This is a genomic window from Rhizobium sp. Pop5, from assembly GCF_024721175.1.
Taxonomy (GTDB): domain Bacteria; phylum Pseudomonadota; class Alphaproteobacteria; order Rhizobiales; family Rhizobiaceae; genus Rhizobium.
In genome coordinates this window covers 2,479,192-2,592,635 of sequence record NZ_CP099399.1, presented here as the reverse complement: position 1 = coordinate 2,592,635, position 113,444 = coordinate 2,479,192, and the positions used below count along the sequence as shown (strand labels likewise).

The following is a 113,444-nucleotide window of genomic DNA, read 5'->3' as shown; positions in this document are numbered from 1 at the left end:
GGCCTGGTTCAAGAACGCTTTCCATGATTTCCGCATGTTCGGCCGTCTCGCCAGTGAGCTGCCTGAGGAAGCCCCGCCGCAAAAATCGTAAGCTTGGCGGCAGAGCGGCGACCCAAACGATCAGGGAAATTTCACTCCCAAAAATCAAATCCTGCGAGATCGGTGTTCCATATTTTGTCCGGAACATTGACGATCGAGTGCGTTTTCTTTGCCCAGCGCGCCTGTCGCAATCTGAGCAGGGGATTTCGCGCAGAGCGCAAATTGCCGCTTGCCACCATCTTTCAAATCACATAAAGATATCTTTATATCTTGATTGGGATAGAGATGAGCGAACCCTTGAAGCTAGGACTGGATGGGCTGGTGGACGTCTTAAAGGCGGCCGGCGAGCCGACGCGTCTGCGCCTTCTGGCGCTTCTCGACGGCGGCGACCTGACTGTCACCGATCTTACCGAAATCCTCGGCCAGTCACAGCCCCGCATCTCCCGCCACCTGAAGCTGCTCGGCGAGGCCGAACTGATCGAACGCTACCAGGAAGGCGCCTGGGCCTATTTCCGGCTCAAGCAGGACGGCAAGGCGGCGCTGCTCGTGCGGGCTCTGCTAAAACACGTCTCCGAGAACGATCCGACCATTCTTCGCGACGGCGAGCGGCTGTCGCAGGTCAAACGCCAGCGGGCGGAGCGGGCCCAGGCCTATTTCAGCCGCAATGCTGCCGAATGGGACGAGCTTCGCCGCCTGCATGCGGCCGACGAGGAGGTCGACGCCGCCGTGATCCGGCTGCTCGGCAACCAGCCGATCGATTCATTGCTCGATCTCGGCACTGGTACCGGCCGTATCCTCGAGCTTCTGTCCGGGCTCTACCGCCGCGCCATCGGCGTCGATGCCAGCCGCGACATGCTGAGCGTGGCGCGGGCCAATCTCGACAAGTCCCGCATCACCAAGGCGACGGTCCGTCACGCCGATATCCTGAACCTACCGTTCGAGGGGCAGGATTTCGATCTGGTGACGATCCATCAGGTGCTGCATTTCTTCGACCAGCCGGAGATTGCGATCTCCGAAGCGGCGCGCATGCTTCGGCCGGGCGGCCGGCTCGTGGTCATCGACCTTGCGCCGCACGCGCTCGAATATCTCCGCGACGAGCATGCCCATGTCCGTCTCGGCTTTTCGCACCAGGCGATGTCCGACTGGCTGCGCAAAGCCGGGCTCGACGTCGAGCAGGTCGTCGATCTTCATCCGGGTCAGCAGGGCGGGCAGGGACTGACGGTCACCGTCTGGCTCGCGCGCGATCCGAGGCGCCTCATGGCTTCGCAACTAAGCGAAGGCGCCGAACCTACATTTGCCGGGAGAGTATGACATGGCTTTGAAAAACGATGGACGCGGGCGCAACATCGGGATTTCCTTCGAATTCTTTCCGCCGAAATCGGAGGAGATGGAAGGGCAGCTTTGGGACACCGTCAGCAAGCTGCAGGACTGGGATCCGGATTTTGTGTCGGTGACCTATGGCGCCGGCGGCACCACCAAGGCGCCCACGCTCTCCGCCGTCACCCGCTTCCTCTCGCAGACGCCGCTTGCCACGGCTTCGCACCTGACCTGCGTCGGTGCGACGAAGGAAGAAACGCATCATATGATCGAGACCTTCCGCAAGGTCGGCGTAAAGCATTTCGTGGCGTTGCGTGGTGACGCGCCCGGTGGCGCCGGCGCACCTTATCAGCCGCATCCCGGCGGTTACGCCAATGCGGCGGAGCTGGTGGCCGGCCTCAAGTCGGTCGGCGATTTCGAGATTTCGGTCTCTGCCTATCCGGAAAAGCACCCGGAAAGCCGCGATACGGCCGCCGATATCGACATGCTGAAGCGTAAGGCTGATAACGGAGCCGACCGGGCACTGACCCAGTTCTTCTTCGACAACGACAATTTCGAGCGTTATCTGGAGCGTGTGCGCGCCGCCGGGGTCTCGATCCCGATCGTGCCCGGCATCATGCCGATCCAGAACCTGACGCAACTGAAGCGTTTCGCCGGCGCCTGCGGCGCGGTCATCCCCGCCTTCCTCGACGAGCGCTTCGCGGGCTTCGACGACAAGCCCGAGGAGCGGGCGAAGGTCGCGGCCGACGTTGCCGCCGAGCAGATCGAGGATCTCGTGCGGCGCGGCCTCGATGAGTTCCATCTCTATACGATGAACCGCGCCCCGCTGGTTTCCGCCGTTCTCGACAATCTCGGCTTTATTCGCCGGGCGCCAAAGAGCGCGGGCGCTGCCGCCTGATCTTTGCCGGACTCAAAAGTGAAAAGCGCATGTCGGGCGGGACATGCGCTTTTTCGTTGGCGGATTGATCAGCTCTTGGGGAGTTTAGGCACTATCAGTCGTTATGCCTTCATGGCCCGGCTCAGATAAAGAGCATGGACAGGACGAAAGCAAACGCTGCACTGACCAACAGAACATTCAAGGATTGCGTGAGTCCCATGTCTGTCTCCTCGCGTTAACCGGCCGATATTATGTCTGAAATATGTCGGTTGGAAAGCGGATTTTATGCTGCACTGCCGAACCCGTCAGTGGATAAATCAACATCAGATTTGATAAGCCATTGAAGCAACGTAATAATTTTGGATTAATTTTTGTTCACAGAATTTAACATGCCGTTAAATCGGGCGATCACCAGTTTACCTATGCGCCCAAAACATGGCGGTGTCGCAAGCGGTTGAAAACATAAGGAAACTGCAACCGGTTTTCAGGCTATTCTCGCCAGCCGGCGATAGGCGCGGCCGTCGAGGATGACGAGTCCGAAACCGATGAGGGCCATGCCGGCGAATTCGGCAAGACTGAGCGTTTCGCCGAGGAAGAGTACGCCGAGAAGGATGGCGCTCGGTGGCACCAGAAGGGTGACCAGAGAGGCATTGGTGGCGCCTGCAGCGGCCATGATCCTGAAGTAGAGGATATAGGCGAAGGCGGTCGACAGCAGCGCCAGCGCCAGAACGGCGAGGATCGCGTCGACAGGCGGTACGGCAAGCGTCCAGGGGCGATCGGCTACCAGCGATAGCGGCAGTGCGATCAGCGAGGAGGCGGTCAGTTGGCCCGCCGATGTGACGGGAGCGGGAACATCCCTGAAGCGTTTGCCGTAGGTGGCGGCAAAACCATAAGAGACGGCGGCAAGCACGGGAAGGAGCAACGGCCAGATCGGCGCTTCGCTGTCTGTCGAGATGCCGGGACCGATCAGGACGACCGTGCCGGCGAGGCCGACGAGGCACCCGGCGATTTTTGCCGAGGACAGCTTCTCGTCCGATGTGAAGTAATTGGCGATGAGCACCGTCCAGATCGGCGTCGTCGCGTTCAAAATCGCCGCAAGGCCGGCGCCGATGCGGGTCTGGCCGAAGAAGATCAACGCGTGCGGGAGCGCATTGTTGATCAGGCCAAGGACCAGGAACTCCCGCCAGCGGGCCTGGAGAATAGAATAGATGTCCAAACGGCCGGCAATATAGACATGCAGCGCGAGTGCCGCGAGCAGCAGCCTGAGGAAGACGAGGGTCAGCGGCGGCACGTGCTGGACGGCGATGCGGGCAAAGAAGAAGGAGCCGCCCCAGATCAGGCCGAGCAGGACCAGCAAGCCCCAGGTCCAGGCATTCATTCTGCTTTCCACGCCGCGTCCTCCACCGCAAATCGCATCGCCGCCGGATCGTTGGTCGAAAACCGGCGGCTTTTCACCACGAAGTTTTAGCGTAAGCGGAAAACGGCGCCACCCGTTTCTTGTCAAACGGATGGCGGCCGGCTGTTGGCGATCAGAGAGCGTTGAGAAGGGCAGGCGTCGCCCAGCCGTCGGCCGGCATGCCTAAGCGCTGTTGTTCCTTCTGGATCGCGACGCGGGTGCCGGAGCCGAGAATGCCGTCGATCTCGCCGACATCATGACCGAGCGACTGCAGCTTGTTCTGCAGCGTCTTCATCTGGTCGTTGGCAAGCCCCTGTTCCGGCGCACCCTTGAGATAGGTCGGAGCGCCGGACAGGCGGGTGGCGAAATAGGCGGCCGAGGTCGTGTAGATGAACGACTTGTTCCATTCGAGATAGATCTTGAAATTCGGATAGGCGATGAAAGCCGGTCCCATGCGGCCCTGCGGCAGCACGAGATCGCCTTCGAGTTCGCCGAAGGCGGTGTTACCGTCGCGCGGCTTGACGCCGAGCGCGAACCAGTCGCCGGCCTTCATCGTGCCGCCGAGGCCGGATTTCTCCCAGGGCAGGTTATCGGGCACGGTGACTTCCTGCAGCCAGGGCTGGCCGCGCTCGAAGCCGAGATGCTGGATGAATTTCGCCGCCGTCAGGATGGCGTCCGGGCCGCTCTGCTTCAGACGAACATGACCGTCGCCATCGCCGTCCATGCCATAGGCGACGATGTCGCGCGGCAGCATCTGCACCTGGCCGATCTCGCCGGCCCAGGCGCCGGTGTTGGTCGCAGGGTCGAGGTCGCCGTGCTGGACCATTTCGATGAGGGCAATCAGCTGCGGGCGGAAGAGCTCCGGGCGGCGGCAGTCATGCGACAACGTCACCAGAGCGTTGCGGGTGTTGAAATCGCCCTGCACGGCGCCAAAGTCCGTTTCCATCGCCCAGAAGGCGGTGATGACGCCAGATGGGACGCCGAATTCCTGCTCGGCGCGGGCAAAGACGTCGGCATATTGCTTCATCTTCTGGCGGCCAATGTCGAGGCGGGCCTGGCTGACGGTGCGCTGGGAGAATTCGAGGAAGGTCTGCTTGAAGACGCCCTGGGCGCGATCGCGGCTGATGACCTTGGGATCGATTTCGGCGCCGGCAAGCGCTTCGTCGGCGGCTGCCGCACTCGCGCCTGCGGCGACCGCGTCGGCCTTGACGCCTTCGAGGAAAGCGGACAGATCGCCGCCGCAAGGTGCTGCCGGGGCCGCTGGATTTGCGGCCGGCGCCTGCTGGGCGGCTGCGCCGCCTGCGAGGGCGAGGGCAAACAGGAGGGCGAGTGCAGAGCGGCTTGCGAGCGAGCGGTGCATGGATGCGGTCCTTATATCAAACGGATGTCCGTCGCTTTCCCAGAGGAATGTGACAGAAGCAAGAAACATTGAAAGACGTTACTAAGAATTTCTATCCTTGGAAACGGCCGCGACCCAATTGTTCCAGTTCTTTGCACTGCCGGCAAAGACGTTGATGTCGGTCGGTCCCTTGATGCCGGGGATAACGCCGGTCGAGGTATATTGCCAGAAGGCCCAGCGGCGGTCGGAATAGGTCACCTCAGGATGTTTCGCCACCGAGCGGACCCAGAAATGATAATCCTGGAAGTAACCGGCGAGATTGTCGCGGTGGAAATCGACCGAGGTATAGATGATCGGGCGCTTGCCGTAATAAGCCTCCAGCCGGTCCATGAAACGCTGCATTTCGGAGCGCACCGTTTCCGGGTCGGGCCGGTAGCGGCAGGTCTTCGACTCGGCGTTCCATTCGACGTCGAGCACCGGCGGCAGGCGCATGGCCTCCTTCGGCACGTTGCGGATAAACCAGTCGGCCTGTTCGTCGGCCGAGGAGCAGAAATAGTAGAAATGATAGGGGGCGTGCGGGATGCCGGCGGTACGCGCCTCGCGCCAGTATTCGTCGAAGCGGGGATCGACCCTGTCTTTGCCTTCCGTCGCCTTGATGAAGGCGAAGGCGACGCCGGAGCTCCTCACGGTGCTCCAGTCGATATCGCCCTGCCACTTGGAAATGTCGATGCCGTGGATTGCGTTCTGCTGCGGATGCTTGGGGCCGAAATCCTGCGGATCGGTGTCCTGGAAGCGCATCTTCGGCTTGATCGACGCGGTTTCGAGATAGTCATGACCAGAGGAGGAGCAGCCGGCCAGCAGGATGGCCAAAGGCAGAACGCAAAACAAAAGCCGGCGCATGGCTATCCCGTCGTGAACCGAATGATCTCTTTGCCCCACAGCCTGACCTTCGAGAAAAACGAGTCCAGCAGAGGAATAACCCTCTTTTCACCATATCAACGTAAAAATTCGGTTAGTTTCAAGCGAATTATGAGCGCTTGCTGATAATAGCCGCCCGCCAGGCGTAGCCGCCGCCGACGGTTTCAAACAACAATCTCGCGTTGTTTTCATGGGCTTGGGCTTCCAGGACCTCGCGCAGGTCGGCGCGCGGGGTGACGTGGAATTTCGTAAGCCAGGACTGCAGCATGCGGCGGAACCAGCGCGGCAGGCCTTCCTGCTGGCCGAAATCGACGATGTGCAACTGGCCGCCGGGATTGAGCGCGGCGATCGACGCATCGACGGCGCGCTCCCAGTCCGGGATCATCGACAGGGCATAGGAAATCAGGATGCGGTCGAAGCCGCTGACGCCGAATTCACGCGGGGTGTACGCCGTGGCGTCGGCAACGCGAAATTCCGGGATCGTCGCCTTGGTGGCGAAGGTCTTGCGCGCCGAGATCAGCATTTCCTGGGAAATATCGAGGCCGAAGAGCTTGGCGGTCGGGAAATGCTTGTGGGCGAAGGCCATGTTGCGGCCAGTGCCACAGCCGACTTCGAGCAGGGTGCCGCCCTCGGGCACGTCGAGATTGCGGATCGTGCTGTCGCGGCCGAGAAGGTAATATTTGCGGGTGAGGTCGTAGATATGGCGCTGGTAGCGGTACATGCCATCCATGAGGCTGGCATGTTCCGTGCTCTTTCCCGCCGTCTCGGTGCCGACCTTGCTCACGCCTTCTTCCCGTAGATGTGGAAGCCGCCGTAGATCGCCGAGCGATCGAGCGCGGTCAGTTCACGCGACTTCTCTTCGAAGTAATCCCACTGGTCGCGGATCGAAGGCGACAGGCGGCCTTCGATGATGCTCTTTTCGGCGGCGGTGCGGAAGATCACCCGGGCGCCGTCGCGCGCCGTGCGGGTGATTTCCCGCCAGACGTCGTTCAACTGCGCGTCCGTCATCCAGTCCTGCGCGTCGAGCAGGATGTAACGGTCGCGCGAAGCGGCCGGCTCGCGGGCCAGAAGCTCGGTGAAGCTTGCGTGGTGGACATTGACGCGGTCGACATTGGCGCGGATTACCTCGTAGTGCTCCGGCTTCAGATAGGTCGGCAGCGGGCCTTTCTCTTCGGTGCCGTAGCGCCGGCCGAAGGCCTGCCAGGCGAAGTAGTTGTCGCTCATCGGGAAATGACAGGCGAGCTTTTCCAGGCGATGCTTCAGCACCGGCGCGATCGAATGATCGTCGGCAAGGCTTGCGAGCTCGTCATATTGCTGCGGCGGAATGCCGAGGCCGAAGAGCGAGCTCTTGCGGCCGGTGATCCAGCGCACGACCGGCTTTTCGAACAAGGGCGCGATCTGCTCGTCAAAGAACTGGCGCTGTTCGCGGATCGAACGGGTCTTGGTCATTTCGCGCAGCTTGACGCCATGCAGGCGGGCAAGAAGATGGGCTGCGCCGATGAAGCGGCCGAGCAGGCCGGTTTCATAGATGTTGCGGTCGAAGACGGTGACGCGACGGCGGCCGAACTTGCGGCCGTTCCAGTAGCTGCGGGTCGTCTCATCGAGCCTCGCGGCGAGGTGCTGGTCGAAGGCGCGGCTGTTCGACTTCTCGTTCGGCATCGCGAGGAAGCGGACGAGATCGGCATGATCCGGCAGATGCTTGAAGGCGGCAAGCTTCAGGCGGTTCAGCGCGATATGGTGCGGGTTGAGATCGACGACGTCGATCGAGGCCGGCGCCTTGGAGAGATAGGCGAGCATGTTGCAGCCGCCGGAGCCGATGGTGACGATGCGATGGTTCGGCTTCAACTCCATCGCCTGCATGTCGAGATCCGGATCTTCCCAGATCTGCGGATAGACGAGGCCGGAGAAGAGCAGGCCGAAGAGGCGCTCGGAAAGGCCGTCCTTCGAAAAAGCCTTGTGGCGGAGAAGAGCGTCCTTGAGTTTCCGGTTCTTGCGGAAGCCGGCATCCGGTGCAAATTCTGACATGAGTCTGTCACCTTTTTAGCGTTCAGGGCGTGTAGCGCGCCACTGCTACAGTTTGATGACGTGGGCTGTGGGCTCCGCTCTTCGAAAGCATCCTCCTCCTCGGAAAGTGATCGGGGTGGCGGGTCTTCTTCGCGCCGCCCCCTTTCCGGCGGGCGCAATTCCTGCTTCTCTCCGGCCATTCGGAGGAATGCCATGCGATATGTCCTGCGTGTCCTGAAGGCGCTTGCTCTCCTTCTCGTTCTCCTCGTCATCGCCGGCGCCGGCTGGCTCTACGTCCGGCCGCCGGAACTCCTGCGCGTCGGGGACGGCTACGCCGCCAAAATCGTCTGCTCGAATGTCTTCATCGCCGGCCGGGATGCGGACGAAGTGCTTCATGACGATGTCCAGGCGCCCGGAAATCCGCTGCTGAGGCTGATGCGCGTCAGCGTCGACCGCGACAATGATCGCGTGACGGCGCGTTTCATGGCGCTGTTTGCGCCGAGCTACGCCCTCTATCGCAACGGTCTCGGCTGCACGGCGGTGCCGGACGGCGATTTCGAGGCGGCTGCAAAAGCGGTGCCCTTCGATGCGCCGCCCAGGATGGAAGCGAGTGAGGCAGTGTGGCCGGAGGGTGAGGGCGTCGGCACTCAACCGGATGGGAAGATCGCCGCGCTCTTGGCCGATGCCCGCTTGGCCGGGCCGGCAATGCGGGCGATCGTGGTGGTACACAACGGCCGCATCGCAGCGGAGGCCTATGGTCCCGGATTCTCGGCGAAGACGCCGCTTGTGGGCTGGTCGATGACGAAGACGGTGAATGCGGCGATCCTCGGCCGGCTGATGCTCGACGGCAAGATCGCTTTCGATGACGACCATCTGCTGGCGCAGTGGAAGGATGACGGGCACGCCAGGATCAAGGTATCAGATCTGCTCGGCATGGAGAGCGGCCTTGTCTTCAACGAGGATTATGGCGAGGTCGCCGACGTGACACGCATGCTCTATCTCGATCCCGATATGGTATCGCTGCCGGCCAATGCGCCGATGGAAGCCGCACCCGGCCAGCGTTTCCGTTATTCGAGCGGCACGGCGATGCTCTTGTCACGCATCTGGATGGACAGGGTCGGCAATGCGCAGGCAGCCTTTTCCTATCCGCACGACGCGCTGTTTGCGCCGCTCGGCATGACGAGCGCCGTCTTCGAACTCGACGCGCGCGGCACATTTGCCGGCAGCTCCTATATCTATGCGACGGGGCATGACTGGGCGCGCTTCGGGCAATTCCTGCTGCAGGACGGCGTATGGAACGGGCAGCGGCTGCTGCCGGAGGGTTTCGTCGGCGCCATGCGCACGCCCACAGTGGCTTCGAACGGGCGGTATACGCAGGGCCAGGCCTGGCTTGCGCCCGGCGGCGGCTCGAGCACCTCGTACGGACTGCCGGAGGATACGTTCTGGCTGAGCGGGCATGACGGGCAGAGCATGGCGATCGTGCCCTCCGCGGGACTGGTCGTCGTCCGGCTCGGCCTGACGCCGGGCTGGCTCGGCTATCAGCCGCAGCCGCTTCTCAAGGCGATCCTGGCGGCCTTGCCGCAGGCGGGAGAGCCGCTGCAGCAGGCCGGATCGCAGCAACAGACGGAAGCGCAGCCATAAGCAGGCGCTTCGAAGCTACTTCAGCCTTCGTTGTCAGTAATTGCCTTGGGCGACGTCGGTCATGCCCTTGCGCTTGGCGTCGTAATAATAGCCGCGCGCATAGAGGCGGACGGCGTCGTCTTCCTTGTTGTCGGAGACGAGCCAGGCGCCGCGGAGATATTTCGCGGCGTATTTGATGTTGGTCTCGGCGTCGAAGAGGCCGCCCGGCGCACCGTCGTAGCCCATTGATTTGGCGGTGTTGTATTTGATCTGCATCAGGCCGAAATAGCCACGCTTGTTGTAGGCCTTCGGATTGTAGCGGCTCTCGCGATGGACGATGCGGTGGAGCAGCGTTTCGGGAATTTCGTAGATCTTCGAATATTTCTGGATGAGCTTGGTGACGAAGCTCTTCTCGACAGTCGGCGCATCGTCGGTGTCGTCGTCGCTGAACATCGGCGGCGCCGTCGGCGGATCGATCGGGCCGGATTCGTCAAAGCCGTAATCCATGGAGCGCGGCGTGGTATCGACTGCAGCGAGCGCAGCAAGCGCGCTGTTCTGCGGCGTTGCGGCAAAGGCAAGCTGCGTCGTCGGCTGCGCCGGCGCACCTGGGCGCGGCGTCGGCACGACGGACTGGATCGCCGTCATCTCGGGCGTCAGCGGGATCTGCGCATAGGCTACCGGCTGAATGCCGAGATCGGCGGGCTGGGACGCCGTAGCGGCCGGCATCGCCGTTGCGGTCAGCGGGGGAGTGGTTTGCGTCTGGGGAAGAACGGCGCCGGCGACTGCCTGGCCGGAAGCGCCTTCGGCCGTCGGGATCGCGGCGAGTGTCGCATCCTCGCCGGGTTTCGGCATCGGTATCACGGTCTGAGCGGCGGTCAGTTCGGCCTGTGAAGTGTATTCAACGCTCGAGCACCCCGTCACCACGCCGCAGCAGAGCATCGTGGAAACGACAAGACCGCGTTTTAGGCCGGACAATCCGATCGCTACCATTCCGTCACTTTCGTGAAATCGCGCCGCCCCGGCAGCGTATAAAAGTTACTAAATACCTTAAGCCCCGCCGACCCCATTAACCTATTCGTGGCTTTCCGGCAACCACGGAATGTTACTAAGCTGCAATACGGCGATACCCGGCCGTTACGGCGCCTGCGGCGATGAGCAAAGTGCCGCCGGTGCGGTTTACGGCGCGCTGGACGCTCGCCTTGCGAATCAGTCCGCGGGCGGCATGGGCGAGAAGCGCATAGGTGGAGGCGTTGAGGATCGCCAAGACGAGGAAGGTCGCTTCCATGATCGCCATCTGCCCGAAGAAGGGCAGGGCGGGGTTGAGGAACTGCGGCACGAAGGCGACGAAGAAGACGATGCTCTTCGGGTTGAGGGCGGTGACGACATAGGCGTGCAGGAAGATCTTGAGGGACTTTTCCTCCGGCAGATTGTCGTTGTCGGCGACGGGCTCGCCGATCACCGGAGCCCGCCAGAGCTTGATTCCCAGCCAGATCAGGTAGGCGCCGCCGATCCATTTCAGGACGGTGAAGAGGGCGGCAGAGGTGGCGAGCACCGCGCCGAGCCCGAAGAGGGAAGCCGTCATCGCCGTGAAGTCGCCGAGCGCCACACCGCTCACCGTCGCGAACGCCGTCTTGCGGCCATGGCCAAGCGCATAGGAGACGACGAGCAGTATCGTCGGCCCCGGTATGGCCAGCATGATGGCCGATGCGGCCGCAAAAGCGATCCAGGCTTCAAGCGACATGGTGTCTCCTCCTATTCCTCAGGAAGAAGCAAAGACATCATATTAACGATCCGTCAATCACGCTTCTTTGTATTTCTGCCCTATATTGTCCATGACTTCGGCAAACCATGCCGTAGACAGGTCGAAAGCCTTGCCGCCCTTGATGCGCGGGAATTCTATAGTGCGCAATTTACCGTTCTGGGCTTCATCGTGACCGGTGACGCCGGAGATCTTATTGAGGGCGCTCTCGACGGCGAGATCGACCATGCTCTGGATCAGCCTGAGATCGTCGCCGTTGGCCGGGGCCGAACGGGCAAAGTAGCCCGACTTCTGCACGAGGGAACGTTCGGCGTCGAGCAGGTTGGCGAACTGCTTCTGGAACCAGGCGCCGACATTGATCGTGTCGATCTTTACATGGCCGAAGGCGTCGCGTTTGACGGTCTCGCCGGCGGCTTCGCGCTCGGCGACGATAGCGTCGAGGCAGGCGCCTTCCGAGACGAAGACCGTGGCGTGGCCGGTACGGTCCATGATGTCCTTCAGGCGCGCGGCCTCGGCATCGAGGTCGAAGGCCATTTCAGGCAGGTAGACGGCATCGATGCTCTTCAGATGCGCATCCATCATCAGGCCGTCGACATACTGGTTGCGGCTGGTGCGCTGGAGATAGGCGCGGGCGGTGGCGGCCGTCAGCCATCCGCAATGGCGGCCCATGACCTCGTGGATGACGAGGGTGCGGGGTGCTGCCGTCTGCTCGTTGCTGACATTGTCGAAGAAATGCGCGCCGACTTCGGCGGCGGTCCAGGCGCCGAGCGACTGGCGGATCGGTACGACGTCGTTGTCGACGGTTTTCGGCAGGCCGACGACAGTGAGATTGTAGCCGTTGGCGGCGAGATAGGCGGCAAGGTCGGCAGCTGTCGTGTTAGTGTCGTCGCCGCCGATCGTATGGAGAATGGTGATGCCGTCGTCGGCGAGGCGTTCGGCGGCGACCCTGAGCGGGTTCTCGCCTTCCTTGACCAGGCCGCGCTTGACGCAGTCGGCGGCATTGGTGAGCTTGACGCGGCTGTTGCCGATCGGCGAGCCGCCGTAGCGGTGCAGCAGCGGCGCCTTTTCGCGAATGTCGCGGGTGATCTCGATGCGGTCGCCGAGCAGTACGCCCTGGTAGCCGGACTTGTAGGCGACGATGTCGATCTCGGGTGCGACGTCGCTGTAGCGCTCGATCAGGCCGCCGACGGCGGAGGAAAGACAGGGCGCCAGGCCTCCGGCGGTCAGCATTGCGACTTTCTGTTTGGCCATGGAACCCTCCTGCGGTGTTTCTATGCGGCAGCGTAGCTAGCGCATGGATGCGGCAGGGAAAGGGCACTGTAAAGTAAAGAATTTACGAAAAACGCGCCTTTCTGCGGCTGCGGACAGCAAAGGCCGATGGAAGCGGCAATATAATCGTTTCAAGCCCCGCCTGCCTGTCGGCAAGCTTTTGTGGAAATCGGCTGATTGGCGAGCCGGAGAGAATGGCGCTTATCCACGATGGCGTGGGTCGATGCATCGCATGCTGCGATGCAATAATTACCGAATCGTGAAAACTGTTTTCGATCCTACGACCAATAGCTGCCTTGCAAAGGCTCAGATTCTTTGGTCAAGCTGTTTGCTTGTAACCAAGCATGCGAGAGATCTTCGATGTCCTTCTGGGAAAAACTGTTGAATGCCATTGGCAATACCGCGGGCAATGCGCTCTCCGCGGTGGTCGAGGCCATCCGGACGGTTTTCGAAGGCGATCCGGAGACACGGCGCAAAGTGGCGTTCTCCGTGGCGATCATCGCGCTTTCGGCCAAGATGGCCAAGGCTGACGGCGTCGTCAGCGAGAAAGAGGTCGAAGCCTTCCGCGAAATCTTCGAGTTTCCGGCGGATCAGGCAAAGAACGTCGCCAGGCTCTATAATCTCGCGCGCCAGGACGTCGCCGGCTACGAAGCCTATGCCGAGCGGCTTTCTTCTCTCTGCGTCAGCTGCGCGGCCAATTGCCCGGTGCTCGAAGACGTGCTCGACGGCCTCTTCCACATCGCCAAGGCCGATGGGCTGGTCCACGAGAAGGAACTGAGTTTCCTCCGTCATATCGCCGAGATCTTCCAGATGAGCGAGACCCGCTTCGAGCAGATCGCCGCCCGCCACGTCTTTTCCGACGGCGATCCCTACAAGGTGCTCGGCGTGTCGCCATCGGATGATTTCCCGACGATCCGCCGCCGCTACCATGGCCTCGTCAGCGAACATCATCCCGATCGGCTGATTTCGCGCGGCGTGCCCAAGGAGTTCCATGTGATCGCCAACGAGCGTATGGCGGCGCTGAACGCGGCCTATGCGGCGATCGAGAAGGAACGCCGCGCCGCATGACCTCTTTCGAGGCCGATTACCGAAGCGCATCCGTGCGGCCGTCGCCGAACCATGGCGAGCGGGCGCACGGGCGTCGTCCCGATATGATCCTGCTGCATTATACCGGCATGCCGACGCCGGAAGGCGCGCTCGACTGGCTCTGCCGCGCCGAAAGCCAGGTTTCAAGCCACTATTTCGTGCACGAGAACGGCGACGTGGTGCAACTCGTGCCGGAGGCGCGGCGCGCCTGGCATGCGGGCAAGAGCAGCTGGCACAGCGAGACGGACATCAATTCGCTGTCGATCGGCATCGAGATCGCCAATGCCGGCCATCCCGGCGGCCTTCCCGACTATCCGAAAGAGCAGATCGTCGCGGTGATCGAATTGTGTCGCGACTGTGTCAAACGTTGGTCGATCGCGCCGGAACGGGTGCTTGGCCACTCCGATGTCGCCCCGGTCCGCAAGGTCGATCCGGGTGAGAAATTTCCCTGGGGCCAGCTTCATCAGGCGGGCGTCGGGCACTGGGTCGAGCCGGCAAGGATCACCGGCGGGCGCTTCTTCCAGCGTGGCGACGCCGGCCAACCGGTCGAAGCGCTGCAATCGATGTTGTCGCTCTATGGTTACGGCACTGAAATTACGGGTGAATTCTCCGAGAAGACGGCCGGCGACGTGGAAGCCTTCCAGCGCCATTTCCGTCCCGAACGGGTGGACGGGATCGCCGATTTCTCGACCATCGACACGCTGCATCGGCTGCTGTCGGCGCTGCCGCGTTATTCCTGACGGCAAAGCCCCGATTTCTCGACCATTTTCCTGCTCCGGCCCAGAAATCCGCTGCGCCACATCATTTCCCTATTATCTCCTCATTGCGATGGTCTAAGGACGCCCGCTGAACAGCGCTCGCGGCTGGTTTCAAGTGTAACCGCGAGTGCCAAATGAAACGATAAGAATTTCTGCGGGCGCGATCAGTCCTTGATCGCGTATGACCGGATGACGGCGAGGCGCGCAGTCCTGAAATTCTTTGGGTCGGAGTGAATAGACTATATGAAAAATTTGATTATTGGTGCTGCGGCGTGCTTCTGCATGCTGCTGGCAGGGTATAGCTTTGCCTCGGCGAATGATGACTGGGGTGTCAGGGCGCAAACCATCCCGCTGAAGACCGTCGATCGCCAGAGCGGGTATGCGATGCCGGACTTCTCCACCACCGTTCCCTATGCGGCGCTGATCAACAAATATGCCGCTGAATACGACGTGCCCGTCGCACTTGCCCAGGCCGTCATTCGCGTCGAAAGCAATTTCAATCCGAAAGCGCGGGGCAGCGCCGGCGAAATCGGCCTGATGCAGATCAAGCCGGCAACGGCTCGGATGATGGGCTATTTCGGCACGAGGAAGGGTCTGTTCGACCCCGAGACCAATATCAAATACGGCATGAAATACCTGGCGGCCGCCCATCAGCTCGGCGGCGGGGAGACCTGCAACACCATCCTCAAATACAATGCCGGCCATGCTGCAACTCGCATGAACCCGGTGTCGAAGACCTATTGCGGCAAGGTGCTGGCGATGCTCGACTGAGCAGAGCCGGCAAGTGCACGCGATATCTCTTGCTGCAATTTTGCAATATGAATCAGCGTGCTTGCCGTGATATCCCAGCCTCGAAACGAGGTGGGCCACCTCGCAATGAGGTGGAAATGGCAGTCGATTTCAGGTTCATCGTCATCGGGCGCGGCATGATGGGGGCGGCTGCCGCGCGGCATCTCTCCTCGATGGCCGACGGCATCGCGCTGATCGGCCCGCGCGAGCCGGAGGAACGCAAGGCCCATCACGGCGTCTTTGCCAGCCACTATGACGAAGCGCGCATTACCCGCACCTTCGATGCCAATCTGGCCTGGGGAACCTTCGCCGCCCGCGCGCTTGGCCGCTACCGCGAGATCGAGGCAGAGAGCGGCATTTCCTTCTATTCCGAGGTCGGCTGCCTCTACGTCGGTCCGGGGAAGGCCGAACAGGACTTTTTTCGCAATGCCATAGCCGTCAGCCGGACGCTCGGCAGCTATATCGAGGCCATCGCGCCGGCGGATCTCGGCCGGCGTTTCCCCTATCTTGCTGTCGATGCCGATTTCTCGGGATATTTCGAGCGCAAGCGCGCCGGGCATATCAACCCGCGGGCGCTGGTGCGGGCGCAGGCGCGCCTTGCCGAACGGGGCGGCGTCTCTCTGATCGAGGAAACCGTGACATCGGTGCGCGACGCGGGTTCGCATGTCGAGGTGACGGCCGGCGGCAGAAACTACAGAACCGAGCGGGTGCTGGTCGCGGCCGGCGGCTTCAGCAATTTCCACACCCTGCTGCCGCGTCCTGTCGATACCAGGGTCGTGGGGCGCACGGTTGCCTTCTACGAAATGGGCGAGCGCGAGATGGCGATCTTCGGCAATATGCCGTCGACCATCGTGTTCGGCGATCGGGAGGAGGACCACATTTATATTCTGCCGCCGGTGCGTTATCCCGACGGCAAGACCTATCTGAAGCTTGGCGGCGATACCGAGGCGCTCTCTTTCCGGAAACTGGAGGATGCCGGCGCGTGGTTCCGATCCGATGGGAGTGCGGCCGAGCGCGATCACCTCTCGCGCATAGCCTTGCAGTTGATGCCTGAGCTTGCCGGCTGTTCGGTTACATCGGGCCCATGCGTGGCGAATTTCACGGCGACCGGTTATCCCTATGCCGGCTTCACCCAATCGCCGCGCATCGGAGTGCTTACCGGCGGCAATTTCGTCGCGGCCAAATCCTCCGACGAACTCGGACGGCTGGGCGCCGTGCTTCTGACAGGGGGACGGCTCGGGGATGAGGATTTCGGCCGCGAGCTGACGCCGGTTTTCGCCTGAGGGGAAAGATGATGGCAGTCGATTTCAAATATATCGTTGTCGGCCGCGGGCTCATGGGAGCGGCCGCCGCGCGTCATCTGGCGCGGCAGACGGATGGCGTGGCGGTCATCGGCCCGGACGAGCCGGCTGATCGCAGTCAGCATCAGGGCGTCTTCGCCAGCCATTACGACGAGGGGCGCATCACCCGCACCATCGATCCCGACCGCAACTGGGCGCTGCTCGCCAACCGTTCGATCGGCCGCTACGGCGAGATCGCCAGCGAGAGCGGCATCGCTTTCTATCGCGAGGCCGGTTGCGTCGTCGTCGCGCCTGATGGAAGCGACTATCTCGAGAGAACCAGGCAGGCGGCGGCCTCGCTCGGTGTCGAAACCAGTCTTCACGATGGGGCCGGGCTGAAGGCCGCCTTTCCCTATTTTGCCTTTCCCGATGGCGCCGCGGGCGTCTTCGAGGCGAGGGGCGCGGGACACATCAGCCCGCGCAAGCTGGTCAAGGCGCAGTCGCTGCTGGCGGAAAGGGCGGGTGCCACCGTCATTTCAGACCATGTCGTCTCGATCCGCGAAGAGGGCGGGTTTGCCACCGTCAGGACTGCCGGAGGGGTTACTTATCGCGCTGAAAAGGTGCTGCTGGCGGCGGGCGGATTTTCCATTGCGGAGAATCTCTTGCCGCGGCCCGTTGCCATGACGGTTTACGCCCGGACCGTGACGCTGTTCGAGGTTGGCGAGGCGGAAGCCGCGCGTCTTGCCGCGATGCCGTCGCTCATTCTCGATACACCTGATATCCATATCTATCTCCTGCCGCCAATCCGTTATCCCGACGGCAAATTCTATCTGAAGATCGGCGGCGACCCCGACGATGTGACGCTGAGCGGCGATGCCGAGATGCGGGCCTGGTTCAGGACCGAAGGGCGCGACAGCGTGCGCGCGCATCTGCAGCGCGTCGTTGAAGGTCTCGTGCCCGATATCAGGCCGCTGTCGGTTTCGACGGCCGCCTGTGTCGTCTCGTTTACGCAGAGCGGCTATCCGATGATCGGTTATACCTCTTCGCCCAGCATTGCCGTGCTGACGGGCTGCGCCGGCACTTCGGCCAAGAGCTCGGACGAAATCGGCAGGCTCGGAGCCGAGCTGCTTTTGTCAGGCAGAATCAGTCAGCAGGGCTACTCCACGGATTTCACACCGCAATTTCGTTAAGCGATATCGCTTATTTCGATGGCAATTGCGTTCTCTCTCGTTTATGGGAGCCCTGCCAGTTGGCCGGGCAGCCGCGCTTTACCAATGCCGAAAGGCGGTAAGGTGAGGAAAGTCCGGGCTCCACGGAAACACGGTGCCGGATAACGTCCGGCGAGGGCGACCTCAGGGAAAGTGCCACAGAAAGCAAACCGCCTGTCATGACAGGTAAGGGTGAAAGGGTGGGGTAAGAGCCCACCGCATCTCCGGCAACGGAAATGGCACGGTAAACCCCACCGGGAGCAAGACCGAATAGGGATGACGCGGCGGGCCGAAAGGCCTTCCGGCCGGTTTCCAGGCCAGTCATCCGGGTGGGTTGCGTGAGGCAGCGTGCGAGCGCTGTCCCAGAGGAATGGCTGCCACGTTCCGGTTCACGCCGGAGCCATACAGAACCCGGCTTACAGGCCAACTGGCGATTAACTTTTGTGGCGCGATAAATCCTGTTTTTCAAGGATCTCCTTCAGATAAGCTGCTGAAATCGAATGTTTTCAAGCGAATGCTGATGCGCCCCAGGGGCGGCAAATTCTTTTTGCGATAGCACCGTTGCGCCCCACTTCTGAGGGGCGATCCTAACCCTTTGTTAAACTTAACGGCTTATAAATTTTTGATTATGCGTCCATTGCAAAATGGGCGTATCCCATTGACGCCCATATGGTCCCATGCTATCCCAAATGTGCACTGCACCGGGGCAATCATCTGCCCGTTCATCGCAAAGCAATGGCGACTCCCTCTTGGGGAGGGCCGGACGGGATTTTGCTCATCCGGCTTGCGAAGCTGTGCCTGATATTGGGACTTTCGGGCGTCTTTTGGTCCGGATCCCTGCGGGAACGGATGTTTTGTGTCATGAGCCGCTTCCTTTCGAATGCGACCAACAGGATCGATGCCAAGGGCAGGGTTTCCGTGCCTTCGGCGTTCCGTTCCGTGCTGGCGCAGCGCAATGTCCAGGAGCTCTATTGCTTTCAGGACTTTGTGTTTCCGGCGATCAGCGTCGGCGGCTCGGATCTCCTCGAAAGATTCGAGCGGCAGATTGCTGCGGAAGATCCGTTTTCGCCGGATGCGAACGAGATGTCGCTTCTGATTCACGGGGGCGGGGTCTTCATGAAGCTCGACGCCGAAGGGCGGTTGATGGTTACGGATTTCATCCGCGACTTCACCGGCATCTCGGACGAAGTGACCTTCGTCGGTCGGGCGGATCATTTTCAGCTTTGGCAGCCGACAGCATTTCTGGCTGCGCAGGCGCAGGCACGAGGGGAGCGCAAGCTGGCGGGCAAGCGTTCCTGAAAGGACGAGGGAACGGAATGGTGGCGAATCCTGGCGGAGGTTCAACTGATGCCGGTGGCGGACCGGTTCGCCACATTCCGGTTCTACTTGAAGAAGTTCTCGCCGCGCTTGCGCCTGTGCCCGGCAAGCTCATTCTCGACGGTACCTTCGGTGCGGGCGGTTACACCCAGGCCATCCTTGCGGCCGGCGCCGAGGTAATCGCACTCGATCGTGATCCCAGCGCGATCGCAGCGGGGCAGGCGCTGGTCGCCGCCCATGGCGGTCGCCTCAAGCTCATTCATTCGCAATTCTCGCATCTTGCCGATCATGCGCCGCAGGGCGGGCTCGATGGTGTCGTGCTCGACATCGGCGTTTCCTCCATGCAGATCGATGAAGCTGAGCGTGGTTTCTCCTTCCAGAAGAGCGGGCCGCTCGACATGCGTATGTCGGCGGAGGGTGTTTCGGCCGCCGATGTCGTCAATCGCGCCAAGGTCGCCGATCTCATCCGCATCTTCCATTTTCTCGGCGAAGAGAGCCAGTCGCCGCGCATCGCGCATGCGATCGAGAAGCGACGCGAGGAAAAACCCTTCGAGACGACGCGCGATCTCGCCGGCCTCATCGAACTCGTCACCCCCCGCAAGATGAAGGACAAGATCCATCCGGCGACGCGCGTCTTCCAGGCGCTCCGCATCTTCGTCAATGACGAACTCGGGGAGCTGGCCCAGGCGCTGTTTGCGGCGGAGCGGGCGCTGAAGCCCGGCGGACGGCTCGTCGTCGTCACCTTTCATTCGCTCGAAGACCGCATCGTCAAGAAGTTCTTTTCCGACCGCGCCGGCAAGGCGTCGGGGTCGCGGCACCTGCCGGTCGCTCATGAGCGCGCCGCAACCTTTACGGCGATCGGCAAGCCGATGGTTTCGGCAAGCGAGGCGGAGGCCGAGGCCAATCCGCGCGCCCGGTCCGCCAAGCTGCGCGCCGGCCTGAGAACGGACGCCGCCGCCGAGGCCGCCGATATGTCGCTCTTTGGATTTCCCAATCTTGCCAGTCTCGGAAAGCTTGGAGGTTGATATGCTGAAAACGTTCGATCTCGTGCTCATCGGCGTCATGACGGCAGCTGCCGCCGTCACCTACACGATCAAGCACCGCGCGGAATTGAAGCTCGATGAGGTTCACCGCCTCGAAGCCGAGATCAAGCTCGAGAAGGATACGATCGACCTCCTGAAGGCCGACTGGGCACTGCAATCGCAGCCGAACCGCCTGGAGCGGCTGGTCAAGGCCTATAATGACGAGTTGCAGCTGCAGCCGACGGAATCGACGGCGCTGGTGCATGCCAAGGAATTGCCGATGCTGAAATCCGAGGTTCCCGTGCCTGACGTGACGGAGGCCAAAGCGGATGGTGCTGCAGGTGCCAAGGGCGCAACTGTGGCGAGCGCCAAAGGTGCTGCCGGCCCCTCCAAGGCGCAACCCGTTCCGACGCCCGCGCAGCGTGGCGCAGTGGAACTGCACGGGGCCGTCAAGCCTGATGGTGGGGCGGAGGATGACGCAGACGCAGACGCAGATGCAGACGCGATCGAAACGGGGTCGGTGGAATAATGTCGTTTCTTTCCCGGATCATGGTCCTGAAGAGCCAGGCGCATTTCTCCGCCGGCGTTTATAACCGTTTCGGCGGCCCGTCCGCCGGCATGCCGATCGAGGGGTCGCGCAAGAAAAAATCCGGACAGGCGAAAAGCCGCGTCGGCCTGTTGATCATGGGGTTCATGGGCGTCTACGCCGTCATCGGCGGCCGCCTGGTCGAATATGCGATGAAGGACCAGGAGGTCGTCTCCAGCATTCTGCCGCCCGACCGGCTGATGGCCTCGCGCCCCGATATTCTGGACCGCAACGGCGAGGTGCTGGCAACAGATATCCGCACCGTCTCGCTGTTTGCCGAGCCGAACAAGATCGTCGACGTGGACGAGGCGGTCGAGAAGCTTTCTTCCGTTCTGCCCGAACTCGACGCCAAAGACACTTATAAGAAGCTTTCCGTCAAGACTTCGCATTTCGCCTGGCTGCGCCGGCAGCTGACGCCGAAGCAGCAGAGCCAGATCCTGGCGCTCGGCATTCCCGGCATCGGCTTCAGGCCGGAGAAGCGCCGCTTCTATCCGGGCGGATCGACCGCCGCTCACATTCTCGGCTACGTCAACATCGACAATCGCGGTGTCGCCGGCATGGAGAAATTTATCGACGACCAGGGGCTCGCCGATCTCGCCTCGGTCGGCATGACCAGCGACCAGCCGCTCGAGCCGGTGCGGCTTTCGATCGACCTGCGCGTGCAGAACATCGTGCGCGACGCCGTCGTCAACGCCGTCAACAATTTCCAGTCCAAGGGTGCCGGTGCTGCTGTTATCGACGTGCACACCGGTGAGGTGCTCGCCATGGCATCGGCGCCGGATTTCGATCCGAACGATCCGCAGGAAGGCGCCAAGGACGGCTGGCTCAACCGCATGACCAACGGCACCTTCGAAATGGGCTCGACCTTCAAGACCTTTTCGCTGGCGATGGCGCTCGACACCGGCAAGGTGAAGATGTCGGACACTTTCGACGCCAGCAAGCCGATCTATATCGGCGGCTTCACCATCCACGATTTTCACGGGCAGCGCCGCTGGCTGACCGTTCCCGAAATCTTCCAGTATTCCTCGAATATCGGCACGGCGCGCGTCATCGACATCGTCGGCATCGACGCGCAGAAGGACTACCTGACCAAGTTAGGCCTGCTGACGAAGATGCAGACCGAACTGCCAGAAGTGAAGATGCCGAGCCAGCCGCGGGTCTGGAAGAAGATCAACTCGATCACGATTTCCTTCGGCCATGGTGTCTCGACGACGGCGCTGCAGACGGGCGTGGCCGCTGCCGCCCTCGTCAACGGCGGCAAGCTGATCGAGCCGACATTCCTGCCGCGCACACGCGATGAGGCTGATCAGATCGCCACGCAGGTCATCAAGAAGTCGACCAGCGACCAGATCCGCTATCTCCTCGACGTTAACGGTTTCAAGGGCTCCGGCCGCGTCGCCCGCGTGCCGGGCTTCGCCGTCGGCAGCAAGACCGGCACGGCCGACAAGGTGGTGAACGGGCGTTATTCGCCGACGTTGAACTTCAATTCCTTCATCGCCGCATTCCCGATCAACGATCCCAAATACGCGGTGATTACCTTCTGCGACGAGCCGAAGACCGGCGAGAAGCAATATGGCGGAACGATCTCCGCCGGTACGGCAGGCCCGATCGCCCGCGAGATTATCAGCCGTGCGGCTCCCATTCTCGGCATCGAGCCGAAATTCGGGGAGGGCGGATCGGCCTTGCTGGTGTCTTATTGAATGTGAATGAATACCGACGCCGATTCGCAAGGTGCGGACCGGCTTCAAGAGGGAAAAGTGCATTCGATGAAATTGCGAGACCTGGCCGGAGATCAGTTTCCGGAAATTGAAGCACAGCTCGAAGGCCCGGCGGGCCTGCTTGATATTTCAGGCCTGTCTTCGGACAGCCGCAGGGTAGCGCCGGGTTATGCCTTCGTTGCGGTCGCCGGCACCAAGGCTGATGGTGCGGGTTTCATCGCCGATGCCACGGGCAGGGGAGCTGCCGTCGCGATCGCCTCCCAGGCGGTCGATGCTTCCATCCCGGTGCTTGCGGTCAAGGAACCGCGCCGCTTCCTTTCCATTGCCGCCTCGCGTTTCTATGGCAGGCAGCCCGAGACCATGGTCGCCGTCACCGGCACCGCGGGCAAGACGTCGGTCGCCTCGTTTACCCGGCAGATCTGGGCGCATGCGGGTCATCCGGCCGCGATGATCGGCACAACAGGCGTCGTCTCTCCCAAGCGCAACGAATATGGCGCGCTGACGACCCCCGATCCGGTGTCGTTGCATCAGCTGCTTGCAGAGCTTGCCGACGAAGGTGTCACGCATGCGTCGATGGAGGCGTCCAGCCACGGCCTCGACCAATGCCGGCTCGACGGCGTGAAGCTTACGGCGGCCGCCTTCACCAATCTCGGCCGCGACCATATGGATTACCATCCGACGGTCGAAGCCTATATGGCCGCCAAGATGCGGCTTTTCGATACTCTGCTGCCGAAGGGTTCGCCGGCGGTCATCTTCGCGGACGATCCGTGGTCGGCTGAGGCGATCAAGGCGGCGGCCGATGCGGGCCACGATGTTCGCTCCGTCGGGCGCAAGGGCGATTATCTCACGCTGAAACGGGTCGAGCACTTCCGTCACAAGCAGACGGCCGAGATCCATATCGGCGACGAGATCTTCGAGGTGGATATTCCGCTGGCCGGCGATTTCCAGGTTGCCAACGCGCTAGTCGCGGCAGGGCTTGCCATGTCGACCGGCGTTGCGGCGAAGGTTGCGATGGCTGCGCTGGAGAAGCTCGTCGGCGCCTCCGGCCGTCTCGAACTCGTCGGTCATACAAAGGACGGTGCGCTTGCTTATGTCGATTACGCCCATAAGCCGGACGCGCTGGAAAACGTGCTGAATTCGGTCCGGCCGTTCACGACAGGCCGCGTCGTCGTCGTCTTCGGCTGCGGCGGCGACCGTGACCGCGGCAAACGGCCGATCATGGGCGACATCGCCTGCCGCCTTGCCGATATCGTCATCGTCACCGACGACAATCCGCGTTCGGAGGAGCCGGCCTCGATCCGGGCGGAGATCATGGCGGCAGCAAGCTGCGCTTCGGAAATCGGGGATCGCGCCAAGGCGATCCGCGAGGCGGTCGGCATGCTGAAGTCAGGCGACACACTGATCGTCGCCGGCAAGGGGCATGAAGAAGGACAGACGATCGGGAGCGTCACATTGCCGTTCTCCGATCATGCGGAGGTGCGCAAGGCCTTGGAGGAACTGAAATCTTGAGCTGGCTCTGGACGACCGAAGACATGATCGCAGCGATGGCGGGGCGCCCCTTCGGCACTCTGCCCGAGGGCATCACCGGCATTTCCATCGACAGCCGCTCGATTACACCAGGCGAAGCCTTCTTCGCGATCAAGGGCGACCGTGTCGACGGTCACGATTACGCGTCGATGGCCGTGGCGAACGGCGCTTCCCTGCTCGTCGTCAGCGAAGCGAGGCTTCCCGCCATGGGCCGCCTGACGGTGCCGATGATCGTCGTGGAAGACGTGCTGGCGGCGCTCGGACGGCTGGGGCAGGCCTCGCGCGAGCGCTCGCAGGCGAAGATCATCGCCGTTACCGGCTCGGTCGGCAAGACCACCACCAAGGAGATGCTGCGGCACGTCCTGTCGCCCTCCGGCAAGGTGCATGCTTCCGTCGCCTCCTTCAACAATCACTGGGGTGTGCCGCTGACGCTGGCGCGGATGGCTGCCGATACGGATTACGGCGTCTTCGAGGTGGGCATGAACCATCCGGGCGAGATCCGCCCGCTGGTGGCGATGATCCGTCCGCATGTCGCCGTCATCACGACGATCGCGCCGGCTCATCTCGGCAATTTCAAGAGCATCAAGGAGATCGCCGCCGCCAAGGCCGAGATCTTCGAAGGGCTCGAACCCGGCGGCCACGTCGTGCTCAACCGCGACAACGACCAGTTCAATTTCCTCGACCGCACGGCGCAGTCGCTCGGCATCGAACATATCCATTCCTTCGGCCAGCACGCCAAGGCCGAATACCGGCTCGCGGAATTCAACGGATCGGACGAAAATTCGACGCTATGGCTGACGATCGGCGGCGAGACGCTGGAGGTTGCGATCGGCGCGCCCGGCCGTCACATTGCCGAGAATGCGCTCGCCGCTCTGGGTGTCGTCAGGATCGTCGGCGCCGACATGCAGGGAGCGATCGAGGCGCTTGCGACCTTGAAGCCGGAAAAGGGCCGGGGCAAGCGCCACCGGCTTTCGATCGGCGGCGGTCGCGGCAGCTTCACGCTGATCGACGAGAGCTACAATGCCAATCCGGCCTCGATGCGCGCGGCGATCGCGCTGCTGGCGGCCTCCGAGCCGGCCGGCCGCGGACGCCGCATCGCCGTGCTCGGCGACATGCTCGAGATGGGCGAATATGCCGAGAAGGTCCATACCGATCTCGCCGGACCGCTGCTTGCGGCCGGCATCGAACATGTCTGGCTTGCGGGCGCCGAGATGGCTGCGCTGAAGGAATCACTGCCGGAAAGCGTCCATGTCGAATACCGCGAGAATACCAGCGAATTGACCGACTACGTGTTGAACTCGGTCGCTCCGGGCGACGTGTTGATGGTGAAATCGTCTCTGGGCATCGGTTTCGGCAGGATCGTCGCCGCGCTTCTTGACAAGTTCCCGGCATTTTCCGACACGCAACGCGAACTTTGACCGGGTAACAAGGGGCCCTGAATGCTGATCTGGCTTGTCGAACTGTCGGAATATTTCAAATTTCTGAACCTGTTCAGATATATTACCTTCCGCACGGGCGCCGCTCTCTTCACCTCAGCCCTGATCGTTTTCCTGTTCGGGCCGACGATCATCAATTCGCTGCGCATCCGCCAGGGCAAGGGCCAGCCGATCCGCGCCGACGGGCCGCAGACGCATTTCAAGAAGGCCGGCACGCCGACCATGGGCGGGCTGATGATCCTTGCCGGCATCGTCGGCGCGTCGCTGCTCTGGGCCGATCTTTCCAACGTCTATGTCGTCGCCACGCTGCTGGTGACGCTGGGCTTTGGCGCGATCGGCTTCTATGACGACTACCTCAAGGTGACCAAGCAGAGCCATAAGGGCTTTTCCGGCAAGGCGCGACTCGGCATCGAATTCGTCATCGCCGGCATCGCCGTCTACTTCATGATGCGCACCGCGCTTGCCTCGGGAATAGCAGGTTCGACCTTCGGTTCTTCGATCGCCTTTCCCTTCTTCAAGGACTTCATGATCAATATCGGCATCATGTTCGTCGTCTTCGGCGGCTTCGTCATCGTCGGCGCCGGCAATGCCGTGAACCTGACCGACGGCCTCGACGGGCTTGCCATCGTGCCTGTCATGATCGCTGCCGCTTCCTTCGGCGTCATCGCCTACCTCGCCGGCAACGTGGTGTTTGCGAACTATCTGCAGATTAATTTCGTGCCCGGCACCGGCGAGCTTGCCGTCGTGCTCGGCGCCGTCATCGGCGCCGGCCTCGGCTTTCTCTGGTTCAACGCGCCGCCCGCCGCCATCTTCATGGGCGACACCGGGTCGCTGGCGCTCGGCGGCACGATCGGCACCGTCGCTGTCGCCACCAAGCACGAAATCGTCATGGCTATCATCGGCGGCCTCTTCGTCATGGAGACGCTTTCGGTGATCATTCAGGTCGGCTTCTTCAAGATGACCGGCCGGCGCGTCTTCCTGATGGCCCCGATCCATCACCATTTCGAGAAGAAGGGCTGGACCGAGAGCCAGGTGGTGATCCGCTTCTGGATCATCGCCGTCGGCCTTGCCATGCTCGGCCTCTCGACGCTGAAGCTCAGGTGAGGCGGCGATGATCCCGGTCACGACGCTCAAGGACAGGAAGGTCGCGCTCTTCGGGCTCGGCGGCTCCGGTTTTGCCACCGCCCGCGCGCTGATCGCGGGCGGCGCCGACGTGACTGCCTGGGACGACAATCCCGACAGCGTCGCCAAGGCTTCGGCGGAAGGCATCCGGACGGAGGATCTGCACACGATCGACTGGAGCCAGCAGGCGCTGTTCGTGCTGTCGCCCGGCGTGCCGCTCACCCATCCGAAGCCGCACTGGACCGTCGATCTTGCGCGGGCGGCGGGCGTCGACATCGTCGGCGATGTCGAGCTCTTCGTGCGCGAGCGCCGCGCCCATGCGCCTGATTGCCCCTTCATCGCCATCACCGGCACCAATGGCAAGTCGACGACGACGGCGCTGATCGCCCACATCCTGAAATCCGCGGGCTACGACACGCAGCTCGGCGGCAATATCGGCACGGCGGTGCTGACGCTCGATCCGCCGAAAGCGGGCCGTTATTTCGTCGTCGAATGCTCTTCCTACCAGATTGATCTCGCGCCGACGCTGAACCCTTCCGCCGGTATCCTGCTCAACCTGACGCCCGATCATCTCGACCGTCACGGCACCATGCAGCATTATGCCGACGTCAAGGAGCGCCTGGTCGCCGGCAGCGACGTGGCGATCGTCGGCATCGATGACAGCCATTCGGCGCTGATCGCCGACCGCGTCGAGCGGGCAGGCGTCACCGTGGTCCGCATTTCGCGCCGCAACGTGGTGGCGTCGGGCATCTATGCCGAGGGCACGAAACTCGTTCAGGCCGCCGGCGGCGCCATGCTACCTTTTGCCGATCTCGACGGCATCCAGACGCTGCGCGGTAACCACAACGCTCAGAACGCCGCAGCCGCCGTCGCCGCCTGCCTTGCCGTCGGCGTTTCCGCGGCCGAGATCCGCGCCGGCCTTGCTTCGTTTCCCGGTCTCAAACACCGTATGCAGCCTGTCGGCAGACGCGGCCGCGTGGTTTTCGTCAACGATTCCAAGGCGACCAATGCCGATGCCGCGGCGCCCGCGCTTTCGAGCTATGATCGCATCTACTGGATTGCCGGCGGCCTGCCGAAATCAGGCGGCATCACAACACTCGCGCCCTATTTCCCGCGCATCGCCAAGGCCTATCTGATCGGCGAGGCGGCGGCGGAATTTGCCGCGACCCTCGGCGAGGCCGTGCCTTACGAGATATCAGGCACGCTGGAGCGGGCGGTTGCGCATGCGGCGGCGGATGTGGAGCGCGACGAGGCTGCCGCTGCCGTCGTGATGTTATCCCCGGCTTGCGCAAGCTTCGACCAGTATAAGAACTTCGAAGTCAGGGGCGATGCCTTTGTCAGCCACGTGGCGGCACTTGACGGAATGACGATGCTGATCGGTCCGGCAACAGGAGAGAAATGACATGGTAAGCCGCGCGGAACGTGGGCCTCTGGCCGATTGGTTCTGGACCATCGACCGCTTCTTCCTGGCGATGTTCATCTTCCTGATGGGCATCGGCTTCATGCTGTCGTTTGCGGCATCTCCCGCGGTTGCCGAGCGCATCGGGCTCGAGCCTTTCCACTTCGTCAAGCGTCACGCGGCCTTCATGATCCCGTCGATCGCCGTCATGCTCGGGCTGTCTTTCCTGACGCCGCGCCAGGTGCGGCGCACTGCGATCCTGCTGCTGATCATCTCGCTCGCGATGATGGTGCTGGTGCTGTTCGTCGGACAGGAGGTCAAGGGCGGCAGGCGCTGGATCTGGATTGCCGGCCTTTCCATCCAGCCGTCGGAATTCATGAAGCCCGCCTTCGTCGTGGTCTGCGCCTGGCTGTTTGCCGAACATGCGCGCCAGCCGGAAATTCCAGGCAATCTCTTCGCCATCATCCTGTTCGGCATCGTCGCGGCTCTTCTCGTCGCGCAGCCGGACCTTGGCCAGACCATCCTGACGACGGCCGTCTGGGGCGGAATGTTCTTCATGGCTGGCATGCCGTGGATATGGATCATGCTTCTCGGCGTCGGCGGGGTCGGCGGCCTGTTCACCGCCTATTACGTCTTCCCGCACGTGGCGCTGCGAATAGATAAGTTCATGACCGGCGAGGGTGACACGTTCCAGATCGACACCGCGCGCGAGGCGATCATCCGCGGCAGCTGGTTCGGCCAGGGCCCAGGCGAGGGCATCGTCAAGCGGATCATCCCGGATGCGCATACCGACTTCATCTTCTCGGTCGCGGCCGAGGAATTCGGCATCGTCTTCTGCATGGCGCTCGTCGCGCTGTTTTCCGTGCTCGTGCTGCGCGGCCTTTCGCATGCCTATCGCGAGCGCAACGACTTCAACCGCTTCGCCGTCGCAGGCCTGGTGCTGCAGATGGGCATCCAGTCGATCATCAATGTCGGCGTCAATCTCGAACTGCTGCCGGCAAAGGGCATGACGCTGCCGCTGATTTCCTACGGCGGTTCGTCCATGGTGGCGATCTGCGTCACCGCCGGCTTCATTCTGGCACTGACACGCCATCGACCGGAAAAGCGCGCGCAGGACCGGAGCCTCTTCCGCGTCCCGCACGGCATGCCGGCGGAGTAAAGCTTATGAGCAAGGGCATCGTGCTGCTTGCCGCGGGAGGAACCGGCGGCCATGTATTCCCGGCGGAGGCGCTGGCCTTCAAGCTGAAGGAGCGCGGCTATTCGGTGCATCTCGTGACCGACAGCCGGGCCGAGCGTTATGCCGGCAAGTTCCCGGCCGAGGAAATCCATGTCGTGCCGTCGGCGACGATCGGCTCGAAGAACCCGGTTGCCGTCGCCCGGTCGCTGTGGACGCTCTGGAGCGGAATGCGGGCGGCAAAGAGGCTGATCCAGCGGCTGAAACCCGTCATCGTCGTCGGTTTCGGCGGTTATCCCACCGTGCCACCGCTGCTTGCCGCAACGCGCCTCGGCGTGCCCTCGATGCTGCATGAGCAGAATGCCGTCATGGGGCGCGCCAACAAGGCCCTGGCTCCGCGCGTCAAAGCGATTGCCGGCGGTTTCCTGCCGGAAAGCGGCGGCGCTTTCTCCGACAAGACGATTGCGACGGGAAATCCCGTGCGCCCGGCGATCCTTGCCGCGGCCGAGCAGCCTTATCTGCCTTCGCATCCCGGAGAGCCGTTCAATCTCGTCGTCTTCGGCGGCAGCCAGGGTGCGCAATATTTTTCCAAGGCGATGCCGACGGCGATCAGCCTGCTCGACGACGTGCTGCGCGAAAGGCTGCGAGTCACGCAACAGGTCCGTCCCGAGGATATGGAGATGGTGCGCGGCTGCGTGGCGCAGTTGCAGATGGGCGCCGATATCGCGCCGTTTTTCAATGATATGGCGGAACGTCTCGCGAAAGCGCATCTGGTGATCTGCCGCTCCGGCGCGTCGACGGTTTCGGAAATCTCCGTGATCGGGCGCCCGGCGGTATTGGTGCCTTATCCACATGCGCTCGACCACGACCAGGCGGCCAACGCCGCCGCACTTGCCGCAACCGGCGGAGCGAAGGTGATCGTGCAGGCCGAGCTTTCGCCCGAACGCATTGCCTCCATTCTGGGCCATGTGATGAACGATCCGGAAAAGCTCGCGGGCATGGCGGCCGCGGCCAAGCGTGCGGGAAAACCGGATGCCGCGAACTTGCTTGCCGACATGGTTGAGGCTATTGCCGCCGGCAAGACAGTCTCAGAATTCAAGAGGACACGCACATGAAACTGCCGAAGGCGATCGGTCTCGTCCATTTCATCGGCATCGGCGGCATCGGCATGAGCGGTATCGCCGAGGTGCTGCACAATCTCGGCCATAAGGTGCAGGGATCGGACCAGTCCGACAGCGCCAACGTGCAGCGCCTGCGCGACAAGGGTATCGAGGTCTTCGTCGGCCACCGCGCCCAAAACCTCGGCGACGCCGAGGTCGTGGTCGTCTCGACGGCGATCAAGAAGAGTAACCCGGAACTCATCGCCGCGCGCGAAAAGCTGCTGCCGGTGGTGCGCCGCGCCGAAATGCTTGCCGAGCTGATGCGCTTCCGCAATGCGATCGCCATCGGCGGCACGCACGGCAAGACGACGACGACCTCGCTGGTCGCGACCCTCCTCGAAGCCGGCGGGCTCGACCCGACCGTCATCAACGGCGGCATCATCAACGCCTACGGCACAAATGCCCGAATGGGCGAGGGCGAGTGGATGGTGGTCGAGGCCGACGAATCCGACGGCACGTTCCTGAAGCTGCCGGCCGATGTCGCCGTCATCACCAATATCGATCCCGAGCATCTCGACCACTACGGCAATTTCGACGCGGTGCGCGCCGCCTTCCGGCAGTTCGTCGAGAACGTGCCGTTCTACGGCTTCGGCGTCATGTGTCTCGACCATCCCGAGGTGCAGTCGTTGGTCGGCCGAATCGAGGACCGCAAGATCATCACCTATGGCGAGAACCCGCAGGCCGACGTGCGCTTCAAGAACGTGCGCATCGACGGCACGCGCTCGATCTTCGACGTCGAAATCCGCCGCCGCCGTACCGGCCAGGTGATCGAGCTCAAGGGGCTGGTCATGCCGATGCCCGGGCGCCACAATATTTCCAACGCCACGGCGGCGATCGCCGTTGCCAACCGCCTCGGCATATCGAGCGCCGACATCGCCAAGGGTCTTGCCTCCTTCGGCGGCGTCAAGCGCCGCTTCACGCTGACCGGCGAATGGAACGGGGTGCAGATCTTCGACGACTACGGTCACCACCCTGTCGAGATCAAGGCGGTGCTGCGCGCCGCCCGCGAAGCCTGCAAGGGCCGCATCATCGCCGTCCACCAGCCGCACCGCTACAGCCGCCTTGCGAGCCTGTTCGAGGAATTCGCCGCCTGCTTCAACGATGCAGACAGCATCTTTTTGGCCCCGGTCTATGCGGCAGGCGAGGATGCGATCGAAGGCGTCGATTCGGCGGCACTCGTCTCCCGCATCAAATCCGGCGGTCATCGCGACGCTCGCTTCCTTGCGTCGGCCGAGCTTCTGCCGCAGATGATTGCGGAGGTTGCAAAGCCTGGTGATTTCGTGGTTCTGTTGGGGGCTGGGAGCATCACATCCTGGGCGGCTGCGCTGCCCAAGCAACTGGAAGGCCTATCGGGAAAGTCCGCATGAAACAGGTGAATGGGGAAAAGCTTCTCGCGTCTCTCGGAGACGGTGTAAAGGATATCCGTGGCCGTATCACGCCGGATGCCCCCATGGATCGCGTCACATGGTTCCGGGCCGGGGGGCTCGCCGAGCTGATGTTCCAGCCGCATGACGTCGATGACCTCGTCGCCTTCCTGAAGATCCTACCCGAAGAGGTGCCGCTGACGGTGGTCGGCGTCGGCTCCAACATCCTGGTGCGCGACGGCGGCATTCCCGGCGTCGTGCTGCGCCTGTCGGCCAAAGGCTTCGGCTTCGTCGAGCTTGCCGGTGAAAACCGCATCCTTGCCGGCGCTATCTGCCCGGACAAGCATGTCGCGGCGATGGCGATGGACAACGGCATAGGCGGCTTCCATTTCTTTTACGGCATTCCCGGCGGCATCGGCGGCGCGGCGCGCATGAATGCCGGCGCGAACGGCGTCGAGACGCGCGAGCGGCTGGTCGAGGTCAACGCGGTCGACCGCAAGGGCAACAAGCATGTGCTTTCCAATGCCGAGATGGGCTATTCCTACCGGCATTCCACCGCATCCCCCGATCTGATCTTCACCTCAGTGCTGTTCGAGGGCTATCCCGAGGACCGTGCCCAAATCCGCGCCGAGATGGATGCGGTGCGCAATCACCGCGAGACGGTGCAGCCGGTGCGCGAGAAGACCGGCGGCTCGACCTTCAAGAATCCGCCCGGCCATTCGGCCTGGAAACTGATCGACGAAGCCGGCTGCCGCGGCCTTGTCATCGGCGGGGCGCAGATGTCGTCGCTTCATTGCAACTTCATGATCAACATGGGGCAGGCGACCGGTTACGATCTCGAATATCTCGGCGAACAGGTGCGCCGCGAAGTGTTCGAGAAAGACGGCATCAAGCTCGAATGGGAAATCAAGCGCCTCGGCGTCTTCATGCCCGGCCGCGAAGTGCGCCCGTTCCAGGGTGTGACGAGCGAATAGCGGTTACTTCACCGCGAGCTTCAGGCCTTCGCGCGGCGTGACGACGGGCGACCAGCCGAGTACGTCGCGCGTGTGGGAGATGTCGACCTGCAGCGAGCTGCAGAGGCGCTGATAGACGGCTTCCTTCCCCACCGCCTTTGCGGCCAAGTGCAGAAGGGCAGGCGGGAAGGAGAGCAACGCCGGTTTGACGCCGAGCCCTACGGCGATCCCCCGAACGAGTTCTGGTGTCGAGAGGTCTTCGCCATCTCCGGCAAGGAAGGTCTCTCCTCCGGCGGCGGGATGGCCCATGCAGGTGATGATCAGATCGACGAGATTTTGCACGGCGACGAGCGTGCGGCGGTTCCTCAGCGAAGCGAAGGGGAGCGGCAGTTTCTTGCGGACAAGATTGACGAGCAGGGCGAAGTTGCCGCGTGCGCCGGGGCCGTAGACCAACGGCGGGCGGATGATGACGACTTCCATGCCGGTGCGCGCTGCGATTTCGCGCAGGCCGATTTCGCATTCCAGCTTCGAAATGCCATAGGGATCGATCGGCTTCGGCGTATCGTCGTAGCGGAACGGCCGATTATTCTCTTCGCCGTTGACCTTGATGGTGCTGACGAAGACGAATCTCTTCACACCCGCGCGTGCGGCCTGTTCGGCAAGATTCAGCGTGGCGGCGGTGTTTGTCCGGCGGAATTCGGCGAGCGGATCTGCCGCTCGGTCGTTCATGATGTGAACGCGGGCGGCGAGATGGACGATGACGTCGACGCCGTCAAGCGCCGCCATCCAGTCAGTTCCCTCAGTTATTTCAATCGGAAAATGGCCGACATCAGGCGCAAAGGCAGAGGTCTGGGATCTCGTGGTGACCACAAGATCGCAAATCTTCTCTACCTGCAGCCGTTTGACGAGCGGACTACCGACGAAGCCGGCAGCGCCGGTGACGAGGCATCGCATGATCTTCTCCCTGCTCACCCATGCGCCTTCGCTAGCCGGAAGCGATATCGGCATCAACAGAAAAGCGGCGGCCGAGCGCTGCGGCTTTCTGCATTAATCAATCGAGGCGCTGATCGCCGCCGCACTGTTGCCGGTATGCGGCCAAGAGATGGCGCCTTACTCCTATGCTGTTTTCTCTGCGAAAGAGCGCAGTTCGATATGTCATTGAAGCCATGTGGTTTTTCGTTTCCGCGCCGGTTCATTCCTGGAGGGCGAGGGAATGGTTGCGCAATAAGCAAAAGGTAAAAGGCCGCGAAGTTCCAAGCGAAAAGTTAACGAAAGTAAACACTTCATTAACCATAATGATGCTCTAATGCGTGAGAGGCCGGACAAAGGCCTGAAACGGCGCAGACAGCTTCGCGCAAGCGTCGCTTTTGAAGATGAAAGTTATTTTTTGGGGGTGTTGATGAGTCGCAAGCATGTCGCTGTCCTGATGGGCGGATTTTCCTCGGAAAGGCCCGTCAGCCTTTCCTCGGGAAAGGCTTGCGCAGAAGCCCTCGAAGCCGAAGGCTTCCAGGTGACGGTCATCGACGTCGCTCGTGATGTTTCCGAGAAGCTTGCGGCGCTGAAGCCCGACGTGGTCTTCAATGCGCTGCATGGCCCCTTCGGCGAAGACGGCACCATCCAGGGCATCCTCGAATATCTCGAGATCCCCTATACGCATTCCGGCGTGCTCGCCTCGGCGCTGGCGATGGACAAGGACAAGGCGAAGCTCGTCGCCGCCGCCGCAGGCATTCCGGTCGCCGAATCACAGGTGATGAACCGCTTCGCCTTTCCCTCGACCCATCCGATGAAGCCGCCTTATGTGGTGAAGCCCGTGCGCGAGGGGTCGAGCTTCGGCGTCGTCATCGTCACGGAAGATCAGGCCCATCCCCCGCAGGTCGTAAGCTCTCCCGAATGGCGCTACGGCGAAGAGGTTCTCGTCGAGCGCTATGTCTACGGCCGTGAACTCACCTGCGGCGTCATGGGCGACACGCCCCTTGGCGTCACGGAGGTGGTGCCGCAGGGACACAATTTTTATGATTACGACTCCAAGTATGCGGCGGGCGGTTCAAAACACGTCATCCCGGCGAAAATTTCACCGAATATTTACCAAAAAATACAAACATTGGCCCTAAGGGCGCATCAGGCAATCGGTTGCCGCGGCGTCAGTCGGTCCGACTTTCGTTACGACGATCGTTTCTCCGAAGACGGCGAAATCATCTGGCTGGAGGTCAATACCCAGCCCGGCATGACTCCAACCTCGCTCGTGCCCGAAATGGCTGGTCATGCCGGCTATTCGTTTGGTCAGTTTCTCCGGTGGATGGTGGAGGACGCGTCGTGTTTGCGTTGACGGTCAAGAGGATTGGGCGCCCCAGCCATCATGCCGTGCTTCCGATCGTGGAGGCCGAAGATCGGTTCGTGCTGCCGCGTCCGCTGCGCCGCGTTACCCGTTTCCTGATCAGCCTTTGCAGTGGCCGCATCTACATCCCGGCTCATACGGGCACGGTTTCGGCGCTCGCCTTCCTGGCGGCGACGGGCCTCTACGGCATGTCGCTCGGCGGTCACACGGAAGCCGTTGCGCAGGCGACCACGACGGCAGCGGGTTTTGCAATCGAAGACGTGAAGGTCTCCGGCAATTCGGAGACCTCGGAAATCGAGATCCTGCAGCTGATCGGCCTTGACGGTACGACTTCGCTGGTCGCGCTCGACGTCGACGCAGCCCGGCAGAAGATCGCGCATCTTCCCTGGGTCGAGAGCGTCGAGGTTCGCAAAGTCTATCCGAAGACGATCGAAGTGAAGCTCAAGGAGCGCCAGGCCTATGCGATCTGGCAGCACGGGCAGGAGCTTTCCCTGATCGAGAAGAATGGCAGCGTCATTGCGCCGCTGCGCGACAACAAGTTTTCGTCGCTGCCGCTCGTCGTCGGCCGCGATGCGGAGACGGCGGCAGCCTCGCTCGATGATGCCTTCTCGAAGTGGCCCGACGTGAAGGCCCGCGTGAAGGCTTATGTCTGGATTTCGGGTCGTCGCTGGGACCTGCACATGGATAACGGCGTCGTCGTCAAGCTGCCGGAAGACGGCATCGATCAGGCGTTGGCAACGCTTTCGAAATTCGACAAGGAGCAAAAGCTTCTGGAGCGGGACATTGCCGCGGTCGATCTGAGATTGCCTGACAGGACCGCGATCCAGCTGACGCCGGAAGCGGCGGTCCGCAGGCAGGCTGTTGTGACGGAGCGTACGAAGGAATTGAAGAAGGCGGGGCAGAGTATATGAGCTTATTCGGTTCATCCCATTTCGGATTGCCGCGCCTGAAGCCGCTTTCGTCGAAGCGGTCGCATGTCGTTTCGGTGCTCGACATCGGCTCGACCAAGGTTGTCTGCATGATCGGCCGGCTGACGCCGCGCGAGGAAAGCCAGATCCTGCCGGGCCGCACGCACAATATCGAGATCATCGGCATCGGCCATCAGCGCTCCCGCGGCATCAAGACCGGCGTTATCGCCGATCTCGACGCGCTTGAGGGCGTCATCCGCCTTGCCGTCGATGCGGCGGAGCGCATGGCGGGACTGACCGTCGAGAGCCTGATCGTCAACCTGACGGCCGGACGCCTCGGCAGTGACATCTATACAGCGACGATCGATCTCGGTGGCCAGGAAGTCGAACTCAACGACCTGAAGAAGGTGCTGTCGGCCGCCTGCCAGCAGTCGCTGCGCCAGGATCGCTCGGTGCTGCATTCGCTGGCGACCGGCTTCTCGCTCGACGGCGAGCGCGGCATTCGCGATCCGCTGGCAATGTACGGCGATGCGCTCGGCGTCGATATGCATGTCGTGACCGCGGAACGTTCGGCGCTCAAGAATCTCGAGCTCAGCGTCAACAGAGCGCATCTTTCGGTGGAAGGAATCGTTGCGACGCCTTATGCATCGGGTCTTGCCGCACTCGTCGACGATGAAGTCGAGCTTGGCTGTGCGGCCATCGACATGGGCGGCGGCACGACGACGATTTCGGTCTTTGCCGAAGGCAAGCTTGTCCATACCGATGCTGTCGGCCTCGGCGGTCATCATGTGACGACCGACCTCGCACGCGGCCTTTCCACCCGGATCGAGGATGCTGAACGTTTGAAGGTGGTTCACGCTTCGGCGCTGAGCAATTCTTCCGACGAGCGCGAGCTGATCTCCATTCCGCCGATCGGCGAGGACGATCGCGACCAGCCGTCGCAAGTGCCGCGGGCGCTGGTTTCGCGCATCGTATCGGCTCGAATCGAAGAGACGATGGAACTGATCCGCGACCGTATCCAGCGCTCCGGCTTCAGCCCGATCGTCGGCAAGCGCGTCGTGCTGACGGGCGGCGCCAGCCAGTTGACGGGCCTTGCCGAGGTGGCGCGGCGCATTCTTGCCCGCAACGTCCGCATCGGCCGCCCGATGGGCGTCTCGGGATTGCCGACGGCGGCCAAGGGGCCGGCCTTTTCGACGGCCGTCGGCCTGATGATTTACCCGCAGGTCGCGGACATGGAGACACATGCGTCACAGAGCGGTCTGCTCATGTCGCTTGGAGGAAATAACAGCCGCATAGCCCGCATGGGCCAGTGGCTGAAGGAAAGCTTCTGAAATTTGCGTAATTGGCCGGCGTGGCGATGCGGCCAGAGAGAGAAGGAACAGGTAACCATGACCATCAAGCTGCAAAAGCCTGACATCACAGAGCTGAAGCCGCGCATCACCGTGTTCGGCGTCGGTGGCGGCGGCGGCAACGCCGTCAACAACATGATCACCGCAGGCCTCCAGGGCGTCGACTTCGTCGTTGCCAACACGGATGCGCAGGCACTGACGATGACGAAGGCCGAGCGCATCATCCAGCTCGGTGCCAACGTCACGGAAGGCCTCGGCGCCGGCTCGCAGCCGGAAGTCGGCCGCGCGGCCGCCGAAGAGTGCATCGATGAGATCATCGATCACCTGAATGGCACGCATATGTGCTTCGTCACCGCCGGCATGGGCGGCGGCACCGGCACGGGTGCTGCTCCGGTCGTCGCGCAGGCCGCTCGCAACAAGGGCATCCTGACGGTCGGCGTCGTCACCAAGCCGTTCCATTTCGAAGGCGGCCGCCGCATGCGTCTGGCCGAGATGGGCATCCAGGAACTGCAGAAGTCTGTCGACACGCTGATCGTCATTCCGAACCAGAACCTCTTCCGCATTGCCAACGACAAGACGACCTTCGCCGACGCTTTCGCCATGGCCGACCAGGTTCTCTATTCGGGCGTCGCCTGCATCACCGACCTGATGGTCAAGGAAGGCCTCATCAACCTCGACTTCGCCGACGTCCGCTCGGTGATGCGTGAGATGGGCCGCGCGATGATGGGCACCGGCGAAGCCTCCGGCTCCGGCCGCGCCCTGCAGGCAGCCGAAGCGGCGATCGCCAACCCGCTGCTCGACGAAACCTCGATGAAGGGCGCTCAGGGCCTGCTGATCTCCATCACCGGCGGTCGCGACCTCACCCTGTTCGAAGTCGACGAAGCCGCGACCCGCATCCGCGAGGAAGTCGATCCGGACGCCAACATCATTCTCGGCGCCACGTTCGACGAATCGCTCGAAGGCATCATCCGCGTCTCGGTTGTGGCGACCGGCATCGACCGGGCGATCAGCGAAGCCGCCGAGCGCAACTTCCAGCCGGTTGCAAAGCCCGCTATCCGTCCCTCCGCGGCTGTTGCTCCGGCAGCGGCCGCAGTTCAGCCTGCGCCCGTGATGCAGGCACCGAAGGCCATTGATCCGATCGCGCAGACCATCCGCGAAGCCGAGATGGAACGCGAGCTCGAAATCCCGGCCCCGCGTGCCGCTGCACCGCTCCAGCAGCCCGCCGTACAGCAGGAAGCTTTCCGCCCGCAGAGCAAGATCTTCGCGCCTGCACCGGAAGCCCCGGTCATGCGTCCGGCACCGGTGCAGCAGGCTCCGGCTCCCGTCATGGCCCAGCCGGTCGTCCAGCAGCAGCCGATCCGGCAGGAGCCGATCATCCGCCAGGCGCCGGAACCCATGCGCATGCCGAAGGTCGAGGATTTCCCGCCTGTTGTTCAGGCCGAGCTCGACCACCGCACGCAGCCGGCTTCGGCACATCAGCAGGAAGAGCGCGGTCCGATGGGCCTGCTCAAGCGAATCACCAATTCGCTTGGCCGCCGCGATGACGACGCCGTTGCCGCGGACATGACGGCCGCACCGTCGGCCGCTTCGCAGCAGCGCCGCCCGCTGTCGCCGGAGGCAAGCCTCTACGCTCCGCGTCGCGGCAACCTCGACGATCAGGGCCGCGCGGTTCCGCAGGCCCGGATGATGCAGGAAGACGACCAGCTGGAAATCCCGGCATTCCTGCGCCGCCAGTCGAATTGAGGCGGCGAATCCGCACCGTTCATGCCCGGGATCAAGGTCCCGGGCATTTGCGTTTCTCAAGCTCAAATTGCTGAGCGATATCAACTGTATGACTTCGTAACAAAGCGAAAGAAACAGTGATTTGGATTGGAGCGCCGACGCACGTAAGTATGGTGCAAGGAAACTGCCCTAGGAGACCCTATCAAAGGCTCCTTCTGCAGAATGAATGAAAACCGCACCGTGGGACAAGCCACTGGAGCGGAAGAATAAAGGCAGATTTTATGGCAATTGGCTTGCTGGGTTTTCAAACGACGGTATCGCATCCCGTGACGCTCACGGGCATCGGGGTTCATTCGGGCGCGGAAGTCTCGATCACCCTCAATCCGGCCGAGTCGGACACCGGCGTCGTTTTCCAGCGCCTGCATGACAATGGCGACATTACCGAACTCAAGGCCGTCTCCTCGCAGGTCGGCAATACGGATCTCTGCACCGTGCTCGGCTTCTCGCCCGCCCATTCGGTCGCGACGATCGAACATGTCATGGCCGCCATCTATGCGCTTGGCCTCGACAATGTGGTGATCGAGGTGCAGGGCGCCGAAATGCCGATCATGGATGGCAGCTCGCTGCCCTTCGTCGAAGCGATCGAGCAGGCCGGCCTCGTCTCCCTCGGCGTCAAGCGCCGCTATATCCGCATCACCAAGCCGGTGCGAATCGAGCATGGCGGCTCCTGGAGCGAGTTCCGCCCCTATGACGGCACGCGCTTCGAAGTCGAGATCGATTTCGAATGCCCGCTGATCGGCCGACAGAAGTGGGCCGGCGACATGAGCGCTTCCGTCTTCAAGGCCGAGCTTTCCCGCGCCCGTACCTTCGGCTTCATGCGCGATGTCGAGCGTCTCTGGGCCTCGGGCCACGCGCTCGGCTCCTCGCTTGAGAATTCCGTCGTCATCTCCGACGACAATACCGTCATCAACGTCGAAGGCCTGCGTTACGCCAAGGACGAATTCGTCCGTCACAAGACGCTCGATGCCGTCGGCGATCTGGCCCTTGCCGGCGCTCAGTTCATCGGCTGCTATCGTTCCTATCGCGGTGGCCACAAGATGAACGCCAATGCGCTGAAGGCGCTGCTCAGCGATCCCACCGCCTATGAGGTCGTGGAAACGTCGACGCCGCGCCAGCGTGTTGCCGCTCGCGAAATGATCGCAGTCAATGCTTCGGAATTCGCTCCCTGGTCGGCATGACCTCCAGCATATTCTTGAGACCAGGCCGCCTCTCTCCCAGGAGGCGGTTTTTTTATGTTCTCCCGGTGACAGGCATTCTTCCGCAGAGGCTTGGCTGCCACAGATCTGGAAAGAAGACGAAAAGCCGGACATTCCGGCCGCCGCTGCCACAAAAATGCGTTAATGCCTTATCATTGCGTTGCTCTTGATGCACATTTGTGGCTAGAAACGCCAGCGAGGCGTGGCTGCCGTGGAGAGAGCGGCGGCAGTGGGGTTCTTTTGAATGGCTTATGCAGGATCTGAAGGTATGATGAAGACAGCGCGCGCATTGTTGGCATCGCTTCTGGTGCTCAGCGCAGGTGCCGCCATATCCGGTTGCCAGTCGGACCCCGATATCGACATCACCAAGCTCGGTCTCGAAACCGACCCGCCGGATGTGCTCTACACCCAGGGCCTTGCCAACATGAAGGCTGGCAACATGGCCGAAGCGGCGCGCAAGTTCGATGCGATCGATCGCGAGAACCCGTTCTCCGAATGGGCGCGCAAGGCGCTCGTGATGAGCACCTTCGTCAAATACCGGCAGGGCCGCCTGGACGATGCGCTTGCCTCCGGCAACCGCTATATGTCGCAGTATCCGAAGTCGCAGGACGCCGCCTATGTGCAGTATCTCGTCGGACTGACCTATTCCAAGCAGATCGTCGACGTGACGCAGGACCAGCGCGCCGCGAGCAAGACGATCGAGGCGATGCAGGCCGTCGTCGATAATTATCCGAACTCCGAATATGTCGACGACGCGCAGGCCAAGATCCGCTTCGCGCGCGACCAGCTGGCCGGCAAGGAAATGCAGATCGGCCGCTATTATATGGAGCGGAAGGAATATCTCGCGGCGGTCTCGCGCTTCCGCATCGTCGTCGAGAAATATCCGAACACGAACCAGATCGAAGAAGCCTTGGCTCGTCTCGTCGAGGCTTATTACGCCATGGGCATCGTCGACGAGGCGCAGACGGCGGCTGCCGTTCTCGGCCACAATTATCCCGACAGCCAGTGGTACGCCGATTCCTACAAGCTGCTGCAGACCGGCGGCGCCGAGCCGCGTGAAAACAAGGGCTCGTGGATCGCTGCGGCAGGCAAGAAACTCCTGCTCGGTTCATAAAACCAATGCTGATCCAGCTTTCGATCCGCGATATCGTCCTGATCGAGCGGCTGGATCTTGCCTTCGAGACCGGTCTTTCCGTGCTGACGGGCGAGACCGGGGCGGGCAAATCCATCCTGCTTGACAGCCTGTCTCTGGCGCTCGGCGGGCGCGGAGACGGCGGCCTTGTGCGCCATGGCGAGGACAAGGGCCAGGTGACGGCGGTCTTCGACGTCGGCATGGACCACGGCGCCCGCGCGCTGCTGCGTGAAAACGGCATCGACGATGAGGGTGACCTGATCTTCCGCCGCCAGCAATCGGCAGACGGGCGCACCAAGGCCTATGTCAACGATCAGCCCGTCAGCGTGCAGCTGATGCGCCAGGCCGGCCAGATGCTGGTCGAAATCCACGGCCAGCACGACGACCGTGCTCTTGTCGATACCAACGCCCACCGGACCCTGCTTGATGCCTTCGCCGGCCTTACCGACGAGGTTTCCGAGGTCGCCCGGCTCTATCGCCTGTGGCGCGACAGCGAGCGGACGCTGAAGAAGCATCGCGAGAAGGTGGAAAGCGCTGCGCGCGAAGCCGATTACCTCCGCGCCTCCGTCGAGGAGCTGGAAAAGCTTTCGCCGCAGGACGGCGAGGAGGACGAGCTTGCCGACCGCCGGCAGAAGATGATGAAGGCCGAACGGATCGCCGGTGATATCGCCGAGGCGTCGGAATTCCTGAACGGCAATGCCTCGCCGGTGCCCCATATCGCTTCGCTGGTGCGCCGGCTGGAGCGCAAGAGCCACGAGGCGCCGGGGCTGCTCGAAGAGACTGTGGCGTTGCTCGACGCCGCGCTCGACCAGCTTTCCAACGCGCAGATGGAAGTCGAGGCGGCGCTGCGCAAGACGGAGTATGATCCGCGCGAGCTGGAGCGGGTGGAGGAGCGACTTTTTGCACTGAGGGCCGCCTCTCGCAAATATTCCGTTCCCGTCACCGAGCTGCCGGCGCTTGCCGTGCGTATGATCGCCGACCTCGCCGATCTCGACGCGGGCGAGGAGAAGCTTGCCCGGCTCGAAGCCGAGGTCGGGCAGGCGCGGGACAATTACGACGCGGCGGCGCGCTCGCTGTCGGAGAAGCGCCATCACGCCGGCACCGCGCTGGCCGCGACCGTCATGGCCGAGTTGCCGGCGCTGAAGCTCGAACGCGCCCGTTTCATGGTGGAGATCACCACCGATGCCGGAGAAGCGCTCGCCGAGGGCATCGACGTCGTCGAATTCCACGTCCAGACCAATCCTGGCACGCGGCCGGGCTCGATCATGAAGGTCGCCTCCGGCGGCGAACTCTCGCGTTTCCTGCTGGCGCTGAAGGTGGCGCTCGCCGACCGTGGGTCGGCCCCGACTCTCGTCTTCGACGAAATCGACACCGGTGTCGGCGGCGCCGTGGCCGATGCGATCGGCCAGCGGCTGAAGCGGCTCTCCGAGCGGGTACAGGTGCTGTCCGTCACGCATGCGCCGCAGGTCGCGGCCCGGGCGGCGACCCACCTGCTGATCTCCAAGGGGCCGGCGGCCGATGGCTCCGAAAAGATCGCCACCCGCGTTGCGACGATGGCGCAGAAGGACCGCACCGAAGAGATCGCCCGCATGCTCGCCGGCGCTTCGGTGACGGAGGAGGCGAGGGCAGCGGCGAAGCGGCTGCTGGCAGGCAACGGCTGATTGCCCGGCCAGGGCGGTGACAAGTCTTCCGCTTCGCGCTATCGCATCAGTCCGATCAGCGGCAAGCCGGTGCCATGCGCCTTTTCCATTTCAGCGATGATCCCGGTATCGGCGTGTTCGAGCCGCGCCCGGTTCGCATGCCCTCCGAACGCCCGGCCGGCCGGGAATGGCTGAACGGTCCGCTCGTCTGGGCAATCGATGGCGAACACGATTTCATGTATCTCTTCCCGCGTGACTGCCCGCGCATTCTGATCTGGGCGAAGGCGGAGACGACGGAGGCCGAACGGCGGCATTGGCTTGGCGACTGGAGAGCCGCAGCCTTCATCGAGCGCGGGTGGCTGGAAAGGCTCTCGGCGGAGACCATCCATCGTTATGAACTGCCGGCGGAGGATTTCGAGGATCTCGGTGATGCCGGAATGTGGGTGGTTCGCAGGCGCGTCATTCCCATCGAGTGCACCGCGATTTCGCGGCTCGACCGGGAGTTCGCGCCGCGCGGGGTGGAACTGCGGGTGGTCGAGAGCCTGCGGCCCCTGAAGAGCCTCTGGAATACGGGTCTGCACGTCAGCGGCATCCGGCTGCGCAATGCGAGCGATTGGGAACAGGTCGGGCAATCGATCTAATGGAAACAGCGTATCTCCGCTCTCTTTTCATCCGGCGATTTTGCTCTAAAAACAATGCAGATTTCTGGCCAGATTCTCTGGAGTGATATTCCATGTCCACCGAAGGTTCCGCCGTCGATACGTTGACGATCGAAGAGGCCGCCGCCGAGCTCGAACGGCTGGCGAAGGAGATCGCGCATCACGACGCGCTCTATCACGGCAAGGACCGGCCGGAGATTTCGGATGCGGATTACGACGCGTTGAAGCGCCGCAACGATGCGCTGGAAACGCGGTTTCCCGAGCTGATCCGCGAGGACAGCCCGTCGCGGCGTGTGGGTGCAGCGCCTTCCGTCACCTTCTCGCCCGTCGTCCATGCGCGGCCGATGCTATCGCTGGACAACACGTTTTCGCAGGAGGACGTGCAGGATTTCGTCGCCAGCGTCTATCGCTTCCTCGGCCGACTGCCGGACCAGTCGATCGCCTTTACCGCGGAGCCGAAGATCGACGGCCTCTCGATGTCGATCCGCTACGAGAACGGCAGGCTGACGACGGCCGCCACGCGCGGCGACGGCACGACGGGGGAAAACGTCACCGCCAATATCCGGACCATCGCCGAAATCCCGAACCAATTGCCGAAGGGCGTGCCCGCGGTCGTGGAAATCCGCGGCGAGGTCTATATGGCCAAGAGCGACTTCCTGGCGCTGAACCGGCAGATGGAGGCGGAGGGCAAGCAGACCTATGTCAATCCGCGCAATACAGCGGCCGGATCGCTGCGCCAACTCGATGCCAAGGTGACGGCGAGCCGCAAGCTGAGATTCTTCGCCTATGCCTGGGGCGAGATGTCGGACATGCCGGCCGATACGCAATTCGGGATGGTGCAGACCTTCAAGGACTGGGGCTTCCCGGTCAATCCGCTGATGAAGCGGCTGAATTCGGTCGCCGATATTCTGGCGCATTACGATGAGATCGGCCTCGAGCGCCCGGATCTCGATTACGACATCGACGGCGTCGTCTACAAGGTCGACAGTCTGGAACTGCAGCAGCGCCTCGGCTTCCGTTCGCGTAGCCCACGCTGGGCGACGGCGCATAAATTCCCGGCTGAGCAGGCCTTCACCGAGGTCGAGAAGATCGAGATCCAGGTCGGCCGCACCGGGGCGCTGACGCCGGTGGCGCGGCTGAAGCCAATCACGGTCGGCGGTGTGGTCGTCACCAACGCGACGCTGCACAACGAGGATTACATCAAGGGCATCGGCAATAACGGCGAGCGGATCCGGCCGGAGGAGCACGATATTCGCGAGGGCGATACCGTGATCGTCCAGCGCGCCGGCGACGTTATTCCGCAGATCCTCGACGTGGTGATGGAAAAGCGCCTCGCCGAGGCGAAACCTTATGAATTCCCGCAGACCTGCCCGGTCTGCGGTTCGCATGCGGTGCGCGAGGTCAACGAGAAGACCGGTAAGATGGATTCGGTGCGCCGCTGCACCGGCGGCTTCATCTGCCGGGCGCAGGCGACGGAGCATCTGAAGCACTTCGTTTCGCGCAACGCCTTCGATATTGAAGGGCTCGGTTCGAAGCAGATCGATTTCTTCTTCGAAAACGAAGACACGTCGCTACAGATCCGCACGGCGCCCGAGATATTCACGCTGGAGAAGCGCCAGCAGCAATCGATCACCAAGCTGGAAAATATCGATGGCTTCGGCAAGGTCAGCGTCGGCAAGCTCTATGCGGCGATCAACGAGCGCCGCAGCATTGCGCTCCACCGCTTCATCTACGCACTCGGCATCCGCCATGTCGGCGAGACCACGGCAAAGCTCTTGGCGCGCTCCTACGGCACTTATGAGGCCTTTGCGACCGCGATGAAGGAGGCCGCACCGCTTTCCGGCGATGCCTGGACCGATCTCAACGCCATCGAAGGCATCGGCGAGGTGGTGGCCCGCGCCATGGTCGAATTCTACAAGGAGCCGCGCAATACCGAGGTGATCGGCCGGCTGCTTGAAGAAGTGACGCCCGCGGAGGCCGAGCAGCCTGTCACGTCAGGCAGCCCGGTCGCCGGCAAGACCGTGGTCTTCACCGGCTCGCTCGAAAAATTCACCCGTGACGAGGCGAAGGCAAGGGCCGAAAGCCTCGGCGCCAAGGTGGCGGGGTCGGTGTCGAAGAAAACAGACATCGTCGTCGCCGGCCCGGGCGCCGGCTCCAAGCTCGACAAAGCCCGCGAACTCGGCGTCCAGACGATGGACGAGGACGAGTGGCTGGCGCTGATCGGCGGGTGACTGATGCTTGATTTGTTCCCATATTGGGAATATCCTCATCCATGCAAGTGATCGCCAAGTCGACATTACGCTCGTTTTGGGAGTTGCATCCGCAGGCCAAGGTGCCTCTCGGCGTCTGGCACGCTCTTGTCAGTAAGGCGGAATGGACCGGACCGGCGGATATCAAGAGGATGTTCGGTGCCAATGTTGATTTCGTCGGCGATAACAGGGTGATTTTCGACATAGGCGGCAACAAGTATCGTCTTATCGTGCACGTGGCCTATGCCTACCGACGCGTGCTGATCAAGTTCGTTGGTACGCATTCTGAGTACGACAGGATCGATCCGGAGACGGTGTAATGGACATAAGACCGATTAGGAGCGATGGCGATCTGGAATGGGCGCTTGCCGAAGTTGCGTCTTATTTCAACAATCCGCCGCCCCAAGGCTCGGCAGAGGCGGACAGATTCGATGTGCTTTCCGATCTCATAGAAGCCTATGAAAACCGACACTTCCCCGCCGTTGAACTGGAGCCGGTCGATTTCCTGCATGCCTTCATGGAAATGACCGGCCGCAGCCAGGCGGATCTCGGTGAGATCCTGGGGTCCCGCTCCCGCGCCTCGGAAATCCTGCACCGCAAGCGCGCCCTGACGATCGACATGATTTTCAAGCTCAACGAGGCATGGGGCGTTCCCGCCGAATGCCTCGTCAAGCCTTATCGCTTGGCCGTAGCTTAGGCCCTCAGCCGCGCCATCGTATAGGCGTCGACATACTCGCCGGCGCGGTAGCCGAATGAGCGCAGAAGCCCTTCCTTCTCGAAACCGAACTTCTCATAGAGCCGGATCGCAACCTCGTTGTCGGTGTAGACGGTCAATTCCAGCCGCTTGACGTCGAGCCAGTCGTCGGCGGCGTCGACCATGGCGGCGAGCAAAATCCGGCCGAAGCCGCGGCCGGTGAAATCGTCGTGCACGCCCATGCCGATAGTCGCGACGTGCTGCCTGCGGCCCGCGAGACGGTTGAGGCCGCAATTGCCGACGATCCTGCCATTCAGCGTGACGACGAGGTTGAGCGCGCCGGGCGACGGATTTTCCATGTGCTTGCGGACTTCTTCGATACGCTGGTATGGCGGCCGCAAGGTGCCGGCGCGATAGCCCGGCAAGTTTATAAGATCGGTGATCTCTTCGGCATCGGAAAGACGGACGGCGCGCACGACGATGCCGTCCGGCAGGAGCGCTCGGTCGCGGGGTTCATTCTCTTCGCTTTCAGACATTGGATGCTCTCCTTGGGTTTCAGGAGGAGAGCCGGACTTTCGAAAACCCTGCTCGCCTCGGCAGGGTTTTCGGGATGATCGAACGGCTAGTGACGCACCATCGCTCCCGCGTACCCTGGAAGGGTCGTGGCGATATGATGCATAGTTGATGTCACAGAGTTGATCATGGACAAAAGTTTCCCCATTTGCGTGCAGATGTCAACAGGCCGGAATTTGCCTTCGGCTGCGGCTATGATTATTCCGGTAAGGGCAGACGATTCGGATACTTGCCTTTGAAGACCATCGCCATCGATTTCGAGACAGCCAACGAGCAGCGCGGCAGCGCCTGTTCGGTCGGGCTTGCCTGGATCGAAGAGGGCAGGGTGACGCGGGTCGAGGAGCGGCTGATCCGGCCGCGTGACATGCGCTTTTCCGGGATGAACATCGCGATCCACGGCATCCGGCCGGAGCATGTCGAGGACGCGCCGGAATTTCCTGAGGTGATGGACGAATTCCACGATGATATCAGCGGCGCGACGATGATCGCCCACAATGCCGCCTTCGATTTCAGTGTGTGGCGGGCGAGCCTCGATCTCTACCGGCAATCCTATCCTGAACTGACGTATCTCTGCAGCCTGAAGATGGCGCAGCGGATCTGGCCGCACTTCCTCTCGCACCGGCTGAACCTGATCGCCGAGCATCTCGGCCTGCGCTTCAAGCACCACAACGCCGCCGAGGATGCGGCGATCTGCGCGGCCGCCGCGATCGAGATGGCGAAGGCGGTCAAAGCCAATGCCGTGCACGCCATACCGGCGCTGATCGGCATGAAGCCGGGCCGGCTGACGGCGCGGGCCTATGAGCCCTGCACCTGCCGGAAAGGCTGATCCTTCCGGGCGTCGATTTCTTGCAAAGGATGGGGCCGTGCCTATCTAGAATGCGGATCATTCAGGGAGAGCCGCCATGTCGAAGCCGCGCAATCTTTTCCTCGCCGCACTTTCTTTCGCAGCCCTTTCCGCCAGTGCAGTCTCCGCCGAAGTCGTCGGCAAGGTCGGGGTCGACTGGATCGGCAACGACATCATCGTCGAGGCGGTCTCCGATCCCGAGGTCAAGGGCGTCACCTGCCACGTCACCTATTTCGACCGCAGCCTGATCGACCGTTTCAAGAACGGCAACTGGTTCGAAGATCCGTCCAACAATTCCATCGCCTGCCGGCAGACCGGTCCGATCGAGATCGGCAATATCGACTTGTCCAAGGATGGCAGCGAAGTGTTCCGGCAGGGCATGTCGCTGATCTGGAAGACGCTTGTTGTCAACCGCATCTACGACAAGACCAACGACACGCTGATCTATCTCGCCCATTCGCGCGAATTGACCGACGGTTCGGCGAAGATGTCGATCTCGACCATCCCGCTCTACGGGCAGGATGTGAACTGGAAGAATGGGAAACCGTAGGGCGGGAAATAATCTCTTCTGATGGCGCCATGGACCCCCTCATCCGACCCTTCGGGCCACCTTCTCCCCGCCGGGGAGAAGGGGATGTGCCGCACCGTCTCGGTATGTTTCAAGGTTTCGTATGCCACGTCCCCTCTACCCTCCGGGGAGAGGGTTAGGGTGAGGGGGCTGCACACGCAACGTCTGTGTACTCTCAGGCCAGAACGAAAAAGGCCCGGACGAGCCGGGCCTTCCAATGTCAGTCTGGATAAAATCAAGCAGCCTGATTCAGCTCGTCGGCAATAACCGTATCGAGGTTCAGGAAGCAGACCATGGTCTTTTCCAGTGCGACGATGCCGCGGCAGAAGGCGCGCTGGGCTTCCGGGATGATTTCCGGCGGCGGCTGCAGGTCTTCGCTCTTGATGGTCATCATGTCGGAAACCTGCTCGACCAGCAGGCCGACCAGCTTGCCTGCGATGTCGGTGACGATGATCGCCGAGCGCTCGGAGGGCTCGGTCATCTTCATGCCGAGGCGGCAGGCCATGTCGATTACGGGGATGACCGCGCCGCGCAGGTTGATGAGCCCCAGCACGTAAGGCGGGGTATGCGGCATCGGCGTCACCGGCGCCCAGCCGCGGATTTCACGGATGGCCATGATGTCGATGCAGAATTCCTGGTCGCCCAGGTGGAACGAGACGATTTCGAGATAGGCGCCCGACTGCTTGATGGCGTTGTTGTTCATGATCAGAATTCTTCCCAGTTGTTCCCGGCGGGAGAGGCGATGGCTTTGGCGGCAGAGCCGCCGTTGAATGCGCCCGCGACTTTGCCGATCAGGCTGCGCGCGGGAGAAGGTCTCGAATGCGAGGCGGCGGTTGCCTCTCGCGGCGTTTGCCGGGCGCTCATGCCCTCGCCGATTTTGAAGTGATTGACCAACTGCGCCAGGTTTTCCGCGTTCTTCTGCGTGACCTGATCCATCTGGCTGATCGAAGTATTGATTTCGCTCATTCCAATCGATTATTCGCGCGCAGAGGTTACGGTTGATTTAACATGTTCGTCGATGCGCAGAAGATCTTCGCCGATCTGGCGAAGCGCCTCGCCGGCCGCCGTCACCAGTTCGCCGCCGATCTCCACCTCATCGCCGGATTTTCCGGCCAAATCCTTGATATCCTTGGCAGCACATGCGTCGCGCGGATTTTCCGAAGGCCGCGGCCTTATGCGGTAGGACAATTAATCACGGGCCAGAAAACATATTCTTGAATTGCGTGTATCCGGCCGAGACTATAATCACGCGGAACGCGTAAGCGCGTCGCGATCTTTCAGATTCGCTCCTCGCGCTTTCGCTCTTTGTTTTTACGCATGTCGTTATCGCAAAACCGCTGCACGCTTTTGCGCGACATGCTCGGGGGTGGGCGGCGCATATCCGCCCGGATCGAGGTTCATGCCAATGAAGACTTTCCGCATCGTCATCTGGGTCGCAGTGTTGTTCGTCGCCGGGGTTCTCGGCGTGTTGACGCTCTATCCCATGAAATCCAGGGAGGTCGTGGCGGAAGCGCCCTTTGGCGTGCCCTTCACCCTGGTCTCCCAGAGCGGGCAGCCGATCACCGAACAGGCGCTGCGCGGCAAGCCGACAGCGCTGTTCTTCGGCTTCACCCATTGCCCGGAGGTTTGCCCGACGACGCTTTTCGAGCTGAACGGCTGGATGGAGAAGGTCGATCCCGACGGCACTAAGCTGCAGGCCTATTTCGTCACCGTCGATCCGGAGCGCGACACGCCGGAGATCATGAACGAGTATGTTTCCAACGTTTCCAAGCGCATCACCGGCATTTCGGGCCCGCCTGAAAAGATCGCCGACGTCATCAAGGGTTTCCGCGTCTACGCCAAGAAGGTGCCGGTCGACGAAAAGAATCCGAACGGCGATTATACGATGGATCACACGGCCTCGGTTTTCCTGCTCGATTCGGCCGGGCGTTTTTCCGGGACGATCGCCTATGGCGAAAACCCGGACACGGCGGTAAAGAAGCTGGAGAATCTCGTCAGCAAGGGGTGACAGGGCGCTGGCCCGACCGGCGGCGGGCAAGAGAAACGGGAAAGACCGCCTATCGTGAGTGAAATCCGCCTTTACGTGTCGACGACAGAAAGCAAGGCCGAGCAGATCCTCGACCTTTTAAGCGAGATCTTCGGCGAAGAAGACTTTGCCATCGGCACCACCGAGGTCGACGAGAAGAAGGATATCTGGGAAGCCTCGGTCTATATGATGGCCGAGGATGAGGCGGATGTGCGCTCCCGCGTCGAGGCGGCGCTGAAGAGCGCCTTTCCCGATGCCCGGCTGCAGCGCGAAGTGATCCCCGATGTCGACTGGGTGGTGAAATCGCTGGAGGGGCTGAAGCCCGTCAGGGCAGGGCGCTTCCTGGTGCATGGATCGCATGACCGCGACAAGGTCCGCCCCGGCGACATTGCCATCGAGATCGATGCCGGCCAAGCCTTCGGCACGGGACATCACGGCACGACGGCCGGCTGCCTGGAAGTGATCGACGCCGTGGTGCGCTCGCATCCGGTTCGTAATGCGCTCGACCTCGGGACCGGCAGCGGCGTGCTGGCAATTGCGGTGCGCAAGCTCAAGAACATTCCGGTGCTCGCAACCGACATCGATCCGGTGGCAACGCGGGTGGCGGCCGAGAATGTTCGCCGCAACGGCATCGCCTCCGGCATCGTCGCCCGGACCGCGCCGGGCTTTCATTCGACCGCCTTCTTCGAGTTCGGCCCCTTCGATCTCATCATCGCCAACATCCTGGCCCGGCCGCTGATCAAGATGGCGCCGCAGCTTACGACGCATCTGGCGCCCGGCGGTTCGGTCATTCTTTCGGGGATTCTGGCTAGCCAGCGCTGGAAGGTGATCGCCGCCTATAGCGGCGCACGGCTTCGCCATGTCAGAACGATCTGGCGCAATGGCTGGGTGACGATTCACTTCGATCGGCCTTGAAGAAAATTAAAGTGACGGTGCGACCTGCTCCCCTTCTCCCCGCCGGGGAGAAGAGAGAACGCGGCACCTTGGTCATTCCCACAACAAAAAAGGCGGTGCCGATGGCACCGCCTTGGACCGGTCTATCCGGTCAATGCCCGCGAGCTCGAAGGAGGAGGAGCGCTCGAGCGGGCTCTACTGCATTCCAATAGGCCGGTCCGGGAGGGAGGAGACGGACGGGCTTTCAGACTTAGAACGCGTAGCTGGGAGCGCCCTTGTGGCGCGTGGCGCGCTGGCCGGCGCCGAGCAGCTTGAGGCTGTCGTCGTTTTGCGGGCGGCGGGCGCCGATGACGTGACGCACGGTCTGGCGTTCGCCAGCCTGGACCGGGCTGCTGTATGCGAAGCGCGAGAGAGAGGCGGTCATTTCAAAAATTCCTTTGTTTGCTGGTTCATCCGAACCGTTCGATGGCGTCTATATAGCTATTCTGAAATGCGGAGGCAGAGGGTTTCGCTCATGGGAGCCATGCGGCCAATGCATAAAGCGTGCCACATTAACTTTTGCTGTCGCAATTCTGTCAAAATATTGAGCGGGCTCAGCGGTTTCGACTCGTTTCGTCGCTTTTTCTCCCCATCGATTGAAATTTCGCTAACATGGCCGCCATCCCATTAACCGGATTCGTCTCAACCATTCGGGTTTCCAGCATGTTCCAGTCCTTCGACGTCACCTCCACGCCGCAGTTCGGCAGGGATCGGGTATCGGCGCTGCGCGCTACTTTCGATCTCGTTCGGCATCGACGCCTTCCTCGTGCCGCGCGCCGACGAATTCAACGGCGAGTATGTTCCCGCATGTTCGGAGCGCCTGGCATGGCTGACGGGCTTCACCGGTTCGGCGGGCATTGCGCTTGTCCTGCGCACGCAGGCGATCGTCTTCGTCGACGGGCGCTATGTCACGCAGCTTGCCGAACAGGTCGACGGTTCGGTCTTTTCGGGCGGCGATCTCGTCAACGCGCCGCCGCATGTCTGGCTCGGAGCGAACGGAGCCAAGGGCCTGCGGCTCGGCATCGATCCCTGGCTGCACTCGGGGGCGGAGGTTCGCCGTCTCGAAAAGGCGCTTGCGGAGATCGGCGGCACATTGGTCTTCCTGCCGCACAACCCGCTCGACCGGCTCTGGAGCGACCGGCCGGCCGAGCCGCTCGGCGCCGTCAGCATCCAGAATGTCGTCCAGGCCGGCGTGCTGGCAGGCGATAAGATCGCGACCATCGCCGCCGATCTTTCGAAGAAGAACCTCGCGGCGGTGCTGATCGCCGATCCCTCCTCGGTCGCCTGGATCTTCAACATTCGCGGCGCCGACGTGCCGCACACGCCGCATCCTCTGGCGCGTGCCATCATCCATGCCGACGGGCGGGCCGAGCTCTTCCTCGACAAACGCAAGACCGGCATCGAGCCCGAAGCCTATCTCGGACAGATCTCGACGCAGCTGCCGCCCTCGGCGCTGGAGGAAAGGCTCGCCGCCGTTTCCAGGGATGGCGGCCGCGTGCTGATCGATCCCGATATCGCCTCCCATGCGCTTGGCGAAATCATCCGCCAGGCGGGTGGCCAAGTGGTCGAGGGCGCCGATCCCGCGAAGCTGCCGCGCGCGGTGAAGAACGACGTCGAGATCAACGGCTCGGCCGCCGCCCATCTGCAGGACGGCGCGGCGATGGTGGAATTCCTCTACTGGCTCTCGCAGGAAAAACCGGGCACCGTGAGCGAAATCGCGGCGGCCGAGCGTCTCGAGGCCGTTCGTGCGCGCGTCGGCCAGAGCATGCAGAACCCGCTGAAGGATATTTCCTTCGATACGATTTCGGGTGCGGGCGAACATGCGGCGATCATGCATTACCGCGTGACCACCGAAAGCAACCGGATGATTGAGGCCGGCGAGCTCTTCCTGATCGATTCCGGTGCGCAATATATCAACGGCACGACCGACATCACCCGCACCATCGGTATCGGCGCGGTTTCCGAGGAGCATCGCCGATTCTTCACGCTGGTGCTGAAGGGCATGATAGACATCAGCACGGCGCGTTTCCCGAAGGGCACGCGCGGCTGCGACCTCGATCCGCTGGCGCGAATCGCGCTGTGGCGGGCAGGGGCCGATTTCGCCCACGGTACGGGCCACGGCGTCGGCTCCTATCTCTCGGTGCATGAGGGGCCGCAGCGCATCTCGAGGCTTTCGACGCAGGAGCTGCTGCCAGGCATGATCCTCTCCAACGAGCCGGGCTATTACCGGCCGGGCAGCTTCGGCATCCGGATCGAGAACCTGATCTATGTGCGCGGGGCCGAGGAGATCGAGGGCGGCGACATGGCGATGCTCGGTTTCGAGACGTTGACCTTCTGCCCGATCGACCGCAGCCTCGTCATCCCCGAGCTTCTGACCCATGACGAGCTGCATTGGTTCAACGACTACCACCGCCGCACGCGCGAGGCGCTGATGCCGCTGATCCACGATCACGACGTCAAGGCATGGCTCGAAAACGCGACGCTGCCGCTGGAATATTAGAAAATGTCTGTGAGCGCCGGCTTTCGGTCGGCGCTCAGAGGCTGATGGCATGGCGCCAGATCATCACGACGATCCAGGCGGCGACCAGCATCCATGTATGCGAGACCCGCAGGCCGACGAAGAGGGCGACGATCAGCGCCAGTTTTGATTCCCAGCCGCCGATGAAGAAGGCGGGTGCGACGAGCGTCGTCAGCACGGCGGCCGGCACGGCATTCAGTGCCGCCTCCATGCGCGGGGGGATGCTCTTCATCCGGGTGATGAGGATGTAGCCGCCGATGCGGGTGGCGAAGGTGACAACTGCCGCGGCAAGGATGACGAGCGCCATGTGAAGATCGAATTCCATGGCTCAGACCTCGTGCACTTCGGATTGCAGGGCGTCGGCTTCGAGATCAGGCTCCTGCGGCGGCAATGGCAGCAGGGCGGCGAGCACGATGCCGGCGGCCGCACCCAGGCTGACATGCCAGGGTGAGCCGACATAGCGATAGGCGAGCACCGATGCCACCGCGCTGACGAGCGCCACGGGCAGGAAATTGTCGCGCTTGCGGAAGCCGAGGACGATGCCGAGAAAATAGGCCGGCAGCAGGATATCGAGGCCGATCGCCTTGGGATCGCCGATGAAGCTGCCAAGCAGGCCGCCGGCGACGCTGATCAGCACCCAGGGAATGTAGATGATGATGCCGAAACCGAAATACCAGGCGAAGGTGAGTGGCCGGCCTGACTCGCTGCGTTTCACCGCCGCGGCAAATTGCGGATCGACGAGCAGGAAGAAGGTGAAGAATTTCTGCAGCGGCGTAAAATGGCCGATGTAGCGCGCCAAGGCCGCCGAATAGAGGACGTGGCGGAAATTGACGGCGAGGATCGACAGCACGATCAGCCAGGCATGGACATTGTGGCCGAAGAGTTCGATGCCGACCATCTGGCTGGCGCCGGCATAGACTGTGGCGCTCATGAAGGCGGCCTCGGAAAGGGACATGCCGTTCTCGACTGCCAACGCCCCGAAGAGAGCACCAAAGGGCGCCGATGCCAGCGCAACGGCGAAGCCGCCCCGCAAACCTTCAACAAAGTCGGCGCGATTCATCTGGGTGATCCTGTTGGAAATTCAGGTTTCCCTTATGGTCTATGGTGTGTCGCGGCAATTGAATTTCGTTGATTGACCAATCGATTTCGCTGAAGCATCAAGGTTCTGATCGCATTCGGCGAAGAGGGAACCCTATGAAGAAGATCGAATTTTCGAAGGAAGAAAAGGCCGAGATCGTCTCACGCATCCGCGCTTATTTCGACCGGGAGCTCGATCCCATCGGCGCGCTGCCGGCGGAGTTCCTGCTTGAGTTCTTCGCTGAGGAGGTCGGGCCGTACTTCTATAATCGAGGTCTGAGGGATGCCCAGGCGGCCTTGTTGAAAAGATTGGAAGACGTGGCCGAAGATATCCATCTTCTCGAGCGAGAGGAAAAGGTCTGAAGCGCTTCGCAACCTTGGATTTGCCTGCCGCACTTTAGGTCTTCGGTTTCCCGCAGGTCGTCATCGCAAACCGCCGGACTTTTGCGCGGCATGCTCTATTCGCGCAGCACGTCCGCGCTTTTGATCACGGCGATGCCGTGGGCGCGCATCTCCTCGATCGCGGCGGCCACACCTTCCGGGGTGATGCCCCGGCTTGCATCCTCGATGAAGCGCACGTGCGTGCCCGGCATCATCTCCAGCGCGTCGAGCGCGGAGAACTTGACGCAGTAGTCGGTCGCAAGGCCGCAGACATCGAGATCGGTAACGCCCTGATCCTCGAGGAAATCTGATAGGCCGGTTGAAGCATCCCGGTCGTTGTCGCGGAAGGCGGAATAGCTGTCGATCCTGGGGTCTTCGCCCTTCTGCTGGATCAGGTCGATCTCTTCGGATTTGAGCTCGGGATGCAGCTCGGCATCCAGCGTGCCCTGGATGCAGTGATCGGGCCACATCATCTGAGGCTTGCCGGAAAGTTCGCCCATCTCGAAGGCGGCAGCACCCGGATGGGCGGAAGCGAAACTGCCATGGCCCGGCGGGTGCCAGTCCTGTGAGGCGACGATCAGATCATACTTGCCGCTGTCGATCAGGCTGTTTGCGACGGGAACCACCTTGTCGCCGTCGGGCACCGGCAGATTGCCGCCCGGACAGAAGCCATTCTGAATGTCGACGAGCAGCAGCGCTTTCATCAAGGCCAATCCCTTCGCTTTAAATGCAAGATGCCAAATGCACTGAACGCATAACTAGTGAATTTCCAGGCGCGCGCATGCAAGTGTTAATTCTGACACCGGCGGTCGTAAATAGTTGAAAAAGAAGGATCTAATGCAACGAATGGGAGAGTCTGAGGTGGATGACGTGTCGAAATGGAAGGGAAAGTTCTGGCTGTGAGCCCAGGGCGCAGGAACCGATGAAGGCAGCAATCGCCGCCCAATTCGGCCTGCCCATATAAGGCGCTTTTGCAGGGCGATCGACGGATCGAGGCTCCCCCGGCGGAGCCCCACTTCGGCCTGTCAGACCGCGGTCACGTCGTCGGTTGCCGTGTCGGCTGCCACGGCGGAAGCCCCGTAGGTATTGCGGTAGGCCTGAAGGGCCGTCTGCATGTCGCCGAGCACCTTGGTGAGAATCGGATCGCTGTCGCCGGAAGCCTTGATGCTGTTCGGATCGGCGGCGAGGAATTCGGACTCGGTCAACTTGCCGTCGCCATTCGTATCCATCGAGGCAAAGACGCCCTTGGCGGAATCGTCGTTCTGATCGCTGTCGTCGCTCTGGTCGTCGCTGCCATCGGTCTTCTGCATGGAGAGCATCAGCGACAGAATGTCGGCGGTGATCTTCTTGGCGATCTCGCTGCTCTTGTCGTCGCCGTCGCTGTTCGCCGCTGCCGAGCTCGATGTCGAGGACTGCGAAGCGGCGGCCAGTTCGTCCGCCGAAATCACGCCGTCGCCGTTTTTGTCGAGACTGGAAAGCGGGGACTGGTACTGGGTCAATGTGCTGCCGAGAGCTGAAACACTGGTCACTTGAACCTCCTTTGAAAAGTTCGTCGTGAAGCCCGCCTTTCATGGGTGGGCATCCCCGGGGCTAAGCTGATTTGCGCATAGCGTCAAAGCGACCTTTTGACCGGGAGCTGCGCCGTTGACGCGGTCGGGCGAAGCAGGTTAACCATGCGAGGTTGATCTTGCCCGCGGCCGCGATTTCTGCCTTTCTTGCCGTCAGCAGCAAGCCGGAACCGATGCCATGCCCGAGCCCGATCCAGACGAAAAGATCGATGCGACGTTCCGCAACGGATCGCTGACGGCGACCGGGATCATTCTCGGCTTCTCCCTCAATTTCATCAGCCTCTGGGTCTCCAATCCGAACGACTGGAGCCGCGTCGATCTCTTGCCGATGTCGTTCCTGACCGTCGGCATCGTCATTCAGGTGAAAGTGTTTGCCGATCTCCTGGCGCGTGACTCGCTGCTCGCCGTCAAATACGATCGGGCGCGCCGGCTTTTCCTGATCGGATTGTCGATCGTCGCCGCGGGAATGGGGATTGCCTTGATGAACGATATTCTCGGGCTCGGAAGCATGCGCATGCTCGGCTAGATGCTTTAGGGCGGCGTCGGATCACACGCGCTCGACGAACCCGTCCAGCACCCGCTTCTGTCCCGCCCGATCAAAATCGATCGTCAGCTTGTTGCCTTCGATGCCGGTGATGTTGCCGTTGCCGAATTTCATATGGAACACGCGGTCGCCGAGGGTGAAGCGCGACGGCTCGGACGAGGTCGATTTGGCCACCAGCTCGCCTTCGATCATGCGTCCCTTCGGGCCGCTTTCGCCGTAGCCGATGCGTTCGACGGCGTGGCCGGAGCGGGTGCCCCAATTGTCCCGGGTGGCTTCGGTCTTGTTGGCCTGGGCGCGTTTCCAGCCGGGGGTGGAATAGGAATTGGCGAAGGGCTCGGCCTTGTCGAAGCGCGACTGGCCGTAGCCGCCGCGGCCGTAACCGCCGTAGCTCTGCTCCATCTCGGCGACTTCGACATGGGTTTCCGGCAGTTCGTCGAGGAAACGCGAGGGCAGGGTGGATTGCCAGAGGCCGTGAATGCGGCGGTTGGAAACGAACCAGATGTGGCAGCGGCGCTTGGCGCGGGTGATGCCGACATAGGCGAGGCGGCGCTCTTCCTCCAGGCCGGCGCGACCGCTCTCATCGAGCGAGCGCTGGTGCGGGAAGAGGCCTTCCTCCCAGCCGGGCAGGAAGACGGTGTCGAATTCCAGGCCCTTGGCCGAATGCAGCGTCATGATCGAGACGGCGTCGAGGTTCTCATTGGTCTCCGCATCCATGACGAGCGAGACGTGCTCGAGGAAGCCGCGCATCGACTCGAAGCTTTCCATCGAGCGGACGAGTTCCTTCAGGTTTTCGAGGCGGCCGGGGGCTTCGGCGCTCTTGTCGTTCTTCCACATGTCGGTATAGCCGGACTCTTCGAGGATCTGCTCGGCGAGTTCGGTATGCGGAGTGTTTTCAAGCAGTTCCTGCCATCGCCGGAAAGATTGAATCACGTCGAAGAGAGCTTTGCGCGCCTTCGGCTTCAGCTCGTCCGTCTCGATGATATCGGCGGCGGCCGCCAGCATGGGGATATCGCGAGCGCGCGCATAATCGTGCAGCGCGCGCACCGTCGTATCGCCGAGGCCGCGCTTCGGTGTGTTGATGATGCGCTCGAAGGCGAGGTCGTCGGCCGGCTGCGCCACCAGCCGGAAATAGGCCAGGGCATCGCGGATTTCGAGGCGCTCGTAGAAGCGCGGGCCGCCGATGACGCGGTAGTTGAGGCCGAGGGTGACGAAGCGGTCTTCGAATTCGCGCATCTGGAAGGAGGCGCGCACCAGGATCGCCATGTCGTTCAGCAGATGCTTGTTGCGCTGAAGCTGCTCGATCTCTTCGCCGATCGCGCGGGCTTCCTCCTCCGAATCCCAGGAGGCGTGGACCTGCACCTTGACGTCATCAGGGTCGGCGCGGTCGGTAAACAGCGTCTTGCCAAGGCGGCCTTCATTATGGGCGATCAGATGGGCGGCCGCGCCGAGGATATGTTCGGTCGAGCGGTAGTTGCGCTCGAGCTTGATGACCTTGGCGCCGGGGAAATCCTTTTCAAAGCGCAGGATATTGTCGACCTCCGCGCCGCGCCAGCCATAGATCGACTGGTCGTCATCGCCGACGCAACAGACGTTCTGCGGCTCGCCCTTGGCGCGCTGGGCCAGCAGCCGCAGCCACATATATTGCGCGGTGTTGGTGTCCTGGTACTCGTCGACGAGGATATAGCGGAAGCGGCCGTGATACTCCTTGAGGAGATCAGGGTTCTTGCGGAAGATCGCGATTGGATGCATCAGCAGGTCGCCAAAATCGCAGGCATTCAACGTCGTCAGGCGCGCCTGATAGGCGAAATAGAGATCGCGGCCCCGGCCGTTGGCAAAGGCGCGGGCATCGCCCTCGGGGATATCGGCGGGGCCGAGTCCCTTGTTCTTCCAGGTATCGATCATGCCGGCGAACTGCTTGGCCGGCCAACGCTTGTCATCGAGGCCTTCGGCCTGGATCAGCTGCTTGATCAGGCGGACGACGTCGTCGGTGTCGAGAATGGTGAAACCGGAGCTCAGGCCGACGAGTTCGCCATGGCGGCGCAGAAGCTTGACACCGATCGAGTGGAAGGTGCCGAGCCAGGGCATGCCCTCGACGGCGCCGCCGACGAGCAGCGCGATGCGCTCCTTCATCTCGCGGGCGGCCTTGTTGGTGAAGGTAACGGCGAGGATCTGCGAGGGAAAGGCGCGGCCGGTGTTGAGGATATGGGCGATGCGGGTCGTCAGCACGCGCGTCTTGCCGGTGCCGGCGCCGGCAAGCACGAGCACCGGGCCTTCCAGCGTTTCGACGGCTTCAGTCTGCTCCGGATTCAGCCCCGCGAGATAATCCGGCCGCTTGCCGCCGTCACGGGCGGCCATGGCGCGGGCGGCGATGCCGCCACCGGCGGCGGGTGCCCTTCCCACGGGGGCGTGGGTCCCCGGGGATGCGGCAGGCGGTTGCGGCTTGCGCGGCATCTCGCCCGGCTCTTCGTCGAAGAAGGGAATATCGTCGAAACTGTTGCTCATGGCGCGTAATGTAGTGATTCGGGAGGGAAAGACCAGAAAAGATGTTCTGCTTTCATTCCCGAGCCGCGGCTATCCCAGGCGGCTGCGTCAGGGCGACGAAGCTGTGCAAGCGATCGCCACGCCGCGGGTAGCGGCAAAAATCCTGAGACGCATGTCGGAAGCAGCGCCTTCGGGACGTCCTTGGAGCATCGGACGCACGATCCGGATCAAAGCTCATCAACAAGGAGACTGTCCATGCCGAAGGTCGTTTCAAATCTCTGGTTCGCCGAGCAGGCGCGCGAAGCCGTCGAATTCTACGTGTCTGTTATCCCGGATTCCCGGATCGGAAGCGCCACCATATTGCCGGCGGAAACGCCGAGCGGGCCTCCCGGCAGCGTCGAGCTGATCGAGTTCACACTCGGCGACCAGCATTTCCTCGCCATGAAGGCCGGCCCGCTCGACAGCTTCAACCATTCCTTCTCGATCGCCGTTCTTCTCGACAGCCAGGCCGAGATCGATCGGGTCTGGGATGCCTTCCTCGCCAATGGCGGCACGCCGGAAGCCTGCGGCTGGCTTAGGGATCGTTGGGGCCTTTCCTGGCAGATCGTGCCGCGCGCCCTTTCCCAAATGATCGCCAACGGCGACCGCGAGCGGGCAAAGCGCGTAACCGAGGTGATGCTCGGCATGGTCAAGATCGATATCGCTGCGCTGGAGAAGGCGTTCAACGGCTGAGAGGCCAGTAGAAAGAGAATCACAAAGCCGGGCGCATGATCGTCATGCGCCCGTTTCCTCAAGAATATCCCCAGTTTCCGGATGCTTCACGGCCCTCGCACATCGCTGCCGGCCCGATCGAGGCGACTTACCAGCCGCCGATCGCAGATTTTTCGAGTTCTCGAATCACGGGCGACATTGCACACCTTTTTGACATTCATGTCACGTCGCGAAATGTGCTGATATCGCAATGCCGTCTTTCTCAACTATACTGATCAACAGTTTCGTAGAGTAAATAAAGAACCGGTGGATGCACAATTTCGTGCATTGCTAGAAACGGCCGGTGAGCGTGGAATAACTTACGAAACTATTGATTCTCAGGAACGCCGTGGCCATCTCGATGGTTATAGGGACACCTGAAGCCTGTGGCATAACCTTGATGGAGGGCCCATGCTAAGCGAATCCGTATTCGATGCGTTCACCCGCAGTTATGAAGCGCGCCGCGAGACCGACATGTCGGTGTCGGAATATCTCGATCTTTGCAAAAAGGAACCGCTTGCCTATGCCAATGCGACCGAGCGCCTGCTCGCCGCGATCGGCGAGCCGCAAATGGTCGATACTTCAAGGGACGCGCGTCTCGGCCGGATCTTCATGAACCGGACCATCCGGATCTATCCGGCCTTTGCCGGCTTCCACGGCATGGAAGAGACGATAGAGCGCATCGTTTCCTTTTTCCGCCACGCCGCGCAGGGTCTCGAGGAACGCAAGCAGATCCTCTATCTCCTCGGCCCGGTCGGTGGCGGCAAATCGTCGCTGGCGGAGCGGCTGAAGCTGCTGATGGAGGTCCATCCCATCTATGTGCTGAAAGCCGGTGACGACCTCAGCCCGGTTTTCGAAAGCCCGCTCAATCTCTTCGATCCGGAAACGATGGGGCCGATCCTTCAGGAACAATACGGCATTCCCACCCGGCGTCTGAGCGGGCTGATGAGCCCGTGGTGCCTGAAGCGGCTCGACGATTTCGGCGGCGATATTTCCCGCTTCCGCGTCGTCAGGATACAGCCGTCGCGGCTGCGCCAGATCGCCATCGCCAAGACCGAGCCCGGTGATGAGAACAACCAGGATATCTCGTCGCTGGTCGGCAAGGTCGATATCCGCAAGCTGGAGACCTATTCGCAGAACGACCCCGATGCCTACAGCTATTCGGGAGGGCTGAACCGCGCCAACCAGGGCATTCTCGAATTCGTCGAGATGTTCAAGGCGCCGATCAAGATGCTCCATCCGCTGCTGACCTCGACGCAGGAAGGCAATTATATCGGCACCGAGAATATCGGCGCGATACCCTTCTCCGGCATCGTGCTCGCGCACTCTAACGAAGCGGAATGGCAGACCTTCAAAGCCAACAAGAACAACGAGGCCTTCATCGACCGTATCTGCGTGATCAAGGTGCCTTACTGCCTGCGCGTGACGGAAGAGCAGAAAATCTACGAAAAACTGATCGAGGGATCGGAACTCACGGACGCGCCATGCGCGCCGGCGACGCTCGAAATGCTTGCCCGCTTCTCCGTGCTTTCGCGCCTGCGCAAACACGAGAATTCGACCTTCTTCTCCAAGATGCGCACCTATGACGGCGAAAGTCTGAAGGAGACCGATCCGCGCGCCCGCAGCGTCCAGGAATATCGGGATGCGGCCGGTATCGACGAGGGCATGGACGGCATATCGACCCGTTTCGCCTTCAAGGTGCTCGCCTCCACCTTCAATCACGACACGACAGACATCGGCGCCGATCCAGTTCATCTCATGTATGTGCTGGAGCAATCGATCCGCCGCGAGCAGTTTTCCGACGATGTCGAGAAGCGCTATCTTGAGTTCATCAAGGCCGATCTTGCGCCTCGTTACGCAGAGTTCATTGGCAATGAAATCCAGAAGGCTTATCTTGAATCCTACGCGGACTACGGACAGAACCTGTTCGACCGCTACGTGGATTATGCCGATGCCTGGATCGAAGACGTGGACTTCAAGGATCCCGATACCGGCCAGCTTCTCGACCGCGAGCTCCTCAACCAGGAACTGACGAAGATCGAAAAGCCGGCGGGGATCGCCAATCCGAAGGATTTCCGCAACGAGATCGTCAAGTTCTGCTTGAGATCGCGGGCAGCCAACGGCGGAAAGAATCCGTCATGGACAAGCTACGAGAAAATCCGGGAGGTCATCGAAAAGCGAATGTTCTCGCAGGTCGAGGATCTTTTGCCGGTCATTTCCTTCGGATCGAAGAAGGATTCCGAAACGGAAAAGAAGCACAGCGAATTCGTCTCGCGCATGGCCGCGCGGGGTTACACCGAGAGGCAGGTTCGACGCCTTGTGGAATGGTACATGCGCGTCAAACAGGCAAGTTAATGCGGAGCCATTATGCACATTGTCGACCGGCGGCTAAATCCGCGCGGTAAAAGTCTGGAAAATCGGCAGCGGTTCCTTCGACGCATGAAGGGCGCCGTGCAGCAGGCGGTCAAACGTTCTCTGCAAAACCGAAATATTCGAGATGTGCTCGACGGCGGGGAAATCAGCCTGCCGATCGATGGAATGGCCGAACCGAGCTTGAGAAGAGGCGACGGCGGCATCAGCGATCATATCCTGCCCGGCAACAGGGCCTTCGTCGAAGGCGATATCCTGCCGCGCCCGCCTGGGGGCAAAGGCGGAAAACCCAAGGATGCGGGCGAGGGCGACGGCGAGGACGGCTTCCGTTTCGTGCTGACGCGCGAAGAATTCCTCGACGTGTTCCTGGACGATCTGGAACTGCCCGACCTTGCCAAGCGGCGGCTGGCCGAAACCGAGGAGGAAACGCCCTTCCGCGCCGGCTATTCCGTCTCCGGGTCGCCGTCCAACATCGCCATCGGCCGCACGACGCGGCTTGCCATGATGCGGCGCGTCGCGCTCGGCCGTCCGCGTCCCGAGGAGATCGAAGCCCTGCAGCGGCAGATCGAGGAGTGCGAGGACGAAGAGACCCGCCTGTCGCTTGAGGCGAAGCTCAAGTCGCTCGAGGCAAAAAGCCGGCGCATTCCCTATATCGATCCGCTCGACATCAGGTATCGCCGCTTCGAAAACGAGCCGAAGCCCGTGGCAAAGGCGGTGATGTTCTGCCTCATGGACGTCTCGGGTTCCATGTCGGAACACATGAAAGACCTTGCGAAGCGTTTCTACCTGCTGCTCTACCTCTTCCTGTCGAAGCGCTACAAGAAGGTGGAGATCGTCTTCATCCGCCACACCGACAGGGCCGAGGAGGTGGACGAGGAAACCTTCTTCTACGGTCCGGCGACGGGCGGCACACTGGTCTCGAGCGCCCTTGCGGCAATGCGCGGGATTATCGCAGCACGGTTCGATCCGGCGGAGTGGAACATCTACGGCGCCCAGGCCTCGGACGGCGACAACGCCCATTCGGACGGAAACCTGACCGGCCATCTCCTGCAGGAGATTTTGCCGCTCTGCCAGTATTTCGCCTATATCGAAGTCGGCGAAGAGGGCGGCGACTCCTCGATATCCCGGTCGCCCCTCTGGATGCTCTATGAGGGGATCCGCTCGGAACTGCAGCCGCTTTCGATGCGCAAGGTCTGCCGGCGAAGCGAGATATTCCCGGTCTTCCACGATCTCTTCCAGAAACGTGACGCACAGTCGAGGGTGACGCCGTGACAACCACGCTGAGGGCGAAAGAGCTACTTCTGTTCAAGGGCGCCGACTGGGATTTTTCGACACTGCAGCGCATCCACGACGCCTGCGAGGAGATCGCGCTCAACGAACTCGGCCTCGACGTCTATCCGAACCAGATCGAGGTCATCACGTCGGAGCAGATGCTGGATGCGTATTCCTCGACCGGCATGCCGCTCTTCTACCGCCACTGGTCCTTCGGCAAGCACTTCGCCCATCATGAAGCCTTCTACCGGCGCGGCATGCGCGACCTTGCCTACGAGATCGTCATCAACAGTTCGCCCTGCATCTCCTACCTGATGGAGGAGAATACGGCGACGATGCAGACGCTCGTCATCGCGCACGCGGCCTTCGGCCATAACCACTTCTTCAAGAACAACTATCTCTTCAAGCTCTGGACCGATGCGCAGGGCATCCTCGATTACCTCGATTTCGCCAAGGGCTATATTTCCCGCTGCGAGGAACGTTACGGCGAGGTGGCCGTCGAACGCACGCTCGATGCGGCACATGCGCTGATGTCGCACGGGGTGCATCGCTATGCCGGCAAGAACACCCTCGACCTTCGCCAGGAGGAAAAGCGCCTGCAGGAGCGCCGCGCCCACGAGGAGCAGATGTTCAACGACCTGTGGCGCACGGTTCCGGTCGGCAAGGCCAAGAAGGCGGGCGACATCGGGCTCGAAAAGCGCCGCGCCGCGCTTGGTCTCCCGCAGGACAACATCCTTTATTTCCTGGAGAAATCCGCGCCCCGGCTGCAGCCGTGGCAGCGCGAAATCCTTCGCATCGTCCGCCATGTCGCGCAATATTTCCATCCGCAGCGGCAGACCAAGGTGATGAACGAGGGAACGGCCACCTATGTTCACTACCAGATCATGAACCGGCTTCACCAGCGCGGGCAAATCAGCGACGGCAACTTCCTCGAATTCCTGAAATCTCATGCCAATGTCGTGTTCCAGCCGAACTACGACGACCGGCGCTTTTCGGGCTTCAACCCTTATGCGCTCGGTTTTGCGATGATGCAGGACATCGAGAGGATCGTGACCGCGCCGACGGAAGAGGACCGCGCGTGGTTTCCCGACATCGCGGGACGCGGTGATGCGATGGGCGTCCTGCGGGACATCTGGGCCAATTACCGGGACGAGAGTTTCATCAGCCAGTTCCTGAGCCCCAACCTGATCCGGCAGCTCAGGCTATTCCATCTCTACGACGATCCGGATCAGACCGAAGGCATTCTGGTTTCGGCGATCCATAACGAGCGCGGCTATCTCCGCATCCGCCGCCAGCTTTCCCGCGAATACGATATCGGCTGGACCGATCCGGCAATCGACATCGTCGACGTCGATCTCGCCGGCGACCGGCGCCTGCTCCTGCAGCACATTGTGGTGAACGGCTGCTACCTCCAGGAAACCGACATGAAGCTCGTGCTGCAGCATCTCGCCGATCTCTGGGGTTACGACGTCCTGCTTCAGGAACTCGACGGTTCGAACGTCGTGGCGAGGGAGCATACCGCAAGCCCGCGCAAGATCGTTCAGTGATCGCATGAAATTTCGGCGGCCCGCACCGGCCATAGACATTCTGTCCGTCTAATTTCGGAGGAGGCGCGGATGGAGCGTTTCACGGGAGGCTGTCTGTGCGGCGATGTCCGGATCGTGGCGTCGGGGCGCCCGTACCGGGTCGGAATTTGCCATTGTCTCGACTGCCGCAAGCATCATGGGGCGCTTTTTCATGCTTCGGCGATCTTTCCTCAGGATGCTGTGACCATCGAGGGCGAAACGCGGGACTATGCCGGACGATTTTTCTGTCCCCGCTGCGGATCGTCGGTTTTCTCGCGCACTGCGGATGAAATCGAAGTGAATTTAGGATCTTTGGATGCCACCGATCAGCTGATCCCGACCTACGAACTCTGGACGGTTCGTCGCGAATCCTGGCTACCGCCATTTCCGCTTGCGAGACGATACGACCGCGATCGTGAGACCGCAGGCCGTTTTGAGGAATAGGCAGGTGGAAGACAAGCGCAGAACAAGGCGTTCTGCGCCTGCCCGTGGCCAATTTACCTGGCCGCCAAGGATTCGAACGGATTCTAATCCTGCATCTTGATCATGCCGTCCTCCTCATTGGCGGCCCGCGGTCACGCCGCCGTCGACGGGAAGGATCGTGCCGGTGATCCACGAAGCCTGCTCGGAGGCGAGAAACAGGATCGCTTCTGCGACGTCGCGCGGCTGTCCGTTGCGGCCGAGGGGATGGAAGGCGTTGAAGGTGGGAAGGATCTCCTTGACCTGAGTGTCGGACAGGAAGGTGTTGTAGACCGGAGTTTCGACGACGGCCGGCGCAACGGCATTGATGCGGATCTTGTAGGGCGCAAGCTCGATTGCGATGTTGCGGACCATGGCATGGACGCCGGCATTGGCGGCCGAATAGGCCGCCGACGGGGTCGCGCCGATTGCCTGGATTGCCCACATGGAGCCTGTCTGGACGATCGCGCCACCCTTGTCCTTCATCGCCTTCGCCGCTGCTTGGGCAGTGAAGAACTTGCCCTTGAGGATCGTGTCCAGATACCAGTCGTAATCGGCTTCCGTCAGCTCGATGAACGGCTTCGGATTGAAGACACCGGCATTGTTGACGAGGACATCGAGCTTTCCGAAACGGGAAATGGCGAGGTCAACAAGCGCGGCTCCGGTTTCCGGCCTGGCGACATCGCCTGCGGAAATGGCGACATTCTTGCCGCTCGGGTCGATTTCCCTTGCTGCGGCTTCGAGCTTTTCGAGATTGCGTCCGTTGATGACGACCTTCGCGCCCTCCGCAATGAAGCGCGCCGCCGCTTCCTTGCCGATGCCTGAACCGCCGCCGGTGATGGTGACTACCTTACCTTCAAATCGCATGTTCGTCTCCTTTTTGTCTATCTATCGATAGATATATGACGAATGCATAATGATTGCTTTCCGGATGCGCAAGCTCTATCTATCGCTAGATAGAGAAAGGGCAGGAATGAGCGATACGGCAAATGCAATTCTGGACGCGGCTGAAGAGAGGATTCGCCAGGCCGGCTATAGCGGCTTCAGCTTCCGCGAGGTCGCGGCCGATATCGGCGTGAAGAGCTCCAGCGTCCATTACCATTTTCCGACCAAGGAAAAGCTGGCGGCTGCCGTTGCCCGCCGTTACACGGATCGGTTCCTGGAAGCCGTGGACAATGAACTGGCTGGGGGCGGTGACATCGTCCGGGCTTGGCGGGAGGTCTTCCGCAAGGCTTTTCACCGCGACGGCAGGATGTGTCTCTGCGGTGCGCTGGCGGCGACGTCACACGATCTGGCGGAGGACGTCAGGATCGAAGTGAAAAGGTTCTTCCTGCTCGGTATCGAAAAACTGACGGCAGGCGGGCTCGACAAAGACACGGCGGTGCACGTTCTCGCTACCCTGGAAGGCGCGATGCTGACGGCGAACATTCTCGATGACCGGTCCATGTTCGACAGCGGCAGCGCTGCCCTCGCATGAAACCGTCACGGGGCGTAGGCCGGCCGGGCCGCGCGCCAGACCAGAGGAACCAGAACGAGCGCGACTGCCGGAAGCACGAACCAGTTGATCGTTTCCCAGCCGGAGCTGTGCAGCAGCGATCCCGATGAGAAGGAGGCGCAGGCGACCGTTCCGAAGACGAGGAAATCGTTCGCCCCCTGAACCTTGCCGCGCTCGGCCGGCGTATGGCAGTCGGCCACCATTGCGGTCGCGCCGATGAAGCCGAAGTTCCAGCCAATGCCGAGCAGCACCAGGGAAATCCAGAAATGGGCGATGTCGAAGCCGGAAAGCGCAACCGCTGCCGAGCCGCCGATCAGCAGCAGACCGACGGCCGCCACCCGTTCCTTGCCGAAGTGCACCATCAGCCGGCCGGTCACGAAGCTCGGCCCATACATGGCAAGGATGTGCCATTGGATGCCGAGAGCTGCCTGGTCAATCGAATGTCCGTGCCCCACCATGGCGATCGGCGAGGCGGTCATCACGAAGGTCATCAGGCCGTAGGAGACGACACCGGTGGCGATCGCCAGGAGATAACGCGGCGAGGTCAGTATCTGGAAAAGCGGCCGCTCCGCGGCGCCTTTCCGGCCCACGGCTTTCTGCGGTGAAGATCTGCGAAGCAGAAAGAGGATCGGGAATGCCAGGGCGGCCAGCGCCGCCTGGCTTACGAAGCTTCCCGCGAAGGGCGTCCCGGGAACCGCATCACGCGTCCAGATGACGAGCTGCGGCCCGATGATCGCCGCCGCGAGGCCGCCGATCATGACACGGGCGATCGCCTTCTGGCTTTCTGCCCCGCTCGCATTGTCGGTCGCGGCGAAACGGTAGCTCTGGACATAGGAAGAATAGAAGCCGGCAAGGCAGGTGCCGAGACAGAAGATGATGAAACTTCCGAGAACAATGCCCGCAGCGGCGATCATGCCGGAGACCATGCCGATGACCGTACCGAGCAGATAGCCCGCCCGCCGCCCGAAGCGGCGCATCACGTAGGCCGCCGGCAGGGTTCCGAGCGCCAGCCCGAGGTTGAGCAGGCTGACCGGCAGGGTGATGAAATCGGGATCGGGCGAGAGCTGCTGACCGACCAGGCCGCCGAGCGACACGACGACAGGCGCGTTCGCGCCGCCGAAGGCCTGCGCGACCGTCAGAATCCATGAGTTGCGTTTGGCGATCTCCGGGGCCGGCGAAACTTGCTGAATGACGTTCATTCTCTATCCATTCTGGACCGGATCTCGGCGACTGCCCGCTTGGCGGCGATGACGGCGCCGGCGAGATATCCCGGTTCGGAATCGCTTGTTTCGCTTCCGGCCAGCAGAAGGCGGGATTCCCACGGGCCGGATACCCAGCGCGAACTTCCCGGCATGGGATGTCCGCCGCCAGCACGGTCCGCTGCGGTCGATGTCAGCGAATCGGCAGCCCAATCCTTCAGCAGCGTCGCGCACGGCTCAAGCGCCTCAGGGCCGAAAAGCTTCGCAAGCTGTGCGAGGCATGCCTGTTTCAGGACCTCCTCCCCAAGTGCGGCGCGCTGGTCCGCGCCGACGCCGAGGAAGCCGAAAAGGGCCGGCTTGCCCGAGGCGGTCGTCGCATCGTGGATTTCGACCAGCGGCCCCACCATGCTCTGCGCCGTTCCGGAGAGACCATCCCTACGCCAGAAGGGCCTGTCGTAGATGGCGAAGAATTTCGCATGCGGCGCCATCCAAGTCGGGGTGTCGCGCCAGCGGGCTGCGGTTGCCTGATCCTGCGGCGGCGTAAATGCGATCGTCGTCTCCAGCAACCGCGGCGGCAGGGCGGCGACGACGAGCCCGGCATGCAGGACCTCCGCGCTGTCGCCGCCCGTATCGACGGTGAGCCGGGCCCCGTCTTCGGCGAGCTCCATCGCCGTCACCTTCCAGCCGAGACGGATGCGCTCAGCCGGGAGCTTGCCGGCCAGGGCACGGACTGCGGCCGCCGTGCCGCCGGCAAGCCGCATCGACTGCTGATCCGTCGATGCCGGTAGATAGCGCTGGGGCTTCTCGCGTGACATGCGTTCGAAGATGACGGCTCCCTCGCTGTTCTGGCCGAAGGAGGCAAGCCCGAATTCGCTAACGAGCGTCGCCATGGCTGGCTGCATCAGCGGCCAGTACCAGGAAGGGCCGAGGTCGAAGCCGTCCCCTGCCGGCGTGCCGGTTTCATCGGCCGTCAGGATGCGGCCGCCAAGCCGCTCGCGCGCTTCCACCAGAATGACATCGATGCCGGAAGCATGGAGCGCCTGCGCCGTGTACAGCCCGGCGAGACCGCCGCCGAGGACGGCTACTTTGCAAGTCTCCATGTCACTTATCCCCAGGGTGTTCCGGATTGTCGAAGAGGCAGACGTCCTGATGCAGGAGCGGCGCGGATTTGTACCAGACGCGCGCGCCTTGCCCTCCGGCCGTCGCGCGGAGCGGCTGTCCGGCGGGCAGGCGAAGCCAGCTCCAGTGGCCGAGCGTATCGCCCGTCTCGGTGAAGCCGCCTTCGATCACCAGCAGTTCGAGTCCTTTCGGATTGGCGATCTCGACCTCGGCATCCGGATGCCAATCCTCCAGCGTTACGCGCTCGTCCGAGCCTTCGAAAAGTATTCTCGAGGAGGCGACGCCGGCGCGAGCCTGGGATGGCCGGCCTTGACCAGGTAATCGGACGATGCGCTCGCGGTCAGTCGTCTTGAACTGCCAGAGCTTGACCAGGATCGTGCATCCGCCCTCGCTCCGCGGTGCATGTCCGCTTCCGGGTGGGTTGCGAACATAGGTGCCGGCGGGAAAGTTGCCGCTCTCGTCCTGGAAGACGCCGTCGAGGACGAGAAACTCCTCTCCACCGGGATGTTCATGATGCGAGAACCTGCTTTGTGAGGCGTAGCGGACGATGGATGTCGCGCGGGCCTTCTCCTCGCCGATCCGGAAAAGCATGCGCCGGTCGACGCCCTTCATCGGGCTCGGCACCCAATCGAGCTCCGCGGCATGGACGAGCGTGCGCTTCGAGAGGTCTTCGTTCAATAGCATGGTCAAAGCTCCGATCTGCCGCCGTCAACGACAATCTCCGCGCCGAGCATATAGCTCGAAGCGTCGCTTGCCAGGAAGAGCACGGCGGACGCGATCTCTTCCGGCCGGCCCATGCGGCCGAGCGGTACCTGCGCGCCAACCCGATCCGCATAGCTGCGGAATTCTTCCTCGCTCTGATCCCGGCCGCGATGGATCGGCGTCTCGATCGAGCCGGGACTGACGGCGTTGACGCGGATCTTCCTGTCGAGCAGTTCCGACGACATCGTTCTGGCAAAGGAGCGGACTGCCGCCTTCGAGGCGGACAGGATCGCCCGGCCGGGTGTTCCGACCTGGTTCAGCCAGGAGGTGTTGAGGACGATCGAGCCGCCCTCGCGCATCAGCGGCAGTATCGCCTGCACCGTGAAGAAGACGCCCTTCACGTTCACGTCCATGATCCTATGATAGGTGGCTTCATCCGTCGTCGCAATCGGCGTGCCGAGGGCAAGGCCTGCATTCGCGAACAGGATATCCAGCGATCCGAACGCCTCTTCTATCCTGGCCTTCGCCAGGCTCAGCTCTTCGAGCGAGGAGACATCCGCCTGGATGGGAAGGGTGTCTCCGCCGAGCTCGGCCACTGCAAGGGCAAGCTTTTCTTCGGATCTGCCGATGATCGCGACGCGGGCGCCGTTGTCGCGCAGCATGCGTGCGGCGGCGAGGCCGATGCCGCTCGAGCCGCCCGTTACCAATGCTGTCTTTCCCTCCAGAACCATGCGTCAAATCCTCTTGTTTGCAGCTCCATGCTAACGCGAGGATTTGCGTTCGCGAGGAAAAGACGCCATATCGCATAGAAAGAAAAACTTTGTCGTGAACACTATGAGAAACCTCACCAGACTACGTTCGCTTCAGGCGCTGGAGGCGTCCGCGCGACACGGCAGCTTCGTCGGGGCGGCCACCGAACTCGACGTCACCCGGCCCGCCGTCGGTCAGCTGGTCCGCTCGCTGGAGGATTGGGTCGGATATCCATTATTCCGGCGAAGCCGTTCCGGCGCCGAGCGCCTGGCGCCGGTCGACGAGGCGCGGGAGGCTCTCGAAGACATCGCCCAAGGGCTCGACCTTCTTGAGTCCGGCCTTCGGAAGCTGCGCGGCCGCAAGGCCCGTTCGGTCGTGGTGGTGACGGCGTCGCAAGCGCTCGTCGCCAACTGGCTTTTGTCCCGGCTCGATGACTTTTCGTCTGCCTATCCCGGCATCGATGTGCGGCTCGACGTTTCGGACCGGGTCATCGATCTCGCCCAGGGCGAAGCTGATATCGGCATCCGATGCGGTCTGGGCTCCTGGAAGGGCGTACGGTCCACCTTCCTGATGGGCGAGGAAATCATCGCCGTCTGCCATAACAGGCTCGTGCCCGCCGATCGCGACGTAACCGCAGGATGGATCGCGGAGCAGACGCTGATCCACGACGGTACGCCACATCCAGGCGGGGAGTTTCCGAGCTGGGTCGAATGGCTTGCCCGATCCGGCGCCAACCGGGCGCCCGCCGGTGGCGGCTTGAAGATCAATTCGACCGCCGCCGTCATTCACGCGGCGGTCGCGGCAAGAGGCGTAGCCCTGGTGCGGAAGGCGCTTGTGGCGCAGGAGCTGGAGAGCGGCCGGCTGGTGCAGCTGCTGCCGGAGATCCGATGGCCTGTCAAATGGGCCTATTACATCGTGGCCGCCCCCAAGGCGTTGCGGCGGCACGAAGTCGCCGCCTTTCACGACTGGCTGGCGGGGGCTCCTTGAAGCGATGATCGCCGCGGCTGGCGGTCGGTGCTATTCCAGCATGACGACGGCTTCGACTTCGAAAAGCATGGGGTCGATCGCAAGCTTCGGGACGGGGATCAGCGTCTGCGCCGGCAGCGTCTCGCCGAACATTTCCTTGACGTTCCGGGTCAGCACCTCGAGCTTGGACATGTCGTGATCGACCACGAAGACCGTAAGCTTGGCGACCTGATCCGGCCTTGCGCCAAGTGCATCGAGGGCGGTGTGTAGATTTGCGTAGGCCTGTTTCACCTGGACCGCGAAGTCCGGCGACAGGGCGCCGGTCGCATCCTGGCCGCCCTGGCCGGAGATGTAGGCCAACCGGGCTTCGCGCGGCACGATTACCACAGTGCTGTAGCCGTTCGGCGTCGGGTCGTAGAGGGTCTGCGGATTGACGATGGTCAGCTTGAGATCGTTCTCGCTCGCTGTCGTCCTGTTGGGGATTCCTGTTGTCATGATGATGAGGCCTCCGATGAGCAGATGCTTGATTGCGCGTAACATGGTTTCTCCTGGGTCCGAGGGCGCGAGCAACGTATTCGCGCCCACTGGACAGAATTGACTCGTACGATGTACGATTGAATTGCATCGTACATCGTACGAGTCAACCGTTCAGGATCGACAATCGCCACCTTGTCCGCTTAAATCGGCACAGTGATCAGCAGGGAAAACGGATGGCAGCCAAACGCAGTGGCGCGCAAAGCAAACGGTCTCCAGGGAAAATCGCGTCAGCGCAGTCTGTGCAGGCCCCCCGCAATGAACCGGCTCTGTCTCTGGAACGGATCGTGGCGACCGCAGTGGAACTGCTGGACGCCCAGGGAGTCGACGGATTGACGATGCGCCGTCTCGCCGATCGTCTCGGTTCGGGGGCGATGAGCCTCTATTGGCATGTCGACAACAAGGAGAAGGTCTTCGATCTGGCGCTCGACTCGGTGCTCGAATATCGCGGATCGCCGGAAACAGCCGTGTCAAAAGACTGGCGCGGGGAAGTCGTTCATATGCTTGAGGACTGGCGCGCCAGCATGCTGCGCCATCCCTGGTCGCCATCGCTGTTGCCGCGTCGGGCGCTCGGCCCGAACATCCTCGCTCGCCTGGAACGGCTGACCAAGATCCTGTCCGGCGCCGGTGTCGCCGATGCTGATTTGAACGTCGCGATATGGTCGCTTTGGAACTATGTGATGGGGGCGACCGTCACCCGGGCGAATTTCGATCTTTCGGAGGAGGACAGGGCAGCCGCCCAGCAGAACCTCACCGCTCTCAACGAACACTACCCGGCAATCGAACGCTCTCGTCTGCTGCTGGATAATGACTGGGACGGCGCTTTCCGGAAAGGCCTCGACTTCCTGCTCGATGGCCTCGCTTCGAGATAACAATTATCGGTGGCAACGAAGACAAAGGCTTAGTAACGTAACACCGCTGCAATCGCCTATATCGACCCCATTCAATCAGCTTCAGCCTTGCAGCGATCTCTAGGCGTGGAGACGAGGGACCATGAGTGAAACGCGGCGCAAGCTGACGACGATCTTCTGTGCTGATGTGCAGGACTATACGCGGCTGATGGGCGCCGACGAGGAGGGGACGCTGGCGACGCTGAAGCGTTGCCGGGAGGCGATGGGGCACCTGATCCAAAGCCACGGCGGCCGCGTCGTCAACACCTGGGGCGACGGGCTGATCGCGGAATTTCCGAGCGTGGTCGAGGCCGTGCGCGCCGCCGTCGATACACAGAACGATCTCGCGGGTTTCAACGCCCGGCGCCCGAGCGACGGGCGTATGCTTTTCCGCATCGGCATCAATCTCGGCGACGTGATCGTCGAGGGCGAAGACATCTACGGCGACGGCGTCAATATCGCCGCGCGGCTGCAAGCCTCTGCAACCCCCGGCGGCATCGTCATATCGAGCACTGTCTACGATCAGGTCCGCAACAAGGTGGCCGTCGGCTTCGAGTTTCTCGGGCCGCTGATGGTGAAGAACGTCGAAGAGGGCGTGCCGAGCTATGCGGTGAGAATTGGCGACGGAAGCGACGAGCCTGCGCCCGCCGAACGACCGGCCGCCGCGCGACCGTCGCAGCCGGCTGCCGTTTTGACCGAACCGCGGCCAGCGCCGCTGAGGCGAAGATTGTTTGCCGTGCTCGGGGTTATCGCCGCGGTGCTCATCGGCATCAACCTCCTGACATGGGACGGCGTTTTCTGGGCGCGCTTTCCGCTGCTCGCCTTCGTCGTCGTCGCAGCGCTGGCGTGGAATCGTGACCAGACGCGTTTCGACCGCAGGATCGCCACGCTGGTGATCGTGGCGCTCGGCATCATCGGCATCAATCTTCTCACCTGGAGCGGGACGTTCTGGGCGGTGTGGCCGATATTGGGACTAGCCGCAGTGATTGGGCTGCGATGGTCGATGCGCCGATAGATTTCCGCCCCTAAAATTTATGGGGTCCTGCGGAATATTCCCCGATAGACCGGTGGCGCCGTAGACCTTTGCGAGCTTCGTTCAAAGAAAAGTGACCAGCCGGGTTATTTCCATTCTTCCCTGATATTACAGATGAGTAATGCCGGGTGCTTATGCTTGCCGCTAAGCTGCAAAAGCACGATATTGTCGCACCGGTCGGGTAACTTGGACCCGCAGCGCCTCTATCGACCGTCCCTGGTCCAAACCTCGAGTCCCTCCGGAGACGTGAATGGCCTTTTGGAAGCAGCTTGTACTCTCATTCATCGTCATTATTGCCGGCTTTGCCGCGTGGGTTTTCCTTGCGCCCGGTGCAGGCGACACGATGCGCAATGCCGGCATTCCAGAGAGCCTCGTTTCGAAGATTGCGCCGAAGGCCGAGGAAACTGCGGATGCCGACGCTTCTTCACGGGCCGAGGGGCAGCAGCGCGGACAGGGTCGAGGGCAGGGGCAAGGGCAGAACCGCCGCAATGGCGGTGGGCGCAACAGCGCCATTCTTGTCGCGACGCAAGCCGTCGTCCAGGGCGTCGTCAACGACCGGCTGAACGCCATCGGCACGGGTGATGCGATCCGCTCCGTTGCCGTTACGCCGCAGGCGACGGGAACGATCCGCGAAATCCTGATCAAATCAGGCGACAGCGTGAAGGCCGGTCAGGTGCTCGCCAAGCTCGACAGCGAGGAGCAGGTGATCGCCCGCGGCCAGGCAGACGTGGCAGTGCGAGCCGCAGTGGAGAAGTCCAATCTCTATCACAACATCAAGTCCAGCGTGTCGCGCATGGATGTCTTCGATTCCGAGATCGCAGAGCAGGGCGCACGGCTGCAGCTTCAGGCCGCCGAACTCAATCTCGCACGGCGCAACATCATCGCTCCGATCGACGGCATCGTCGGCATCGTGCCCGTCAATATCGGCGACAATGTCACGACGACGACTCCGATCGTGACGCTCGATGACCGTTCGGAAATTCTCGTCGACTTCTGGGTGCCGGAGCGCTTTGCCAATACGGTGAAGGTCGGCCAGCCGGTCGAGGCGATGTCGGTCGCAAGGCCGGGGCAGGTGTTTTCGGGCGCGATCGAGGCTGTCGACAACCGCATCGATGCGGCAAGCCGCACGTTGCGCCTGCGCGCCCGGATAGACAATTCGTCGGATGAGCTGCGCGCCGGGATGTCCTTCAACGTCAGCATGAAATTTCCCGGCGACAAATATCCGGCGGTCGATCCGCAGTCCGTGCAGTGGGATTCTCAAGGTTCGTTCGTCTGGCTGGTGACCGACGACAAGTCGCATAAGGTGCGGGTCAGCGTCGTCCAGCGCAATCCCGATTTCGTGCTCGTCAACGCCGACCTCAAGGATGGCGACAAGATCGTGACGCAGGGCCTGCAGCGTGTGCGTGAGGGCGGGGCGGTGCGCCTTTCCGCCGATGTCGCCGCCAATGGGGAGGTCGCGACCCAATGAGCGTGACCGAGATGCCTCAGGACAGGGCGTCGGGCAAGCAGAGCTTCACCGCGCTTTTCGTTCGCCGGCCGATCCTGGCGCTCGTGTTCAACACGCTGATGGTCGTCGCCGGCCTCGCAGCCTATGTCGGAGTCGAAGTCCGCGAACTGCCTGATGTCGACCGTCCCGTTGTCACCGTGCGCACCACTTTCGACGGCGCATCGCCGCAGACGATCGACCAGGAGCTGACCAAGGTGATCGAAGGCGCGGTCGCGCGCGTCAGCGGCCTGAAGTCGATCTCGTCGACCTCTTCCTTCGGCCAGAGCCGGGTGACGCTCGAATTCTCCGATGCGATCGATCTCTCGGTCGCCGCCAATGACGTGCGCGATGCGATCGGCCGCATCACCCAGAACCTGCCGGATGAGGCTGATGCGCCGCAGATCGTCAAGGCGGATTCGGACTCCTCGGCGATCATGCGCCTTGCCGTCACCTCCACCAAGCTCAACATGGACGACCTGACGCAGCTCGTCGAGAACGAGGTGATCGATCGCCTGGCCTCGGTCGATGGCGTGGCCGATGTCGAGGAATATGGCGACCAGGAAAAGGTCTTCCGCGTCGATGTCGACCAGGGCGCGCTTGCGAGCCGCGGGCTCACGATCGGCGACCTGACGAAGGCGCTCGGCAATGCCGCGCTCGATGTGCCAGCCGGCTCGCTGAAGAGCGCGACGCAGGATATCGTCGTGCGCGCCACCGCCAATCTGCAGACACCGGCGGATTTTTCCGATGTCATGCTGCAGGACCGCGTCCGGCTCGGCGACGTCGCGACCGTGACGCTCGGGCCTCGCGACGGTGATACGGCACTGCGCTCGAACGGCAAGCCCGGCGTCGGACTCGGCATCATCCGCCAGGCGCAGTCGAACACGCTCAACATCTCGACCGGCATCAAGGCCGCCGTCGAGCAGCTGTCGAAGACGCTGCCGGAGGGAACGACGATCGCCATCACCAGCGACGACGCCGTCTTTATCGACGGCGCGATCCATGAGGTGGTGCTGGCGCTGGTGCTTGCCGCCGTCATCGTCACCGCGGTCATCTATCTTTTCCTGCGCGACTGGCGGGCGACGCTGATCCCGGCGGTCAGCATGCCGGTGGCGCTGATCGGCACGCTGGCGGCGATCTACATGGTCGGCTTCTCGATCAACATCCTGACGCTGCTCGCGATCGTGCTGGCGACCGGCCTCGTCGTCGACGATGCGATCGTGGTGCTCGAAAACATCGTGCGCCGGCGCGCCGAAGGCATGGGGCCGCGCGCGGCGGCCGTGCTCGGCACGCGCGAGGTGTTCTTCGCCGTTATCGCCACGACGGCGACACTCGCAGCCGTCTTCATCCCGCTTTCCTTCCTGCCGGGGCAGGTCGGCGGTCTCTTCCGCGAATTCGGTTTCGTGCTTGCCTTTTCGGTCGGGCTGTCGTCGCTCGTGGCGCTGACGCTCTGCCCGATGCTCGCCTCGCGCATGCTGACGAAGCCGATGATCGAGGATCACGGCGCGCTCGGCCGCTTCGGCGGCGCGCTCGCCCGCCTCTACAAATGGGCGCTGCACGCCTGCCTCGACGCGCCCTTCGTCGTCATCCTCTTCTCGCTGATGTTTGCCGGCGCGGCGGTCATCACCTTCTCCACGGTCAAGAGCGAGCTGACGCCGGAAGAGGACCGCTCGATGGTGATGATGCGGCTGACAACGCCGCAGGGGTCGAGCCTCGAATATACCCGCGACAAGATGCAACTCCTCGAGGAATATCTGCAGCCGCTGGTCGATAGCCGCGACATCCGCAACATCTTCTCGATCTCCGGCCAGGGCGGTTCTTTGAACAGCGGCTTCATGGTGCTGACGCTGGCGCCGTGGGGAGAGCGGCACAGGACGCAGGCCGAGATCGTCGGCGATATCAACCAGGCTGCAGCGAAGGTGCCGGCGCTGCGCGGCAACGCCATCTCCTCCAACAGCCTGCGCATCCGCGGCGCCGGCAGCGGCGTGCAGATGGCGCTTGTTGGCAACGATCACGAAGCGCTGACGGCGGCGGCCGCCAAGCTGGTGCAGGCGCTCGACGCCACCGGCCGGTATGACACGCCGCGCCTGACCAACGAGCCGACCCAAGCACAGGTGTCGGTGGCGATTGACCGCGAGCGCGCCTCCGATCTCGGCATCGACATCACGGGCCTATCGACGGCGATCCAGTCGCTGCTCGAAGGGCGTTCGGTGGTCGACGTCTTCGTCGACGGCGAATCCTATCCCGTGCTTTTGACCTCGACGACGCGGCCGATCGACGATCCCACAGATCTCGAAAACGTCTTCCTGAAGACCGGCGACGGCAAGATGGTGCCGATGTCGGTGATCGCCACGATGACGGAAGGCTCGGTCGCGCCGCAGCTCAACCGCGAGCAGCAGCTCGCCTCCGTCGCGATCACCGCAGGCCTGAAGAACGGCATGTCGCTCGGCGATGCTGTGAAACAGGTGACCGCGCTCGCCGAGCCGTTGCTGCCGCCGGGCTCGCGCCTGCTGCCGCTTGCGGAAGCAGCAACCTTGGAAGAGAATTCGAGCGGCATGGCGCTGACCTTCGGCTTCGCCATCGTCATCATCTTCCTGGTGCTGGCCGCGCAGTTCGAAAGCGTGCTTTCCTCGGTGATCATCATGTCGACGGTGCCGCTCGGTCTCGCCTGCGCCGTCTTCGCGCTTGTCATCACCGGCTCCAGCCTCAACATCTACAGCCAGATCGGCCTCGTGCTGCTCGTCGGCGTCATGGCGAAGAACGGCATCCTGATCGTCGAGTTCGCCAATCAGCTGCGCGACCGGGGCGAGGATGTGCGCTCGTCGATCGAGAAGGCCTGTGCGCTACGCCTTCGCCCCGTCATGATGACGATGATCGCCACCATTCTCGGCGGCGTGCCGCTGGTCTTTGCCCATGGCGCGGGTGCGGAAGCGCGCGTGGCGCTCGGCTGGGTAATCGTCGGCGGTCTCGGATTTGCAACGCTGGTGACATTGTTCATCACGCCGGTCGCCTATCTCCTGCTTGCCCGCTTCGCCAAGCCGCATGCCCATGAGGAAGCGCGCCTGCACGAGGAGATGTCGATCGCCATGCGTCCGCGCGCCGCGCCCGGCAAAGAGCAGCTTCAGGCCGCCGAATAAGGCTCGCACCGATTTGAAAGGAACGCCGCCGGATCTTTTCCGGCGGCGTTTCTCATGGTGTATGAAGACTTGCGAAATAAGCTAAATTAGCTCTGAAGATTAGCCGTTTTTTAAGCATAAACCGCAATGATTGTTACCAGCAACCGACCGGCCTTCTTCGTTTTCTGAAGGCCGTATCCGCTGGGATTCCGGCGGCCCCGGACATGAGTGTCCGCGCGGGCGGTTCATTTTTTGTGCAGTTTGCGTTTGTTGTGTTTTGGAGTTTAGTTCCGTGAGTATTTATCAGCGCACCTCCGTGGATGCGGCGCTTTACGTGCTGCGCGATACCAATCGAAAGATGGCGGTTACGCAGAACCACATCACGACGGGTATGCGTGTCGCCAAGGCCAGTGACAACGCGGTCTACTGGTCGATCGCCACCACCGCACGCACCGACAACAAAGCGCTTTCGGCAGTCCAGGATGCGCTGGGCATGGCGGCCGCCACGATGGGAACGGCCTATACCGGCGTCCAGAACGTCATCGACGTCGTCTCCGAGATCAAGGCGAAGCTGGTTGCCGCCACCGAAGACGGCATAGACAAGAACAAGATCGACGAAGAGATCAAGCAGTTGCAGGAGCAGCTGCGCAGCGTGTCGGAGTCGGCAACCTTCAACAGCGACAACTGGGTGATCCTCAACAACGATGCGACGCCGACGCAGCCGCGCCAGATCCCGGCCTCCTTCATCCGCAACTCCGACGGGACGGTCTCGGTGGGCATGCTGAGCTACCATATCGACAACACGCCGGTGGGGGCCACCACCTCCAAGGATGCGCGCTACCTGATCGACGACCGCGCCACCGGCTCGGGCGAATATGGCGTGCTGACTTCGGCCTATTTCGCCACAGAACTCGGCGCTTCGCAGGACTACGTGCTGATGACCAGCAAGAACGGCACCACCACCGGTCAGGTGGTTATTTCGGTCTCACCAAGTACGACGAAAGGGCAGCTCGGCGAGATGATCAGCGTCGTCGATGCGGCGCTGACGCAGCTGACGACGGTCGGTTCGGCCTTCGGTGCGCTGGAAAGGCGTATCGAGCTGCAGAACGACTTCGCCAGCAAACTGCACGACAACATCACCGCCGGGATCGGCCGGCTCGTCGATGCCGACATGGAGGAGGAGTCGAGCAAACTCAGGGCGCAGCAGACGCAGCAGCAGCTCGGCCTGCAATCGCTGAACATCGCCAATGCAACCTACGACACGGTCAGGCAGCTGTTCCAGAATTTCTAAGGGTGAGATTAGGCACTCGGCGCGGCGCCGCACTGTCTATTCGATCATATGGCGTCCTGGTTATGTCGGCGAGCCATTTGAAGGCGTGCCAACTCCGATCTCTCTCATTTCTGTGACGAGCACAGGAATGAGGGACGAGAACGAGGCGCTCCCGCCGACCCCGCTAAAAACTGGTGATATCAGCGCATTGCTGCAACATGGCTGCTGTTTCGGCGCCTGAAATTCCCCTATCAAGGGAAGATCTTCATTTTCTTGCCGTAATCCTTGCCATTTGCTCGCATCAGTTTTGAACGGAGACTGTCCTGTCCATGATCAAGAAATTCCTACTTCTGGCTGTCGCAGCAAGCTATCTCAGCGCCTGCACGACGACCGATCCCTATACCGGTGAACAGAAGGTTTCCAATACGGCCGGCGGCGCGGCGCTCGGCGCGCTCGGCGGCGCTCTCGTTGGTGTCGCCGTCGGCGGCGGTGGCCACGGCAAGCGCAATGCGGCGCTGATCGGTGCAGGCATCGGCGCTCTCGCCGGCGGGGCGATCGGCAACTACATGGACCAGCAGGAAGCCGAGCTTCGCGCCCAGCTCGAAGGCACCGGCATTTCGGTGACCCGCAACGGCGACAACATCATCCTCAACATGCCCTCGAACATCACCTTCGACGTCGACCAGGATGCGGTGAAGCCCGGCTTCTATCCGACGCTGAATTCGGTGGCGATCGTGCTGCGCAAGTTCAACCGCACGCTGATCGACGTCAACGGCCATACGGATTCGACCGGCAGCCTGCAGCATAACCAGGACCTGTCGCAGCGCCGCGCGCTTTCGGTTGCCGATTATCTCGGCGGCCAGGGCATCGACCAGCGCCGCGTCTCCGCCGTCGGCTTCGGCCCGTCCCAGCCCGTCGCCTCGAATGCGAGCGAGGCCGGCCGCGCACAGAACCGTCGCGTCGAGATCCAGATCGCGCCGATCACGCAAGGCTGATCTTACCCTTTTCCAGACAACGGAAGGCCGGGCCAGCGCCCGGCCTCTTTTGTATGTGCAACTGCGTCAATGCTGCATCGTCGCGCCCTTGGTGATCTTGTCGACGATCTTCTTGTCGGCGCGCATTGCGATGCCGACGACCTTGGCGTTGTCGGGGGCGTATTCGGCGAAGACCGCGCGGTTGGCGGCATCATGGCCGGTTGCAAACATCTCCTCGATGAAGATGGAGGAGGTGACCTCGCGTTCCAGCGCGCGGCGATGGATGGTCGAGATCGTCGCTTCGTCGGCCGACAAGACGATGATCGGCTGGATGGATAGCGGGTTGTAGAGATTGCCGGCACGGTCCTTGTAGGGCTCGCCGATGATCTCGGGATATTGTCCGGCGATGCCTGTCGACAGGAAGGCTGTGACGTTCAGCTTCTGCCAGCCGGCAAGATTGTTTCGCAGGACGATCGCAATTTTGGTATCAAACATTCCGGTCTCTTTCATCAGGGTATTTAGACGCGTTGAGCCAGGATCTAACGCCGCAGGCCTTCGAAGGTCTTGAACGTTTGTGCGAGCCGCAGGTGAGCAGCGGCATGCTGGCCGCGCCCGCCGACAGCGGCATCCTGACTGCGCCCGCCTTTCCCGGCATCGAGCGCATCGAGGCGCAATTCTCTGGCAATGTCTTCGAGCCGCACCGGCACGATACCTATGCGCTCGGCGTGACGCTGAAGGGCGTGCAGACCTTTACCTACCGCGGCGAGCGGCGCTTCAGCTTGCCGGGGCAAGTGATCGTGCTGCATCCGGACGAAGAGCATGACGGCGGGGCAGGGACCGAGGACGGACTGCAATACCGCATGCTCTATCTGGAGCCGTCGCTGCTGATGGAATGCCTGGAGGCGGAGAAGATCGGGCTTCCCTTCGTTCAGCAGCCGGTTATCGGCGATGGGGCGCTGGCGCAGGTGCTGCTCGCCGCACTCGGTGAACTCGACCGGGAACTGGACGAGCTTTTCGTCGACGACTTCGTAAGCCGCGTGGCGGGCGGGCTGTCACGGCATTCGCGGGTGCAGCGGCGGGCTCTAGGTGCGGTCGCATGGCGGCAGGTGCGGGCGGCGCGCGATTATCTGGAAGCACATGCCTTGCGGCCCGTACGCTCCGGCGAGCTGGAGAGCATTACCGGCCTCGATCGTTTCACCCTGTCACGGCATTTCCGCACGGCCTTTGCCACCAGCCCGCACCGTTACATGCTGATGCGACGGCTGCAGCAGGCGAAGACGCGGATGGGCGAGGGCGAAAGTTTTGCCGATGTGGCGGCCGCCACGGGCTTTGCCGACCAGGCGCATTTCACTCGGCATTTCAAGAAGGCCTATGGCGTGACGCCGGGGCGCTGGGTCGGGCTGCATCGTGTCCATGCGGCAAAGGCAGGCAATGGCAACCTGCGCGTTGACCTCACGTGATCTGCCGCCACGGTATTTATCCATAAAACGGCATTATCATATGCATTCTTCATGCCTTCAGCAAGAAAGTGGGATGCGATAGCTTGGCTTTCGGGTCCAAGCCATCGGCATTCGCCGAGTGCTCTCCCCATGTGACGCCTGGCTAAGCAGCCGGCGACCAGCGACAGTGAAAAGGTTCAAGGCACAACTATGTCTGCAAATGATAAGCCGCTTATCGCAATTGTCGGTGCAACCAGCAAACAGGGTCGTAGCGTCGCATCGACGCTCCTTCGCAGCGAACGCTTTCGCGTACGCGCCTTGACCCGAAAAAAGGATTCACCCGAGGCTTTAAGCCTGGAGAAACTTGGCGCTGAAATTGTAACCGTCCCTCTTCAGCTTGGCTTTCAGAAGGATCTCGTTGCTGCCTTCGAAGGCGCGGATGGGGCATTTCTGATGACGCCGCCCGTCATGCCGCCGGAGACCACGGAGGCTCCCATCGGCCGTCAACTGGCGGATGCAGCGGTCGAGGCGGGCGTCGGCCATATTGTTTTCAGCACGCTCGAAAATGTCGACGCCATTTCCGGTGGGACGAAGTATGCCCCGCACTTCACCGACAAGGCGCGCGTTGCAGACCATATTCGCGGTCTGCCGATCTCTCATTCCTTCGTCATGCTGGCATTCTTCTACACCAACCTTCTCGAATATTATCCGCCACGCATGGAAGGTGACACGCTGCTGCTGCCGATCTATCTTCCCGAAGATTTTCGAGCGCCCTTTGTCGATCCGCTGACGGCGACCGGGCCGGCAGTGCTCGAAATTTTCTCAAATCCCGAGCGCTACAACGGAAAAACGCTGCCTGTCGTCGGCGATATCATCTCGCCGCGAGAGATGGTCGAAACTTTCCGAGAGGTAACCGGCCTCAAGGCAGAATATCGAAACGCTTTCACCAGAGATGGCCTGCTGCAGCATTTTCCAGAGTTTGGCGCCAACGAGTTTCTCGTGCGAGAGCTTCTTGGGATGGTCGAGTATGCCGTCGAATACGGTTATTTCGGCAAGGAGCATGATCTGGAGTGCAGCCGTCGCCTGAATCCCGACACGCTCGACTGGGAGCAGTATCTCCGGACCACCGGCTGGCGGGGCGACAAGCGATCTTTCGGGCTTTAAAGCACTAAGGCCGGATCCCCGGCAGTTTTGGAATCTCGGCGACAAGGAAGTCGGTGAGAAGGCGGACGCGGGCAATGGCGGAACGCTCGGGCACGATGAGCAGGCTTAGCGGGACCGGCGACGGATGATAGTCTTCGAGCACCACCTCGAGCCGACCGTCGTCCAGGAGATCGTGGACCAGCCAGAGATGCGTGGGGCCAATGCCGCGTCCTGCGGCAAGGGCTTCGCGCGCCGCAAGTCCGTGATCGACGCGCAGCTTCCCGTTGACCGGAACGATCACATCCGCACCATGACGGGAGGAGAGAGCGATCTGATCGCTCCCCGCTACATTCGACATGATGATGGTTTCGTATCGCGAGAGATCGGCCGGGCGCTGCGGCCGCCCGTAAATGATGAAATAGGCCGGAGCGCCGACCAGCAGCCGATGGCTTTTACCGAGCGCATGAAGCTTCATGGAGCTGTCGGTGAGAGGTCCAAGCCGGATCGCAAGGTCAACGCCTTCGCGAACCAGGTCGATGCGCTCGTCGGTCAAGTTGAGATCGATGCTGATATCAGGATGCCGGTCCTGAAATTCGAAGATGAGGCGGGTGATGTGCATCACGCCAAGCGCTGCTGTACACGAAAGCCTGACACCGCCTGCGGCCGCCCGACGCGCATTCCTGGCTTCCTCGGCAGCCTGCTCGACCATGCGCAATATTTGAAGACAGTTCGCATAATAGCGGCTGCCTTCGTCGGTAAGGGTCACGCGACGCGTGGTTCGGCTGAGGAGGGGTACACCGACTGCATCCTCGAGTTCATTGAGGTGCCGCGTCACGGTGGACTGACCGACGCCGAGTTCCCTTGCCACTGCAGACAGGTTGCCCCGCTCGGCAACGCGAACAAAGGTGCGCATCCTGTCGAGAGACAGTCCCGAGTTATCCATTTTTCAGCACAGTGACGATCATTGAGGCAATTTAGGGGATAACCTGGGCTGAGGCTAGGGGAGATATTACTGGGACGGTTCGAGGTTCGTTCAAAGAGCCTTCACGCGTTTCGCCAATGAACGCTCTTGCAGTTTGTCGCCCAAGGCGTGGCGTGAGGCCGGTTGCTATAGTGTGGATCTGCGACTAGAAATAGCCCACTTCTGATTTAAGCAGCTTTGGTCGGATTCCATGGCAATGCTCCACTTGATGGTGGGACTTCCCGGTAGCGGCAAGACCACCTTGGCCCGGAAACTCGAGGCTGAGTACTCCGCGCTACGTCTTACCGTCGACGAATGGCACATTCGGCTGTTCGGATCCGATGTTCACGACGATAGCGATGAGGCGGACTTCGCAACGCATAACGCCAGGCATGCGGCGATCGAGGCGCTTCTGTGGGAAGCGGCGACGAGAGTTCTGGTTCTTGGTGTGGATGTCATCCTGGACTTTGGCTTCTGGACCAGACGCGAGCGCGACGAATTTCGAGGAAAAGCTCGCGAACTCGGCGCAGGTTTCAGGATTCATTTTGCCGATATATCCGAAGATCTGCTGCTGGAACGCATCAGGGCCAGGAATGCTGAGCTTCCCGCCGGGACCTTTCATATCCCCGAGATCAAGCTCAAAGAGTGGATGCTCTTGTTTGAACCTCCAATGCCGGACGAGCTCGCTCCCTAAAGACTATGCAGGATTTTCCGCAAGCCCCGAACGGCGGGCGATGAAGCGGGCGAGCATCGGGCCGATCAGCAGAATGACGAGGAAACGGCCGGTCTGCATTGCCATCACGAAGGGCACGTCGACATTGCTTGACGCGGCGATGATGGCGACGGAATCGGCGCCGCCGGGGCTGGTGGCGAGATAGGCCGTCAGCGGATCGATGCCGGCAAAGACGTGCAGTGCGGCAGCCATGCAGCCGCAGAGCGTCATCAGCAGCACGATGCAGGCTGCCACCCTCGGCAGAGCGCGCGCGACGTGGGTGATGATCGAGCGGGTGAAACGCAGGCCGATGCTCCAGCCGACGAGCGCATAGGCGATGGCGAGCAGCCACATCGGCAGCTCGATCTTCAGGAGGCCGATGCCCTGCAGGAAGGCGCCGAGAAAGAGCGGCACGATGATCATGCCGCCCTGGATGCGCAGGCGGCGCACGCCATAGGCACAGAAGCCGGCAAAGGCGATCGTCGCCGCAAAGGCCGGCCAGTCGACCGCGGGAAAGAGGATGAGCGGCGGCGGCGCGGCACCGTCTGCGGCCACCCAGAGGCGCGAGACCACCGAAGCGCCGACGGCGACGAAAACGACCCTGAGATATTGCATGAAGGCGACGAGGCGGGCGTCAGCGCCGTAGGCTTCCGACATGATAACCATGGCGGAGGCCGCACCCGGCGAGGAGCCCCAGACGGCGGTCGTTCCCGGCAGGACCTGCCAGCGTGTCAGGAGCCAGCCGAGGCCGGTGGCGATGGCGATGACCGAAAAGACGAACAGCAGGAAGAGCGGCGCGTCCTTCGCCATGGCGCCGAGAATGTCAGGGGTGATGGTGCGCGCCATCATCAGGCCGACGAGAACCTGGCCGAACTGTAGCGGCGGAAGCGGTATGCGAAGCTTTCCCTTGCCGACGGTCAGCGCCAGCAGGATGGCGGCGACCATCGGTCCGATCAGCAGCGAGGCGGGCAGGGCGAAGAGTTCGAGAAAGACGGTGAAGGCTGTGGACAGTGCGAGCAGCAGGGCCCATTTCGGCAGGCCGATATCGCTCAGCAGGCGGCGTAGGTCGCTGAATGGCATGATCCCCGGATCTTTCCTGGCCGGTGCAAGCCGTGAGGCTGAAGATGGGAGGAAGCTCCGGCATGACAAAGAGAGGCCGGCTGAACGCCCGGCCGGCGCGGGTTCGGTATAGGCGGCTGCCGCGAGCGCGGTCAATTGCGAAATCTCGCTTCTCGACGCCCGCCATGCGAATTTGATTCAAGCGGCCGCTTCAAGTCATTGTTATTTCATCAGAGGCGCACTTCTCTGGCGAGGAAATCGAGCAGGGCGCGTACGCGCGCCGGCAGCGGGCCGCCCTGACCCATATAGAGGGCGTAGAATTCCTCGAGATCGCCGGGGTTGGCCTCTTCCAGCACCTGTATCAGCCGACCGGCAGCGATATCGGCGCGCACGGTGAAGGCGGCGAGGCGAGCAAGACCGGCGCCGGAGAGGGCGAGATGCCGCATGGCTTCGCCGTCTCCAACCTGCACGCCCGGCGTGATCGGCACCGTCACCGTTTCGCCGTCCTCGCGCATCGGCCAGCCCTCGACGGCGCGGGCGTAGGAAAAGCCGATGCGGCAGTGGCGGCGGAGATCGGCGATCGTGCGCGGCTCGCCGTGATGTTTGAGGTAATCGGGCGAGGCGACGATGACCTTGCCGGCAGCGCCGAGCTTGCGGGCAATCAGGCTGGAATTCTTCAAAGGGCCGGCGCGGATCGCGACGTCGGCGCGCTCCTCCATCAGGTCGACGATCCTGTCGGTGTGGGAAATATCGAGCGTCACGGCGGGATGAAGCGCCATGAAGGCGGGCACCAGCGGCGCCAGTACATGATTGCCGAAGGAGCCGCTGGTGTTGATGCGGATGCGGCCCGAGGCCTCTTCGCCTGACGAAGCCTGACGTTCGGCCTCGGCGATATCGGCAAGGATAGCGATGCTGCGCTCGTAGAAGGCGCAACCCTCCGGCGTCAGTTGCAGCTTGCGGGTCGAGCGGTTGACGAGGCGGGCGCCAAGGCGCGCCTCCAGCCGGGCGACGAGCTTGCTGACGGCTGATGGCGTCATGCGCTTCACTTGCGCGGCAGCGGAAAAGCCGCCACGCTCGACGACGCTGACGAAGACGTCCATTTCGCCTGATCGATTGATGTCCTGACGGCTCATGATGAATTCAAATCACAGATGATGTGCTTTCAGGCAATCTATATCATCCTCTTCCCGGGGTCTATCTCTGCAAAAAACAGGAGATTGAATCATGGAATACAGAAATCTTGGCGCATCGGGCTTCAGGGTGCCGGTCTTAAGCTTCGGGGCCGGCACTTTTGGCGGCAGCGGACCGCTGTTCGGCGCCTGGGGCACGACGGATGCGCAAGAGGCGCGGCGGATGGTGGATATCTGCCTGGAGGCGGGTGTGACGCTGTTCGACACGGCCGACGTCTATTCGGCCGGCGCTTCCGAAGAGGTGCTCGGCCAGGCGATCCGCGGCCGGCGCGACGCCGTGCTGATCTCGACCAAGACGGCGCTGCCGATGGGCGAGGGGCCGCAGGACTGGGGCAACTCGCGGGCGCGGCTGATCCGGGCGACGGAGGATGCGCTGCGCCGGCTCGGGACCGATCATATCGACCTGCTGCAACTTCATGCTTTCGATGCCTCGACGCCGGTCGAGGAAGTGCTGTCGACGCTCGACGGCCTGGTGGCGTCAGGCAAGATCCGCTATGTCGGCGTTTCCAACTTTGCCGGCTGGGAACTGATGAAGTCGCTCGCGACAGCCGAGCGCTGGGGCTATCCGCGTTACGTCGCCCATCAGGTCTATTATTCGCTGGCGGGGCGCGATTATGAGTGGGAGCTGATGCCGCTTGGCGCCGATCAGGGTGTCGGAGCGCTGGTGTGGAGCCCGCTCGCCTGGGGACGGCTGACCGGCAAGATCCGCCGCGGCGAGCCGCTGCCAGCCGCAAGCCGGCTGCACGAGACGGCACAATACGGGCCGCCAGTCGACGACGAGAAGCTGTTCGACATCGTCGAGGTGCTTGATGCCATTGCGGCCGAGACCGGCCGGACTGTGCCGCAGATTGCTATCAACTGGCTGCTCGGCCGGCCGACCGTATCGAGCGTCATCATCGGCGCACGCAACGAGGAGCAGTTGCGGCAGAACCTCGGTGCGGTCGGCTGGAGCCTGTCGAAAGAGCAGATCGAAAGGCTCGATGTCGTCAGTGCGGTCACGGCGCCCTATCCCCATTTCCCTTATCGGCGGCAGGAGGGCTTCGCCCGGCTCAATCCACCGATCGTCTGAGAGCTCAGTTCCTGTCGGCCCGGTACGCGACGCAGTCGACCTCGACCTTGCAATCGACCATCATCCGCGACTGGACGCAGGCGCGGGCCGGCGGGTTCCTTCCGAAATATTCGGCATAGACGCCGTTGAAGCTCCAGAAATCACGCGGGTCGTCCAGCCAGACGCCGACGCACACCACGTCCTCGACCCCGTAGCCAGCCTCGTGCAGGATGGCGATCAGGTTTTCGATGGCCTTGCGGGTCTGGAGAACGATGCCGCCGTCGATGATCTCGCCCTTTTCCATCGGCACCTGGCCGGATACGTGAAGCCAGCCGCCGGCCTCTACGGCGCGCGCGAAGGGCAGGGGCTGTCCACCGGCACCGGTTTCCCCGGCGCCATAACGCTTGATCGTCATGGGATCTCTCTTTCTTCTTTTTGCTTGGAAAGCGACGGCGCGCTCGCGCCGTCCCGTCGGTTGAAACTGCCCATTAGTTGAAGCTTGACGTTTTCAGGAATTCCGCGAGACGCTGCGTCTTCGGCTGCACGAACATCTCCTTTGGATTGCCTTCCTCGCAGATCACGCCCTTGTTCATGAAGATCACGCGAGAGGAGACCTCGTAGGCGAAGCGCATTTCGTGCGTGACGAGCAGCATGCTCATGCCGTCGGCGGCAAGCCCCTTGATGACCTGCAGGACCTCGCCCACAAGCTCGGGATCGAGCGCCGAGGTGACTTCGTCGAACAGCATCAGCCGCGGGTTCATGGCGATGGCGCGGGCAATGGCGACGCGCTGCTGCTGGCCGCCGGAGAGCTGGCCGGGATAGTGGTCGGCGCGCGATTCCAGACCCACGCGGTCGAGCCACTTCTCGGCGACGGCGCGCGCTTCGTCGCGCGGCATCTTCTTCACCTTGACGAGGCCGAGCATGACATTGCGGGCGGCGGTCATATGCGGAAAGAGATTGAACTGCTGGAAGGCCATGCCGGTCAGCGCCCGCTGGCGGGCGATTTCCTTCTCGCTCTTGCGCCGGCGTACGCCGCCGGACTCGTCGTAACCGATCTCTTCGCCGTCGAGCCGGATGTGCCCGCCCTGGAAGTCCTCGAGCATGTTGATGCAGCGCAGCATCGTCGTTTTGCCGGAGCCGGAGGAGCCGATGATCGAGATCACCTCTCCCTGCTGCATGATGCAATCGACGCCTTTCAACACCTCGACGGGCCCATATTGCTTGTGAAGCCCCTGAATTTCGAGAAGTACCTTGCTCATGACCGAGCCCTCACGATGGAACGACCGTCTTGCGCTCGACATATTTGCCGAGGCGCTCGATGCCGTAATTGATGACGAAGTAGAGAAGCCCCGCGAAGAAATAGAACTGGAGGCTCAGGAAATTGCGCGAGATGATCTCCTGCGTGCGCAGCAGCAGCTCGGCGACGCCGATGACCGAAAGCAGCGTCGATGCCTTGACCATTTCGGCCGCCGTATTGACCCAGGCGGGCAGGAACTGGCGCAGCGCCTGCGGCCAGAGCACATAGGCGAAGGTCTGATTGAAGGTGAGGCCGATCGCTTTCGCCGCTTCGGTCTGGCCTCTCGGGATCGCCTGCAGGCCGCCGCGAACGATCTCGCCCACATGCGACGAGCAGAAGACCGCAAGAGCGAGCACGCCGGCCTGGAACGGGCCGAGCTCGATGCCGACGGTGGAAAGCACGTAATAGCTCGCCAGCACCAGCACCAGAACCGGCGTTCCCCGGATGAAATCGGTATAGGCCCGCACGATCAGGCGCAGCACTGGGTTGCCGTAGACGAGCGCGAGCCCGACGAGCACGCCGAGCAGCGACCCGATGACGATCGCCAGCAGCGAGATCGAGACCGTGACGCCGAGCCCCTTGAGGATGACGAAGCGGGCGATCCAGAGCTGATCGAGAAAAGCAATAAATCCGGTCATGACATCACCTCGGAACGGCAAGCCGGCGCTCGACGACGCGCATCAGCGCGGCGAGCACGGAACAGGTTACGACATAGAGGCCGGAGGCGACGATCCAGGTTTCGATGACGCGGAAGGTTTCCACGTTGATCTTCCTCGCCTCGAACGTCAGCTCCGGCACCGCGATGGCGGCGGCAAGCGACGTATCCTTGAACAGCGAGATGATGGTCGAGGAGAGCGACGGCAGAACGTTGCGCAGCATCAGCGGCGTGATGATCGAGACGCGGATCTGCATCGGCGTCAGGCCGATCGCGAGTCCCGCTTCCGTCAGGCCTTTCGGAATGGAGAGCAGGCCGGCACGGAACACTTCGGCGAGATAAGCGCCGGAATAGATCGACAGCACCGCGACGAAGCTCTGGATCTTGCCGATCCTGATGCCTAGCTGCGGCAGCGCGAAGAAGGCGAAGAGAACGAGAACGAGGATCGGCAGGTTGCGGATGATCGTGACGTAGAGCGCGGCGGGGCGCTGCAGCCATCGGCTTTTCGACGTCAGCGCAAAGGCAACGAAGAGGCCGATCGCAGCGCCGATGAGGATGGAAATGAAAGCCAGGCCTAGGCTGAGCAGCAAACCTTCGAGCAACTGGTCGAAGCTGCGCCAGACGGCGGCGAAATTGAGCGTATAACCCATGGCGCAATCCTGCAATCAAGGGTGAAGAACGGGCGGAAGAGACCTCCGGAGGGGAGAACATTCTCCGGAGGCCCCTGCCGTCCCAGGCGACCTTACTTGTATTCGACCGGGAAGCCGATCTGGGGCGGCGTCAGATCCTTGCCGAACCAGGTCTTGAACGACTTGGCGTAGAAGTCGAATTCGACGCCGGTCATGGCCTCATGCAGGGCGGTGTTGACGAAGTTCAGCCAATCCTGATCGCCGCGCTTGACGCCGCAGGCATAGGTTTGCGGGTTCCAGCCGTAGCCGGCATCCTTATAGCGGCCGGGGTTCTGCGTCATGTACCAGGCGAGCGACGACTGGTCGGTCGCCACGGCGTCGGCGCGGCCGGATTCCAGTGCCTGATAGATCAGGTCGACGGATTCGTACTGGTCGACGGTCGCCTCCGGCAAGGCCGCATGCACCATGGTCTCGGCATAGACGTTCTGCAGCACCGAGATCGTGACGGACGAGCCGGCGGCCTTCAGCGCGGCATAATCGGCATATTTGCCGTCGGACTTCAGCATCAGGCCGACGCCTTCGCGGTAGTAGGGGATGGTGAAGGCGATCTGCTGCGCGCGCTCGCCGGTCACGGTCATGAACTGGCAGGTAATATCGACCTTGTCGGTGGTGATGTTGGGGATGCGGGCATCGGACGACTGGTTGACGAACTCGATCTTGTCAGGATCGCCGAATAGCGCCTTGGCGACGATATGGCCCATATCGATGTCGAAGCCCTGAAGCTTGTCATCCGCGCTCTTGAAGTGCCACGGCGCATTGGTGCTGCCGGTTCCCATGACGAGATGGCCGCGAGCCAGCACTTCGTCGAGCTTGCTCTTGGCCTGCTGGGCGGCGGCGGGCATGGCGGAAAGAACGAGAGCGGTTGCCAGCGAAAGCGCGCTGGCGCGGAGCGAGACGGTCATGATGGTTCCCCTTGTTTGAACGCTCATATCTTAATCCAATATATTGGACACATGTCTTGTTTATTGGATTTGCATATCGAGCGGCATCGGCTGTGACTTGTCAATAGGCATGTTCTAAAAAAGGGCATGACCGGCCAACGGACGGGCCGTGCGCCCTGAAAGGGCGGGGGCGCCTATAACAAAGGGGGAATGAAATCTTCTGCCAATCTTAACTGGACAGCCGCTTTGACTTGCCGCATACCCGGCCTATCTGCGAAAGAGGATATGTATCCACGGAATGGCAGGGAGATCAAAGGGATGGCGCTGAAGGACGCGAAGGCCGGCATACGCAACGAGGCGGGGATATCGGCCGTGCTCGGCATTCTCAAGCAGAGCTTCGGCGAGCGCTTCCAGACCGGCCAGTCCTTCCGGGCGCAGCATGCCCATACGACGACCTACATTCCATCGCAGTTGCCCGACGGCGTGCTTTTTGCGGAGAGCGCCGAGGATGTGAAGGCCGCGGTCAAGGTCTGCGCCGCCCACAAGGTGCCGGTGATCGGCTTCGGCGTCGGCACGTCGCTTGAGGGCCAGGTCAACGCCGCCAATGGCGGGATTTCGATCGATTTCAGCCGCATGAACCGGGTGCTCGAAGTCAATCCCGAAGATCTCGACTGCACCGTCGAGCCGGGGGTGACACGCGAGGCGCTGAATATCCACCTGCGCGATACCGGCCTCTTCTTCCCGATCGACCCCGGCGCCAACGCCTCGATCGGCGGCATGGCCTCGACGCGGGCCTCCGGCACCAATGCCGTGCGCTACGGGACGATGAAGGACAATGTGCTTGCCGTCACCGTGGTTACCGCCAATGGCGAGGAGATCCGCACCGCCCGGCGCGCTCGCAAATCCTCGGCCGGCTATGACATGACGCGGCTTTTGGTCGGCGCCGAGGGCACGCTCGGCATCCTGACCTCGGTGACGCTGCGCCTGCAGGCGATCCCGCAGAAGATCGCTGGCGGGGCCTGTGCCTTCCCGAGCATCAAGGCCGCCTGCGATGCCGTCATCATGACGATCCAGATGGGCATCCCGGTGGCGCGCATTGAGCTGCTGGACACCGTGCAGATGCGGGCCTGCAATGCCTATTCCGGGCTTTCCTATGCCGAAAGCCCGACGCTCTTCCTCGAGTTCCACGGCACCGACGAGACGGTGCCGCTGCAATCGGCCGCCTTCGCTGAAATCGCGGCGGAATGCGGCGGCGGCGAATTTCTGTGGACCGCTAATGCCGAGGAGCGCACGAAGCTCTGGAAGGCGCGCCACGACGCCTATTGGGCGGCCCGGGGGCTGGCGCCCGGGCTTGCCGCACTTTCGACCGATGTTTGTGTTCCGATATCGAGACTTGCCGATTGCGTTTCAGAAACGCAGGCGGATATCGAGGAACACGGCCTGCTCGGCCCGATCGTCGGCCATGCCGGCGACGGGAATTTCCACGTGCTGCTGCTGTTCGACGACAAGAGCGCCGAGGACATCGCCAAGGCCGAGAGCTTCGTCGAGCGGCTCAGCCGCCGGGCGCTCGACATGGATGGAACATGCACCGGCGAACATGGGATCGGGCAGGGCAAGATGGCGTTCCTGGAGCAGGAACTCGGCGGTACGGTGGATCTGATGCGACAGGTGAAACAGGCGCTCGATCCGGACGATATCTTCAATCCCGGCAAGATTTTCCACCATGGCTGAAAACGGAAGATTCTCATGAACTTGGGCTTGCCCCCGAATCCCGTTCTTCATTAAAGAGCTAGAGCATGATGTCGCCCGAAAACCGCTCACACTTTTCGGCACCATGCTCTAGTGTCGGCAACAGAATTCCGAATGGAGAATCCTTGCATTGGTAGGCCGGTTCCTCGTCTTTCTGGGGGGAGTGATCGTCGCGGCGCTCTTTGTGGCGCTGCTTGCGCCGCTGTTCATCGACTGGACGGATTTCCGCAAGAATTTCGAGGACCAGGCAAGCCGCATCATCGGCAAGAAGGTCACCGTCCATGGCACGGTGGATGCGCGCCTCTTGCCCTTTCCTTCCGTTACGCTGCATGACGTGCGCGTCGGCCAGGAGGCGGACGGCACGCCGATCGTCAAGGTCGAGCAGTTCTCCATGGATGCCGAGCTTGCGCCTTTCCTGTCGGGCGAGGCGCTGATCTTCGACATGCGCGTCGTCAATCCGAAGGTGCGCTTGAGATTGCTGAAAGACGGCACGCTCGACTGGATGCGCGGCAGCCGTCCGGAAATACCGGCAAAGACCGTCGTTCTCGAAAACGTGCATGTCAGCGGCGGCGAAGTGGAGTTCATCGACGACCAGTCGGGACGCTCGCGCCATATCACAGGCCTCAATGCCGAAATGTCGGCGAAATCGCTGGCCGGCCCCTGGCGTATCGAGGGTGACGCGGCGCTCGACGGCGAGCATGGAAGCTTCTCCATCTCCAGCAGCCAGCCCGACGAGAAGGGTGCGCTGCGCATGCGCACGAAGCTCTCGCCGGACAAGCACCCTGTCACCATCGATCTCGACGGTGAGTTGAAGCTCGTCGATAGCAAGCCGAATTACCAGGGCCAGCTTTCGGCGGCGATCGAAGACGGCAACGCGGCCAAGCCCGCCGACAAACGTATTCAGCCACCGCGCGCCAAGGGCCGCTTCGAGCTCACCAACGAGCGCATCCGCATCCCCGAATACCGTATGGAGATCGGGCCGACCGACGATCCCTATGTCATAACAGGCGAGGCAACGCTCGATACCGGCAATGCGCCGGAATTCCTGCTGACCGCCGACGGGCAGCAGATCGACGTCAACCGCATCGCCAATCAGGGCGCATCGGGCAAGACGACGCGCGATGCGGCGGTTTCGGCGCGCCAGCGGCTGAGCTCGCTGATCGATATCGTCGGCCAGGTGCCGATCCCGCAGGTGCCGGGAAAGGCGAGCGTCAAGCTGCCGGCGATCGTTGCCGGCGACACGACGCTGCGCGACGTGCAGCTGGAGCTTGAGCCCGCCGGGACCGGCTGGATGATCGACAGTGCCACCGGTACGCTGCCGGGCCGCACCCAGGTGGAAGGCAAGGGCAAGCTTCTGCTCAAGGGCGAGCCCTCTTTCAACGGGCAGATCGTGGTGGCCTCCAGCCAGCCGACCGGGCTTGCTTCCTGGCTTGCCGGCTCGGTCGATCCGGCGATCCGGCAATTGCGACAGGCGGGCTTTTCGGCCAATGTCAGCCTGACGCACGAATTGCAGCGTTTCGAAAATCTCGAGGTCGCCATCGGCCCGGCGACACTGAAGGGACGGCTGGAGCGGCAGGCGGTCTCCGGCCAGACGCCGACGCTGTCTGTGGCGCTGAACGGCGATACGCTCGATCTCGACGCCCTGCAGGCGCTGACGGGATTGCTGACCGGCCAGGATACCGGCGACAACGTGCTCGACCACAAGATCGCCGCCCAGCTCAAGGCCGACAAATTCAACGCCTTCGGCGTCAGCGCCGAGAATGTCGAAACGACATTTACCATCGCCGACGGCGCGCTTGCCGTCGACCGGTTGTCGATCAAGAATATTGCCGGAGCCGAGCTGACGGCGACGGGAAGGGCGGAAGGCTCGCTGCTCGATTATAAGGGCGCCGGCGAGATCACCTTCAAATCGGCCGATCCCGGCGGTTTCTTCACCATGCTGCGCGAGCGCCTGCCGCATCACCCGGTGCTCGACCGGCTGGTGCGCAATGCCGGCTGGTACGGCAATACGGCGCTGCGCGGCGCGCTCACACTCGGCGGCGATGAGGGTAATGCGCTGACGGTGACGCTTGCCGGCGTGTCGAACGGCAGCCGCGTCAATCTCGACTACCGCATGTCCGACCTGCTGGCGCTGACGGGCAACGGCACGACCAGCCTGGAGGCGACGCTGGAAAATGCCGTGCCGTCGATCCTGTTCGGCCAGGCCGGGCTCGACCCGCTGCCCGTCGATGTCGGCGCCAATGGCCGCCTGACGCTGAAAGTTCAGGCATCGGGCAACGACCCCGCTGAAGCGGCGCTGACCTTTGCCACCGACCGGACCTCGTTTACCGCCAATGGCAAGGTCGACGTCCGGCCGGAAAGCTTCATGAACGGGAAGATCGCGCTTTCACTCGACAGCGCCGATATCGATCCCTATCTCATCATGAACGGCATCGCCTTGCCGCAGACCGGGGCAGGGCTGCCTTTCGGCCTGCAGGCCAAAGCCGCCGTCGACGGCGACAAGATCGTCTTCTCCGATCTCAAGGGCCATGCGGCCGACAATGAATTTTCAGGCGCGTTGACCTTCGACCGGAAGGCGGCAAAGACGACGGCAAGCGGCGAACTGACCCTTGCCAAGGCTGATGCCGGCTGGCTCGGTGAAGCGGTGTTCGGCCAGATCGTCGATCCCGCCACCGGCGCTCTGACGAAGGCGCCGCTCGGACTGCCTGTCTTCAAGGATCTCGACGTCAACCTGAAGCTTTCGGCCAAGCAATTCTGGCCGGGCCTGCCGGAAACGGCGGTCTCCGACTTCACCAGCAACGTCGCCTACAAGGGCGACGAGCTGCAGCTTAACGACATGGCCGGCAACTGGGACGGCGGAGCGCTCTCCGGCAGCCTGCTCTTCACCAATGCGGACGGCACCGGCTTCCTGCAGACGAAGCTTTCGCTTGCCGATTCCGATCTTGCCGGCGTCGTCTGGCTGCGCGACGGCGCGCCGATCGCCAACGGCAAGTTCGGCCTGTCGCTGTCGATGGAGGCTTCGGGCAAGACGATCGGCGAGATCGCCAGCTCGCTCAACGGCTCGGGCGAGCTGAAGCTCGGCGAGACCAGCATACGCGGGCTGAACCTTGCCATCCTGCCGCCGCTGCTTGCCGCAACCGACACGATGCAGGAGCAGATCACCGCCGGCAAGGTCCATCCGATCGTCGAGACGCTGCTCAGCAACGGCGAGGCGAAGCTGCCGCCGCTCGGCATTCCCTTCAACATCACCGACGGGACGGTGAGGGTGCAGAACGTCGCCATTGCCAACGATCTTGGCCGCATCACGGCCGATGCGCAGATCGCGCTGCCGGAGGAGCGGATCAGCGCGACGATCGGCGTCGGGCTCAATCCGGGTGCGGAAGCGCTTTCCGGCGCCGACCCGGCACTCGGGCTGAACTTTTCCGGCATGCTGCCGTCGCCCGGCAAGACAATGGATGTGACCGATATCACCAGCTATCTGTCGCTGCGCGCCTTCGAGCGCGAGCGCCGCCGCGTCGAGCGGCTGCAGGCGATCGTGCTCGAAAAGCAGCGGCTGCGCCGTGAGGCAGCACTCTATCGCTTCAACGACGCCGAGCGTGTCAAGGCGGCGGAGATCGAGCGGCAGCGGCAGGCGGAGGAAGAACGCCTGCGCATGCTGGCACAGCAGGCAGCCCAGGAGAAAGCTGCCACCGAGGCTGATGCCGCACGCGCGGCGGCGGAAGCCAAAGCCAAGGCGGATGCCGAGAGGGCGGCCGCCGAGGCGGAAGCGGCGCGGCGCGCCAGCCAGTTGCCGCCCGGTTCACTCAATTTCGACCAGGTGCCCGGCGTTCAGGCTCAGTAACAGCGCAGCTGGGAAGCTAATTCAGGTGACAGGTTTCAGGCCCTTGTTTTCGCAAGGGCTGTCGCTCACGGCTCTCGGCCGCTGCCGTCCTTCGCCCAGGCGAGCACGTAGAGCCGCAGTGCCGAGGAGAGGTTGCTGTGCGGCGCGCGGTGGTCATCGATCTCGGAAATCAGGGCGGCGAGCGGCATTGAACGGTTTTCGGCGATCGTCTTCAGATCGGCCCAGAACTCGTCCTCCAGCGAGAAGCTGGTGCGATGGCCGTGCAATGTCGCCGAATGCTTACGGATCATGAAGCGGCTTCACATCCCGGTTGGATATTGACGGATCGATTCAAGGAAACCGCATAAGTGGCTGATCGCGGAATCCATTCCGGCTCTTCAAGCTTTAGGTGAGCCGTCAGGCGCCGTCGTCATCGGTCTCGATCCGGCCGCCGCGATGGGCCTTGTCGGCCTTCTCGTTCAGGGCGCGGGTGAGCTGCTTCTCGGCCTTGGTGCGGCCGAAGGAGATGCGGTTCTGCTCGGCCTGCTTCTCCTTTTCGGAGCGGACCTGCTTCTTGCGGAACTGGCGCAGATTGACGATTTCGGCGCTCATGTGGTGGCTGAACCTTATGAAAAAAGGGAGGCCTGGCCTCCCTTTGAGATCACTGCTTCTTGCGGAAGGAGTCGAGCGAGACGACGGAGCCCGGTTTCTTCTCCTCGCCGTCGGCAGGCTTTGCCGCGCCATCATCGGGCTTTCCGGCCGCATCGACGGGATAGGCGGTGATTTCGCCTGATGGCAGTTCCTCGCCGTCGGCGAGCGGCACGTCGAATTCGAGCTCGAAATTGACGGAGGGATCGTAGAAGCCGCGGATGGCATTGAACGGGATGACCAGCTTCTCGGGAACATCCGAGAAGGAAAGTCCGATTTCGAAATGCGTCTCGGTGATCTTCAGATCCCAGAACTGATGCTGGATGACGATGGTCATCTGCTCGGGATACTTGGACTTCAGGTGCTGCGAGATGCGCACGCCGGCGGCGCCCGTGAGGAAGGTGATGAAGAAGTGATGGTCGCCGGGCAGACGGCCCGTCGTTGCTACCTCCGCCAAAACCTTGCGGATGACGCCGCGAAGTGCATCCTGCGCCAGAATGTCGTAGCGGATATGATCCTGCCCCATGCTTTTCCTGTCTTTCGTCGGTTCTGAAGTCTTTTCACAAGGTATATGGCACGTTCAGGCGCCTTGGGAAAGTCCGGAGCCGAGTCACGCTAAAGATCAGCATACATGATTTCAGTCTGAGGGAGAAGGTGAAGGCTTCTGTTGCCAGGTGCCTTCGGACCCCGCCTAGAGGTGCGAACCACTAGGACTTTGATTGAAGTGTCACACCGCGATTAAGCAGCGAGACGAGCTTCCGCATAGTTGTCGTTTGCAACTACAATTTTAGCCCGATAACGGCGGTACAATGCCGAGCGAAAAGTCGATCTTTACACCCTTGTCGATCCTGTTTCGCCCCCATCAAAAGCCGGCCTTCGAGGCCGCCGGTTTTTGGTGGAGGCGCCGGGTACCGCCCCCGGGTCCAATAGGTTTATTACACCGCTCATTTATCGCCATAGCCGGCCCGAAAGCCGGCAGGGTTGATATAGTGATTTCCGCTGCCCAAGGAAAGGGCAAACGTCACAAAAGCTTTATCTCCCCCGGCAGAAAATGCGGGAAAACGCGCAAGGGGCTGGCTTCCCGTCGCCGAAGACTTAGAATTGGGGAAACGGAATCAGCGCGACATGAAGCAATATCTCGATCTCCTCGACCACGTGATGGAAAAGGGCTCCGACCGGGGCGACCGCACCGGCACCGGCACGCGCTCGGTCTTCGGGTACCAGATGCGCTTCGACCTCGCGGAGGGCTTTCCCGTCCTCACCACGAAGAAGCTGCATCTGCGCTCGATCATCCACGAGCTGCTGTGGTTCCTGAAGGGCGAGACCAATATCGGCTACCTCAAGGAGAACGGCGTTTCCATCTGGGACGAATGGGCCGACGAAAACGGCGATCTCGGACCGGTCTACGGTGCCCAGTGGCGTTCCTGGCCGGCGCCCGACGGCGGCCACATCGACCAGATCGCCAATCTCGTCAAAGGCATCGTCAACAATCCGAATTCGCGCCGCCACATCGTCTCGGCCTGGAACCCGGCCGAAGTGGACCAGATGGCGCTGCCGCCCTGCCATTGTCTGTTCCAGTTCTACGTGGCCGACGGCAAGCTTTCCTGCCAGCTCTACCAGCGCTCGGCCGATATTTTCCTTGGCGTGCCGTTCAACATCGCTTCCTATGCGCTTCTGACGATGATGGTGGCACAGGTGACGGGGCTGAAGCCCGGCGATTTCGTCCACACGCTCGGCGACGCCCACCTCTACCACAACCATTTCGACCAGGCGAAGCTGCAGCTGACGCGCCAGCCGAAGCCGCTGCCCTTCATGCGCATCAACCCCGATGTGAAGGATATCTTCGGGTTCACATTCGAGGATTTCGAGCTGGTCGGTTATGAGGCTGAGGCCAATATCAAGGCGCCGATCGCCGTCTGATCGGAGACATTTCATGGCCGACATCCGCAAGACCATCATCGTCGCCGTTTCCCGCAACGGCATTATCGGCCGCGACGGCGATATGCCGTGGCGGCTTTCGAGTGACCTCAAGCGTTTCAAGGCGCTGACGCTGGGCAAGCCTGTCGTGATGGGCCGCAAGACCTACGATTCGATCGGCAAGCCGTTGCCGGGGCGGCCGAACATCGTCATATCGCGGCACGCGGCGATAGATCATCCGGATATCACCGTGGCGCATTCGCTGCCCGAGGCCCTGACGGCCGCCGAAAAATTGGCGCTTGAAACTGGTGTCGACGAGATCTGCATCGTCGGCGGTGGGCAGGTCTACGCGCAGGCGATCGGCTTTGCCGACCGGATGTGCATCACCCATGTCGAGGCCGACCTCGAAGGGGATGCGGCGTTCCCTGCGATCGATCCCGACGTCTGGCAGGCAGGGGAGGCGCTTGCGGTGCCGGCCGGCGAGAAGGACAGCTATGCCACGCGCTACGTCGTCTATGAACGCCGGCGCACCTGAAAACGAACTATTTTCCAATTAAATTGACCAAGTTTCTCACGCTGCGTTGAAAGCCGGTGCGGCGATACCTATAACGGTCACCATCGCATCCGCCGGTCGGCCCCCACGGTCCCGGATGCGTGGAAGACTTAACGAAGAACGAGGTTTTGATGCCCTGGAGCAATCAGAATGGCGGCGGCGGCCCTTGGGGCGGCGGCGGTAATAATCAGGGACCATGGGGCCAGGGGCCGAACCGTCCGCGCGGCGGTGGCAACAAGGGCGGACCGCCCGATCTGGAAGATATCATCCGGCGCGGCCAGGACCAGCTGCGCAACATCATTCCCGGCGGTTTCAACGGCGGCGTCGCCGTGATCGTCGCGGCGATCGTCGCGGTGTTCTGGCTGATCCAGTGCGTCTACACCGTCCAGCCGGACGAACGTGGCGTCGAGCTGCGCTTCGGTAAGCCGCGGGACACGGTGTCGATGCCGGGTCTGCATTTCCATTTCTGGCCGATGGACACGGTCGAGATCGTCAAGGTCACCGAGCAGCTGCTCAACGTCGGCGGCTCGCAGGGCAGCAGCAACACGGCCGGCGGCCTGATGCTGTCGGGCGACCAGAACATCCTCAACGTCCGCTTCAACGTGCTGTATCAGATCAGCGATGCGCGCGCCTATCTCTTCAACGTCGAAAGCCCGGCGCAGACGCTGCAGCAGGTTTCCGAAAGCGCGATGCGCGAAGTGGTCGGCCGGCGCCCGGCGCAGGATGCGTTCCGCGACCGGCGCCTGGAGATCGCCAGCGAAGTCGCCAATATCATCCAGGATACGATGTCGCGCTACAATTCCGGCATTTCGGTCAACAAGGTGACGATCGAGGACGTGGCGCCGCCGCGTGAAGTGGCCGATGCCTTCCAGGAAGTGCAGCGCGCCGACCAGGACAAGCAGCGCCTGGTGGAAGAAGCCAACCAATACGCCAACCAGAAGCTTGGCCAGGCGCGCGGTGACGGCGCCCGCATCCGCGAAGACGCAGCCGCCTACAAGGATCGCGTCGTCAAGGAAGCGGAGGGCGAGGCGCAGCGCTTCATCGCCATCGATGAACAATATTCGAAGGCGCCTGACGTCACGCGCAAGCGGCTGTTCCTGGAAACGATGGAACAGGTGCTCAAGAATTCCAAGAAGGTCGTGATCGACGAGAAGCAGGGGGTCGTGCCCTATCTGCCGCTCAACGAAATCACCAGACCGTCGCAGCAGTGAGGTTGAGCCATGACATCGAACAGGCTTCCCGTCATTCTCATCATCCTTGCGGTCCTGCTGGTTGGGCTCTATTCCTCGGTCTACGTGGTCAATGCCCGCGAGCAGGCGATCGTGGTGCGCTTCGGTGAGATCCAGTCCGTCAAGACCGAGCCCGGCATCTACTTCAAGCTGCCGTTCAGCTTCATGGATGCCGACCGCGTCCAGCTCGTCGAAAAGCAGAAGCTGCGCCTCGACCTCGACAATATCCAGGTGCAGGTCAAGGGCGGCGCGACCTTCGACGTCGATGCCTTTGTGATCTATTCGATCAACGACCCCCGCCGCTTCCGCGAAACCGTCTCCGGCGATCGCGATGCGGCCGAAGCGCGGCTGCGCACCCGTCTGGATTCGGCTCTGCGCCGGGTCTACGGTCTGCGTGAATTCGATGCCGCACTTTCCGACGAGCGCGTATCGATGATGCTCGAAGTGCGCGACGATCTGCGTCCCGACGCCGAGCTTCTCGGGCTCAATATCGAGGACGTGCGCATCCGCCGCACGGATCTCACGGCCGATGTGGCGCCGAACACCTATAACCGCATGCGCTCCGAGCGCCTGGCCGAAGCCGAGCTGCTGCGCGCCCAGGGCACGGAAGACGGCCTGCGCCGGCGGGCGATCGCCGACCGCCAGGTGGTCGAGATCACCGCGGACGCTCAGCGCGACGCGGAAATCCTGCGCGGTCAGGGTGACGCCGAACGCAACCGCGTCTTCGCCGACGCCTTTTCCAGGAACCCCGCCTTCTTCGAGTTCTATCGCTCGATGGCGGCCTATTCCTCGGCGCTGTCCTCGCAGGACACGACGCTGGTGCTGTCGCCGAATTCGGAGTTCTTCCGCTATTTCGACAATCCCGACGGCACGTTGCAGCGGCCCGCGAACCCCGCCGCGCCGGGTCCTCTCGCGCCCGGGGCAACTGCTCCGGCAGCACCGGCCCAGCAGGCAAACTGAAGGTAAGGGATGCCATCCCGCATCCCGGAAAATATTCAAGGGCCGGCCGAGCGCCGGCCCTTTTTTCATGGAATGCCCGCCCTTTTTTCATGGAATGATTGAGATAATCCGGCTTTTGCGAGGACTTGTCAGATTGCACGGGGATTTCGCGAAAAGGTGATTTCGCCCTCCATCATTCCGCCTTATGCTGGTGCTCAATGTGCGCATTTACCCCCTTATGAGGAAGCTTGATGGCCCCCACGAATCGCTCGCCCTTCAGACGAACGCTCGCGCTACTGGCCAGCGCCGCAATCCTGGCGCAGGCCGGGATGAGCGGGATTGCCCATGCGCAGACAGCGCCTGAAGCCGCTGCACCCGGGATGGCCACGCCTCCTGCCGCCGCACAGACGGCTCCGGCACCCGCCGCGCCGCAGCAGGTTCCGCCGATCCAGTCCACCGTGCCCAACAACGGACCGGCCTCGGTCGCCGATCTCGCAGAAGGCCTGCTCGATGCCGTGGTCAATATCTCGACCTCGCAGAGCGTGAAGGACGACGAGGGCGTCGGTCCTGCGCCGCGCGCGCCCGACGGCTCGCCTTTCCAGGAATTCTTCAACGACTTCTTCAACAAGAAGCAGGGCAACAAGGGCGGCAACCACAATGTCAGCTCGCTCGGCTCCGGCTTCGTCATCGATCCCACAGGCTATATCGTCACGAACAACCACGTGATCGAGGGCGCCGACGATATCGAGGTCAATTTCGCCAATGGTTCGAAGCTCAAGGCGAAGCTGATCGGCACGGATACGAAGACCGACCTTTCGGTGCTGAAGGTCGAACCGAGGACTCCGCTGAAGTCGGTGAAGTTCGGCGATTCCAGCACGATGCGCATCGGCGACTGGGTGATGGCGATCGGCAATCCCTTCGGCTTCGGCGGTTCGGTGACGGTCGGCATCATTTCCGGGCGCGGCCGCAACATCAATGCCGGCCCCTACGACAACTTCATCCAGACGGATGCGGCGATCAACAAGGGCAATTCCGGCGGTCCGCTCTTCAACATGAAGGGTGAGGTGATCGGCATCAACACGGCGATCATCTCGCCGAGCGGCGGCTCGATCGGCATCGGCTTCTCGGTGCCGTCGGAGCTTGCCTCCGGCGTCGTCGAACAGCTGCGCCAATATGGCGAGACGCGGCGCGGCTGGCTCGGCGTGCGCATCCAGCCGGTGACCGACGATATTGCCGAAAGCCTTGGGCTTGACACCGCCAAGGGCGCGCTGGTCGCCGGCGTCATCAAGGGCGGGCCGGTCGATGACGGCTCGATCAAGGCGGGCGACGTCATCTTGAAATTCGACGGTAAGGCCGTCACCGAAATGCGCGACCTGCCGCGCGTCGTGGCGGAAAGCGCCGTCGGCAAGCAGGTCGACGTCGTCGTGCTGCGCGACGGCAAGGAGCAGACCGTCAAGGTGACGCTCGGCCGGCTTGAGGACAGCGATCAGCCGGGCGGAGACGATGCCGCGCCCGACGGTTCGCAGGACGGCGTGATCACTCCGGATCCCGACGAAAACAACGACATGGACCAGCCTGATACCGGCGATCAGGCGCAGCCCGCGCCGACCTCGCCCGACCAGCATCAGGGCCAAGGTCAAACGGCACCGGATGCGGCAACGCCAAAGAATGTGCTCGGCCTGTCGCTCTCGCTGCTGAGCCCCGAGACGCGCAAGGCTTTCGGCATCGCCGAAAGCGTCGACGGCGTCGTCGTCACCGAGGTGACGCCGGGCTCTGCGTCGGCCGAAAAGGGACTGAAGCCCGGCGACGTGATCGTCGAAGTGGCGCAGGAATTCATGAAGTCGCCCGACGCGGTCGCCGCCAAGGTGCAGTCGCTGAAACAGGAAGGCCGCCGTAATGCGCAGCTGATGATCGCTTCGGCGAATGGCGATCTGCGGTTCGTGGCGGTGCCGATGGAGTAGGGGAAGGGGGCGGTTCGCCGTCTCCTTCCGTTCTCGCTCAACCTCTCCTGTGCTCGTCAAAGGAATGACGAAGGAGAGGGTGTGCCGTGTGGTACCCCCCTCTGCCCTGCCGGGCATCTCCCCCACAGGTGGGGAGATCGGCTAGGTGCGATACTTCCCCAAACAACGAGCCTCACAGCCCGGCCCAACGGTAGATGGGCGCGAAGTCTGGGCCACTTGCCGATCTCCCCCCTTGTGGGGGAGATGCCCGGCAGGGCAGAGGGGGTGCTCACAGGCACACCGGCAAAGGCGAAGCGTGTGCCGTGTCAGCTTCAAGCCGTCACAAAATCCGTCTTCCGATAGCCCTGGATATAGAGCAGCGCCGTCAGGTCGCCGTGGTTGATGCGCATTTGCGCCTCGGCTGCGACGGCGGGTTTGGCGTGGAGGGCGACGCCGGAGCCGGCGAGGTGCAGCATGCCGAGATCGTTGGCGCCGTCGCCGACGGCGATCGCTTCTTTCGGCGAAATGCCGAGGCGGGCCGAAATCTCGTTCAGCGCGTCCACCTTTGCCTGCTTGCCGAGGATCGGCTCGGCGACGAAACCGGAGAGGATGCCGCCGTCTTCGAGCAGCGTGTTGGCGCGGTTCTCGTCGAAGCCGAGCGTGGCGGCGATGCGGCTGGTAAAGACGGTGAAGCCGCCGGAAACGAGGGCGGTGTAATGGCCCTTCGACTTCATCGTGGCGATCAGCTCCGGGCCGCCCGGGGTGAGCGTGATGCGCCTGGCGATGACCTCGTCGACCACTGAGATCGGCAGGCCCTTCAAGAGGGCGACCCGCTCACGCAGCGCCGGCTCGAAGGCGATTTCGCCGTTCATGGCGCGGGCGGTAATGGTCGCGACCTTTTCTTTCAGGCCGACTTCGGCGGCGAGTTCATCGATGCATTCCTGGCCGATCATCGTCGAATCCATGTCGGCGATCAAAAGCTTCTTGCGGCGGCTGTCCTGCTCCTGGATGACGAGATCGATGGGCGCGCTTGATATGACGGCGAGGAGATTGGCTTCGGCCGCTTGCGCATCCGTGCCGTCGCGCAGGGCTATGTCACAGGCGACGCCATCCGCCAGCCAGTAAAGACCGGACGCCTCCACGGCCTTGGCCGCCTGTTCGGCGATCTCTGGGGTCAGGACAGGATTTGACGGATTGGCAACAAGCGTGGCAACGAGGGCCATGATGGAAAACCTTTTGAGCATAGAGAACGCGATCCTGATAACCGGGCCGACCGCCAGCGGCAAGTCCGCGCTCGCTCTCGAATTGGCGAGGCGTCACGCAGGCGCGGTTGTCAACGCCGACAGCATGCAGGTCTACGACACGCTGCGGGTGCTGACAGCGCGCCCCTCGCAAGAGGAGATGCAGGATGTGCCGCATCATCTCTACGGCCATGTGCCGGCAGGTGCTGTCTATTCCACAGGCGCCTGGCTGCGCGATGTCTCGGCGCTTCTGCCGGCGCTGAAGGCCGCCGGTCAATTGCCGGTCTTCGTCGGCGGCACCGGGCTTTACTTCAAGGCGCTGACCGGCGGCCTCTCCGATATGCCCGATATACCCGAGGCGCTGCGGGAGGGACTTCGGGCCCGGCTTGTGGCGGAGGGGCCGGACGGGCTCCACGCGGAGCTTGCCGCGGCTGATCCCGCCATGGCGGCAAGCCTCAACCGCCAGGACGGGCAGCGCATCGTCCGGGCGCTGGAAGTGGTGAAGGCGACGGGGCGATCGATCGCCGATTTTCAGGGCCGGTCGGGTCCTGTCGTGATCGACGCGGCCAAGGCCCGCAAGATCGTCGTCCTGCCGGAGAGGGCCGTGCTGCACGCACGCATCAACGGCCGTTTCGAAAAGATGCTGCGCGAAGGCGCGGAAGACGAGGTGAGGGTGCTGCTTGCGCTCGGCCTGCCCGCCGAGGCCCCTGTGATGAAGGCGATCGGCGTCTCGCAGATCGCCGCGATGCTGAAGGGCGAGATGACGCGCGACGAGGTGCTGGAGAAGGGCGCCGCGGCGACGCGGCAATATGCCAAGCGCCAAATGACATGGTTCCGCAACCAGATGAACGAGAGCTGGGAGCGCCTGACGGTTTAGCCGAGGATGGGCCGTCAGCCGCCGCATTTGTGCTGGGCATCGGGCAGTATCCAGCTTTCGTGAGTACGGCCGTTGGTAACGAGGAACAGCCTCCCGCCTTCGTCGGGGTCGCAATCGCGGTCGATCTCGACCAGGCACATGGTAACGGGATCGCCGGGCTTCGATCTGATCAGCGCTTCCTCCCTGTTATAGGAGACCTGGTAGCCGTCATTGGCATAGTCGATCCCCGTGCCGTTAGCGAAGTCGGCATCGTCAGCCGCCCCGCCATTGTCGAGGCGGGGATGGACCTCAAGAACCGATGTAGCGGCACAGTGCCCGGTTTTCTCAGGGATCGCTGACGCCTTCGGCAATTGGCTGCCCGTGAGAGACTGGGCTGAAATCCCCTGCATGAAATCGTTTTTGTCAGGCGAGATATTCCAGAGGACGGCGAGATAGGCGCTCAGAATGCACGATCTGTCATCGCCGCAATCGCGCCGATCCGCCAGGAAATTGCGGGCGGTATGGATGTTATCCTCGTCAGGCGCTGCTTTTTTCTGAGCGGCATAGCGTCGGTTGAAAAGCTCGTCGAGCCGGGAGAGCTTGACGTCGCCGCAGACGATCTTTTCATCGGCGCTGCCCGCCTTGGAACAGTCGAAGCCGGCAGCCCCCGCCGCCGTCGCCAAAGACGATGATGAAGTTCAAGATGGATTTCACGATGGCCCTCGCCGAAACACTACCGTCTTAACGGCGCAACGCACATTCGCATCAGGGCGTGGATTCATCAATGCGCAGCTTCATATCGCACCACCGGCCTTTATGTCGGGGGCGCCGCTGGCATAAGACCATGACGGAGCATGATTTCCGCCATCTTGGCCCGGTCCGGCGGACCACCGTTCGCTGCGTTGAGCAGCGCGAAAGCCTCGCGGAAATACTCCGGTCCGATCGCTGCCGGCGTGACCACGCAGAGCGCCTTCACGTCCTGGCTGCCGTTGTTGTCAAACCGATGAACGGCGCCGCGCGGAATGCAGAGCGCTTGCCCCGGCCCGACGTCGATCTGCTTTTCGTCGACCGTCCAGGTCAGCACCCCCTCGAGGCCGTAGATCGTCTCCTCGTAGTGGTTGTGGCTGTGCGCCGGCGCCGGCAGTCGCAGCGCGGCCGGGACCATGAGCTCGAAGGCGGCAACGCTGCCGTTCGAGTTGTCCGCAGTCAGCAGGAAGCGAACCGCGAACCCTTTGGTGCCAATGATTTCATCGGAAGGATTGACGCGGGCATCGATGGTTCTCTGTGGCATTTTGGAATTTCCTCCGGTAAATTAGATTTACTACTCAGCAGTAAACTCAATTTACCGGATCGTCAATGCCGCCATCCAGCTTGCCAGCGAGAACCGAAGACATGCTGATCGGCGCCCTGCTGCGCGTGCCGGCCCAGGCGATCCAGCGTCGTCTGATCAACGGGCTGAACGCCGCCGGTTTTGACGAGCTGCGTCTGCCGCATATGGCGGTTCTGCAGTTTCCAGGCCCGGACGGGGCGCGGCCGGGCACGATCGCCGAGCGCGCCGGCATGAGCAAGCAGGCGATCAACCAGCTGCTCCGCAGCCTCGAGAGTTTCGGCTATATCGTCCGCTCCGACGTTCCGGGAGAAGGCAGCGCGCGCATCGTCCGGTTTACCGAACGTGGACACGCCGCATTCTCGAAGATGGTCGACATATTGCGCGACATCGAGGACGAATGGCGCGCCGAGCTTGGGCCGGAGCGTTTCGCCCAACTCAAGGGGCTGCTGTTTGTCGTGTGGGACAGTCCGTTGGCGCGCTAAAGCGCGTCGCATCAAACTTGATTCATGCGACGCGCTTTAGCTCTTTGTTTTGATGCATGTCGTTATCCCGGAACCGCTGCACACTTCCGGGCGACATGCATCAGCCGGCGCCATCTGCAAATTCCTCACCCTTTCACGGTGGCATATGTTCGCTTGTCCGCCTTTCACAAAGCCTCAGCAGTCTTACGAGTTCGCCGACCGCAGCTTGCAGCTCGTCCTGCAGGAAGCCGCCGAAGCCCAGCATCAGGCCGGGGCGCGCGGGCTGGCCGGCATACATGGGGGAGATCGCACGAACGGCGATGCCGGCCGAGAGCGCCCGGGCTGCGAGCTGCACGTCGTCGGTCCCTTCGGGTAGCCATAGGAGAATGTGCATGCCCTGGTCGCTCGGCTCGATGCAGCAGCCCTCGGGCAAGGCGCGTTCGAGCGCCGACAGCAGGATGGCGCGGCGTTCGGCATAGAGGCCGCGGATGCGCCGGATATGGGCTTCGAGATAGCCTTCCTTCATATAGGCCGCGAGAACGTGCTGTTCTGATGTCGGCGAGTGCCGGTCGAGAATGGCGCGCGCGCCGGCGAAGGCTTCCGCCAGTGGTGCAGGGGCGATGACGTAGCCGAGGCGCAGGGACGGAAAGAGCACCTTGCTGAAGGTGCCGAGATAGATCACGCGTGACGGGCGCAATCCCTGCATCGAAGGGAAGGGGTGTCCGGCATAACGCAATTCGCTGTCGTAGTCGTCCTCCACGATCCAGGCGCGGTGCTGGTCGGCCCAGGCGATCAGGGCGTTGCGCCGCGCCATGCTGAGCGGCATGCCGATCGGATATTGATGCGATGGGGTCACGAATGCGGCGCGTGCCTGCGGGCAGAGTTCCAGGCCGCGTTCCACGTTCATCCCCTGCGCGTCGACCGGGATGCGATGCGTAGATAGGCCGAGATCGTCGAGCACGGCGGTGAGGCCGGGATAGGCCGGATCCTCGGCCCAGACCGGATCGCCGCGCGATAGAAGCACGCGGCCGGCCATGTAGAGGCCCTGCTGGGTGCCCGACGTGACGATGACCTGTTCCGGCCCGCAGTGCACGGCCCGCGCGCGTCGGACGTGTTCGGCAATGGCGACGCGCAGCTCGGGCAGACCCATCGGATCGTGATAGCCCGAGGGGGCGGCCTGTTTCGACGCGCGCACGCGATTGCCGAGACGGCGCCAGTTATCGTCGGGGGCGATGCCGGACGCCGGCACCGCGATGGCGAAGGGAACGGGCGGATGAGGCGTGAGAGCGCGGGCAACCGCGATCAGCCGGGCCGCCGGGGAAGGCAGGTCTATGGTTTCCGCGGCCGTCGGTGCCGCACGATCGGGCGGGAGCGCCGGCGGTGTGTCCCTCAGGGCAGCGGCGACCCGGGTGCCGGCTCCGACGCGGGCTTCGAGATAGCCTTCGGCCGTCAGCTGATCGAAAACCTCGACGACCGTGCCGCGCGCGATCATCAGGGTGGCCGAAAGGGTGCGGGTCGAAGGAAGGCGTTCGCCGGGCCTCAGCTCGCCGCTGGCGATTGCGCCCCTGAGGGCCTGCGCAAGCTGGCGGCCGGAATGGGCCGTTCGATCGATCGCGTTGAGCGACGGGATTTCGATGATGCTGCGTCGCTTCGACATCGCAAAATGGTCCATGAAAATTCTTGAAAATGGCGCTTCATGATGGACCAATTTTCGAGGAGAAGAAAGCCGGGTGGCCGCGCCTCCGTTTGGGGCGTGGTGCCCGCGCAGATGCCAAACCGCAGGAAAAACACATGCAGGATCTTATCGTCGTCTACATCGCCTATGCGATCGCCGCAGGCAGTCCCGGGCCAAGCAACATGGCCATCATGAACGTGGCGATGAGCCAGGGACGACGGCCCGCGCTTGCCCTTGCCGCCGGCGTCATAACCATGTCGTCATGCTGGGGGCTGATCGCGGTCACCGGCATCTCGACGCTGCTCGTGCGCTATGCCCATGCGCTGCTGTTCCTGAAGATCGCAGGCGGGCTCTACCTCCTCTGGCTTGCCGGGAAAGCGGCCCGCTCGGCGGTCCGGGAGGCGCCGGCAGCCAAGTTCGTGCGGCCCGCGGCGGAGTTCGGCGCGCTCTATCGCCGCGGAATACTGATGCATCTCGGAAACCCGAAAGCGGTTCTCGCCTGGGTGGCGATCATGTCGCTCGGCCTCAAGCCCGGCGCTTCGCTTCAAACAGCCGTCACCGCCTTCGGCGGCTGCGTGCTGCTCGGGATCTTGATATTTGCCGGTTATGCCCTGCTTTTCTCTACCGCGCCGATGGTGCGCGCCTATGCCAGGGCGCGCCGCTGGATCGAGGGAAGTCTCGCCGTCTTCTTCGCGGGTGCCGGATCGCGCCTGCTGTTTTCCCAATGAACCTTCAGGACCGCATCATGTCGTCTGTCTCTCCGTTTCACGGCCTTTCGGCCTTTCCGCCGACGCCTGCCGACATCCACGGCCGGGTCGATACGCAGGCTCTCTGCGGCCTGCTGGAACGCCTGTGCGATGCAGGCGTCGCTTCCATCGGGCTTCTCGGCAGCACCGGGATCTACGCCTATCTCACGCGCGAGGAGCGGCTGCGGGCCGTCAAGGCCGCGGTCGAATGCGTCAGCGGCCGCGTTCCCATTCTCGTCGGCGTCGGTGCTCTGAGGACAGATCATGCGCGGGATCTCGCGAGGGATGCGGCGTCTGCCGGCGCGGACGCACTTCTGCTTGCCCCGGTCTCCTATACGCCGCTGACCCAGGAAGAAGCCTACGAACATTTCCTGGCGGTCACGAAGGCAGCCAAGCTGCCGCTCTGCATCTACAACAATCCCGGCACGACCCATTTCACCTTCAGCCGGGACCTGTTGCAGCGCCTTTCCGACATCGAGACGATCAGGGCGGTGAAAATGCCGCTGCCGGCCGACGGCGATTTGCGCGGCGAACTCGCGGCCTTGCGCGAAAAAACCAATCTCGCCATCGGCTACAGCGGCGATTGGGGTGCCGGCGAAGCGCTGCTTTCGGGCGCGGACGCCTGGTACAGCGTCGTCGCCGGCCTGCTGCCGCGCACGGCCCTTGCGCTGGCCAAGGCAGCCATATCAGGCAATGGCGATGAGACACATCGGCTCGGCGGGCTTCTTCAGCCGCTCTGGGAAACGTTCAAGGCATTCGGAAGCATCCGGGTAATCTATATGCTGGTCGAGCATCTCTCACTCGGCCGGGCGGAGCTTCCGCGGCCTCTGATGCCGCTCGCGCCGGCCGACCGGCAGCGTGCGATCGATGCCGTGCGCCCGCTGATCGCGCTGGAGCATCAATCCTTGTTGTAAAGGCCGCTCAACGGTTTTCTCAGAATGCTTTCGCGCAGGGACGAGCCGGGTTCCCGGCGGGTGATCGCAGGCTGGTCGCTCGGCGGCGCCGGACGGGGAAAGACCGGCTCCTCGCGGCGCATTTCCCGGCGTAGCGCATCGAGCCGTGGGTCGATCGAGGGAGATGCGGCCGGGTCCAGCCGCGGCGCCTGCGGCAGCAATTCGCGCCGGTAGGATTCGAGCGGCGCGGCCGCCTCGGCTGCCGGCGGCGTATAGGGCTTGGCGTCGAGATCCTCGCCAGCGGCATCCGCCTCGTCGAAGCTTGCCGCAGATGCGGCCATGCTCTGCTGGAAATTCGAAATGTCGGGTCCGACGGTCACCGCCCGCATGCGGGTGACGATCTTGCGCAGGTCGACCGTGTCGGGATCTTCCTCGCTATGCTTGCTGCTGGCGCTGGCGGCCTTCGGCAGCAGGCTTTCGTCGACGCGGGAAAAGCGCATGCGCATCGGCACGCTGATCGCCTCGCCGAAGG

The 113,444-nt window shown here is 62.5% G+C and carries 107 protein-coding genes, 2 other RNA genes and 2 pseudogenes (2 of these 111 only partly in view); 69 read left to right on the top strand and 42 right to left on the bottom strand.

Annotation, left to right across the window (positions count from 1 at the left end):
* The 3 genes from NE852_RS15130 to metF form a co-directional block, all read left to right on the top strand.
* Positions 1-91 carry the final stretch of a GNAT family N-acetyltransferase gene (locus tag NE852_RS15130; RefSeq protein WP_258155784.1) on the top strand. It extends 488 nt beyond the left edge of the window, so 91 of the gene's 579 nt are visible here — the last part of the coding sequence; its start codon lies off the left edge, out of view; its stop codon occupies positions 89-91.
* 233 nt (positions 92-324) lie between these two features.
* Entirely contained in the window at positions 325-1,350 is a 1,026-nt protein-coding gene (locus NE852_RS15125) for a metalloregulator ArsR/SmtB family transcription factor (RefSeq protein ID WP_258155783.1), read from the top strand.
* Between the two features lies 1 nt (position 1,351).
* A complete protein-coding gene (gene metF, locus NE852_RS15120; protein WP_008531103.1) occupies positions 1,352-2,254 on the top strand; it encodes a methylenetetrahydrofolate reductase [NAD(P)H] in 903 nt (300 codons plus the stop codon).
* Positions 2,255-2,717: 463 nt separating this feature from the next.
* On the opposite strand, the gene NE852_RS15115 is transcribed toward metF, so the two are convergent.
* The 5 genes from NE852_RS15115 to NE852_RS15095 all read right to left on the bottom strand — a co-directional run bounded on the left by NE852_RS15115 (position 2,718) and on the right by NE852_RS15095 (position 7,911).
* The gene (locus tag NE852_RS15115; RefSeq protein WP_258155782.1) at positions 2,718-3,623 is read right to left on the bottom strand and encodes a DMT family transporter; all 906 of its coding nucleotides are present in this window, start codon (positions 3,621-3,623) and stop codon (positions 2,718-2,720) included.
* A gap of 139 nt (positions 3,624-3,762) precedes the next feature.
* On the bottom strand, positions 3,763-4,989 hold the full coding sequence (locus tag NE852_RS15110) for a lytic murein transglycosylase (RefSeq protein WP_008531109.1): 1,227 nt from the start codon (positions 4,987-4,989) through the stop codon (positions 3,763-3,765).
* Positions 4,990-5,070: 81 nt separating this feature from the next.
* Positions 5,071-5,868, bottom strand: coding sequence for a GH25 family lysozyme (locus NE852_RS15105; RefSeq protein WP_008531110.1), 798 nt, complete (start codon positions 5,866-5,868; stop codon positions 5,071-5,073).
* 127 nt (positions 5,869-5,995) lie between these two features.
* Positions 5,996-6,670, bottom strand: a complete 675-nt coding sequence (locus NE852_RS15100; protein WP_008531111.1) for a class I SAM-dependent methyltransferase — start codon at positions 6,668-6,670, stop codon at positions 5,996-5,998.
* Positions 6,667-7,911, bottom strand: coding sequence for a DUF3419 family protein (locus NE852_RS15095; protein ID WP_008531114.1), 1,245 nt, complete (start codon positions 7,909-7,911; stop codon positions 6,667-6,669). The genes NE852_RS15100 and NE852_RS15095 overlap by 4 nt, the downstream gene beginning before the upstream one ends.
* A gap of 192 nt (positions 7,912-8,103) precedes the next feature.
* On the opposite strand from NE852_RS15095, the gene NE852_RS15090 reads away from it, so the two are divergent.
* A complete protein-coding gene (locus NE852_RS15090) occupies positions 8,104-9,531 on the top strand; it encodes a serine hydrolase (protein ID WP_008531115.1) in 1,428 nt (475 codons plus the stop codon).
* 33 nt (positions 9,532-9,564) lie between these two features.
* Here the strand turns inward: NE852_RS15090 and NE852_RS15085 are convergent, their stop codons facing one another.
* The 3 genes from NE852_RS15085 to NE852_RS15075 form a co-directional block, all read right to left on the bottom strand.
* Positions 9,565-10,500, bottom strand: coding sequence for a transglycosylase SLT domain-containing protein (locus tag NE852_RS15085; RefSeq protein ID WP_258155781.1), 936 nt, complete (start codon positions 10,498-10,500; stop codon positions 9,565-9,567).
* 115 nt (positions 10,501-10,615) lie between these two features.
* Entirely contained in the window at positions 10,616-11,251 is a 636-nt protein-coding gene (locus NE852_RS15080; protein ID WP_008531117.1) for a LysE family translocator, read from the bottom strand.
* 57 nt (positions 11,252-11,308) lie between these two features.
* A complete protein-coding gene (locus tag NE852_RS15075; protein ID WP_008531118.1) occupies positions 11,309-12,520 on the bottom strand; it encodes a pyrophosphate--fructose-6-phosphate 1-phosphotransferase in 1,212 nt (403 codons plus the stop codon).
* A gap of 378 nt (positions 12,521-12,898) precedes the next feature.
* Here NE852_RS15075 and NE852_RS15070 point away from each other — a divergent pair, with 378 nt between their 5' ends.
* The 18 genes from NE852_RS15070 (at position 12,899) to murB (ending at position 32,458) form a co-directional block, all read left to right on the top strand.
* Positions 12,899-13,606: a TerB family tellurite resistance protein gene (locus NE852_RS15070; protein WP_008531119.1), complete on the top strand. Its 708-nt coding sequence runs from the start codon at positions 12,899-12,901 to the stop codon at positions 13,604-13,606.
* On the top strand, positions 13,603-14,364 hold the full coding sequence (locus NE852_RS15065) for an N-acetylmuramoyl-L-alanine amidase (protein ID WP_008531120.1): 762 nt from the start codon (positions 13,603-13,605) through the stop codon (positions 14,362-14,364). Before NE852_RS15070 ends, NE852_RS15065 begins: the two co-directional genes overlap by 4 nt.
* A gap of 261 nt (positions 14,365-14,625) precedes the next feature.
* Positions 14,626-15,153, top strand: coding sequence for a lytic transglycosylase domain-containing protein (locus tag NE852_RS15060; RefSeq protein ID WP_008531121.1), 528 nt, complete (start codon positions 14,626-14,628; stop codon positions 15,151-15,153).
* A 116-nt stretch (positions 15,154-15,269) separates the two neighbouring features.
* Positions 15,270-16,454: an FAD-binding oxidoreductase gene (locus NE852_RS15055; protein ID WP_258155780.1), complete on the top strand. Its 1,185-nt coding sequence runs from the start codon at positions 15,270-15,272 to the stop codon at positions 16,452-16,454.
* Between the two features lie 11 nt (positions 16,455-16,465).
* On the top strand, positions 16,466-17,641 hold the full coding sequence (locus NE852_RS15050; protein WP_008531127.1) for an FAD-binding oxidoreductase: 1,176 nt from the start codon (positions 16,466-16,468) through the stop codon (positions 17,639-17,641).
* A 55-nt stretch (positions 17,642-17,696) separates the two neighbouring features.
* An RNA gene (gene rnpB / locus NE852_RS15045) (RNase P RNA component class A) lies at positions 17,697-18,094 on the top strand.
* Positions 18,095-18,520: 426 nt separating this feature from the next.
* Complete coding sequence (mraZ, locus tag NE852_RS15040; RefSeq protein WP_008531128.1) at positions 18,521-18,958, top strand: division/cell wall cluster transcriptional repressor MraZ; 438 nt, start codon at positions 18,521-18,523, stop codon at positions 18,956-18,958.
* A gap of 17 nt (positions 18,959-18,975) precedes the next feature.
* Positions 18,976-20,001 (top strand): 16S rRNA (cytosine(1402)-N(4))-methyltransferase RsmH, encoded by a 1,026-nt coding sequence (gene rsmH / locus NE852_RS15035; RefSeq protein WP_008531129.1) that lies wholly within the window; start codon positions 18,976-18,978, stop codon positions 19,999-20,001.
* A gap of 1 nt (position 20,002) precedes the next feature.
* A complete protein-coding gene (locus tag NE852_RS15030) occupies positions 20,003-20,527 on the top strand; it encodes a hypothetical protein (RefSeq protein WP_037173149.1) in 525 nt (174 codons plus the stop codon).
* The gene (locus NE852_RS15025; RefSeq protein ID WP_008531133.1) at positions 20,527-22,284 is read left to right on the top strand and encodes a penicillin-binding protein 2; all 1,758 of its coding nucleotides are present in this window, start codon (positions 20,527-20,529) and stop codon (positions 22,282-22,284) included. Before NE852_RS15030 ends, NE852_RS15025 begins: the two co-directional genes overlap by 1 nt.
* 6 nt (positions 22,285-22,290) lie before the next feature.
* The gene (locus NE852_RS15020; RefSeq protein ID WP_258155779.1) at positions 22,291-23,811 is read left to right on the top strand and encodes a UDP-N-acetylmuramoyl-L-alanyl-D-glutamate--2,6-diaminopimelate ligase; all 1,521 of its coding nucleotides are present in this window, start codon (positions 22,291-22,293) and stop codon (positions 23,809-23,811) included.
* A complete protein-coding gene (locus NE852_RS15015; protein ID WP_008531139.1) occupies positions 23,808-25,247 on the top strand; it encodes a UDP-N-acetylmuramoylalanyl-D-glutamyl-2,6-diaminopimelate--D-alanyl-D-alanine ligase in 1,440 nt (479 codons plus the stop codon). Before NE852_RS15020 ends, NE852_RS15015 begins: the two co-directional genes overlap by 4 nt.
* Before the next feature lie 21 nt (positions 25,248-25,268).
* The gene (mraY, locus tag NE852_RS15010) at positions 25,269-26,369 is read left to right on the top strand and encodes a phospho-N-acetylmuramoyl-pentapeptide-transferase (protein WP_008531140.1); all 1,101 of its coding nucleotides are present in this window, start codon (positions 25,269-25,271) and stop codon (positions 26,367-26,369) included.
* Between the two features lie 7 nt (positions 26,370-26,376).
* Positions 26,377-27,789, top strand: coding sequence for a UDP-N-acetylmuramoyl-L-alanine--D-glutamate ligase (gene murD / locus NE852_RS15005; RefSeq protein ID WP_258155778.1), 1,413 nt, complete (start codon positions 26,377-26,379; stop codon positions 27,787-27,789).
* A 1-nt stretch (position 27,790) separates the two neighbouring features.
* Positions 27,791-28,945: a putative lipid II flippase FtsW gene (gene ftsW / locus NE852_RS15000; protein WP_008531148.1), complete on the top strand. Its 1,155-nt coding sequence runs from the start codon at positions 27,791-27,793 to the stop codon at positions 28,943-28,945.
* A gap of 5 nt (positions 28,946-28,950) precedes the next feature.
* On the top strand, positions 28,951-30,075 hold the full coding sequence (gene murG / locus NE852_RS14995; protein WP_008531149.1) for an undecaprenyldiphospho-muramoylpentapeptide beta-N-acetylglucosaminyltransferase: 1,125 nt from the start codon (positions 28,951-28,953) through the stop codon (positions 30,073-30,075).
* The gene (gene murC / locus NE852_RS14990) at positions 30,072-31,487 is read left to right on the top strand and encodes a UDP-N-acetylmuramate--L-alanine ligase (protein WP_008531150.1); all 1,416 of its coding nucleotides are present in this window, start codon (positions 30,072-30,074) and stop codon (positions 31,485-31,487) included. The genes murG and murC overlap by 4 nt, the downstream gene beginning before the upstream one ends.
* A complete protein-coding gene (murB, locus tag NE852_RS14985; RefSeq protein ID WP_008531151.1) occupies positions 31,484-32,458 on the top strand; it encodes a UDP-N-acetylmuramate dehydrogenase in 975 nt (324 codons plus the stop codon). The genes murC and murB overlap by 4 nt, the downstream gene beginning before the upstream one ends.
* Positions 32,459-32,461: 3 nt before the next feature.
* On the opposite strand, the gene NE852_RS14980 is transcribed toward murB, so the two are convergent.
* Complete coding sequence (locus NE852_RS14980) at positions 32,462-33,391, bottom strand: SDR family oxidoreductase (protein WP_008531152.1); 930 nt, start codon at positions 33,389-33,391, stop codon at positions 32,462-32,464.
* A 445-nt stretch (positions 33,392-33,836) separates the two neighbouring features.
* Between NE852_RS14980 and NE852_RS14975 the strand changes: the two genes are divergently transcribed.
* The 11 genes from NE852_RS14975 (at position 33,837) to NE852_RS14925 (ending at position 46,384) form a co-directional block, all read left to right on the top strand.
* Positions 33,837-34,763, top strand: a complete 927-nt coding sequence (locus NE852_RS14975) for a D-alanine--D-alanine ligase (protein ID WP_008531153.1) — start codon at positions 33,837-33,839, stop codon at positions 34,761-34,763.
* Positions 34,751-35,683: a cell division protein FtsQ/DivIB gene (locus tag NE852_RS14970; RefSeq protein ID WP_008531154.1), complete on the top strand. Its 933-nt coding sequence runs from the start codon at positions 34,751-34,753 to the stop codon at positions 35,681-35,683. The genes NE852_RS14975 and NE852_RS14970 overlap by 13 nt, the downstream gene beginning before the upstream one ends.
* Positions 35,680-37,011, top strand: coding sequence for a cell division protein FtsA (ftsA, locus tag NE852_RS14965; RefSeq protein ID WP_008531156.1), 1,332 nt, complete (start codon positions 35,680-35,682; stop codon positions 37,009-37,011). The genes NE852_RS14970 and ftsA overlap by 4 nt, the downstream gene beginning before the upstream one ends.
* 57 nt (positions 37,012-37,068) lie before the next feature.
* Positions 37,069-38,772 (top strand): cell division protein FtsZ, encoded by a 1,704-nt coding sequence (gene ftsZ / locus NE852_RS14960; protein WP_008531157.1) that lies wholly within the window; start codon positions 37,069-37,071, stop codon positions 38,770-38,772.
* A 260-nt stretch (positions 38,773-39,032) separates the two neighbouring features.
* A complete protein-coding gene (gene lpxC, locus NE852_RS14955; RefSeq protein WP_008531158.1) occupies positions 39,033-39,989 on the top strand; it encodes a UDP-3-O-acyl-N-acetylglucosamine deacetylase in 957 nt (318 codons plus the stop codon).
* Between the two features lie 262 nt (positions 39,990-40,251).
* Positions 40,252-41,121 carry an outer membrane protein assembly factor BamD gene (locus NE852_RS14950; protein WP_008531159.1) on the top strand — a complete coding sequence of 290 codons (870 nt, stop codon included), beginning with the start codon at positions 40,252-40,254 and terminating at the stop codon, positions 41,119-41,121.
* A gap of 5 nt (positions 41,122-41,126) precedes the next feature.
* The gene (gene recN / locus NE852_RS14945) at positions 41,127-42,800 is read left to right on the top strand and encodes a DNA repair protein RecN (protein ID WP_258155777.1); all 1,674 of its coding nucleotides are present in this window, start codon (positions 41,127-41,129) and stop codon (positions 42,798-42,800) included.
* 74 nt (positions 42,801-42,874) lie between these two features.
* Positions 42,875-43,420: a DUF6886 family protein gene (locus tag NE852_RS14940; RefSeq protein WP_008531160.1), complete on the top strand. Its 546-nt coding sequence runs from the start codon at positions 42,875-42,877 to the stop codon at positions 43,418-43,420.
* A gap of 92 nt (positions 43,421-43,512) precedes the next feature.
* Positions 43,513-45,669 carry an NAD-dependent DNA ligase LigA gene (gene ligA / locus NE852_RS14935; protein WP_258155776.1) on the top strand — a complete coding sequence of 719 codons (2,157 nt, stop codon included), beginning with the start codon at positions 43,513-43,515 and terminating at the stop codon, positions 45,667-45,669.
* A gap of 41 nt (positions 45,670-45,710) precedes the next feature.
* Positions 45,711-46,007, top strand: coding sequence for a type II toxin-antitoxin system HigB family toxin (locus NE852_RS14930; RefSeq protein WP_008531168.1), 297 nt, complete (start codon positions 45,711-45,713; stop codon positions 46,005-46,007).
* On the top strand, positions 46,007-46,384 hold the full coding sequence (locus NE852_RS14925) for a type II toxin-antitoxin system HigA family antitoxin (RefSeq protein ID WP_008531170.1): 378 nt from the start codon (positions 46,007-46,009) through the stop codon (positions 46,382-46,384). The genes NE852_RS14930 and NE852_RS14925 overlap by 1 nt, the downstream gene beginning before the upstream one ends.
* On the opposite strand, the gene NE852_RS14920 is transcribed toward NE852_RS14925, so the two are convergent.
* The gene (locus NE852_RS14920; protein ID WP_008531173.1) at positions 46,381-46,917 is read right to left on the bottom strand and encodes a GNAT family N-acetyltransferase; all 537 of its coding nucleotides are present in this window, start codon (positions 46,915-46,917) and stop codon (positions 46,381-46,383) included. The two genes, NE852_RS14925 and NE852_RS14920, sit on opposite strands and share 4 nt — an antisense overlap.
* Before the next feature lie 272 nt (positions 46,918-47,189).
* Between NE852_RS14920 and NE852_RS14915 the strand changes: the two genes are divergently transcribed.
* Positions 47,190-47,780 carry a 3'-5' exonuclease gene (locus NE852_RS14915; RefSeq protein WP_037173173.1) on the top strand — a complete coding sequence of 197 codons (591 nt, stop codon included), beginning with the start codon at positions 47,190-47,192 and terminating at the stop codon, positions 47,778-47,780.
* 76 nt (positions 47,781-47,856) lie between these two features.
* Entirely contained in the window at positions 47,857-48,348 is a 492-nt protein-coding gene (locus NE852_RS14910; RefSeq protein ID WP_008531175.1) for a CreA family protein, read from the top strand.
* A gap of 253 nt (positions 48,349-48,601) precedes the next feature.
* Here NE852_RS14910 and NE852_RS14905 read toward each other — a convergent pair whose 3' ends face one another.
* Together NE852_RS14905 and NE852_RS14900 are read right to left on the bottom strand one after the other, a co-directional pair.
* A complete protein-coding gene (locus NE852_RS14905; protein ID WP_004668786.1) occupies positions 48,602-49,069 on the bottom strand; it encodes a chemotaxis protein CheW in 468 nt (155 codons plus the stop codon).
* A gap of 2 nt (positions 49,070-49,071) precedes the next feature.
* A pseudogene (locus tag NE852_RS14900) lies at positions 49,072-49,515 on the bottom strand (methyl-accepting chemotaxis protein); the annotation flags it as partial.
* A gap of 256 nt (positions 49,516-49,771) precedes the next feature.
* Between NE852_RS14900 and NE852_RS14895 the strand changes: the two are divergent.
* Together NE852_RS14895 and NE852_RS14890 are read left to right on the top strand one after the other, a co-directional pair.
* Positions 49,772-50,374, top strand: a complete 603-nt coding sequence (locus NE852_RS14895; protein WP_008531177.1) for an SCO family protein — start codon at positions 49,772-49,774, stop codon at positions 50,372-50,374.
* A gap of 54 nt (positions 50,375-50,428) precedes the next feature.
* Positions 50,429-51,307 (top strand): 50S ribosomal protein L11 methyltransferase, encoded by an 879-nt coding sequence (locus NE852_RS14890; RefSeq protein ID WP_008531178.1) that lies wholly within the window; start codon positions 50,429-50,431, stop codon positions 51,305-51,307.
* A 229-nt stretch (positions 51,308-51,536) separates the two neighbouring features.
* Here NE852_RS14890 and NE852_RS14885 read toward each other — a convergent pair whose 3' ends face one another.
* Positions 51,537-51,710: a hypothetical protein gene (locus NE852_RS14885; RefSeq protein WP_008531179.1), complete on the bottom strand. Its 174-nt coding sequence runs from the start codon at positions 51,708-51,710 to the stop codon at positions 51,537-51,539.
* Between the two features lie 278 nt (positions 51,711-51,988).
* Here NE852_RS14885 and NE852_RS14880 point away from each other — a divergent pair.
* Positions 51,989-53,825: pseudogene (locus NE852_RS14880) on the top strand (aminopeptidase P family protein).
* Positions 53,826-53,859: 34 nt separating this feature from the next.
* Here NE852_RS14880 and NE852_RS14875 read toward each other — a convergent pair.
* Positions 53,860-54,168, bottom strand: coding sequence for an AzlD family protein (locus NE852_RS14875; RefSeq protein WP_008531181.1), 309 nt, complete (start codon positions 54,166-54,168; stop codon positions 53,860-53,862).
* 3 nt (positions 54,169-54,171) lie between these two features.
* Positions 54,172-54,876, bottom strand: a complete 705-nt coding sequence (locus NE852_RS14870) for an AzlC family ABC transporter permease (protein WP_258156708.1) — start codon at positions 54,874-54,876, stop codon at positions 54,172-54,174.
* Here NE852_RS14870 and NE852_RS14865 point away from each other — a divergent pair.
* Both NE852_RS14865 and NE852_RS14860 read left to right on the top strand, forming a co-directional pair.
* Complete coding sequence (locus NE852_RS14865) at positions 54,797-54,979, top strand: hypothetical protein (RefSeq protein ID WP_258156724.1); 183 nt, start codon at positions 54,797-54,799, stop codon at positions 54,977-54,979. The two genes, NE852_RS14870 and NE852_RS14865, sit on opposite strands and share 80 nt — an antisense overlap.
* 58 nt (positions 54,980-55,037) lie before the next feature.
* Entirely contained in the window at positions 55,038-55,283 is a 246-nt protein-coding gene (locus NE852_RS14860; protein ID WP_008531183.1) for a DUF2164 domain-containing protein, read from the top strand.
* A gap of 95 nt (positions 55,284-55,378) precedes the next feature.
* Here the strand turns inward: NE852_RS14860 and pncA are convergent, their stop codons facing one another.
* Complete coding sequence (gene pncA / locus NE852_RS14855; RefSeq protein ID WP_164841437.1) at positions 55,379-56,014, bottom strand: bifunctional nicotinamidase/pyrazinamidase; 636 nt, start codon at positions 56,012-56,014, stop codon at positions 55,379-55,381.
* Between the two features lie 312 nt (positions 56,015-56,326).
* Entirely contained in the window at positions 56,327-56,830 is a 504-nt protein-coding gene (locus tag NE852_RS14850; protein WP_008531188.1) for an EF-hand domain-containing protein, read from the bottom strand.
* Between the two features lie 217 nt (positions 56,831-57,047).
* Between NE852_RS14850 and NE852_RS14845 the strand changes: the two genes are divergently transcribed.
* Positions 57,048-57,395: a hypothetical protein gene (locus tag NE852_RS14845; RefSeq protein WP_258155775.1), complete on the top strand. Its 348-nt coding sequence runs from the start codon at positions 57,048-57,050 to the stop codon at positions 57,393-57,395.
* 21 nt (positions 57,396-57,416) lie between these two features.
* Here NE852_RS14845 and NE852_RS14840 read toward each other — a convergent pair whose 3' ends face one another.
* Positions 57,417-59,915 carry an ATP-dependent helicase gene (locus NE852_RS14840; RefSeq protein WP_008531193.1) on the bottom strand — a complete coding sequence of 833 codons (2,499 nt, stop codon included), beginning with the start codon at positions 59,913-59,915 and terminating at the stop codon, positions 57,417-57,419.
* A 234-nt stretch (positions 59,916-60,149) separates the two neighbouring features.
* On the opposite strand from NE852_RS14840, the gene NE852_RS14835 reads away from it, so the two are divergent.
* From NE852_RS14835 to NE852_RS14815, 5 genes are all read left to right on the top strand, one after another.
* Entirely contained in the window at positions 60,150-60,626 is a 477-nt protein-coding gene (locus NE852_RS14835) for a VOC family protein (RefSeq protein ID WP_008531194.1), read from the top strand.
* A gap of 429 nt (positions 60,627-61,055) precedes the next feature.
* A complete protein-coding gene (locus tag NE852_RS14830) occupies positions 61,056-62,999 on the top strand; it encodes a PrkA family serine protein kinase (RefSeq protein WP_258155774.1) in 1,944 nt (647 codons plus the stop codon).
* A 12-nt stretch (positions 63,000-63,011) separates the two neighbouring features.
* On the top strand, positions 63,012-64,286 hold the full coding sequence (locus tag NE852_RS14825) for a YeaH/YhbH family protein (protein WP_258155773.1): 1,275 nt from the start codon (positions 63,012-63,014) through the stop codon (positions 64,284-64,286).
* Positions 64,283-65,833, top strand: a complete 1,551-nt coding sequence (locus NE852_RS14820) for a SpoVR family protein (protein WP_008531208.1) — start codon at positions 64,283-64,285, stop codon at positions 65,831-65,833. Before NE852_RS14825 ends, NE852_RS14820 begins: the two co-directional genes overlap by 4 nt.
* 69 nt (positions 65,834-65,902) lie before the next feature.
* Positions 65,903-66,295, top strand: coding sequence for a GFA family protein (locus NE852_RS14815; RefSeq protein WP_008531209.1), 393 nt, complete (start codon positions 65,903-65,905; stop codon positions 66,293-66,295).
* Positions 66,296-66,409: 114 nt separating this feature from the next.
* On the opposite strand, the gene NE852_RS14810 is transcribed toward NE852_RS14815, so the two are convergent.
* A complete protein-coding gene (locus tag NE852_RS14810) occupies positions 66,410-67,177 on the bottom strand; it encodes an SDR family NAD(P)-dependent oxidoreductase (protein ID WP_008531210.1) in 768 nt (255 codons plus the stop codon).
* A gap of 106 nt (positions 67,178-67,283) precedes the next feature.
* Between NE852_RS14810 and NE852_RS14805 the strand changes: the two genes are divergently transcribed.
* Positions 67,284-67,787, top strand: a complete 504-nt coding sequence (locus NE852_RS14805) for a TetR/AcrR family transcriptional regulator (protein WP_008531211.1) — start codon at positions 67,284-67,286, stop codon at positions 67,785-67,787.
* 5 nt (positions 67,788-67,792) lie between these two features.
* On the opposite strand, the gene NE852_RS14800 is transcribed toward NE852_RS14805, so the two are convergent.
* The 4 genes from NE852_RS14800 to NE852_RS14785 are packed head-to-tail and all read right to left on the bottom strand — an operon-like array spanning position 67,793 to position 71,556.
* Positions 67,793-69,004: an MFS transporter gene (locus NE852_RS14800; protein WP_008531212.1), complete on the bottom strand. Its 1,212-nt coding sequence runs from the start codon at positions 69,002-69,004 to the stop codon at positions 67,793-67,795.
* A complete protein-coding gene (locus NE852_RS14795) occupies positions 69,001-70,104 on the bottom strand; it encodes an FAD-dependent oxidoreductase (RefSeq protein ID WP_258155772.1) in 1,104 nt (367 codons plus the stop codon). The genes NE852_RS14800 and NE852_RS14795 overlap by 4 nt, the downstream gene beginning before the upstream one ends.
* Position 70,105: 1 nt before the next feature.
* On the bottom strand, positions 70,106-70,807 hold the full coding sequence (locus NE852_RS14790) for a cupin domain-containing protein (RefSeq protein ID WP_008531217.1): 702 nt from the start codon (positions 70,805-70,807) through the stop codon (positions 70,106-70,108).
* Positions 70,808-70,809: 2 nt separating this feature from the next.
* Positions 70,810-71,556 (bottom strand): SDR family oxidoreductase, encoded by a 747-nt coding sequence (locus NE852_RS14785; protein ID WP_008531219.1) that lies wholly within the window; start codon positions 71,554-71,556, stop codon positions 70,810-70,812.
* A gap of 103 nt (positions 71,557-71,659) precedes the next feature.
* Here NE852_RS14785 and NE852_RS14780 point away from each other — a divergent pair, with 103 nt between their 5' ends.
* The gene (locus NE852_RS14780) at positions 71,660-72,562 is read left to right on the top strand and encodes a LysR substrate-binding domain-containing protein (protein ID WP_008531220.1); all 903 of its coding nucleotides are present in this window, start codon (positions 71,660-71,662) and stop codon (positions 72,560-72,562) included.
* Between the two features lie 30 nt (positions 72,563-72,592).
* On the opposite strand, the gene NE852_RS14775 is transcribed toward NE852_RS14780, so the two are convergent.
* Positions 72,593-73,081 (bottom strand): RidA family protein, encoded by a 489-nt coding sequence (locus NE852_RS14775; RefSeq protein WP_008531221.1) that lies wholly within the window; start codon positions 73,079-73,081, stop codon positions 72,593-72,595.
* Positions 73,082-73,251: 170 nt separating this feature from the next.
* Here NE852_RS14775 and NE852_RS14770 point away from each other — a divergent pair, with 170 nt between their 5' ends.
* The 6 genes from NE852_RS14770 (at position 73,252) to NE852_RS14745 (ending at position 81,862) form a co-directional block, all read left to right on the top strand.
* Positions 73,252-73,947, top strand: a complete 696-nt coding sequence (locus NE852_RS14770; protein WP_037173206.1) for a TetR/AcrR family transcriptional regulator — start codon at positions 73,252-73,254, stop codon at positions 73,945-73,947.
* A 121-nt stretch (positions 73,948-74,068) separates the two neighbouring features.
* Positions 74,069-74,980 carry an adenylate/guanylate cyclase domain-containing protein gene (locus tag NE852_RS14765; RefSeq protein ID WP_258155771.1) on the top strand — a complete coding sequence of 304 codons (912 nt, stop codon included), beginning with the start codon at positions 74,069-74,071 and terminating at the stop codon, positions 74,978-74,980.
* Between the two features lie 268 nt (positions 74,981-75,248).
* A complete protein-coding gene (locus NE852_RS14760; RefSeq protein ID WP_008531223.1) occupies positions 75,249-76,466 on the top strand; it encodes an efflux RND transporter periplasmic adaptor subunit in 1,218 nt (405 codons plus the stop codon).
* Positions 76,463-79,618: an efflux RND transporter permease subunit gene (locus tag NE852_RS14755; protein ID WP_258155770.1), complete on the top strand. Its 3,156-nt coding sequence runs from the start codon at positions 76,463-76,465 to the stop codon at positions 79,616-79,618. The genes NE852_RS14760 and NE852_RS14755 overlap by 4 nt, the downstream gene beginning before the upstream one ends.
* Before the next feature lie 271 nt (positions 79,619-79,889).
* Positions 79,890-80,888 carry a flagellin gene (locus NE852_RS14750; protein WP_008531231.1) on the top strand — a complete coding sequence of 333 codons (999 nt, stop codon included), beginning with the start codon at positions 79,890-79,892 and terminating at the stop codon, positions 80,886-80,888.
* 308 nt (positions 80,889-81,196) lie between these two features.
* Complete coding sequence (locus NE852_RS14745; protein ID WP_126922025.1) at positions 81,197-81,862, top strand: OmpA family protein; 666 nt, start codon at positions 81,197-81,199, stop codon at positions 81,860-81,862.
* 66 nt (positions 81,863-81,928) lie between these two features.
* On the opposite strand, the gene NE852_RS14740 is transcribed toward NE852_RS14745, so the two are convergent.
* Positions 81,929-82,336: a DUF2000 family protein gene (locus NE852_RS14740; RefSeq protein WP_008531237.1), complete on the bottom strand. Its 408-nt coding sequence runs from the start codon at positions 82,334-82,336 to the stop codon at positions 81,929-81,931.
* A 32-nt stretch (positions 82,337-82,368) separates the two neighbouring features.
* On the opposite strand from NE852_RS14740, the gene NE852_RS14735 reads away from it, so the two are divergent.
* Together NE852_RS14735 and NE852_RS14730 are read left to right on the top strand one after the other, a co-directional pair.
* Positions 82,369-83,301: an AraC family transcriptional regulator gene (locus NE852_RS14735; RefSeq protein WP_008531238.1), complete on the top strand. Its 933-nt coding sequence runs from the start codon at positions 82,369-82,371 to the stop codon at positions 83,299-83,301.
* Between the two features lie 189 nt (positions 83,302-83,490).
* Complete coding sequence (locus NE852_RS14730) at positions 83,491-84,444, top strand: NmrA/HSCARG family protein (RefSeq protein ID WP_258155769.1); 954 nt, start codon at positions 83,491-83,493, stop codon at positions 84,442-84,444.
* Between the two features lie 4 nt (positions 84,445-84,448).
* Here the strand turns inward: NE852_RS14730 and NE852_RS14725 are convergent, their stop codons facing one another.
* Positions 84,449-85,366 (bottom strand): LysR family transcriptional regulator, encoded by a 918-nt coding sequence (locus NE852_RS14725; RefSeq protein WP_258155768.1) that lies wholly within the window; start codon positions 85,364-85,366, stop codon positions 84,449-84,451.
* Between the two features lie 229 nt (positions 85,367-85,595).
* Here NE852_RS14725 and NE852_RS14720 point away from each other — a divergent pair, with 229 nt between their 5' ends.
* Positions 85,596-86,078, top strand: coding sequence for an ATP-binding protein (locus NE852_RS14720; protein WP_037173219.1), 483 nt, complete (start codon positions 85,596-85,598; stop codon positions 86,076-86,078).
* A 3-nt stretch (positions 86,079-86,081) separates the two neighbouring features.
* On the opposite strand, the gene NE852_RS14715 is transcribed toward NE852_RS14720, so the two are convergent.
* Positions 86,082-87,176, bottom strand: coding sequence for an AbrB family transcriptional regulator (locus NE852_RS14715; protein ID WP_258155767.1), 1,095 nt, complete (start codon positions 87,174-87,176; stop codon positions 86,082-86,084).
* Between the two features lie 209 nt (positions 87,177-87,385).
* Positions 87,386-88,288, bottom strand: a complete 903-nt coding sequence (locus NE852_RS14710; RefSeq protein WP_008531251.1) for a LysR family transcriptional regulator — start codon at positions 88,286-88,288, stop codon at positions 87,386-87,388.
* Positions 88,289-88,379: 91 nt separating this feature from the next.
* Here NE852_RS14710 and NE852_RS14705 point away from each other — a divergent pair, with 91 nt between their 5' ends.
* Positions 88,380-89,414 (top strand): aldo/keto reductase, encoded by a 1,035-nt coding sequence (locus tag NE852_RS14705; RefSeq protein ID WP_008531252.1) that lies wholly within the window; start codon positions 88,380-88,382, stop codon positions 89,412-89,414.
* A 4-nt stretch (positions 89,415-89,418) separates the two neighbouring features.
* On the opposite strand, the gene NE852_RS14700 is transcribed toward NE852_RS14705, so the two are convergent.
* The 5 genes from NE852_RS14700 to NE852_RS14680 all read right to left on the bottom strand — a co-directional run bounded on the left by NE852_RS14700 (position 89,419) and on the right by NE852_RS14680 (position 92,936).
* Positions 89,419-89,808, bottom strand: a complete 390-nt coding sequence (locus NE852_RS14700; RefSeq protein ID WP_008531253.1) for a RidA family protein — start codon at positions 89,806-89,808, stop codon at positions 89,419-89,421.
* Between the two features lie 73 nt (positions 89,809-89,881).
* Complete coding sequence (locus NE852_RS14695; protein ID WP_258155766.1) at positions 89,882-90,652, bottom strand: amino acid ABC transporter ATP-binding protein; 771 nt, start codon at positions 90,650-90,652, stop codon at positions 89,882-89,884.
* Between the two features lie 10 nt (positions 90,653-90,662).
* Positions 90,663-91,328 (bottom strand): amino acid ABC transporter permease, encoded by a 666-nt coding sequence (locus NE852_RS14690; protein ID WP_008531259.1) that lies wholly within the window; start codon positions 91,326-91,328, stop codon positions 90,663-90,665.
* A gap of 4 nt (positions 91,329-91,332) precedes the next feature.
* Entirely contained in the window at positions 91,333-91,995 is a 663-nt protein-coding gene (locus tag NE852_RS14685) for an amino acid ABC transporter permease (RefSeq protein WP_008531260.1), read from the bottom strand.
* Positions 91,996-92,087: 92 nt separating this feature from the next.
* Positions 92,088-92,936 carry a transporter substrate-binding domain-containing protein gene (locus NE852_RS14680; protein ID WP_008531261.1) on the bottom strand — a complete coding sequence of 283 codons (849 nt, stop codon included), beginning with the start codon at positions 92,934-92,936 and terminating at the stop codon, positions 92,088-92,090.
* A 297-nt stretch (positions 92,937-93,233) separates the two neighbouring features.
* Between NE852_RS14680 and NE852_RS14675 the strand changes: the two genes are divergently transcribed.
* Positions 93,234-94,646, top strand: coding sequence for an FAD-binding oxidoreductase (locus NE852_RS14675; protein WP_008531262.1), 1,413 nt, complete (start codon positions 93,234-93,236; stop codon positions 94,644-94,646).
* A gap of 148 nt (positions 94,647-94,794) precedes the next feature.
* Positions 94,795-98,505: an AsmA-like C-terminal region-containing protein gene (locus tag NE852_RS14670; RefSeq protein WP_008531263.1), complete on the top strand. Its 3,711-nt coding sequence runs from the start codon at positions 94,795-94,797 to the stop codon at positions 98,503-98,505.
* A gap of 65 nt (positions 98,506-98,570) precedes the next feature.
* Here the strand turns inward: NE852_RS14670 and NE852_RS14665 are convergent, their stop codons facing one another.
* From NE852_RS14665 to ssrA, 4 genes are all read right to left on the bottom strand, one after another.
* On the bottom strand, positions 98,571-98,795 hold the full coding sequence (locus NE852_RS14665; protein WP_008531265.1) for a ribbon-helix-helix domain-containing protein: 225 nt from the start codon (positions 98,793-98,795) through the stop codon (positions 98,571-98,573).
* Positions 98,796-98,901: 106 nt separating this feature from the next.
* Positions 98,902-99,096, bottom strand: coding sequence for a DUF4169 family protein (locus tag NE852_RS14660; RefSeq protein ID WP_008531267.1), 195 nt, complete (start codon positions 99,094-99,096; stop codon positions 98,902-98,904).
* 49 nt (positions 99,097-99,145) lie between these two features.
* A complete protein-coding gene (locus NE852_RS14655; RefSeq protein ID WP_008531269.1) occupies positions 99,146-99,658 on the bottom strand; it encodes an SspB family protein in 513 nt (170 codons plus the stop codon).
* 127 nt (positions 99,659-99,785) lie between these two features.
* Positions 99,786-100,148, bottom strand: a transfer-messenger RNA (tmRNA) gene (gene ssrA / locus NE852_RS14650).
* 109 nt (positions 100,149-100,257) lie between these two features.
* On the opposite strand from ssrA, the gene NE852_RS14645 reads away from it, so the two are divergent.
* From NE852_RS14645 to NE852_RS14625, 5 genes are all read left to right on the top strand, one after another.
* Positions 100,258-101,052 carry a thymidylate synthase gene (locus NE852_RS14645; RefSeq protein ID WP_008536667.1) on the top strand — a complete coding sequence of 265 codons (795 nt, stop codon included), beginning with the start codon at positions 100,258-100,260 and terminating at the stop codon, positions 101,050-101,052.
* 13 nt (positions 101,053-101,065) lie between these two features.
* Positions 101,066-101,584, top strand: a complete 519-nt coding sequence (locus tag NE852_RS14640; RefSeq protein WP_008536666.1) for a dihydrofolate reductase — start codon at positions 101,066-101,068, stop codon at positions 101,582-101,584.
* Positions 101,585-101,733: 149 nt separating this feature from the next.
* The gene (gene hflK / locus NE852_RS14635; protein ID WP_258155765.1) at positions 101,734-102,813 is read left to right on the top strand and encodes an FtsH protease activity modulator HflK; all 1,080 of its coding nucleotides are present in this window, start codon (positions 101,734-101,736) and stop codon (positions 102,811-102,813) included.
* A 9-nt stretch (positions 102,814-102,822) separates the two neighbouring features.
* Positions 102,823-103,791, top strand: a complete 969-nt coding sequence (hflC, locus tag NE852_RS14630) for a protease modulator HflC (RefSeq protein ID WP_258155764.1) — start codon at positions 102,823-102,825, stop codon at positions 103,789-103,791.
* A gap of 230 nt (positions 103,792-104,021) precedes the next feature.
* On the top strand, positions 104,022-105,731 hold the full coding sequence (locus NE852_RS14625) for a Do family serine endopeptidase (protein WP_258155763.1): 1,710 nt from the start codon (positions 104,022-104,024) through the stop codon (positions 105,729-105,731).
* A 311-nt stretch (positions 105,732-106,042) separates the two neighbouring features.
* Here NE852_RS14625 and serB read toward each other — a convergent pair whose 3' ends face one another.
* Entirely contained in the window at positions 106,043-106,933 is an 891-nt protein-coding gene (serB, locus tag NE852_RS14620) for a phosphoserine phosphatase SerB (protein ID WP_008533475.1), read from the bottom strand.
* Between serB and miaA the strand changes: the two genes are divergently transcribed.
* Positions 106,932-107,828 carry a tRNA (adenosine(37)-N6)-dimethylallyltransferase MiaA gene (gene miaA, locus NE852_RS14615; RefSeq protein WP_205621983.1) on the top strand — a complete coding sequence of 299 codons (897 nt, stop codon included), beginning with the start codon at positions 106,932-106,934 and terminating at the stop codon, positions 107,826-107,828. The genes serB and miaA overlap by 2 nt on opposite strands.
* 14 nt (positions 107,829-107,842) lie before the next feature.
* On the opposite strand, the gene NE852_RS14610 is transcribed toward miaA, so the two are convergent.
* Together NE852_RS14610 and NE852_RS14605 are read right to left on the bottom strand one after the other, a co-directional pair.
* Positions 107,843-108,490 (bottom strand): lysozyme inhibitor LprI family protein, encoded by a 648-nt coding sequence (locus tag NE852_RS14610; protein ID WP_008533479.1) that lies wholly within the window; start codon positions 108,488-108,490, stop codon positions 107,843-107,845.
* A 131-nt stretch (positions 108,491-108,621) separates the two neighbouring features.
* Entirely contained in the window at positions 108,622-109,098 is a 477-nt protein-coding gene (locus NE852_RS14605) for a cupin domain-containing protein (RefSeq protein ID WP_008533483.1), read from the bottom strand.
* A 101-nt stretch (positions 109,099-109,199) separates the two neighbouring features.
* Here NE852_RS14605 and NE852_RS14600 point away from each other — a divergent pair, with 101 nt between their 5' ends.
* The gene (locus NE852_RS14600) at positions 109,200-109,619 is read left to right on the top strand and encodes a MarR family winged helix-turn-helix transcriptional regulator (protein WP_008533484.1); all 420 of its coding nucleotides are present in this window, start codon (positions 109,200-109,202) and stop codon (positions 109,617-109,619) included.
* Between the two features lie 133 nt (positions 109,620-109,752).
* On the opposite strand, the gene NE852_RS14595 is transcribed toward NE852_RS14600, so the two are convergent.
* Positions 109,753-111,255 (bottom strand): PLP-dependent aminotransferase family protein, encoded by a 1,503-nt coding sequence (locus tag NE852_RS14595; protein ID WP_258156707.1) that lies wholly within the window; start codon positions 111,253-111,255, stop codon positions 109,753-109,755.
* A 134-nt stretch (positions 111,256-111,389) separates the two neighbouring features.
* Between NE852_RS14595 and NE852_RS14590 the strand changes: the two genes are divergently transcribed.
* Positions 111,390-112,001 (top strand): LysE family translocator, encoded by a 612-nt coding sequence (locus NE852_RS14590; protein WP_037174577.1) that lies wholly within the window; start codon positions 111,390-111,392, stop codon positions 111,999-112,001.
* 17 nt (positions 112,002-112,018) lie between these two features.
* A complete protein-coding gene (locus NE852_RS14585) occupies positions 112,019-112,933 on the top strand; it encodes a dihydrodipicolinate synthase family protein (protein ID WP_008533491.1) in 915 nt (304 codons plus the stop codon).
* Here NE852_RS14585 and NE852_RS14580 read toward each other — a convergent pair.
* A protein-coding gene (locus NE852_RS14580) for an ATP-binding protein (protein WP_008533492.1) crosses the window boundary here: on the bottom strand, positions 112,918-113,444 show its end. 1,501 nt of this gene lie beyond the right edge of the window; only the last 527 of its 2,028 coding nucleotides appear in the window; its start codon lies off the right edge, out of view; the stop codon is at positions 112,918-112,920. The genes NE852_RS14585 and NE852_RS14580 overlap by 16 nt on opposite strands.

Coding starts and splice junctions, on each gene's coding strand:
- murB (WP_008531151.1), top strand. CDS start 31,484: ATGAAACAGGTGAATGGGGAAAAGCTTCTCGCGTCTCTCGGAGACGGT.
- NE852_RS14780 (WP_008531220.1), top strand. CDS start 71,660: ATGAGAAACCTCACCAGACTACGTTCGCTTCAGGCGCTGGAGGCGTCC.
- murC (WP_008531150.1), top strand. CDS start 30,072: ATGAAACTGCCGAAGGCGATCGGTCTCGTCCATTTCATCGGCATCGGC.
- NE852_RS14590 (WP_037174577.1), top strand. CDS start 111,390: ATGCAGGATCTTATCGTCGTCTACATCGCCTATGCGATCGCCGCAGGC.
- NE852_RS15070 (WP_008531119.1), top strand. CDS start 12,899: ATGTCCTTCTGGGAAAAACTGTTGAATGCCATTGGCAATACCGCGGGC.
- NE852_RS14845 (WP_258155775.1), top strand. CDS start 57,048: ATGCCCGAGCCCGATCCAGACGAAAAGATCGATGCGACGTTCCGCAAC.
- NE852_RS15085 (WP_258155781.1), bottom strand. CDS start 10,500: ATGGTAGCGATCGGATTGTCCGGCCTAAAACGCGGTCTTGTCGTTTCC.
- hflC (WP_258155764.1), top strand. CDS start 102,823: ATGACATCGAACAGGCTTCCCGTCATTCTCATCATCCTTGCGGTCCTG.
- NE852_RS14690 (WP_008531259.1), bottom strand. CDS start 91,328: ATGACCGGATTTATTGCTTTTCTCGATCAGCTCTGGATCGCCCGCTTC.
- NE852_RS14830 (WP_258155774.1), top strand. CDS start 61,056: ATGCTAAGCGAATCCGTATTCGATGCGTTCACCCGCAGTTATGAAGCG.
- NE852_RS15065 (WP_008531120.1), top strand. CDS start 13,603: ATGACCTCTTTCGAGGCCGATTACCGAAGCGCATCCGTGCGGCCGTCG.
- NE852_RS14585 (WP_008533491.1), top strand. CDS start 112,019: ATGTCGTCTGTCTCTCCGTTTCACGGCCTTTCGGCCTTTCCGCCGACG.
- NE852_RS14705 (WP_008531252.1), top strand. CDS start 88,380: ATGGAATACAGAAATCTTGGCGCATCGGGCTTCAGGGTGCCGGTCTTA.
- NE852_RS14675 (WP_008531262.1), top strand. CDS start 93,234: ATGGCGCTGAAGGACGCGAAGGCCGGCATACGCAACGAGGCGGGGATA.
- NE852_RS14895 (WP_008531177.1), top strand. CDS start 49,772: ATGAAGACTTTCCGCATCGTCATCTGGGTCGCAGTGTTGTTCGTCGCC.
- NE852_RS15020 (WP_258155779.1), top strand. CDS start 22,291: ATGAATACCGACGCCGATTCGCAAGGTGCGGACCGGCTTCAAGAGGGA.
- NE852_RS14770 (WP_037173206.1), top strand. CDS start 73,252: ATGGCAGCCAAACGCAGTGGCGCGCAAAGCAAACGGTCTCCAGGGAAA.
- ftsZ (WP_008531157.1), top strand. CDS start 37,069: ATGACCATCAAGCTGCAAAAGCCTGACATCACAGAGCTGAAGCCGCGC.
- miaA (WP_205621983.1), top strand. CDS start 106,932: ATGATGGAAAACCTTTTGAGCATAGAGAACGCGATCCTGATAACCGGG.
- NE852_RS14625 (WP_258155763.1), top strand. CDS start 104,022: ATGGCCCCCACGAATCGCTCGCCCTTCAGACGAACGCTCGCGCTACTG.
- lpxC (WP_008531158.1), top strand. CDS start 39,033: ATGGCAATTGGCTTGCTGGGTTTTCAAACGACGGTATCGCATCCCGTG.
- NE852_RS14685 (WP_008531260.1), bottom strand. CDS start 91,995: ATGGGTTATACGCTCAATTTCGCCGCCGTCTGGCGCAGCTTCGACCAG.
- NE852_RS14665 (WP_008531265.1), bottom strand. CDS start 98,795: ATGATCCGTAAGCATTCGGCGACATTGCACGGCCATCGCACCAGCTTC.
- NE852_RS14680 (WP_008531261.1), bottom strand. CDS start 92,936: ATGACCGTCTCGCTCCGCGCCAGCGCGCTTTCGCTGGCAACCGCTCTC.
- NE852_RS15080 (WP_008531117.1), bottom strand. CDS start 11,251: ATGTCGCTTGAAGCCTGGATCGCTTTTGCGGCCGCATCGGCCATCATG.
- NE852_RS14980 (WP_008531152.1), bottom strand. CDS start 33,391: ATGCGATGCCTCGTCACCGGCGCTGCCGGCTTCGTCGGTAGTCCGCTC.
- metF (WP_008531103.1), top strand. CDS start 1,352: ATGGCTTTGAAAAACGATGGACGCGGGCGCAACATCGGGATTTCCTTC.
- NE852_RS14725 (WP_258155768.1), bottom strand. CDS start 85,366: ATGGATAACTCGGGACTGTCTCTCGACAGGATGCGCACCTTTGTTCGC.
- NE852_RS14720 (WP_037173219.1), top strand. CDS start 85,596: ATGGCAATGCTCCACTTGATGGTGGGACTTCCCGGTAGCGGCAAGACC.
- NE852_RS14760 (WP_008531223.1), top strand. CDS start 75,249: ATGGCCTTTTGGAAGCAGCTTGTACTCTCATTCATCGTCATTATTGCC.
- NE852_RS14730 (WP_258155769.1), top strand. CDS start 83,491: ATGTCTGCAAATGATAAGCCGCTTATCGCAATTGTCGGTGCAACCAGC.
- NE852_RS14695 (WP_258155766.1), bottom strand. CDS start 90,652: ATGAGCAAGGTACTTCTCGAAATTCAGGGGCTTCACAAGCAATATGGG.
- NE852_RS15125 (WP_258155783.1), top strand. CDS start 325: ATGAGCGAACCCTTGAAGCTAGGACTGGATGGGCTGGTGGACGTCTTA.
- NE852_RS15060 (WP_008531121.1), top strand. CDS start 14,626: ATGAAAAATTTGATTATTGGTGCTGCGGCGTGCTTCTGCATGCTGCTG.
- ligA (WP_258155776.1), top strand. CDS start 43,513: ATGTCCACCGAAGGTTCCGCCGTCGATACGTTGACGATCGAAGAGGCC.
- NE852_RS14905 (WP_004668786.1), bottom strand. CDS start 49,069: ATGAACAACAACGCCATCAAGCAGTCGGGCGCCTATCTCGAAATCGTC.
- NE852_RS14800 (WP_008531212.1), bottom strand. CDS start 69,004: ATGAACGTCATTCAGCAAGTTTCGCCGGCCCCGGAGATCGCCAAACGC.
- NE852_RS14865 (WP_258156724.1), top strand. CDS start 54,797: ATGCCGTTCTCGACTGCCAACGCCCCGAAGAGAGCACCAAAGGGCGCC.
- NE852_RS14710 (WP_008531251.1), bottom strand. CDS start 88,288: ATGAGCCGTCAGGACATCAATCGATCAGGCGAAATGGACGTCTTCGTC.
- NE852_RS14840 (WP_008531193.1), bottom strand. CDS start 59,915: ATGAGCAACAGTTTCGACGATATTCCCTTCTTCGACGAAGAGCCGGGC.
- NE852_RS14815 (WP_008531209.1), top strand. CDS start 65,903: ATGGAGCGTTTCACGGGAGGCTGTCTGTGCGGCGATGTCCGGATCGTG.
- NE852_RS14700 (WP_008531253.1), bottom strand. CDS start 89,808: ATGACGATCAAGCGTTATGGCGCCGGGGAAACCGGTGCCGGTGGACAG.
- serB (WP_008533475.1), bottom strand. CDS start 106,933: ATGGCCCTCGTTGCCACGCTTGTTGCCAATCCGTCAAATCCTGTCCTG.
- NE852_RS14825 (WP_258155773.1), top strand. CDS start 63,012: ATGCACATTGTCGACCGGCGGCTAAATCCGCGCGGTAAAAGTCTGGAA.
- NE852_RS14605 (WP_008533483.1), bottom strand. CDS start 109,098: ATGCCACAGAGAACCATCGATGCCCGCGTCAATCCTTCCGATGAAATC.
- NE852_RS14600 (WP_008533484.1), top strand. CDS start 109,200: ATGCTGATCGGCGCCCTGCTGCGCGTGCCGGCCCAGGCGATCCAGCGT.
- ftsA (WP_008531156.1), top strand. CDS start 35,680: ATGAGCTTATTCGGTTCATCCCATTTCGGATTGCCGCGCCTGAAGCCG.
- hflK (WP_258155765.1), top strand. CDS start 101,734: ATGCCCTGGAGCAATCAGAATGGCGGCGGCGGCCCTTGGGGCGGCGGC.
- NE852_RS14790 (WP_008531217.1), bottom strand. CDS start 70,807: ATGCTATTGAACGAAGACCTCTCGAAGCGCACGCTCGTCCATGCCGCG.
- NE852_RS14875 (WP_008531181.1), bottom strand. CDS start 54,168: ATGGAATTCGATCTTCACATGGCGCTCGTCATCCTTGCCGCGGCAGTT.
- rsmH (WP_008531129.1), top strand. CDS start 18,976: ATGGTGGCGAATCCTGGCGGAGGTTCAACTGATGCCGGTGGCGGACCG.
- NE852_RS15050 (WP_008531127.1), top strand. CDS start 16,466: ATGGCAGTCGATTTCAAATATATCGTTGTCGGCCGCGGGCTCATGGGA.
- NE852_RS14805 (WP_008531211.1), top strand. CDS start 67,284: ATGAGCGATACGGCAAATGCAATTCTGGACGCGGCTGAAGAGAGGATT.
- NE852_RS14785 (WP_008531219.1), bottom strand. CDS start 71,556: ATGGTTCTGGAGGGAAAGACAGCATTGGTAACGGGCGGCTCGAGCGGC.
- NE852_RS14835 (WP_008531194.1), top strand. CDS start 60,150: ATGCCGAAGGTCGTTTCAAATCTCTGGTTCGCCGAGCAGGCGCGCGAA.
- NE852_RS15075 (WP_008531118.1), bottom strand. CDS start 12,520: ATGGCCAAACAGAAAGTCGCAATGCTGACCGCCGGAGGCCTGGCGCCC.
- NE852_RS15095 (WP_008531114.1), bottom strand. CDS start 7,911: ATGTCAGAATTTGCACCGGATGCCGGCTTCCGCAAGAACCGGAAACTC.
- NE852_RS14860 (WP_008531183.1), top strand. CDS start 55,038: ATGAAGAAGATCGAATTTTCGAAGGAAGAAAAGGCCGAGATCGTCTCA.
- NE852_RS14795 (WP_258155772.1), bottom strand. CDS start 70,104: ATGGAGACTTGCAAAGTAGCCGTCCTCGGCGGCGGTCTCGCCGGGCTG.
- NE852_RS14715 (WP_258155767.1), bottom strand. CDS start 87,176: ATGCCATTCAGCGACCTACGCCGCCTGCTGAGCGATATCGGCCTGCCG.
- NE852_RS15025 (WP_008531133.1), top strand. CDS start 20,527: ATGTCGTTTCTTTCCCGGATCATGGTCCTGAAGAGCCAGGCGCATTTC.
- recN (WP_258155777.1), top strand. CDS start 41,127: ATGCTGATCCAGCTTTCGATCCGCGATATCGTCCTGATCGAGCGGCTG.
- NE852_RS14640 (WP_008536666.1), top strand. CDS start 101,066: ATGGCCGACATCCGCAAGACCATCATCGTCGCCGTTTCCCGCAACGGC.
- NE852_RS14645 (WP_008536667.1), top strand. CDS start 100,258: ATGAAGCAATATCTCGATCTCCTCGACCACGTGATGGAAAAGGGCTCC.
- NE852_RS15055 (WP_258155780.1), top strand. CDS start 15,270: ATGGCAGTCGATTTCAGGTTCATCGTCATCGGGCGCGGCATGATGGGG.
- NE852_RS14775 (WP_008531221.1), bottom strand. CDS start 73,081: ATGTTACGCGCAATCAAGCATCTGCTCATCGGAGGCCTCATCATCATG.
- NE852_RS14930 (WP_008531168.1), top strand. CDS start 45,711: ATGCAAGTGATCGCCAAGTCGACATTACGCTCGTTTTGGGAGTTGCAT.
- NE852_RS14740 (WP_008531237.1), bottom strand. CDS start 82,336: ATGTTTGATACCAAAATTGCGATCGTCCTGCGAAACAATCTTGCCGGC.
- NE852_RS14810 (WP_008531210.1), bottom strand. CDS start 67,177: ATGCGATTTGAAGGTAAGGTAGTCACCATCACCGGCGGCGGTTCAGGC.
- NE852_RS14925 (WP_008531170.1), top strand. CDS start 46,007: ATGGACATAAGACCGATTAGGAGCGATGGCGATCTGGAATGGGCGCTT.
- NE852_RS14595 (WP_258156707.1), bottom strand. CDS start 111,255: ATGTCGAAGCGACGCAGCATCATCGAAATCCCGTCGCTCAACGCGATC.
- NE852_RS15110 (WP_008531109.1), bottom strand. CDS start 4,989: ATGCACCGCTCGCTCGCAAGCCGCTCTGCACTCGCCCTCCTGTTTGCC.
- NE852_RS14660 (WP_008531267.1), bottom strand. CDS start 99,096: ATGAGCGCCGAAATCGTCAATCTGCGCCAGTTCCGCAAGAAGCAGGTC.
- murD (WP_258155778.1), top strand. CDS start 26,377: ATGATCCCGGTCACGACGCTCAAGGACAGGAAGGTCGCGCTCTTCGGG.
- ftsW (WP_008531148.1), top strand. CDS start 27,791: ATGGTAAGCCGCGCGGAACGTGGGCCTCTGGCCGATTGGTTCTGGACC.
- NE852_RS14765 (WP_258155771.1), top strand. CDS start 74,069: ATGAGTGAAACGCGGCGCAAGCTGACGACGATCTTCTGTGCTGATGTG.
- murG (WP_008531149.1), top strand. CDS start 28,951: ATGAGCAAGGGCATCGTGCTGCTTGCCGCGGGAGGAACCGGCGGCCAT.
- mraY (WP_008531140.1), top strand. CDS start 25,269: ATGCTGATCTGGCTTGTCGAACTGTCGGAATATTTCAAATTTCTGAAC.
- NE852_RS15105 (WP_008531110.1), bottom strand. CDS start 5,868: ATGCGCCGGCTTTTGTTTTGCGTTCTGCCTTTGGCCATCCTGCTGGCC.
- NE852_RS15090 (WP_008531115.1), top strand. CDS start 8,104: ATGCGATATGTCCTGCGTGTCCTGAAGGCGCTTGCTCTCCTTCTCGTT.
- NE852_RS14755 (WP_258155770.1), top strand. CDS start 76,463: ATGAGCGTGACCGAGATGCCTCAGGACAGGGCGTCGGGCAAGCAGAGC.
- NE852_RS14655 (WP_008531269.1), bottom strand. CDS start 99,658: ATGGGGCAGGATCATATCCGCTACGACATTCTGGCGCAGGATGCACTT.
- NE852_RS14940 (WP_008531160.1), top strand. CDS start 42,875: ATGCGCCTTTTCCATTTCAGCGATGATCCCGGTATCGGCGTGTTCGAG.
- NE852_RS14975 (WP_008531153.1), top strand. CDS start 33,837: ATGAGTCGCAAGCATGTCGCTGTCCTGATGGGCGGATTTTCCTCGGAA.
- NE852_RS14950 (WP_008531159.1), top strand. CDS start 40,252: ATGGCTTATGCAGGATCTGAAGGTATGATGAAGACAGCGCGCGCATTG.
- mraZ (WP_008531128.1), top strand. CDS start 18,521: ATGAGCCGCTTCCTTTCGAATGCGACCAACAGGATCGATGCCAAGGGC.
- NE852_RS14910 (WP_008531175.1), top strand. CDS start 47,857: ATGTCGAAGCCGCGCAATCTTTTCCTCGCCGCACTTTCTTTCGCAGCC.
- NE852_RS14885 (WP_008531179.1), bottom strand. CDS start 51,710: ATGACCGCCTCTCTCTCGCGCTTCGCATACAGCAGCCCGGTCCAGGCT.
- NE852_RS14745 (WP_126922025.1), top strand. CDS start 81,197: ATGATCAAGAAATTCCTACTTCTGGCTGTCGCAGCAAGCTATCTCAGC.
- NE852_RS14920 (WP_008531173.1), bottom strand. CDS start 46,917: ATGTCTGAAAGCGAAGAGAATGAACCCCGCGACCGAGCGCTCCTGCCG.
- NE852_RS15030 (WP_037173149.1), top strand. CDS start 20,003: ATGCTGAAAACGTTCGATCTCGTGCTCATCGGCGTCATGACGGCAGCT.